This window comes from Escherichia sp. E4736, assembly GCF_005781225.1.
Taxonomy (GTDB): domain Bacteria; phylum Pseudomonadota; class Gammaproteobacteria; order Enterobacterales; family Enterobacteriaceae; genus Escherichia.
Genome location: NZ_VATT01000030.1, coordinates 1 through 111,719 on the forward strand (window position 1 = coordinate 1; position 111,719 = coordinate 111,719).

Sequence of the window (111,719 nt, forward strand, 5' to 3'; positions counted from 1 at the left end):
GGCCGCTCGGGAACCCCACCACGGGGTAATGCTTTTTACTGGCCTGCTCCCTCACTGGGAAGCGGGGCGCATCATATCAAATGACACGCCGCTGTAAAGGGTTACGTTGAGAAAAATGAACTGGTTGCGTAATTTTCATCCGTAACGGATTAAAGCCAACCAGTTCTATTTTGCCAGCGATTAAAGAATAATCGTCCGGTTACCGTAAACAAATACACGCTGTGCCAAAACCTGGTAAAGCGCGCGGCTTAATACGTTTTTCTCAACATCACGACCTGCACGCATCATGTCTTCGGCTGTGTAAGTGTGATCCACATGAATGACATCCTGCATGATGATTGGACCTTCATCCAGGTTGTCATTTACATAGTGTGCTGTTGCGCCAATAATCTTCACGCCGCGTTCATAAGCCTGGTGATAGGGGCGTGCGCCAATAAACGCAGGCAAGAACGAATGGTGAATATTGATGATCTTATTCGGGAAGCGCGCGACAAACTCCGGCGTCAGCACGCGCATATATTTCGCCAGCACCACATAATCAGGTTGATGCGCTTCAATGGCATCCGCCATCTTCTGATCGTGCTCGTTGCGGCTTAACCCTTCATGGCTCACCAATTCAAACGGAATATCAAAACGTTCCACCAGAGAACGTAAAGTCTCGTGGTTACCAATAACCGCAGCGATTTCAACATCCAGTCCGCCGTAGTTGGCTTTCATCAGCAGATCGCCCAGGCAATGCGCTTCTTTAGTCACCAGAATGACTATGCGGCGGCGACCTGCGGGATTCAGTTCACGCACTGAACCTTCTGGCAATGCGCTATCGAGATCCGCCAGCAGGGTGGAATCATTAAAAATACCTTCCAGCTCCGTGCGCATAAAAAAGCGCCCGGTACGGTGGTCAACAAATTCATTGTTCTGCACGATATTTAACTCGTGCTTGTAGCAAATATTAGTAATACGCGCGATCAGACCTTTTTGATCCGGGCAAATAGTACGCAGAACTTTACGTTGGAGTGAATGCATTGCTGGAAAAACCTTGTTGAGAGTGTTTGCTAAACCGTACCGTCAACCTTTATTGGCCGCAGCACTTTTTAAATTTTTTACCTGAACCACAAGGGCAGGGATCGTTGCGACCAAACTGCGGACGTGTACCATCAATATAGTACCATTGACCGTTTTCTTTCAAAAATCGCGAACGCTCAATAATCGCCCCGGATTTACCCTTCTCAGTAAAACGAGCGACAAAACTGACATAACCTACGTCGTCACCTTCGTGATATGAACGTTCAAATACGGTCAAACCTAACCATTCGGTATGTGCAAATCCGGCAATTAATTCAGCGCGTAACACCGAGGCGCCACAGGATGGATGCCAGGTTTTAATTAAATAATCTGCGTCGTGCATCACAAAAGCGCAGTAACGCGAACGCATGAGACGTTCGGGATCTGGTGCAACCTTTTCACCAGACACATAAGGGTGGCAACATAGGCTATACTCGACAGCACTACCACAGGGACAAAGCTTAGACACAAATAATCTCCCTGGAAACAATAACGGCGTTTTAACCGCCGGAGTAGCACTATGTTAACCGAGCGGTAGCGATGTGGCTACGGCTGCATTCCAGGGGACGCTTTCAGGAACAATGAGAAAAGTAAAAATAGGGCTGGCGCTGGGATCCGGTGCTGCACGAGGATGGTCGCATATTGGCGTCATTAACGCGCTTAAAAAAATGGGCATTGAAATTGATATCGTCGCAGGATGTTCAATTGGTTCGCTGGTAGGCGCAGCCTATGCCTGTGGTCGATTATCTGCGCTGGAAGAGTGGGTTACCTCTTTTAGCTATTGGGATGTTTTACGACTGATGGACCTCTCCTGGCAGCGCGGTGGACTGCTGCGCGGTGAGCGTGTGTTCAATCGATATCGTGAAATAATGCCAGAAACAGAAATCGAGAATTGTTCACGCCGCTTCGCTGCAGTCGCCACCAATCTAAGCACAGGGCGTGAATTATGGTTTACCGAAGGTGATCTCCATCTCGCTATTCGTGCATCCTGCAGTATTCCGGGCTTGATGGCACCGGTCGCGCATAACGGCTACTGGCTTGTTGATGGCGCAGTCGTTAATCCCATTCCTATCTCTCTTACTCGTGCGTTGGGCGCAGATATCGTAATTGCGGTTGATCTCCAGCACGACGCTCACTTAATGCAGCAAGATCTTCTTTCATTTAATGTCGGTGCTGAAAATGGCGAGAGTGAAGATGATCTCCCCTGGCATGCGCGGCTGAAAGAGCGGCTAAGTAGTATTACTGCGCGTCGAGGCGTCACGGCACCGACAGCAACAGAGATTATGACTACCTCTATTCAGGTATTGGAAAACCGCCTTAAAAGAAACCGTATGGCAGGGGACCCGCCTGATATTCTGATTCAACCCGTTTGCCCACAGATTTCCACGCTCGATTTTCATCGTGCGCAGGCTGCCATTTCGGCAGGACAATTGGCGGTTGAGAAGAAAATGGATGAGCTTTTACCGCTAGTTCGAACTAACGTTTTGACCTGATTTTTTATCTACACTTAAGTTAATTCTGACAGGCACTGATGGCAATAGCATGCCACTATTGAATAAAGCCAGTCAGGGGAGAGAACATGACGCAGCCATTGGTCGGAAAACAGATTCTCATAGTTGAAGATGAGGCGGTATTTCGCTCGCTTCTGGATTCGTGGTTTTCCTCATTGGGAGCGACAACGGTACTGGCGGCTGATGGGGTGGATGCCCTTGAGCTACTGGGAGGTTTCACACCCGATCTAATGATATGTGATATTGCAATGCCGAGAATGAACGGCCTGAAACTATTGGAACATATTCGCAACCGGGGTGACCAAACACCAGTCCTGGTGATTTCCGCTACGGAAAACATGGCAGATATTGCGAAAGCGTTACGTCTGGGCGTGGAAGATGTTTTGCTAAAACCAGTTAAAGATCTCAACCGTCTGCGCGAGATGGTTTTTGCGTGTCTCTATCCCAGCATGTTTAATTCGCGTGTAGAGGAAGAAGAAAGGCTTTTTCGCGACTGGGATGCGATGGTGGATAATCCCACTGCGGCTGCTAAATTATTGCAAGAATTACAACCTCCGGTTCAGCAGGTGATTTCCCATTGCCGGGTTAATTATCGCCAACTGGTGGCCGTTGATAAACCGGGGCTGGTGCTTGATATTGCAGCTCTTTCGGAAAACGATCTGGCTTTTTATTGTCTCGATGTAACTCGCGCCGGACATAATGGTGTCCTTGCCGCCTTGTTATTACGCGCGCTGTTTAATGGGTTATTACAGGAACAGATTGCCCACCAAAATCAGCGTTTGCCAGAGTTGGGAGCGTTATTGAAGCAGGTAAATCATTTACTGCGGCAGGCCAATCTGCCTGGCCAGTTCCCGCTATTAGTCGGCTATTATCATCGTGAATTAAAAAATCTCATTTTGGTTTCCGCTGGCCTGAATGCAACGTTAAATGCTGGTGAACACCAGATTCAAATCAGTAATGGCGTTCCGTTAGGAACATTAGGCAACGCCTATTTGAATCAATTGAGCCAGCGATGTGATGCCTGGCAATGTCAAATTTGGGGAACAGGTGGAAGACTGCGCTTGATGTTGTCTGCGGAATGAGCAAACGATTATATGGGATAAAATTGCATTACGCGCTGGTGTCGGCTGGTGGTACTATCGTCGCCATTCGTTTAAGTAATTGTCTTAATTATGTTAACTCGCCTCCTTTTCAGAACCAGGCCTCGTCAGGGTACTGATATACTGGGATGCGACACAGAAATATGAACACGTTCAATACACGAACAGTCCAGGAGAATTTAAATGGCTGCCATTAATACGAAAGTCAAAAAAGCCGTTATCCCCGTTGCGGGATTAGGAACCAGGATGTTGCCGGCGACGAAAGCTATCCCGAAAGAGATGCTGCCGCTTGTCGATAAGCCATTAATTCAATACGTCGTGAATGAATGTATTGCGGCTGGCATTACTGAAATTGTGCTGGTCACTCACTCATCTAAAAACTCTATTGAAAACCATTTCGATACCAGTTTTGAACTGGAAGCAATGCTGGAAAAACGTGTAAAACGCCAGTTGCTTGATGAAGTGCAGTCCATTTGTCCACCACACGTGACTATTATGCAAGTTCGTCAGGGGCTGGCGAAAGGTTTGGGACACGCAGTATTGTGTGCCCATCCGGTAGTTGGTGATGAACCTGTGGCTGTTATTTTGCCTGACGTTATTCTGGATGAATATGAATCCGATTTATCGCAGGATAACCTTGCAGAGATGATTCGTCGCTTTGATGAAACTGGTCACAGCCAGATAATGGTGGAGCCTGTTGCTGATGTGACGGCATATGGTGTTGTGGATTGCAAAGGTGTGGATTTAGCGCCTGGCGAAAGTGTACCGATGGTCGGCGTGGTAGAAAAACCGAAAGCAGATGTAGCGCCGTCTAATCTTGCTATTGTCGGCCGTTATGTTCTCAGTGCTGATATTTGGCCGCTGCTGGCAAAAACCCCTCCGGGAGCAGGTGATGAAATTCAGCTCACCGACGCGATTGATATGCTGATCGAAAAAGAAACGGTTGAAGCCTATCATATGAAAGGGAAGAGCCATGACTGCGGTAATAAATTAGGTTACATGCAGGCCTTCGTTGAATACGGTATTCGCCACAACACACTGGGTACTGAATTTAAAGCCTGGCTTGAAGAAGAGATAGGCATTAAGAAGTAACATCTATCACGATGTTTTCTACGAAACGGCATTGAGTGATCAATGCCGTTTTTTTATAGCGTATTCTTATCAGAGAGTCTTAAAACGGACAATAAAAAATCCCGCCAATGGCGGGATTTTAAGCAAACAGAATCAAGAAAAGATTATTGCTTGATCAGGAAATCGTCGAGGGATTTACCTTGCTCATCCATTGCTTTTTTGATTACAGCTGGAGTACGGCCCTGGCCAGTCCAGGTTTTGGTTTCGCCGTTTTCGTCAACATAGCTATATTTAGCCGGACGCTGTGCGCGTTTAGCTTTGGTGCCAGATTTAACAGCAGCAATGCTATTCAGCAGTTCGTTCGGGTCAATACCGTCAGCGATCAGCATTTCACGATATTGCTGCAGTTTACGAGTACGCTCTTCAACTTCAGCAGCAGCTGCGCTTTCTTCTTCGCGACGTTCGTTAACAACAACTTCTAATTTTTCCAGCATTTCTTCCAGCGTTTCAAGTGTACATTCTCTTGCCTGCGCACGAAGAGTACGGATGTTGTTCAGAATTTTAAGTGCTTCGCTCATTGTAGTAATCTCAAACTTATATTGGGGTGGTTTGTTGAGGTAATAATAGAGCCTTAAATTCAGTTGTGCAATAGCCAGGAATGTAAGGAATTCAAAAATGTTCTTTATTTCGTACCGACAATAAATATCTTTTCATAAAATTAGCCAGAAATGACGTGGCATATAGCCCTATTTACATCGATGCTTTCACATCACTTAAGGTTAAAACTTCCTGATTCATGTCACATTTTATGTGGAGATTAACATGCGCTGGAACCTTTTCACTCTTGGGTATTAGCCCTGTTTATGAAAATCCCCTATTAAGCGAATGATGAAAAGTAGAACAGTCGCAATAAGTGCAAGGACTTCGTATTGCTCTTTCCTGGAGGCCAACTGGGGTTATTACGTGCGCAACAGGTTAAAGATTGTGAATAGTTACCAAGAGTCATTTACGCGTTTATAACAAGCAAGGCCGTGGTAAAGATAGCTCTGAAGGATTATGCCAGTCATTCGTAATGGATGACGAATATACTACTTCTGTGCTCACTGTTACGCTGTAAAACTGACGAATTATGATAAACTCCTGCCAACTTTATTTCATATCATTGAGGGCCTGTGGCTGATGGCGCAGCTATATTTCTACTATTCCGCAATGAATGCGGGTAAGTCTACGGCATTGTTGCAATCTTCATACAATTACCAGGAACGCGGTATGCGCACTGTCGTATATACGGCGGAAATTGATGATCGTTTCGGGGCAGGGAAAGTCAGCTCGCGTATAGGTTTGTCATCACCTGCAAAATTATTTAACCAAAATTCATCATTATTTGATGAGATTCGTGCGGAACACGAACAGCAGACAATTCATTGCGTACTTGTTGATGAATGCCAGTTTTTAACCAGACAACAAGTATATGAATTATCGGAGGTTGTCGATCAACTCGATATACCCGTACTTTGTTATGGTTTGCGTACCGATTTTCGCGGTGAATTGTTTGTTGGTAGCCAATACTTACTGGCATGGTCAGACAAACTGGTCGAATTAAAAACTATTTGTTTTTGTGGCCGCAAAGCAAGCATGGTGCTACGTCTTGATCTGGCGGGTAGACCTTATAACGAAGGTGAGCAGGTGGTTATTGGTGGTAATGAGCGTTACGTCTCGGTTTGCCGTAAACACTATAAAGAAGCGTTAGAGATCGGCTCTTTGACGGCGATTCAGGACAATCATCGGCACGACTAATAAATTTTTCTTTACTGACAGGGTGAATAGGGCGCTTTTATCCTGTCAGTCCGTTTTACTAACTTCTTCCGAGTCATCATCCTTTCTCTATTCTTAATCATCACTCAACGTACCACAGAACGATTTTAGTGCGTCGATGCCTCATTACCTACGAGGTAGAGTTATTTGTCGACAATCTCGCGTTGTGCTCGTTTTCCGACAATGCAAACATGATGAATTAATACAGCTGGATTATTGAGTTTACATAGCCGTTCTTTGCCTGAAACAAAAAAACGGCCCCAAATGGGACCGTTTATGATGTTATACAGAGCTACCGATTAAGCGGATTTTTTCGCTTTTTTCTCTGCTTTAACCGGAGCTGCTTCTTTAGCAACGGTTGCGCCTTCTACGTAATCACGACCGTAGTAGGTGTCCAGCAGAATCTGTTTCAGCTCGGAGATCAGCGGATAACGCGGGTTAGCGCCGGTGCACTGGTCATCGAATGCATCTTCAGACAGTTTATCAACGTTTGCCAGGAAGTCTGCTTCCTGAACGCCAGCTTCACGGATAGATTTCGGAATACCCAGTTCAGCTTTCAGCGTTTCCAGCCATGCCAGCAGTTTCTCGATCTTAGCAGCAGTACGGTCGCCCGGAGCGCTCAGACCCAGATGGTCTGCAATTTCAGCATAACGACGACGTGCTTGCGGACGGTCGTACTGGCTGAATGCAGTCTGCTTGGTCGGGTTGTCATTCGCGTTGTAGCGGATAACGTTACAAATCAGCAGGGCGTTTGCCAGACCATGCGGAATGTGGAACTGAGAGCCCAGTTTATGTGCCATTGAGTGACATACACCCAAGAAGGCGTTAGCAAACGCGATACCTGCGATAGTTGCCGCACTGTGAACACGTTCACGCGCTACCGGGTTTTTAGACCCTTCGTGGTAGGACGCTGGCAGATATTCTTTCAGCAGTTTCAGCGCCTGCAGAGCCTGACCATCAGAGAACTCAGAAGCCAGTACAGAAACATATGCTTCCATGGCGTGAGTTACTGCGTCCAGACCACCGAAAGCACACAGGGACTTCGGCATATCCATAACCAGGTTGGCGTCAACAATCGCCATATCCGGGGTCAGAGCATAGTCTGCCAGCGGATATTTTTGGCCAGTTGCGTCATCGGTTACAACCGCGAACGGTGTAACTTCAGAACCGGTACCGGAAGTTGTGGTGACTGCGATCATTTTCGCTTTCACGCCCATTTTCGGGAACTTGTAGATACGTTTACGGATGTCCATAAAGCGCAGCGCCAGTTCTTCGAAATGAGTTTCTGGGTGTTCGTACATAACCCACATGATCTTCGCGGCATCCATCGGGGAACCACCACCCAGCGCGATAATCACGTCTGGTTTGAAGGAGTTCGCCAGTTCTGCACCTTTACGAACAATGCTCAGAGTCGGGTCAGCTTCAACTTCGAAGAACACTTCAGTTTCTACGCCAGCAGCTTTCAGTACAGAAGTGATCTGGTCAGCATAGCCGTTGTTGAACAGGAAGCGGTCAGTCACGATGAGCGCACGTTTGTGGCCATCAGTAATCACTTCATCCAGCGCGATTGGCAGAGAGCCACGGCGGAAGTAGATAGATTTCGGAAGTTTGTGCCACAACATGTTTTCAGCTCGCTTAGCAACGGTTTTCTTGTTGATCAGGTGTTTCGGACCAACGTTTTCAGAGATGGAGTTACCACCCCAGGAACCACAACCCAGAGTCAGGGAAGGCGCGAGTTTGAAGTTGTACAGGTCACCGATACCGCCCTGAGAAGCCGGGGTATTGATCAGGATACGGGCAGTTTTCATTTTCTGACCGAAGTAAGAAACGCGTGCCGGCTGGTTATCCTGGTCGGTGTACAGGCAAGATGTGTGACCGATACCGCCCATAGCAACCAGTTTCTCTGCTTTCTCTACCGCGTCTTCAAAATCTTTCGCACGGTACATTGCCAGAGTCGGGGACAGTTTTTCATGAGCGAATGGTTCGCTTTCATCAACAACAGTCACTTCACCGATCAGAATCTTAGTGTTTTCTGGTACAGAAAAGCCTGCCAGTTCAGCAATTTTATAAGCTGGCTGACCAACGATAGCTGCGTTCAGCGCGCCATTTTTCAGGATAACGTCCTGAACAGCTTTCAGCTCTTTGCCCTGCAGCATGTAGCCGCCGTGGGTGGCAAAACGCTCACGTACAGCATCATAAACAGAATCAACAACAACAACAGACTGTTCAGAAGCACAAATTACGCCGTTGTCGAAGGTTTTGGACATCAGTACGGATGCAACTGCACGTTTGATATCAGCAGTTTCATCAATAACAACTGGGGTGTTGCCTGCGCCTACGCCGATCGCCGGTTTACCGGAACTGTATGCTGCTTTAACCATGCCTGGACCACCGGTCGCAAGGATCAGGTTAATGTCAGGGTGGTGCATCAGTGCGTTGGAGAGTTCAACAGACGGTTGATCGATCCAGCCAATCAGATCTTTTGGTGCACCAGCAGCAATAGCAGCCTGCAGAACGATATCAGCAGCTTTGTTGGTTGCATCTTTAGCACGCGGGTGTGGTGAGAAAATGATGGCGTTACGGGTCTTCAGGCTAATCAGAGATTTGAAGATAGCGGTTGAAGTCGGGTTAGTTGTTGGAACGATACCGCAGATAATACCGATTGGTTCAGCGATAGTGATGGTACCGAAAGTGTCGTCTTCAGACAGAACACCGCAGGTCTTTTCATCTTTGTAGGCGTTATAGATATATTCAGAAGCAAAGTGGTTTTTGATCACTTTATCTTCAACGATACCCATGCCGGATTCGGCAACGGCCATTTTGGCGAGTGGGATTCGAGCATCTGCGGCAGCCAGAGCGGCGGCGCGGAAGATTTTGTCAACTTGCTCTTGAGTGAAACTGGCATATTCACGCTGGGCTTTTTTTACACGCTCTACGAGTGCGTTAAGTTCAGCGACATTAGTAACAGCCATAATGCTCTCCTGATAATGTTAAACTTTTTTAGTAAATCATCTGCTCGAATACGAGAGTATAGTCAGTGCGATGATGATTTGCTTAACCTTTGAAAATCAAAATCTTACTCGTGCTCACACTCACTGTGATTTACTAAAAGAGTTTAAACATTAGAGTCATTTATCTCTAATGCGTCACTTCCAGGTGGCGTAAGCAAGATTACTCACTTCTGGGTACCGATTAAGTGATCCAGATCAAAATTTCGCGAAGCTGACACCTTTCAGCTCCGCTTTTAGCCATAATAGCTAATAGTTAATAAATTGTAGTATTAATTGTTGGCTACCTTAGCATGTTTTGTACGACTAGATAACAATAATGAATGATAGTAATTTTAGATAGTTAGGAGGTGAAAAATGCTGACAAAAGGCGTATTGTCAGCACGTATTTTTACCCTTGTTTAAAGATAACATTATCCGGCTTTTGCTTCGGAGCTAACCGTGATTCAGACACTTTTTGATTTTCCCGTTTATTTTAAGTTTTTCATCGGGTTATTTGCGCTGGTTAACCCGGTAGGGATCATCCCCGTGTTCATCAGTATGACCAGCTATCAGACTGCGGCAGCGAGAAACAAAACAAATCTGACCGCCAACTTGTCTGTAGCCATTATTTTGTGGATCGCACTGTTTCTCGGCGACACGATTCTGCAACTTTTTGGAATATCTATTGATTCGTTCCGCATCGCGGGCGGCATACTGGTCGTGACAATTGCAATGTCGATGATCAGCGGTAAGCTTGGCGAGGATAAACAGAACAAACAAGAAAAATCAGAAACCGCAATTCGTGAAAGCATTGGCGTTGTACCGCTCGCATTACCTCTGATGGCAGGACCAGGGGCAATCAGTTCAACTATCGTATGGGGAACGCGTTATCACAGCATTGGTTATCTGTTCGGTTTTTTTGTAGCAATCGCGTTGTTCGCTTTATGTTGCTGGGGTTTATTCCGCATGGCACCCTGGCTGGTGAGGGTGCTGCGTCAGACTGGCATCAACGTCATTACCCGTATTATGGGGCTCTTGCTAATGGCATTAGGGATTGAATTTATCGTCAACGGTATCAAAGGGATTTTCCCGGGTCTGCTCAATTAATTCCTTTCATATGAAACGGAGTCATGATGCTCCGTTTCTTTCATCACTATTTTTACTGCAAGCCAACGTAGTTAACAAAAGAAATAGATAATTTTATCCCCATTTTACAGATAGTTATAAGACTATCCTTATCTGGCGATCCACAACATCATGTTATTTTCATCACATCATAATCCTGGGCCTTGCTGAAGAATAATTGAAATGATATTAGTAATTCTACTGGCTTTGGCAGAGAAAAGTGCTAAATAGCATTCATTTGTTAAATTATTGTGCGTATTTTCTATCTGGACTATAACCGGAAAAGGCAGTATTACTTTCTTTAGTTATATCCCTTTGTTTTTAAATTATTTTATTGATTGGATAACGAGGGGTATACGTACTGGTATGGTTAGTAAAAGAGAATTGCGTAACAATTTTGCAAAATGTATTGGCGGGCAAGAAGGGCATTTGATACTTTTCGGCCAACCGTTTGGCGATTTTTATTGGCAATGAGAATGATTTGCGATTAAAAGACGCTGCAAAAAATAAATGTGTCTCGACAGGGGAGACACAGTAAGAATCGACATAAGGTGGTCATCTGAATCACCAGAATAAATAAAGTCGGTGATAGCAATTAGTAACGATAAAGCAACCTGGCAGCAAAAAGTCTCCGAGCTGTACAGGTATCCTAATCCGGGATTACACATGCTGGTAAAAACCAGTAATTATAATGAGGGAGTCCAAAACACAATGACCAACATCACCAAGAGAAGTTTAGTGGCAGCAGGCGTTCTGGCTGCGCTTATGGCAGGGAATATCGCACTGGCAGCTGATGTACCCGCAGGAGTCACACTAGCGGAAAAACAAACGCTGGTTCGCAACAATGGTTCTGAAGTTCAGTCATTAGATCCGCACAAAATTGAAGGGGTTCCTGAGTCTAATATCAGCCGTGACCTGTTTGAAGGTTTGCTGGTTAGCGATCTTGATGGTCATCCGGCCCCTGGCGTGGCTGAATCCTGGGATAACAAGGACGCTAAAGTCTGGACGTTCCACCTGCGTAAAGATGCGAAATGGTCTGACGGCACGCCAGTCACGGCACAAGACTTTGTGTATAGCTGGCAACGTTCTGTTGATCCGAACACAGCTTCTCCCTACGCAAGCTACTTACAATACGGGCATATTGCGGGTATTGATGAAATACTGGAAGGGAAGAAACCAATTACCGATCTCGGTGTTAAAGCCCTCGATGACCACACATTAGAAGTCACCTTAAGTGAACCTGTTCCGTACTTCTATAAGTTACTGGTTCACCCATCTACTTCCCCGGTGCCAAAAGCCGCTATTGAGAAATTTGGCGAAAAATGGACCCAGCCAGGCAATATCGTTACTAACGGCGCCTATACATTAAAAGATTGGGTTGTTAACGAACGTATCGTTCTTGAGCGCAGCCCGACCTACTGGAATAACGCTAAAACGGTAATTAACCAGGTGACCTATTTACCGATCGCTTCTGAAGTTACCGATGTTAACCGTTATCGTAGCGGCGAAATCGATATGACTTATAACAACATGCCGATCGAACTGTTCCAGAAACTGAAAAAAGAAATCCCGAACGAAGTTCACGTTGATCCATACCTGTGCACTTACTATTACGAGATTAACAACCAGAAACCGCCATTCAATGATGTGCGTGTGCGTACCGCACTGAAACTGGGTATGGATCGCGATATCATTGTTAATAAAGTCAAAGCGCAGGGCGATATGCCGGCCTATGGTTACACGCCACCATATACCGATGGCGCAAAACTGACGCAACCAGAATGGTTTGGCTGGAGCCAGGAAAAACGTAACGAAGAAGCGAAAAAACTGCTGGCAGAAGCGGGCTATACCGCAGACAAACCGCTAACGATTAATCTGTTATATAACACGTCCGATCTGCATAAAAAGCTGGCGATTGCCGCCTCTTCACTGTGGAAGAAAAATATCGGCGTGGACGTTAAACTGGTTAACCAGGAATGGAAAACATTCCTCGATACCCGCCACCAGGGTACTTTCGATGTGGCCCGTGCTGGCTGGTGTGCAGACTATAATGAACCAACTTCCTTCCTGAACACCATGCTGTCGAACAGTTCGATGAACACCGCGCATTATAAGAGCCCGGCCTTTGACAGCATTATGGCGGAAACCCTGAAAGCTACAGACGAGGCGCAGCGCACGGCGCTGTACACGAAAGCAGAGCAACAGTTGGATAAAGATTCGGCCATTGTTCCGGTTTATTACTACGTGAACGCGCGTCTGGTAAAACCGTGGGTTGGGGGTTATACCGGTAAAGATCCGTTGGATAATACCTACACCCGAAATATGTACATTGTGAAGCACTAATGGCAATGCGTGGGGCAGGTGTATCCTGCTCCACGGTGTCTGCTTTTTATCGCATTACAGAAGGCACAGGCCAGAAGGTACGGCAATGTTAAAATTTATTCTACGTCGCTGTCTGGAAGCGATTCCGACGCTATTTATTCTTATTACTATTTCGTTCTTTATGATGCGCCTCGCGCCGGGAAGTCCCTTTACCGGCGAACGTACATTACCGCCAGAAGTAATGGCCAATATTGAAGCGAAATATCATCTTAACGATCCCATCATGACGCAGTATTTCAGCTATCTGAAACAACTGGCTCATGGCGATTTCGGCCCTTCATTTAAATATAAAGATTATTCGGTCAATGACCTGGTCGCATCCAGTTTTCCCGTTTCAGCAAAACTGGGAGCTGCTGCATTTTTCCTCGCAGTGGTACTGGGCGTTAGTGCTGGCGTTATTGCCGCATTAAAACAAAACACCAAATGGGACTATACCGTCATGGGATTGGCTATGACGGGAGTGGTTATACCAAGCTTTGTCGTTGCGCCATTATTAGTCATGATATTCGCGATCATTTTGCATTGGCTACCGGGCGGTGGCTGGAATGGTGGGGCGCTGAAATTTATGATCCTGCCGATGGTTGCCTTATCACTGGCTTATATCGCCAGTATTGCGCGTATTACCCGTGGATCAATGATTGAAGTTTTACACTCCAACTTCATTCGTACCGCACGCGCGAAAGGTCTGCCCATGCGGCGCATTATTTTCCGCCACGCATTAAAACCTGCGTTGCTACCGGTACTTTCTTATATGGGACCCGCATTTGTTGGCATTATCACCGGTTCTATGGTTATCGAAACCATTTACGGTTTGCCGGGCATCGGACAATTGTTTGTTAATGGTGCCTTGAACCGTGACTATTCATTGGTGTTAAGCCTGACCATTCTGGTTGGTGCTTTAACCATTTTGTTCAATGCCATTGTCGATGTGCTATATGCGGTTATCGACCCGAAAATCCGTTACTGATACTGGAGCTCGCGATGATGTTAAGTAAGAAAAACAGCGAGACGCTGGAGAATTTCAGTGAAAAGCTGGAGGTCGAAGGCCGCAGTTTATGGCAGGACGCACGTCGACGTTTTATGCATAACCGTGCAGCAGTGGCCAGTCTGATTGTACTGGTGCTTATTGCACTGTTTGTTATCCTGGCGCCGATGCTCTCGCAATTTGCCTATGACGACACCGACTGGGCGATGATGTCCAGCGCCCCGGATATGGAATCTGGTCACTACTTTGGTACCGACTCTTCCGGTCGCGATCTGCTGGTGCGCGTTGCAATTGGTGGGCGCATCTCATTAATGGTTGGTGTTGCTGCAGCGTTGGTGGCAGTAGTCGTAGGAACGCTTTATGGTTCACTTTCCGGTTATCTTGGCGGCAAGGTGGATTCCGTAATGATGCGCCTGCTGGAAATCCTCAACTCCTTTCCGTTCATGTTCTTCGTCATTTTGCTGGTGACCTTTTTCGGTCAAAACATCCTGCTGATTTTCGTAGCGATTGGGATGGTTTCCTGGCTGGACATGGCACGTATCGTGCGTGGTCAAACCCTTAGTCTGAAGCGCAAAGAGTTTATTGAGGCGGCACAAGTTGGCGGTGTATCTACGCCCGGCATTGTGATTCGCCACATTGTGCCGAATGTGCTTGGTGTGGTGGTGGTCTATGCCTCTCTGCTGGTACCCAGCATGATCCTCTTTGAGTCTTTTCTTAGCTTCCTGGGACTAGGTACGCAAGAGCCATTAAGTAGTTGGGGCGCATTGCTCAGTGATGGCGCGAACTCGATGGAAGTCTCTCCGTGGTTGCTGCTATTTCCGGCAGGTTTCCTTGTGGTGACACTGTTTTGTTTCAACTTTATCGGCGATGGCTTGCGTGATGCCCTCGACCCGAAAGATCGTTAAGGAGTGCAGCCATGAGCGTAATTGAAACTGCAACCGTGCCGCTCGCACAGCAACAGGCTGACGCACTGCTGAACGTGAAAGATTTGCGAGTGACATTTAGCACCCCGGACGGTGACGTCACGGCGGTCAATGATTTAAATTTTTCCCTGCGTGCCGGGGAAACGCTGGGTATCGTTGGCGAATCTGGCTCCGGTAAGTCGCAAACCGCATTTGCTTTAATGGGGCTGCTGGCGGCTAACGGACGCATTGGTGGATCGGCAACCTTTAATGGGCGCGAAATCCTCAATCTGCCAGAACGTGAACTTAATAAACTGCGTGCCGAACAAATCTCGATGATTTTTCAGGATCCGATGACCTCGTTAAATCCATACATGCGCGTCGGCGAGCAGTTGATGGAAGTGCTGATGCTGCATAAAGGTATGGGCAAGGCCGAAGCGTTTGAAGAATCGGTACGAATGCTCGATGCGGTGAAAATGCCAGAAGCGCGTAAGCGTATGAAGATGTTTCCTCATGAGTTTTCTGGCGGCATGCGTCAGCGTGTGATGATTGCGATGGCGTTGTTGTGCCGACCTAAATTGCTGATTGCCGATGAACCGACTACTGCGCTGGACGTGACCGTACAGGCGCAGATCATGACGCTATTGAATGAACTGAAACGGGAATTTAATACTGCCATTATCATGATCACCCACGATCTCGGCGTAGTCGCGGGGATCTGTGACAAAGTGCTGGTGATGTACGCTGGGCGCACGATGGAATATGGCAACGCGCGCGATGTCTTTTATGAACCCGTTCATCCTTATTCTATCGGTTTACTCAATGCGGTGCCGCGTCTTGATGCGGAAGGTGAAACGATGTTGACCATCCCGGGTAACCCGCCAAACCTGCTGCGTTTGCCGAAAGGTTGCCCGTTCCAGCCGCGTTGTCCGTATGCGATGGAGATTTGCAGTAGCGCGCCGCCACTGGAAGAGTTCACGCCAGGCCGACTGCGTGCCTGCTTTAAACCGGTGGAGGAACTGTTATGAATGCTGTAACCGAAGGAAGAAAAGTCCTCCTCGAAATTGCCGATTTGAAAGTGCACTTTGAGATCAAAGATGGCAAACAGTGGTTCTGGCAACCGCCGAAAACCCTTAAGGCCGTTGATGGTGTGACGCTCAGGTTATATGAAGGGGAAACGTTGGGCGTCGTAGGGGAATCAGGTTGCGGTAAGTCTACCTTTGCTCGCGCTATCATTGGTTTGGTCAAGGCCACCGATGGTCATGTTGCCTGGTTAGGTAAAGAGTTGCTGGGCATGAAACCTGATGAATGGCGTGCCGTCCGCAGTGATATTCAGATGATTTTCCAGGACCCGTTGGCATCGCTAAACCCGCGTATGACCATCGGCGAGATCATCGCTGAACCGCTGCGTACCTATCATCCGAAAATGTCACGCCAGGAAGTTCGCGAGCGCGTGAAGGTGATGATGATGAAAGTCGGCTTGCTACCTAACCTGATTAACCGCTATCCGCATGAATTCTCCGGCGGTCAGTGTCAGCGTATCGGGATTGCGCGTGCACTTATTCTTGAACCGAAGCTGATTATCTGCGACGAACCGGTGTCGGCGCTGGACGTGTCAATCCAGGCGCAGGTGGTGAATTTACTCCAGCAGTTGCAACGTGAGATGGGATTGTCATTAATCTTTATCGCTCACGATCTGGCCGTGGTAAAACACATTTCCGATCGCGTGCTGGTGATGTATCTCGGCCATGCGGTAGAGTTGGGGACGTATGATGAGGTTTACCACAATCCGTTGCATCCCTATACCAAAGCATTGATGTCGGCAGTCCCCATTCCAGATCCTGATCTGGAGAAGAATAAATCAATCCAGTTACTGGAAGGGGAATTACCGTCGCCCATCAACCCGCCTTCTGGATGTGTGTTCCGTACCCGTTGCCCGATAGCCGGTCCGGAGTGTGCCAAAACACGCCCGGTGCTGGAAGGCAGTTTCAGACATGCCGTCTCTTGCCTGAAAGTAGACCCATTATAACGTGTTAAGGGCTGGCAGATTGCCGGCCCTTTTTCATGGGAGGTACAGGTGACAGGACATCTTTCAGAGTATCGCCAACGGGTTTATCATTTCCTTTTTGATCAGCATACGAAAACCGGGCGACGCTGCGAGGCGCTGTTTGGTTTCCTCGCATTGTTAAGCGTTGGCGCTGTCTTCATAGAATCCGGTATTGGATCGCAATTCCAGCTAACTTACGACGAATGGCATATCTTTGTTTGGGTAGAATTCTTCTTTACTTTTGTCTTCACGATCGAGTATTTCCTGCGAATATTAAGCTGGCCGAATCCGGTACGTTATGTTTTTAGCTTTTGGGGATTTATCGATCTGGCCACCATTTTGCCGCTGTATGTCATCTGGCTATGGCCTGAAATTGGTTTTACTTATTTATTTGCCTGGCGAGCGATGAGAGCGATTCGTGCGTTGCGAATTTTGCGCCTGCTCCGCTTTATGCCTGCCTTAAACAGTCTATGGCGGGCGATAAATAATGCCCGCCATCAGTTGATTCTTTTTTATGCTTTTATTGCCATTGTGATGATCGTCGCTGGGGCGTTAATGTACGCCATAGAAGGTGCATCAAACGAATTTAACTCGCTTGGCACAGCCGTATACTGGGCGATAGTGACGGTAACCACCGTTGGTTATGGTGATATTACACCACATACTGCGGCAGGAAGGATGGTGGCCTCGGTATTAATCTTGATTGGCTACTCAGTCATTGCAATTCCGACGGGGATTATTACTGCGCAACTCACCAGTGAACTTGAACAGACTAAAAAACTTCTCTGTTGTCCTAAATGCAATACCCAACATCATGCACACGATGCGAAGTATTGTCGTATTTGTGGCAATGAACTGGGAGGAGGGGAAAGATAGATGTGTAAAAGGAAGAACGGATGTGACGCAGCTACGTCACATCCGATGGCAAGCGTTATTCCCGCCAGATAATATGGCAAAGTTTGTGATCTTTTTCGCGGCATAACAAAATACGGGCGAAAATATCGTTGATTTCGCCATCTTCACTGTCTGCCAGACCAATCACCACTTCGGCAAAAAAGTCCGGGTTCAAGTCGAAATCAACATGTTCCTGCCAGTCTTCTGCCGGGTCAAATAACTCTGCACCACCGCGCTCTTCAAACTGCAGATTGAACAACAGAACATCAGCCGGATCGAGATTATCAGCGGCCAGTTCAAGAAAAATATCGTAGGCCTGCTCAAGCGTTTCATCTTCAGTCAGGCGATTGTTTAAATCCATATCCATAGTCACTACCTGTTTAGTCTCTGTTGGCGACGTTTTACAGCAACGGGCTGAAGAAGTAAAACAGTCGCTCGGCGACACGTTGCCAGAGTGGACGTTTTAACCACAGCCGTGCATCGAGCAGACGCGAACGAGAAATATAGTCGTCCTGAACTGCAGCCAGATCGGCACCAAAACCTTTATCGTCAATAGCCAGCGTGATTTCAAAATTCAGCCACAGACTACGCATGTCGAGGTTAACGGTGCCAACCAGACTTAATTCGCCATCGACCAGCACGCTCTTGGTATGCAGTAACCCACCTTCAAACTGATAAATCTTAACCCCAGCAGCAAGTAGTTCTGTAAAGAATGCGCGACTGGCCCAGCCTACCAGCATTGAGTCATTTTTCCTCGGCAAAATAATACTGACATCAACCCCGCGTTGCGCCGCCGTGCAGATTGCGTGAAGTAAGTCATCGCTGGGGACGAAGTAGGGCGTCGTCATGATTAAATATTCACGAGCTGAATAAGCTGCAGTCAGCAAAGCCTGATGAATCAGGTCTTCCGGGAATCCCGGGCCGGAAGCGATAGTATGAATCGTATGACCGCTGGCCTGCTCGAACGGCATAATATTGACATCAGGCGGTGGTGGTAAAATACGTTTTCCCGTCTCAATCTCCCAGTCGCAAGAGTAGATAATTCCCATCGCGGTGGCGATAGGGCCTTCCATGCGAGCCATCAGATCAATCCATTGTCCTACGCCCGCATCCTGTTTGAAGAAGCGCGGATCGACCATATTCATGCTGCCGGTGTAGGCAATGTAGTTATCGATCATGATCATCTTGCGGTGCTGGCGCAGGTCCATGCGGCGTAAGAATACGCGCATCAGGTTAACCTTTAAGGACTCGACCACTTCGATACCGGCATTTCGCATTAACTCTGGCCACGGGCTACGGAAAAAAGCAACACTCCCCGCAGAGTCGAGCATTAATCGGCAATGAATACCGCGTCGTGCGGCGGCCATCAAAGATTCTGCCACCTGGTCTGCCATACCGCCTGGTTGCCAGATATAAAACACCATCTCAATGTTATGGCGAGCGAGTTGAATGTCGCGGATTAACGCCTGCATCACATCATCAGACTCGGTCATCAGTTGCAGCTGATTACCCTTGACCCCGGCGATCCCCTGACGACGCTCGCAGAGCTTGAATAACGGTCCAGCGACGCTGCTATTTTCTTCCGCAAAAATATGCTTACAGGCTTTAAGATCGTTAAGCCATTTCGCCGTGGAAGGCCACATCGCTCTGGCGCGTTCGGCGCGGCGTTTGCCTAAGTGGAGTTCGCCAACAGCCAGATAAGCAATAATTCCGACCAACGGCAGAATGTAAATGATCAACAGCCAGGCCATGGCGGAGGGAACTGCGCGTCGTTTCATTAGAATGCGTAAAGTTACGCCTGCAATGAGCAACCAGTATCCCAGAATGGCCAACCAACTCACCAACGTATAAACGGTTGTCATAGATTAGAAATCCTTTTGAAAGCGCATTGTTATGAGTTTACGCATATGGATTCATCTGGCAAATAAAAACGCGGTAAAAGCACTGGTCAGCGTCGGGACCGGGGGTATAATGACCGCTCTGTTATTGCATAGAGTAGTTAACATGAAGCGGAGTAGAACGGAAGTGGGGCGCTGGCGCATGCAGCGTCAGGCTAGCCGACGGAAATCGCGTTGGCTTGAGGGGCAGTCACGCCGAAATATGCGTATCCACAGCATCAGGAAGTGCCTTCTAAACAAACAGCGAAACTCGTTATTGTTTGCGATCTACAATATCTAAATGTTCTGGGCACCAACGCGGTGCCCATTAAGATTATCTTTCCGCCGTTAAAATCTATTTTTGCGCAGATTCATTGTTGTCAATTTTGGTTTCGTCGTCATTGTTATCGCTGAAAATGCCATGCCCGGAGTTCAGCAACATCGAGACGAGCATATCATTATTAATTTCTTCCCCATTGAGAATACGCGCCAGTATCTCGCTACCAAATAGCTGCGGTGAAAGAATAATATCCGGATGCACCATCTTAATCTTATTCAGGTTTTTGCTATCACTGACGGCAAGCACGGTTTTAACATCTTTGCTCATATCTTTCGCCGACAGAACGACAAAAGCATTATCGGCGTCATTATCACTTAACGCCAGAATAGCTCGACAGTGATCAATTCCCGCTTTTTTTAGTACTGAACTGTCATTGCTGTCACCGGGGATAACATCGGCATTGTCACCGAGTCTTTGTTCAAGCTGTTTTATGTCATCCTCTGGCAGGTTGCTGATAACCGTGACGTTTTGTCCGCGTTGATTCAGTTGCAGAATCGTGTTGATTGCCAGAATGGAATGCCCGCAAACAATAAAGTGATCTTTACGATGCATTGTATGATTGTTTCCTTTCACAAGTTTATTGAATCCCCCGCGGATAAGCGGGCCGAAAATCGAGGTCATGGAGGTGGCAAAAACGGTAATACCGGAAATAATGACCGAAATAGTAAACAGGCGCGCTGATTCAGAAACCGGGACGATATCGCCGTAGCCCACGGTTGACATAGTTTCTATCGAAAAATAGAACGCGGTCATTAGACTCTCTATTCGCGGATTAAAACCTTCGCTTAAATAAAGTGCGCCGTAGGTAGAGTAAAACAGTAACGTCGTAAAACTAATAAAAGCAAAAATTGTCCCGGCCGCAGCACTACTGTGAGAGAAGTCTTTACGCAGCACCAACAAAATTATCAAGGTAAAGATGCAAAAACCAATGCTGAATTTCAGCCAGGGATAAAAGTGCAGGGTGTAAATCAGCGTTATCAGCAATAAAATGATACTGATAGCCCATGCCAGCTTTGCCCGAAATAGCAAGCCGATCGAGTTCAAAACAAGAAAGACGCCGAGCATAAACAGTGGCGCATTGGCCAGCAAGGAGAGGTCAAGTTCTGAAAACGCCTGGATATGGAAAATATCGAGCAGATTGACCGACATGCCATAAATTGTTTTAAAAATAAGCAATCCATTTGAAAGGACCGCCAGCGCGATAACATCGTGCCGCAGGGTCACCCATAAATTTACCGCTGTTTGCTTGAATGTAGCCCAGTGACTCACTGATACCTCTGTAACCACAATTTTGTTTAATTATCTTCACGCGTACAGAATGTGAAAAACATGCGGCACGTGAATGTGTTAAACCATAGTAGATGACTTTATCCGCAGCAATCAAAGGTTTTGATTGATCAAAACCGAATCAGGCAGAGAAATTTTGTCATTTTCAGACGGAGATGCCGAGGGTATATAGGGAGATACAGATAAAGTTATTATCTGTTTGTGGTGGTGGATTGGGGGTATCGGTAAATATAAAGAAAAAACAAGAGCACGGTTTCTGTCACCGCGCCCCTGGATGTTGATATTCAGAACACTTTCTTAAAGGGTTTCACGGAAACTTGCTCATAGACTCCCGCAGCCACGTATGGATCGGCATCTGCCCAGGCCTGGGCTGCTTCCAGCGATTCAAATTCAGCAATAACGGTTGAGCCAGTAAATCCTGCGGCGCCTGGATCGTTACTGTCTACCGCTGGCATTGGACCGGCGGTCAGCAGACGCCCTTCATCATGCAGTAACTGCAAACGTGCTAAATGTGCCGGACGAACGGAAAGGCGCTTTTCGAGGCTATCGGCTTTGTCTTGAGCGTAAATAACATACAACACGGGCACAACTCCTTGTTCGGAAAAGTTATAAAGTACGTTATTTGAAAGGGCGAAGATCTGCAACGGAAAGATGATGTCTTTGTTAAGGCGTCACTAAAAGTAAGGTTAATAGCGCCAAAAATTGCGTTTTCACTGATCCTGATCGCCTTGCCTTATTGAATATGATTGCTATTTGCATTTAAAATCGAGGCCTGGTTTTTTTACTGAAACGATTATGACTTCAATGACCCTTGATTTACCTCGCCGCTTCCCCTGGCCGACGTTACTTTCGGTCTGCATTCATGGTGCTGTTGTGGCGGGTCTACTCTATACCTCGGTACATCAGGTTATTGAACTACCTGCGCCCGCGCAGCCGATTTCTGTCACCATGGTTGCCCCGGCCGAACTTGAGCCGCCACAAGCCGTTCAACCGCCGCCGGAACCAGTGGTGGAGCCAGAACCGGAGCCTGAGCCGATACCAGAACCGCCAAAAGAAGCACCGGTAGTCATTGAAAAGCCGAAGCCGAAACCTAAGCCAAAACCGAAGCCGGTGAAAAAGGTACAGGAGCAGCCGAAACGCGATGTCAAACCGGTAGAGTCACGTCCGGCGTCACCGTTTGAAAATACGGCACCTACTCGCCCAACATCAAGTACGGCAACGGCTGCAACCAGCAAACCGGTCACAAGTGTCGCGTCTGGTCCACGGGCATTAAGCCGTAATCAGCCGCAGTATCCGGCGCGCGCGCAGGCACTACGCATTGAAGGGCAGGTTAAAGTTAAATTTGACGTCACACCGGATGGTCGCGTGGATAACGTACAAATTCTTTCAGCCAAACCGGCGAACATGTTTGAGCGCGAAGTGAAAAACGCGATGCGCAGATGGCGTTATGAGCCGGGCAAACCCGGAAGTGGGATTGTGGTGAATATCCTGTTTAAAATTAACGGCACCACCGAAATTCAATAAACTGAAAATCAAAAGCCTCCAAGTTGGAGGCTTTTGACTATTACTCTACAGGTAAGGCACGAGGCTTTCCTTCAGGGTCGACGGCAACATACTTAAATAACGCTTCCGTCGCTTTATAGCGCTGCCCAATCGGTTCAGACGCCACTTTTTTCACCCATACTTCAATATTAATGCTGACTGATGTCGTCCCTTTTTGGAGACAGCGCGCATAGCAGCACACCACATCACCAACCGCAACTGGCCGTAAGAAAGTCATTCCTTCAACCCGCACGGTCACGACGCGACCGTGGGCAATTTCTTTTGCCAGAATGGCACCGCCAATATCCATCTGCGACATCAACCAACCACCAAAGATATCGCCATTGGCATTGGTATCGGCAGGCATGGCTAAAGTACGTAAAACAAGATCGCCCTGAGGGACGTTAGGTGTTGTAGACATGGTAAAACCGACATAAAAGGAAAATCACAGGCGCGATGCTACTATGATTTTCCAAATGAGAACAGAGGATATGCAGCGCCGGCCCCGAAGGGCCGGCAGACAGATTATGATTTATCTTCCTGCGGCATATGGCGGTAGATATAAATACCGCTTAACAGTGTGAAGATTAAGGTGAGGGCGGTCAGACCGAACACTTTGAAGTTGACCCAAATATTTTGCGGTAGCCAGAATGCGATGTAGATATTCGCCAGACCACAAAGAATAAAGAAGACTGCCCAAGCCAGGTTCAGCTTCGACCATACTGGCTGCGGTAGAGTGAGTTCTTTACCCAGCATCCGCTGAATCAGCGGTTTTTTCATTACCCATTGGCTAACCAACAAAGCACCGGCAAACAGAGCGTAGATGACGGTGACCTTCCATTTAATAAACTCATCATTGTGGAAGAACAGCGTCAGACCACCGAAAACGACCACCAGAACAAAGGTGATCAGGGCCATCTTCTCAACTTTCCGGAAGCGAACCCAGCTATAAATAAGCACAATTGCCGTGGCGACGATGAGCGCCGCAGTTGCCGCATAGATGTCATAAATTTTGTAGAACGCGAAGAAGACAACCAGCGGTAAAAAATCAAGAAACTGCTTCATTTTACGATTCCGTAATCAAATACTTCAGGTTATTGGCGAATCAACATGTACAGGCGGAACAGATAGATAAGCAATACGGCTGAAATCAGGTTGCTTAAAGTATTCGCCAGTACGGCACCAATTTCCGGGGTTAATGCGGCAAACGAAGAGGCAAACAGCAGCAACAGTGTTTTTGCCAGTAACCAGCTTAGTACTGCAGGTGCCACCAGACGCATATTCGCCCATGTCAGCCGCATACTGCTGCGCATAGAGGCGAAAACGCCCATTTTATCCTGCACCAACATCACCGGCGCCAGTGCCAGTAAAATGGCCATTAAAATCCCCGGAACGACCACCAGCATGATGCCAATCTGTACTAAAAGGGTAGTCAGAAAAATCAGAATAAATAACTTTGGCAATATCGGCGCACTGGCACCAATAGCGCGTAGCGCACTGACTCTCTGACCCGCAGACACCAGTTGGATGATTAATATTACGCCTCCGGCGAGTATGGCGTTACCGATTAATCCTGAAAAAGTGGACGCAGCGGAAGCACGCAGCAAAATTTGTTGCTGTTCCGGGGACATATTTTGCACCAGATCGAACAACCCACCGCCGCCACTAACGGGCGCGCCATCATTGAGCTGCGCAAGCTGTGCGTCACTGGGTGAGAAAACATGTCCTAACACCACTGTGATAAATGCACAAAGCAACGATACCAACAGAATGGTCATAAATTGATTACGGAAGAAATTTCCGGTGTCACGGTATACGGACTGCGCCGTGATAGACATGCACTCTCCTTGAGTTTTATGCAGGTGTTAATTAGCGGGCAATTGTACCCTGGTTATCCCTTCAGTGGCAGCATCACGACTTGTATGGAAAAGCATATCTTTGTAAAGCGCAGGTAATCCACAGCGTGCGTGGGTGCGATCACAGGATCCATTGCTTTCTCCAGACACGACAAATTCCTGACAAGCAGAAGGGCTGTTTGCATAAATACCGCAACTTACCGCCTGCTTAAAAGGCCAATAAGGTAGCAAAAGAATACTTTCGGAGATGGAAAGCATTCAAATTGATTTGAATCATGTTAACCAGGATTTGCGATACAACTTCTAAATTAATCCAGATCAATAAATGGTCATTTAGCGAATGCAATGTGATCTATGTAGGATCATTTGTTACTCCAATGTAGGTATATTCGTCACGTTTTTATAACCATAACGACGGAGCGAACATGAAAAAATTAACAGTGGCGGCATTGGCAGTCAGTACACTTCTCTCTGGTAGCGTCTATGCTCACGAAGCAGGCGAGTTCTTTATTCGTGCAGGTTCGGCAACGGTACGTCCAACGGAAGGCGCGGATGGAACTCTGGGAAGCCTGGGTGGCTTTAGCGTGACCAATAACACCCAACTGGGCCTGACCTTCACCTATATGGCGACTGATAACATTGGTGTGGAATTGCTGGCGGCATCTCCGTTTCGTCATAAGGTTGGCACAGCCACTACCGGGGATATTGCGACAGTCCACCATTTACCGCCAACACTGATGGCACAATGGTATTTTGGCGATTCCGGCAGTAAATTCCGTCCTTACATTGGTGCGGGTATTAACTACACTACCTTTTTTAATAATGACTTCAATGACACCGGTGAAGGTCTTGGTTTATCCGACCTTAGTCTGAAGGATTCATGGGGCGTGGCGGGACAAGTAGGTCTGGATTATCTCATCAACCGTGACTGGTTGCTTAATATGTCGGTCTGGTACATGGATATCGACACTGAGGTGAAATATAAATCCAATGGCGCAGTGCTGCCTGCAGGACGCTATTCTGACAACGTACGCCTCGACCCATGGGTATTTATGTTCTCTGCGGGTTACCGCTTCTAATTTTTTACCATCAATAAACCGCCAGATATTTTCTGGCGGTTTGTCTCAAATTAACTTCGTGTAGCTGCTTTCATCGGTTGTACAAAAGCTTTCAGTGCTTCCAGCATTTTTTCTGGCTCATTAATATGTTGCTCGATGATTTTTACAATTGCAGAACCAGAAATCGCGCCCGCAGCTCCTGCATCAATCGCTGCTTTTACCTGATCCGGGGCGGAAATACCAAAGCCCTGCAATGGAGGCGCGGCATTGTATTCTTTCAGCTTCGTGACCAGATGATTGAGCGGTAATGCCGCGCGGTTTTCCGCTCCGGTCACGCCCGCACGCGACAGTAAATAGGTGTAACCACGACCGTAAGAGGCAATCTGGCGCAGCAAATCATCATCAGCATTCGGCGGGCAAATAAAGATAGGGGCGACATTATGGCGCAACGCGGCCTGGCGGAAGGGCGCAGACTCTTCCACTGGCACGTCGGCAACCAGCACCGAATCGACGCCGACTTTTTCACATTGAGCGTAAAACTCATCAATGCCTTTGTTAAACACCAGGTTGGCGTACATCAGCAGGCCAACAGGAATGGTCGGATGTTTTTGACGAATCAGTGCCAGCATCTCAAAACATTGTGCCGGGGTCACACCTGCCGCAAAAGCACGCAGTGTAGCGTTTTGAATGGTCGGGCCATCTGCCAGCGGGTCGGAGAAGGGGATGCCTAGCTCCAAAGCATCAGCACCTGCTTCGATCAACGTATCGATAATTTTCAGCGACTGCTCAATGCCCGGATCACCGAGGGTAACGAAAGGAACAAATGCGCCTTCTTTGCGCTCCTTCAACTGGGCAAACAGAGATTCGTAGCGTTCCATCAGATTTCACCTCGTGCTTTCAAAATATCGTGAACGGTGAAGATGTCTTTATCGCCGCGACCGGAAAGGTTAACCACCAGTAGCTGCTCTTTTTCTGGGTTTTCGCGCATCATTTTCAGCGCATGGGCCAGGGCGTGGGAGGACTCCAGCGCCGGGATAATCCCTTCGTGCAGGCACAGCGTTTTAAAGGCTTCCAGCGCTTCATCATCGGTAATCGACACGTAATCAGCGCGACCGATGCTGTTGAGATACGCATGTTGTGGGCCAACGGACGGGAAATCCAGTCCGGCAGAGATGGAGTAAGATTCTTCAATTTGCCCGTCTTCGGTCTGCATCATCGGTGCTTTCATGCCGAAATAGATGCCTACGCGACCATGTTTCAACGGTGCGCCATGTTCGCCGGTTTCGATGCCGTGACCGCCTGGCTCCACGCCAATCAGGCCGACATTGGTTTCGTTGATGAAATCAGCAAACATGCCGATGGCATTCGAACCGCCGCCAACACAGGCGATAACAGCATCCGGCAGGCGACCTTCTCTTTCCAGAATCTGTGCTTTCGTTTCTTCGCCAATCATCCGCTGAAACTCACGCACAATGGTCGGATAAGGATGCGGGCCAGCTGCGGTACCCAGCATATAGTGCGCGGTTTCGTAACTACCGGACCAGTCGCGCAGCGCCTCGTTACAGGCATCTTTCAGCGTCGCGGAACCGCTATGCACCGGGATCACTTCCGCACCCATTAAGCGCATACGAAAAACGTTAGGCGACTGGCGTTCAACGTCTTTGGCACCCATATAAATACGGCATTTCAGGCCGAGCAGGGCGCTGGCAAGGGCCGACGCCACACCATGCTGACCGGCTCCGGTTTCGGCGATGATTTCGGTTTTACCCATCCGCTTCGCCAGCAAAGCCTGGCCCAGAACCTGGTTGGTTTTATGTGCGCCGCCGTGCAATAAATCTTCGCGCTTCAGATACAGCGTGGTGTTCGTCCCGGCTGTAATGTTCTGGCATTTGGTCAGCACGGTTGGGCGCCCGGCATAGTTTTTCAGCAGGTCGTTGAACTGGGCCTGAAATTCAGGATCTTTTTGCGCGCTGACAAAAGCTTCTTCCAGCTGGCGCAGAGCAGGCATCAGGATTTGTGGCACGTACATGCCGCCAAACTCACCAAAATACGGGTTAAGTAATGTTGTCATTGTTCCTTTCCTTAATATGCGCGCAGCGTCTGGAAAACCGAGGCCAAAAGGCGTGCGTCTTTAATGCCCGGTTGCGACTCTACAGCAGAATTAAAATCAAGCCCGGCGCAGCCGGTTTGTGCCGCTTCCACGCAGTTATCTGCGCCTAAGCCACCCGCCAGCAGGACGTTGCCAAGCGATTGACCATTTAACAGTGACCAGTCGAAACGTTGCCCGCTTCCACCCTGGCCGTTGTCGAAAACATATTTATCGACGTGCTGAAAATCGCGCGCGGGAAGAGTTTCACCGACGCTCAATGCTTTCCAGATGGCAACGTTAGCGGGCAGCACGTCACGCAGTGCGTCGATATATTGCTGATCTTCATTACCATGCAGTTGCACTGCTGCCAGCGATAACGCGTTAGTTTTGTCCACCACATCGGCAATATCGTGATTGCGGAACACACCAACATACTGCAACGGTGCCGCAGCCATCACTTCCTGCGCCTGTTCAACGCTGACGCAACGCGGTGATGTCGCAACAAAAATCAACCCACCGTAAATCGCGCCCGCGTCATAAGCTGCTTTAGCATCTTGCCCACGCGTCAGGCCACATACTTTATTCTCACCCAGCAACACCCGGCGCACGGCGGCGTTCAAATCGTCATGGGCCATCAACGCCGAACCAATCAGAAAACCGTTAGCGAAGTGGCTTAACTCGCGCACCTGAGCGTAAGTATTGATGCCGGATTCGCTGATTACCGTCACGTTGTGCCCCAGTTTCGGCGCAAGCTCGCGGGTACGGTTGAGATCAATCGACAAATCACGCAGATCGCGGTTGTTGATGCCAACGACTTTTGCCCCCAATGCAATGGCGCGCTCCAGTTCCTCTTCATTACTGACTTCGGTCAGCACACCCATCTCCAGACTGTGGGCGACGGCTGCAAGCTGGCGATATTGTTCGTCATCCAGTACTGAAAGCATTAATAAGCAGGCATCGGCCTGGTAATAGCGCGCCAGATAGATCTGGTAAGGATCGATAATAAAGTCTTTACATAAAATCGGCTGCGGGGCGATTTGGCTGACGATGGGGAGGAAATCAAAGCTCCCCTGAAAATATTTCTCATCGGTCAGCACCGAAATTGCCGAAGCGTAATGCTTATAAATCGAGGCAATGCGTGCCGGATCGAAATCATCACGGATCACGCCTTTTGACGGCGACGCTTTCTTGCATTCCAGAATAAACGCCGTGCGTGCACCCTGCAGCGCATCATAAAAATGTCGCGTGCTCGGCTGAACCTCATTCTGAAAACTGGCCAGCGATTGCTGCTGTTTGCGGGCTTCTACCCAAATCGCCTTGTCTGCGACGATTTTCGCTAAAACGGTTTGCATCATTTACCCTCGTGCCGCCAGTGCGGTGACTCTGTCGTAAGCGGAACCACTGCGCAGTACCTCAAGAACGGTTTGCGCATTGGCTTGCAGATCTTCATGGCCATGCAGGCGCATTAACATGGCGACATTCGCCGCGACGGCTGCTTCATGGGCGGCGTCGCCTTTACCTTGTAACAAGCGTGTTAAAATGTCACGGTTTTCTTCCGGTGTTCCGCCAGCCAGTTGCTCCTGGTGGTAGGGCGTCAGGCCAAAATCTTCAGCGGTCAGTTGATAGCTTTTAATTTCACCATCGTGCAGCTCGGCAACAATGGTCGGAGCGTGTAAGGAAACTTCATCCATTCCACCGCTGTGCACCACCGCTGCACGTTGATACCCCAGCACGCGCAAGGTTTCGGCAATTGGCAGCACCAGTTCCGGGCTGTAGACACCAATTAACGCCAGCGGAGGATGCGCCGGGTTAATCAGTGGCCCCAGCACGTTGAACAGGGTGCGAGTTTTCAGTTGCTGGCGAACCGGCATCGCGTGGCGGAATCCGGTGTGATATTTCGGCGCAAAGAGGAAACAGACGCCTAATTCATCCAGCGCCTGGCGCGATTTATCGGCATTCATATCAAGATTAATACCGAACGCCGCCAGCAGATCCGACGAGCCAGATTTACTGGAGACGCTGCGGTTACCGTGTTTCGCCACTTTCAGCCCACAGGCCGCGGCGACAAACGCACTGGCGGTAGAAATATTGATACTGTTGCTGCCGTCACCGCCGGTGCCGACGATATCGGCAAACAGATAATCAGGGCGCGGGAACGGCGCGGCGTTTTCCAGTAGCGCCGTTGCTGCTCCGGCGATTTCGTTTGGGTGCTCGCCGCGAATTTTCATGCTCACCAGCGCCGCCGCGAGCTGTTCTGGCTTCAGCTCGCCACGTACCACCGCTGAAAAAAGCTGGTGGCTTTCTTGTTGGCTAAGCGTCTGTGCCTGATACAGTTTTTCCAGAATCGGTTGCAGCGTGTTGGTTGGCTCTAGTTTCTGCTGCGCCCAGGCCAGCGTTTGTTCCAGCAGGCGAGCGCCCTGAGTGGTAAGAATGGATTCCGGATGGAACTGGAACCCACAAACGCGATCCGCATCGTGACGCACCGCCATCACCATGCCATTAAAATGGGCGTTGATGGTTAAACCTGCCGGAATGTTACTGCCAACCAGCGAGTGATAACGCGCCACCGGCAGCGGGTTTGTTAATCCGGCAAACATCGCCTGACCGTCATGTTCAATGCTCGACGCTTTACCGTGAAGAATTTCGCCCGCCTGACCGACATAGCCCCCGTAAGCTTCGACAATCGCCTGATGTCCGAGGCAAATGCCAATGATTGGCAGCTTACCGCGCAGGCGGGTGAGGAGTTCCGGCATACAACCGGCTTCGCTCGGCACACCGGGGCCAGGAGAAAGCATCAGTACCGGATTGCTCATCGTCGCCAGGCGTTCAATTAAGGTCTGCGCCGGAATATGGTTGCGGTAAATCACCACGTTATGACCATTGCTGCGCAACTGATCTGCCAGGTTGTAAGTAAAAGAGTCGATATTATCGAGCAGCAGAATGTCAGCCATCAGAATGTCTCCTGTGCATGATGCGCGGTGGCAATAGCGCGCAGTACAGCGCGGGCTTTATTACGGGTTTCGTCGGCTTCCGACTGCGGAACAGAATCAAGTACCACGCCAGCACCGGCCTGCACGGTGGCGACTCCGTTCTCTACTAGCGCCGAGCGGATCACAATGCAGGTGTCGAGATCGCCATGCGCGGTGAAATAACCTACTGCGCCGCCGTAGCTGCCGCGTCGACGACCTTCCGCTTCGGCAATTAACTGCATAGCGCGTACTTTCGGCGCACCGCTTAACGTCCCCATATTCATACAGGCGCGATAAGCGTGCAGGGCGTCGAGATCGTGGCGCAGCTCACCGACCACGCGGGAGACCAGGTGCATCACGTAAGAGTAACGGTCAACTTTGGTGAGATCGGCGACGTAGCGGCTGCCGGGGGTGCAAATGCGTGCCAGATCATTACGGGCGAGATCCACCAGCATCAGATGTTCAGACAGCTCTTTATGATCGGTCCGCATTTCCAGTTCGATGCGGCTGTCGAGGTCTCTGTCCAGTGAACCATCGGCACGACGACCGCGTGGACGTGTTCCGGCAATTGGGTAGATCTCAATCTGGCGGCTGGTGGCGTCATACTTGAGCGAACTTTCCGGTGACGCGCCAAACAGGGTGAAATCATTATCCTGCATAAAAAACATGTACGGGCTGGGATTACTCTTTTTCAGCACGTAATAGGCCGCCAGCGGTGACGGGCAGGGCAGAGAGAAACGGCGAGATGGCACCACCTGGAAAATTTCTCCGGCGCGAATCGCTTTTTGCAACAAACGCACTACGCCACCGAACTCTTCATCGCTCTGGTTACATTCACAACGCATATGCGGCACGGAAACCACCGGCAGCGGCGGCGCGTCTTCGGTCAGTCGCTGGCGCAACTCGTGCAGGCGCGTAGTGAGACGCTGTTTTTCTTCTTCATTGGGAGCAAACAGGCTTGCCTGAATGCGGGTGCTTTTTTTCTGATGGTCAATCACCATCAGCGTTTCAGCGAGATAAAAACAGAAATCAGGGCAGTTATTTTCCGCTACCAGTTGCGGTAAATCTTCAAATCCCGCCACAAGGTCATAAGAGAACAGCCCGCCGAAGAACATTGCTTCTCGTTCTTCCTTCGGTACATTCAACAGATTCTGTAATAAGCGGAAAGCGTCAAAAACCGAAAGGGAGCATAAGCGGGCGTCTTCATCCAGCAGTGGACTGACAGGGGGGAAGCGCAGCACACGGCAGTTTGGTGATTGTTCATTTTCCACACCCGCAGGCAGGGCGTTATCCAGTAGTGTCAGCAGGGCTTCGCCATTGCCAGAAAGCGCCTGAATTGTGACAGTGTCACCTAAAGCTGTAATGCGCAGCGCACTGTCTACCAGCAGCAGGCTTTTTAAATCATCTTTGCTGTCGATATCTGCGGATTCCAGCAGCAGCGTTGCTGGACGATCCCCACACAACTGGTGAAAAAGCGCGGTGGGATTATCGCGATAAGCGCCTTCGCAGGTTAACAATTCGAGAGTCGGTTTTTGTGTTTGCATTGTTATTCTCTAATTTTGTTCAAAAAAAAGCCCGCTTATAAGGCGGGCTGGGTATCTGATTGCTTTACGCATGGTGAATACACTGCCCGTTTCAGGAAGTGCGCCACCAACCTTTCAGTACGAAAATCGCTTTCATTGTCGATACCCTTTTTACGTGAACTTGCGTACTAGTTAACTGGTTCGGCGGTTAATTGTCAACAGCTCATTTCAGAATATTTGCCAGAACCGTTATGATGTCGGCGCCAAAAACATTATCCAAAACGGGAGTGCGCCTTGAGCGACACGAATTACGCAGTGATTTACGACCTGCACAGCCATACCACAGCTTCCGATGGCTGCCTGACGCCAGAGGCGTTGGTGCACCGTGCGGTCGAGATGCGCGTCGGCACTCTGGCGATCACCGACCATGACACCACAGCTGCAATCGCGCCAGCAAGAGAGGAAATTTCACGTTCGGGACTGGCGCTGAATCTTATTCCCGGCGTGGAAATTTCCACGGTCTGGGAAAATCATGAAATTCATATTGTCGGGCTGAATATTGATATTACTCATCCGCTAATGTGTGAGTTCCTCGCGCAGCAGACAGAACGGCGCAATCAGCGGGCGCAGCTAATTGCTGAAAGACTTGAAAAAGCGCAAATACCAGGGGCGCTGGAAGGCGCGCAACGACTGGCGCAGGGCGGTGCGGTGACGCGCGGTCATTTTGCTCGTTTCCTGGTGGAGTGCGGCAAAGCCAGTTCAATGGCGGATGTCTTTAAAAAGTATCTGGCGCGCGGGAAAACCGGATACGTTCCGCCACAGTGGTGTACAATAGAACAAGCTATTGATGTCATTCATCATTCTGGCGGTAAGGCGGTGCTTGCTCATCCTGGGCGGTACAATCTTAGTGCTAAATGGCTGAAAAGATTGGTTGCGCATTTTGCCGAACACCACGGCGACGCGATGGAAGTCGCGCAGTGCCAGCAATCGCCCAATGAACGTACCCAGCTGGCGACACTTGCCCGCCAGCATCATTTATGGGCATCACAAGGATCTGATTTTCATCAGCCATGCCCGTGGATCGAACTGGGTCGTAAACTCTGGCTGCCCGCAGGCGTTGAAGGCGTCTGGCAGCTATGGGAACAGCCGCAGAACACCACAGAGAGGGAATTATGAGCCAGTTTTTTTATATTCATCCTGATAACCCGCAGCAACGTCTGATCAACCAGGCGGTGGAGATCGTGCGTAAAGGCGGGGTGATTGTTTATCCAACCGATTCCGGCTACGCACTCGGCTGTAAAATTGAAGATAAAAACGCGATGGAGCGTATTTGTCGTATTCGCCAGCTGCCGGACGGTCACAACTTTACCCTGATGTGTCGCGATCTTTCTGAACTTTCGACCTATTCATTCGTGGATAACGTTGCGTTTCGTTTAATGAAAAACAACACGCCGGGCAACTATACCTTCATCCTGAAGGGGACGAAGGAAGTGCCACGCCGTCTGTTGCAGGAAAAACGCAAAACCATTGGGATGCGTGTGCCTTCTAACCCGATTGCGCAGGCGTTGCTTGAGGTATTGGGCGAACCGATGCTTTCCACATCGCTGATGCTACCGGGCAGCGAATTTACCGAATCCGATCCGGAAGAAATTAAAGACCGTCTGGAAAAACAGGTGGATTTGATTATCCACGGCGGCTATCTCGGGCAGAAACCGACAACGGTCATTGATCTTACCGATGATACGCCGGTCGTGGTGCGTGAAGGCGTGGGTGATGTGAAGCCTTTCTTATAAAAAATTGCGTTCCACGGATGGAAGATTATGGCAGGGATATATCGCTGCATTTTGCTGTTGATAGTTGGGCTTTTTTTCTCTTCGTTGAGTTATGCGAAAAACACGGAGATCCCTTCATATGAAGAAGGGATCTCGCTCTTTGATGTTGAAGCCACTCTGCAACCGGATGGGGTGCTCGACATCAACGAGAACATTCATTTTCAGGAGCGAAATCAGCAGATTAAGCACGGGTTTTATCGTGATTTACCCCGACTATGGATGCAGCCTAATGGTGACGCGGCGCTGCTGAACTATCGCATTATTAGCGTCACCCGTGATGGCGTTCCTGAACTCTGGCATCTTGACTGGCATATCGGGTTAATGAGTATTGTCGTGGGCGATAAACAACGTTTCTTGCCTCAAGGCGACTATCATTATCAAATTCATTATCAGGTTAAAAATGCTTTTCTACGCGATGGTGACTCTGACCTGCTAATCTGGAACGTGACCGGTAACAACTGGCCGTTTGAAATTTATAAGACCCGATTTTCACTCAAGTTCTCTAATATTGCGGGTAATCCATTTAGTGAAAGCGATCTCTTTACCGGAGATGAGGGCGACACATATCGAAATGGCCGCATCCTTGAGGACGGAAGAATTGAATCCCGCGATCCGTTTTATCGTGAAGACTTCACGGTTCTCTACCGCTGGCCTCATGCCTTGCTGGATAATGCCCCGGCACAACACACGACGAATATCTTTAGCCATCTTTTTTGGCCCTCAACATCGTCTCTTATCATTTGGTTACCGTGTTTGCTCCTGGCGTGTGGATGGTTATATCTCTGGAAGCGCAGGCCGCAATTTACGCCGGTAGATGTGAGTGAAACCGATGTCATTCCGCCAGATTATACGCCCGGCATGTTACGTCTCGATGCGAAACTGGTTTACGACGATAAAGGTTTTTGTGCCGATATCGTAAATCTGATTGTGAAAGGAAAAATTCATCTGGAAGATCAGTATGACAAAAATCAGCAAACCCTGATTCGTGTTAATGAAGGCGCGACCAGAAATAATGCGGTATTACTGCCCACCGAACAGTTATTACTGGAAGCGCTACTTCGTAAAGGCGATAAGGTCGTTCTTACGGGGAGGCGCAACAGAGTCTTACGCAGAGCATTTTTACGGATGCAGAAATTTTATCTGCCGCGTAAAAAGTCTTCGTTTTACCGACCTGATGCGTTTTTGCAAGGGGGCGGAATGGCGATATTGGCGGTCATTCTCTACGGTAACCTGAGTCCCGTAGGTTGGGCAGGAATGAGTCTGGTGGGCGATATGTTTATTATGATCTGCTGGCTTCTTCCTTTTTTATTTTGTTCCCTTGAGCTTTTGTTTGCCCGCGATGATGACAAGCCTTGCGTTAATCGTGTAATCATCACTTTGTTTTTACCACTGATTTGTTCAGGCGTGGCCTTCTATTCTCTCTATATCAATGTTGGAGATGTATTCTTTTACTGGTACATGCCGGCGGGTTATTTTAGCGCTGTTGTCCTGACCGGTTATCTCACTGGCATGGGGTATATTTTTCTGCCAAAGTTTACCCAAACTGGGCAGCAACGTTATGCCCACGGTGAAGCTATCGTTAACTATCTTGCACGTAAAGAGGCAGCAACGCACAGTGGGCGGCGGCGGAAAGGGGAAACACGGAAGCTGGATTACGCGTTGTTAGGTTGGGCTATATCGGCAAATTTGGGGAGGGAATGGGCGTTACGCATCGTTCCTTCGCTTTCTTCGGCGATTCGCGCTCCAGAGATTGCCCGTAACGGCGTTTTATTCTCATTACAGACGCACCTGAGTTGCGGGGCCTATACCAGTTTGTTGGGGCGGAGCTATTCCGGTGGTGGTTCTGGCGCTGGTGGTGGTTGGTAATAAAGCCGATGTTAATCGAAACAAGCTTTAACCATAAAGATCGTGTATGATGTTCCGCCTCAAAGGCAGGCCAGCTACGGCCTGAAGAGTTCAAACAGACTTTACTATCAGTGAGTCAGATGTAAGTTCTGACTCATTGTTGCACAAAAGCATACCAGACGCCTGGGAAGGCGACACCAAAAGGAAGCTCAATGAGCGAAAAGTTACAGAAAGTGCTGGCGCGTGCCGGCCACGGTTCTCGCCGTGAAATCGAATCTATTATTGAAGCCGGTCGTGTGAGTGTTGATGGCAAAATTGCTAAACTCGGCGATCGCGTTGAAGTTACCCCTGGGCTGAAAATCCGTATCGATGGTCATCTGATTTCGGTACGTGAGTCCGCTGAACAAATTTGTCGCGTTCTGGCCTATTACAAACCAGAAGGTGAGTTGTGTACCCGTAACGATCCGGAAGGGCGTCCAACGGTGTTTGATCGCCTGCCAAAACTGCGTGGCGCACGCTGGATTGCCGTAGGTCGTCTGGACGTTAACACCTGTGGTCTGTTGCTGTTCACCACCGATGGTGAACTGGCAAACCGTTTAATGCATCCAAGCCGTGAAGTTGAACGTGAATATGCCGTGCGTGTATTTGGTCAGGTTGACGACGCGAAACTGCGTGATTTAAGCCGTGGTGTGCAGCTGGAAGATGGTCCGGCAGCCTTTAAAACCATCAAGTTCAGCGGCGGTGAAGGGATCAACCAGTGGTACAACGTGACTCTGACCGAAGGCCGTAACCGTGAAGTTCGTCGTCTGTGGGAAGCGGTTGGCGTGCAGGTAAGTCGCCTGATCCGTGTGCGTTACGGTGATATTCCACTGCCGAAAGGTCTGCCACGCGGCGGCTGGACGGAGCTGGATCTCGCCCAGACTAACTATCTGCGCGAACTGGTGGAGCTACCGCCAGAAACCAGCTCTAAAGTCGCTGTAGAAAAAGATCGTCGTCGCATGAAGGCAAATCAAATTCGACGTGCGGTGAAACGTCATAGCCAGGTGAGCGGCGGTCGTCGTTCTGGCGGACGTAATAATAACGGTTAATTAAGATAAGTATAAAATAAAGGCCCTGCGGGGCCTTTTCTTCATTTGAAGCATGATAAATAGTCGCAGTATTTTAATTTAATTTCATACTTGCTTATGAATAATGCCCGGAAATAGCCACATTACTATTTAATTATCTGAGATAAACTCAACGTTAAGAGGTGGGTTATGATTAGATATAGTGGAATATTTCTATCGCTGTTAATGCTTTCAGGTTGTGCAACTGAAGCATTGAAAAACGAACAAGCTGAAACTGTTATTACTGTGGGTAACAAAGCGGTGGCAGCGAATGCAAGTTTCTTTAAACAATATTATGCTTCTCGTGAAAACTTCCTTGTTAATTTCTATGCAACTAATCCGGATTGTGCCCTGCGACCTGATTATGCCATAGATATAGGCGGTGATGGTAATGGAGGGAAATTATGCCAGCGTCCAGGGCCAAATACAAAACAAGTACAATTAGTCCCTTTCGAGAAAGAAAAATTACTGGCTTCAATGGAAGTCATTAATAGCATGAGCGCTTATGTAGAACTTCTGACTGAGGATATGGCAACAACGGAAAGTCAGCAAGTGGCATTACTTAAACAGGCTCTGGATCACGCAAACAACGCACAAACACTACTTGGTGTTTCACATAGCAAAGATTTAGCTCAGTCTGCAGCGGCGGTTAAAGATTTAGTAAATTATTTCAATGACTTATATATAATAAAAGTCAATTCTGGAAAAATAGGTAAAACGGTAGATGAAAACTGGGTAAGACTTATAAAGAATATGACAGTTTTGCGTAATGATATTTATACAAAAAGCAACAAGATTAAAAATTATACCTTTGCGAATGTGCATGATAATATGTTTTATTATAATACGGCATCTAAAAACTCTAAAAATACAGAGTTTAACACGCTGAAAAACAGGAAAGAGTTTCTAAGTTCAGTAATCAATGTGAATGAAACCAGGCTACAGGCATCGGCACCTGCCATGCCTGCGATTGAGGCTTTAAATGCCTTTATAGATAAGGGTGATTATCTGAAAAGCTTATACGTTAATAAAACACGCACGGCAGCTGAACAAAAAAGGTTAAATGAGATATTACGCGCACAGGTCATTAGTGGGTTAAAGGCGTCTGAGGGGCTGGCAAAATTACTTATTGCCAGCGGAATAATGTTATAGGAGGCTTTTTATGAACGATGTGCAAAATCGTAGGATACTGGCATTACTTGATATGCTGTATAATACCTTGGGCAATAAAACCACATGCAATGTTTGTCATAAATATTTTATCCATATCCTCACAGTTATGAACAACCTGACGATTAACTATGGTACTGAAACTTCGCCAGAGTTAGCCGAGATAAATTATGACGATGCTAATGCGTTAATTACTGAATTGATATTATTTATTGAAGATGTTGACGCTGAGAATCATGAAACATATCAGAGACATTTTAATGAGATTACACGCATTCTGAATTTTGCTATTGCCGCTTGAATATAATTATGATTAAAGCACCTCAAGAGGTTTCTTTTGAGGTGCTTTCACTTAGTAATCGATCCCTATCTGCGCTTTTACGCCAGCATCAAACGCATGTTTCACGGGGCGTAACTCACTTACCGTATCCGCCAGTTCAAGAATATCCCGATGACAACCACGCCCCGTGATAATCACCGTCTGCTGATCTGGACGTTCATTTAACGCCTGCACCACTTCTTCCAGTGGCAAATAGTCATACGCCACCATATAAGTCAGCTCATCGAGCAAAACCATATCCACTGAGGGATCTGCCAGCATCCGCTTTGCATGTTGCCAGACTTCACGGCAGGCGGCGGTATCAGACTCGCGATTTTGCGTATCCCAGGTAAAGCCCGTTGCCATCACCTGAAACTCAACGCCATGTGGCTCCAGCAAATTGCGCTCGCCGTTAGGCCAGGTACCTTTAATAAACTGCACGACCCCCACTTTTTTGCCATGGCCAACCGCGCGAGTTGCGGTACCAAATGCCGCGGTGGTTTTGCCTTTTCCATTGCCGGTAAAGACGATGACAATGCCACGCTCATCCTGCGCTTGCGCCACGCGAGCATCAACTTTCTCTTTAACACGCTGCTGACGCTGTTGGTAGCGTTCATCACTCATTGGGATATTCCTGGTTTGCGGCCCGGTTGGGCGTCAAAGGTCATGCCGGTTTTACGGCGGCTGTCATCGCCCATCAGCCATAAATAGAGTGGCATGATATCGGCGGGTGTTTTGAGTTTCTGTGGATCTTCGGTGGGGAAAGCACTGGCACGCATTGCAGTACGTGTACCGCCGGGGTTAATGCAGTTGACGCGCAGGCGCTGCTGATATTCATCGGCCAGCACTTGCATCATTCCTTCGGTGGCAAATTTCGACACCGCATATGCGCCCCAGTTGGCACGCCCCTGACGCCCAACGCTTGATGAGGTAAAGACCAGCGAACCGGCGTCCGATTTGAGTAATAAAGGAAGCAGTGCCTGGGTGAGCATAAAGGTGGCATTAACGTTGACCTGCATGACGTCCTGCCAGACCTGCGGATTTTGTTCGTGCATTGGGCAAACATCGCCGAGCAATCCGGCGTTATGCAGCACGCCGTCCAGACGCGGGTAATTAACAGCAATACGCTGTGCCAGTTGTTGGCAGTCTTCGGACGTACAGGTCAGCAAATCGAGAAGAAACCATTGCGGCTGGCGTCCTGTCTCTTCGAACATGCTCTGGGCCACCTGACGTAATTTTTCTTCGTTCCGGCCCAGCAGAATGACCGTCGCGCCATAGCGCGCATAAGTTAAAGCGGCTTCACGACCAATGCCGTCGCTGGCGCCTGTCACCAGGATAATACGATCATTGAGTAAATCTTGTTTTGGTTGGTAATGCATGGCTACTCCCCGACGACATCAACAGTCGCGCTGCCAGTGTACTTTATGACTTTGGGGTTTTATGCCTGAAACAGGAGGGCATTTCAATCAGCCTGGGGCGATAACGCCGTAAAATGAATACTTTGTCATACTTTCGCCGCAATAACATCTCTGCGAGACGGCTTAACATGCCTGTTGTAAACTGTGAGCCAAAGCGTTGTTTAACCAAGGTGGGACTCGTGGAATTGTTGTCTGAATATGGTTTGTTTTTGGCGAAAATCGTCACCGTTGTGGTGGCGATTGCGGCTATTGCCGCCATTATTGTCAATGTTGCTCAACGTAATAAACGCCAGCGTGGCGAGTTACGAGTCAACAATCTCAGCGAACAGTATAAGGAGATGAAAGAAGAACTGGCTGCGGCGCTGATGGATCCACATCAGCAAAAACAGTGGCACAAAGCGCAGAAGAAAAAGCACAAGCAAGAAGCGAAGGCAGCGAAAGCAAAAGCCAAACTGGGCGAGGTGGCAGCCGAAAGCAAGCCACGAGTCTGGGTGCTGGATTTCAAGGGCAGCATGGACGCCCATGAAGTGAACGCGCTACGTGAAGAGGTTACTGCGGTACTCGCGGCATTTAAACCGCAGGATCAGGTCGTTCTGCGTCTGGAAAGCCCCGGAGGCATGGTACATGGTTACGGTCTGGCGGCTTCACAGTTGCAGCGCCTACGCGATAAAAATATTCCTTTAACCGTTACGGTAGACAAAGTGGCTGCCAGCGGCGGTTACATGATGGCCTGTGTGGCGGATAAAATTGTTTCAGCGCCGTTTGCAATTGTTGGCTCTATTGGTGTTGTGGCGCAAATGCCCAACTTTAACCGCTTCCTGAAAAGCAAAGATATTGATATCGAACTGCACACTGCCGGGCAGTATAAGCGCACACTGACAGTGCTGGGTGAAAACACCGAAGAAGGGCGCGAGAAATTCCGCGAAGAACTGAACGAAACGCATCAGTTATTTAAAGATTTTGTGAAGCGTATGCGTCCGTCTCTGGACATTGAAATGGTGGCAACCGGTGAACATTGGTACGGACAACAGGCGGTAGAGAAAGGGCTGGTTGACGAAATCAATACCAGTGATGAAGTGATCCTTAGCCTGATGGAAGGTCGTGAAGTGGTCAATGTACGCTATATGCAGCGTAAACGGTTGATCGATCGATTCACTGGCAGCGCGGCAGAGAGCGCCGACCGATTGTTGCTACGCTGGTGGCAACGCGGGCAAAAGCCGTTGATGTAAAAGATAAACGCGAGGATAAAACCTCGCGTTTTGCTTTAATCGACCAGATGGTATTTTTCCGAGAGCACATGGGCCAGGTGTTTGAACATATTAAACACCGCGGTGCTTTTCGCTGTCGGCAATCCTTGTTCATCTAAAAAATAATCGCCACTAAACACCAGCACGCCATTACGCTGCGTGACGCCGGTGGCTTCAATCCCTGCGAGCGTATCCTCATGCTCACGTATGATTTTGTTAGCCTCTTTCAACAGCGTTTCGCGGTCGATGGGTTGTGTCTCTTTGTTCATTATTTACTCCTTAAACAAGGACATTAGTCTACGCCAGGCATGGCTTGCAGACAAATATACCACGCTGACGGCAAGAGCGCCTTACTGGCAACTTTGGATTTTGCATGCTAATAAAGTTGCGTAACGGATTTTATCAGGTACAGTGTGACGCTTTCGTCAATCTGGCAATAGATTTGCTTGACATTCGACCAAAATTACGTCGTGCTATAGCGCCTGTAGGCCAGACCTGTTAACTCAGTCACCTGAATTATCGTGAACAGAGTCACGACAAGGGGTTGATATCCGCAGAGAGCGAGTCCATATCGGTAACTCGTTGCCAGTGGAAGGTTTATCAATGTGCGACGCATTCCTGGAAGAATCAAATTAGGTAAGGTGAATATGGGTAAAGCTCTTGTCATCGTTGAGTCCCCGGCAAAAGCCAAAACGATCAACAAGTATCTGGGTAGTGACTACGTGGTGAAATCCAGCGTCGGTCACATCCGCGATTTGCCGACCAGTGGCTCAGCTGCCAAAAAGAGTGCCGACTCTACCTCCACCAAGACGGCTAAAAAGCCTAAAAAGGATGAACGTGGCGCTCTCGTCAACCGTATGGGGGTTGACCCGTGGCACAATTGGGAGGCGCACTATGAAGTGTTGCCAGGTAAAGAGAAGGTCGTCTCTGAACTGAAACAACTGGCTGAAAAAGCCGACCACATCTATCTTGCAACCGACCTTGACCGCGAAGGGGAAGCCATTGCGTGGCACCTGCGGGAAGTGATTGGTGGCGATGATGCGCGCTATAGCCGAGTGGTATTTAACGAAATTACGAAAAACGCGATTCGTCAGGCATTTAACAAGCCAGGTGAGCTGAATATCGATCGTGTTAATGCCCAGCAGGCGCGTCGCTTTATGGACCGCGTGGTGGGGTATATGGTTTCTCCGCTGCTGTGGAAAAAAATTGCTCGTGGTCTGTCTGCCGGGCGTGTGCAGTCGGTGGCGGTCCGCCTGGTGGTTGAACGTGAGCGTGAAATTAAAGCGTTCGTACCGGAAGAGTTCTGGGAAGTGGATGCCAGCACGACCACGCCATCCGGCGAGGCATTGGCTTTGCAGGTGACTCATCAGAATGACAAACCGTTCCGTCCGGTCAATAAAGAACAAACTCAGGCTGCGGTAAGTCTGCTGGAAAAAGCGCGCTATAGCGTGCTGGAACGTGAAGACAAACCGACCACCAGTAAACCTGGCGCTCCTTTTATTACCTCTACGCTGCAACAGGCTGCCAGCACCCGTCTTGGTTTTGGCGTGAAAAAAACCATGATGATGGCGCAGCGTCTGTATGAAGCAGGCTATATCACTTACATGCGTACTGACTCCACTAACCTGAGTCAGGACGCGGTAAATATGGTTCGCGGTTATATCAGCGATAATTTTGGTAATAAATATCTGCCGGAAAGTCCGAATCAGTACGCCAGCAAAGAAAACTCACAAGAAGCGCACGAAGCAATTCGTCCTTCTGACGTCAATGTGATGGCGGAATCGCTGAAGGATATGGAAGCGGACGCACAGAAACTTTACCAGTTAATCTGGCGTCAGTTTGTTGCCTGTCAGATGACCCCGGCGAAATATGATTCCACCACGCTGACCGTTGGTGCAGGCGATTTCCGCCTGAAAGCACGCGGACGTATTCTGCGCTTTGATGGCTGGACGAAAGTAATGCCTGCGCTGCGTAAAGGCGATGAAGATCGTATTTTACCGGCAGTCGATAAAGGCGACTCTCTGTCGCTTGTTGAACTGACTCCGGCACAGCACTTTACCAAGCCGCCAGCCCGTTTCAGCGAAGCCTCGCTGGTTAAAGAACTGGAAAAACGTGGTATTGGTCGTCCGTCTACCTATGCGTCGATTATTTCGACCATCCAGGATCGCGGCTATGTGCGTGTGGAAAACCGTCGATTCTATGCGGAAAAAATGGGTGAAATCGTAACCGATCGTCTGGAAGAAAATTTCCGCGAATTAATGAATTACGACTTCACCGCGCAGATGGAAAACAGCCTCGACCAGGTGGCAAATCACGAAGCGGAGTGGAAAGCCGTACTGGATCACTTCTTCTCGGATTTCACCCAGCAGCTTGATAAAGCGGAAAAAGATCCGGAAGAGGGCGGTATGCGTCCAAACCAGATGGTTTTGACCAGCATTGATTGCCCTACCTGTGGCCGCAAAATGGGTATTCGTACAGCGAGCACCGGGGTATTCCTTGGCTGTTCTGGCTATGCGCTGCCGCCGAAAGAGCGTTGCAAAACCACCATTAATCTGGTGCCGGAAAACGAAGTACTGAACGTACTGGAAGGCGAAGACGCTGAAACTAACGCCCTGCGCGCCAAGCGTCGTTGCCCGAAATGCGGCACGGCGATGGACAGCTATCTCATCGATCCAAAACGTAAGTTGCATGTTTGTGGTAATAACCCAACCTGCGATGGTTACGAGATCGAAGAGGGCGAATTCCGCATTAAAGGTTATGACGGCCCGATCGTTGAGTGTGAAAAATGTGGCTCTGAAATGCACCTGAAAATGGGGCGTTTCGGTAAATACATGGCCTGCACCAACGAAGAGTGTAAAAACACGCGTAAGATTTTACGTAACGGCGAAGTGGCGCCACCGAAAGAAGATCCGGTTCCGCTGCCAGAATTAGCGTGCGAAAAATCGGATGCTTATTTCGTGCTCCGTGACGGCGCTGCTGGAGTGTTCCTGGCTGCCAACACCTTCCCGAAATCTCGTGAAACGCGTGCGCCGCTGGTTGAAGAGCTTTATCGCTTCCGCGACCGTCTGCCGGAAAAACTGCGTTATCTGGCGGAGGCTCCGCAGCAAGATCCAGACGGTAATAAGACAATGGTTCGCTTTAGCCGCAAAACTAAACAGCAATATGTCTCTTCGGAAAAAGACGGAAAGGCAACTGGCTGGTCAGCATTTTATGTTGATGGCAAATGGGTTGAAGGGAAAAAATAACCTTTAAGTCTGTCAGGTTTTTATAAACAAAGGGTCGCAAAAGCGGCCCTTTTTCATTGCATATTATTTTTTCTACATACCTATACACTAAAGCTATAAATGATATAGTGGTTATAGTTATCACTTTTTTTATTATTAAATCGTATTAGTCACCCGCCAGGTGTGGCGAAAAAACGATGTTCTGATGGCGTCTAATTGGATGGTTTAACATGAAATTACAACAACTTCGCTATATTGTTGAGGTAGTCAATCATAACCTGAATGTCTCCTCAACGGCTGAAGGACTTTACACATCACAACCCGGGATCAGTAAGCAAGTCAGAATGTTGGAAGATGAACTGGGCATTCAAATTTTTTCCCGTAGCGGTAAGCACCTGACGCAGGTAACCCCCGCAGGGCAGGAAATTATCCGTATTGCTCGTGAAGTGTTGTCAAAGGTCGACGCCATTAAATCGGTAGCCGGTGAACACACCTGGCCTGATAAAGGTTCGCTGTATATTGCCACTACCCATACTCAGGCACGTTATGCGCTGCCAAATGTCATTAAAGGCTTTATCGAGCGTTATCCTCGAGTTTCTTTGCATATGCATCAGGGCTCGCCGACACAAATTGCTGATGCAGTCTCTAAAGGTAATGCTGATTTCGCAATTGCCACGGAAGCCCTGCATTTATATGAAGATTTAGTGATGTTGCCGTGCTACCACTGGAACCGGGCCATTGTGGTAACCCCGGATCATCCTCTGGCGGGAAAAAAGGAAATCACGATTGAAGAACTGGCGCAGTATCCGCTAGTAACCTATACCTTCGGCTTTACCGGCCGTTCCGAACTGGACACAGCGTTTAACCGCGCAGGGCTGACACCTCGTATTGTCTTCACAGCAACTGATGCTGACGTCATTAAAACCTACGTTCGTCTTGGGCTGGGAGTAGGGGTCATTGCCAGCATGGCGGTCGATCCGGTTTCAGACCCCGATCTGGTGCGTGTCGATGCACATGATATCTTCAGCCACAGCACAACTAAAATTGGTTTTCGCCGTAGTACGTTTTTACGCAGCTATATGTATGATTTCATTCAGCGTTTTGCGCCGCATTTAACGCGAGACGTCGTTGATGCCGCCGTAGCACTGCGTTCCAATGAAGAAATTGAAGTCATGTTCAAAGATATCAAATTGCCAGAAAAATAATTACCCACGTTATTTCCGGCATCTTTTTATGTGACAAAGGTGCCGGAATATATTCTCTATTCCTTTTTATTTGTTAGTCGCTCACAATATAAATATCCACAAAATTTTTATGGCAAATCGAGCATAAAGTAGTGTCTATTTATCCGCGTTGCAAACTCCACTCTTCAAATATCTATTTCAGGTCAAAAGATTGAATTATTCACTGGAAACGATTCGTAAATTTGCTGGATTTTTGACTAAAGTTTCATTAGGATTTGTCCTATCATTTGATTAATTATACCAATCGTTTAGCGTCTTTCTGATAAGTGATGGCGATTATATGAGGTTAGCAATGCCTTCTGGAAATCAGGCCCCCCGCCGGGACCCTGAATTAAAACGCAAAGCCTGGCTTGCGGTATTTCTTGGTTCTGCGCTCTTTTGGGTGGTTGTCGCACTGCTGATTTGGAAAGTGTGGGGATAACTATGGTCGTTCAGGAGCAACATCAGGAGCCGTCACCATTATGTCAGCAGAATGACAATGCAACGGAAACGAAACGGGATTGTTCCGTCGTTATACCCCATAGCTGGAAACTAACACCGCAACAGCAAGCCTTTATAGAGATGTTTGCTGAAGATGATCAGCAGAAACAATAATTATCATCATTTTTGTTCCCCAATATATTAATGAATATAACGGCTTTTATTACACCACAGCAATAACAGGTTGAGTTATCTCAACATAAAGTAATAACTGTTAAGGGTGTAGCCTATGATCACTACAAATACGAAATACTGGTCCTGGATGGGCGCATTTTCTCTGTCGATGCTCTTCTGGGCTGAACTCCTCTGGATCGTTACTCACTGATCCCTGACCCCGCTGCGGCGGGGTTTTCTTTTGCTTTGCCACACGTTTTCTCCTCTTTTATCAATTTGGGTTGTTATCAAATCGTTACGCGATGTTTGTGTTATCTTTAATATTCACCCTGAAGAGAATCAGGGCATCGCAACCCTGTTATTAAGGAGGAGCTATGTCGTCAACCCTACGAGAAGCCAGTAAGGACACGTTGCAGGCCAAAGATAAAACTTACCACTACTACAGCCTGCCGCTTGCTGCCAAATCACTGGGCGATATCACCCGTCTGCCTAAGTCGCTCAAAGTTCTGCTCGAAAACCTGCTGCGCTGGCAGGATGGCAATTCGGTCACCGAAGACGATATTCATGCGCTGGCGGGATGGCTGAAAAATGCCCATGCCGACCGCGAAATTGCCTACCGTCCAGCCAGAGTGCTGATGCAGGATTTTACCGGCGTACCTGCTGTTGTTGATCTTGCGGCGATGCGGGAAGCCGTAAAACGTCTCGGTGGCGATACCGCAAAGGTGAATCCGCTCTCACCGGTCGATCTGGTGATTGACCACTCGGTGACCGTCGATCGCTTTGGCGATGATGAGGCATTTGAGGAAAACGTACGCCTGGAAATGGAGCGCAACCACGAGCGTTATGTGTTTCTGAAATGGGGGCAACAGGCGTTCAGTCGTTTTAGCGTTGTGCCACCAGGCACTGGGATTTGCCACCAGGTGAACCTTGAATATCTCGGCAAAGCGGTGTGGAGTGAATTGCAGGAGGGGGAGTGGATTGCTTATCCGGATACGCTCGTTGGCACCGACTCGCACACGACCATGATCAACGGTCTTGGTGTGTTAGGCTGGGGCGTTGGTGGAATTGAAGCGGAAGCGGCGATGTTAGGTCAGCCAGTTTCCATGCTCATTCCTGATGTGGTGGGCTTTAAACTCACCGGTAAACTGCGTGAAGGCATTACCGCCACCGACCTGGTGCTGACCGTTACTCAGATGCTACGTAAACATGGCGTAGTAGGTAAATTCGTCGAATTTTACGGTGATGGTCTGGATTCACTGCCACTGGCGGATCGTGCAACCATTGCCAATATGTCGCCGGAATATGGTGCGACCTGCGGCTTCTTCCCAATCGATGCTGTCACTCTCGATTACATGCGGTTAAGCGGCCGTAGTGAAGACCAGGTTGAACTGGTTGAGAAATATGCTAAAGCGCAGGGGATGTGGCGGAACGCAGGTGATGAACCGGTGTTTACCAGTACGCTTGAATTGAATATGAACGACGTAGTCGCTAGTCTTGCCGGTCCAAAGCGTCCACAAGATCGTGTTGCGCTGCCTGATGTGCCAAAAGCTTTTGCCGCCAGTAACGAACTGGAAGTCAACGCCACGCATAAAGATCGCCAGCCAGTCGATTATGTTATGAACGGGCATCAGTATCAGTTGCCTGATGGTGCGGTGGTTATTGCTGCGATAACGTCGTGTACCAACACCTCTAACCCCAGCGTGCTGATGGCGGCCGGATTACTGGCGAAAAAAGCCGTCACCCTGGGGCTGAAACGACAACCGTGGGTCAAAGCGTCTCTCGCGCCTGGCTCGAAAGTGGTTTCTGACTATCTGGCAAAAGCCAAACTGACGCCGTATCTTGATGAACTGGGCTTTAACCTTGTGGGCTATGGTTGTACCACCTGTATTGGTAACTCTGGTCCGTTGCCCGATCCTATCGAAACTGCGATCAAAAAGGGCGATTTAACCGTTGGCGCGGTACTGTCTGGCAACCGTAACTTTGAAGGACGTATTCATCCGCTGGTTAAAACCAACTGGTTGGCTTCGCCGCCGCTGGTGGTTGCCTATGCACTGGCGGGCAATATGAATATCAACCTGGCTTCCGAACCTCTGGGGCACGATCGTAAAGGCGATCCGGTATATCTGAAAGATATCTGGCCATCGACTCAAGAGATTGCTCGCGCTGTTGCGCAAGTCTCCACTGAAATGTTCCGTAAGGAGTACGCGGAAGTTTTCGAAGGGACTGCGGAGTGGAAGGAGATTAAGGTTGTACGATCAGATACCTACGGATGGCAGGATGATTCGACCTACATTCGCTTATCGCCTTTCTTTGATGAAATGCAGGCAACCCCTGCGCCAGTGGAAGATATTCACGGCGCGCGAATTCTGGCAATGCTGGGGGATTCGGTTACCACTGACCATATCTCTCCGGCAGGCAGCATTAAGCCTGATAGTCCCGCGGGTCGATATCTACAAGGTCGTGGTGTTGAGCGTAAAGATTTTAACTCCTACGGTTCGCGTCGTGGTAACCATGAAGTGATGATGCGTGGCACGTTCGCCAATATTCGCATTCGTAACGAAATGGTGCCTGGTGTTGAAGGGGGGATGACGCGCCATCTACCAGGCAATGATGTTATCTCTATTTATGATGCGGCGATGCGCTATCAGCAAGAGAAAACACCGCTGGCGGTAATTGCCGGGAAAGAATATGGGTCAGGTTCGAGTCGAGACTGGGCGGCAAAAGGCCCGCGTCTGCTCGGTATTCGCGTGGTGATTGCAGAATCGTTTGAACGTATTCATCGTTCGAATTTAATCGGCATGGGTATTTTGCCGCTGGAGTTCCCGCAAGGTGTGACGCGTAAATCGTTAGGGCTGACGGGGGAAGAGAAGATTGATATTGCCGATCTGCAAAATCTGCAACCTGGCGCTACGGTTCCTGTGACACTAACGCGAGCTGATGGTGTGCAGGACGTTGTGCCGTGCCGTTGTCGCATCGACACTGCAACAGAATTAACCTATTACCGGAATGACGGTATTTTGCATTATGTCATCCGTAATATGTTGAAGTAATTCAACTTTAGTTGCCGGATGTGGATCATCCGGCAAATATATTAAGTCTGTAGCGAACAGGGTTATTTGTTGAACAAATGGCCCATTTTCTCGGCTTTAGTATCGAGATAGTGTTCATTATTTGGGTTACGGCCAACAATCAACGGCACGCGCTCAACAATGTTGATACCCGCTTCGGTCAGAATTTCGACTTTTTTCGGGTTGTTGGTTAACAGACGGACTTCATTAACGCCCAGTAACTTGAACATGTCGGCGCAGAGGGTGAAATCACGTTCATCAGCGGCGAAACCTAACTGATGATTGGCCTCTACAGTATCGTAACCTTGATCCTGTAACGCATAAGCACGGATTTTATTCAACAAACCGATGTTACGTCCTTCCTGACGGTGGTACAGCAAAATACCACGGCCTTCTTCGGCAATATGCGTCAGTGCCGCTTCAAGCTGGAAGCCGCAATCGCAGCGCAAGCTGAACAGGGCATCACCGGTCAGACACTCAGAATGGACGCGTGCCAGGACAGGAGTATGTCCTGAAATGTCGCCATAAACTAACGCGACATGATCGTGTCCGGTTGCCAGTTCTTCAAATCCCACCATCAGGAAATCGCCCCATGGGGTTGGCAGTTTGGCTTCTGCCACACGTTTAAGCTGCATGAAATTCTCCAGATAATGCTGGTTCTGTATTGGCTTATTTTGCCATAACGCGAAGGGGTTCTCCTAATCACGACGCGCCAATCGTTCACTGAATGGCACAAATCTGTCAATTTTTACTGGAGCAGGCATTTTCAGTTATGATTGTGGGAATTATAAAAAGGAGAGGCCATGCGTTCGATTGCCAGACGTACCGCAGTGGGAGCTGCACTATTACTTGTAATGCCGGTAGCTGTATGGATTTCTGGCTGGCGTTGGCAACCAGGAGATCAAAGTTGGCTGTTAAAAGCGGCCTTTTGGATCACTGAAACCGTTACTCAGCCCTGGGGCGTCATTACACATCTGATTTTATTCGCTTGGTTTCTCTGGTGTCTGCGTTTTCGCCTCAAAGCCGCAATTATGCTGTTTACCATTCTGGCTGCGGCGATCCTCATTGGACAAGGCGTGAAATCCTGGATAAAAGATAAAGTTCAGGAGCCGCGCCCCTTTGTGATATGGCTGGAAAAAACACATCATATTCCGGTTGAGGAGTTCTACACTTTAAAACGTGCGGAACGCGGAAGTTTAGTGAAAGAACAGTTGGCTGCAGAAAATAATATACCGGGCTATTTACGCTCTCACTGGCAGAAAGAGACGGGTTTTGCCTTTCCTTCCGGTCACACGATGTTTGCTGCCAGTTGGGCGCTGCTGGCCGTTGGGTTACTGTGGCCGCGTCGGCGAACGTTCACCATTGCACTCTTGCTGGTTTGGGCCACGGGAGTCATGGGAAGCCGCCTACTGCTCGGGATGCATTGGCCGCGTGATTTGGTGGTGGCTACATTGATTTCGTGGGCGCTGGTGGCGGTGGCAACCTGGCTTGCACAACGAATTTGTGGGCCATTAACACCACCTCCGGAAGAAAATCGTGAGATAGCGCAACGAGAAGAAGAAAGTTAACGCTGGTTGATTTTCTGATTTTCGCCCTTAAATCACCAACAATGCACGTAGTTGCCATTTCGCAGTCGGCGTGAAAATGGTACTTTAAAGGGCTATTGCGGTAAGTTGACCATAATTTATGCGCTCTAACCACATAACGGGAAGTAATGTGAAATATTTACTCATTTTCTTATTGGTGTTGGCGATTTTCGTGATTTCGGTCACGTTAGGTGCGCAGAACGATCAACAGGTGACGTTTAACTATCTGTTAGCGCAAGGGGAGTATCGTATCTCTACTTTGCTGGCGGTATTGTTTGCTGCGGGTTTTGCTATCGGTTGGTTAATTTGCGGACTGTTCTGGCTGCGAGTTCGTGTTTCTCTGGCGCGTGCTGAACGTAAAATAAAGCGACTGGAAAACCAGCTTTCACCCGCGACTGATGTGGCGGTAGCGCCGCATGCGTCAGTGGCGAAGGAATAACCTTCTATGCTGGAGTTGTTGTTTCTGCTTTTGCCTGTAGCCGCTGCCTATGGCTGGTATATGGGCCGCAGAAGTGCGCAACAAAACAAGCAAGATGAAGCCAATCGCCTGTCACGTGATTACGTGGCGGGGGTTAACTTTCTGCTTAGCAATCAACAAGATAAGGCGGTGGACCTGTTCCTCGATATGCTCAAAGAGGACACCGGCACCGTTGAAGCCCACCTTACGCTCGGAAACTTGTTCCGATCCCGTGGCGAAGTCGATCGCGCAATTCGCATCCACCAAACCTTAATGGAAAGCGCCTCGCTGACCTATGAACAGCGCCTGTTGGCAATTCAGCAACTGGGTCGTGATTACATGGCTGCCGGATTGTACGATCGTGCGGAAGATATGTTTAATCAATTGACTGATGAAACTGACTTCCGTGTTGGCGCTTTGCAACAACTCCTGCAAATCTACCAGGCCACCAGTGAATGGCAAAAGGCGATCGATGTCGCCGAACGTTTGGTTAAACTGGGTAAAGATAAACAGCGGGTCGAAATAGCTCATTTCTATTGTGAATTAGCTCTTCAATACATTGCCAGCGAAGATCTCGATCGTGCCATGACGTTGCTGAAAAAAGGGGCGGCGGCCGACAAAAACAGCGCGCGCGTATCCATCATGATGGGGCGTGTTTTTATGGCCAAAGGCGAGTATGGCAAAGCGGTCGAAAGCCTGCAACGCGTTATTTCTCAGGACAGAGAACTGGTCAGCGAAACGCTGGAAATGCTGCAAACCTGCTATCAGCAGTTGGGTAAAACTGACGAATGGGCAGAGTTTCTCCAGCGAGCGGTGGAAGAAAATACGGGTGCTGATGCTGAACTGATGCTTGCTGACATCATTGAATCGCGTGACGGGAGCGATGCAGCTCAGGTTTACATTACGCGGCAGTTGCAACGTCATCCAACCATGCGCGTGTTCCACAAATTGATGGATTACCACCTCAATGAAGCGGAAGAAGGGCGTGCAAAAGAGAGCCTGATGGTGCTGCGCGATATGGTTGGTGAGAAGGTACGCAGCAAGCCGCGTTATCGCTGCCAGAAGTGTGGTTTTACCGCTTATACCCTCTACTGGCATTGTCCGTCCTGTCGGGCCTGGTCGACCATTAAACCAATTCGTGGTCTGGACGGTCTGTAGTTTTTAAAAAAAATCAACTTTAGTTACAACATACTAATGGCTGTTATCAACATATGTGCTTCGGTAACGCCTGCATGGAAAAGCCTGACAGGGGAGAAATCGCAACTGTTAATTTTTTATTTCCACGGGTAGAATGCACGCCGTTTACCTTTTTCGCGCCACTTCCGGTGCCCATCATCAAGAAGGTCTGGTCATGACGTTAACTGCTTCATCTTCTTCCCGCGCTGTTACGCGTTCTCCCGTCGTTGTTGCCCTTGATTATAATAATCGTGATGCTGCGCTGGCATTTGTCGACAAAATCGACCCACGCGATTGTCGTCTGAAAGTTGGCAAAGAGATGTTTACTCTGTTTGGGCCACAGTTTGTCCGTGAACTGCAAGAGCGTGGTTTTGATATCTTCCTTGACCTGAAATTTCACGACATTCCCAACACAGCAGCGCACGCCGTGGCCGCAGCGGCTGACTTAGGTGTGTGGATGGTGAATGTTCATGCATCTGGCGGGGCGCGTATGATGACCGCTGCTCGTGAGGCGCTGGTTCCGTTTGGCAAAGACGCGCCGTTGTTAATAGCGGTAACTGTGCTGACTAGCATGGAATCAAGCGATCTGGCGGATCTCGGCGTGACACTGTCACCAGCGGATTATGCAGAGCGTCTGGCGGCGCTGACACAAAAATGTGGTCTTGATGGCGTGGTGTGTTCTGCCCAGGAAGCCGTTCGTTTTAAACAAGCGTTTGGTCAGGACTTCAAACTGGTTACGCCGGGTATTCGTCCTCAGGGGAGTGATGCTGGAGACCAGCGCCGCATTATGACGCCAGAACAGGCGCTGGCAGCTGGGGTTGATTATATGGTGATTGGTCGCCCGGTGACGCAATCTGCGGATCCAGCGCAAACGCTGAAAGCGATCAACGCCTCGTTACAGCGGAGTGCATAATGAGTGATTCCAACAGCCGTCTGGTCTATTCAACGGAGACTGGACGTATCGATGAACCGAAAGTGGCCCCTTTACGCTCTAAAGGTGATGGCGTTGTGCGTATTCAACGTCAAACCAGCGGTCGCAAAGGTAAGGGTGTTTGCCTGATTACTGGTGTTGATCTCGATGAAGCTGAACTGATAAAGCTAGCGGCAGAACTGAAGAAAAAATGCGGCTGCGGAGGGTCAGTAAAAGAAGGAATTATCGAAATTCAGGGAGATAAGCGTGATTTATTAAAATCAATGCTTGAAGCGAAAGGCATGAAGGTAAAACTCGCCGGCGGTTAACAAAAAAAGCCACGAAAATATTCCGTGGCTTTCGTTTATTTTACAGTGTGTATTATTCAGTTATTTCGTACTGAACAGAGTTAAGCGTATTATAATTGCGAGTCGCTAATCGACATTTATTTACGATTATTTACCGACCTGGTGACCGATAATACCACCGACTGCTGCACCGCCTAACGTACCCAGCGTGCTGCCATCAGTCAGTACTGCGCCACCTAAAGCACCTGCACCCGCACCGATTGCGGTATTACGATCTCGTTTAGACCAGTTAGAACAGGCACTCAGAGACATAGCCAGCGTAATCGCCAGAACAGCCGCGGTCATTTTTTTGCTCGTTACAAACATAATACTCTCTCCTGAATTATACTCTCTCCTGAATTTATGATTCACGGAAGTAAGCTCTCTTTAACTATAATAGTTAAGACGCTTTCTGAAAAAGTTATTTTCCGTGAAATCCTCTCGCGCAGGGTTATATCACGCAGGTGACAGTCACTTCCTGTTATATCGCTAATGTTAAGTTTACAACTTTGAAGTTTTAAGGACAGGTAAATAGTCTTAATTAACAGCCAGGAATCATCTTAGAGCGGATGATTTGCGAAAGTGCAAATCATCCGTAGAGGAGGGGAAATTAATTGTCGACGACGTGAACTGTCAGTCTATTATGCTCAAGATGCAACAGGTGGCTGGCAGGTATCTTCGAGTCGGTAATGACCCGTTTGATTTTCTCAACAGGGCCGATGGAGTAAGAATGTACGGCACCAAATTTTGAGCTGTCCGTCAGAACTATTGCTTCGCACTCTTTTTCCAGCACTGCATTGACTACGTCGGTACGCATCATGTCGCGTCCAGTAAATCCAGTTTCAGGTTGCCAGCCATCAATACCAATAAATGCCTTACTGAAATGAACCTGCTGGATACACTGACGTGTCAGAGGGCCAACCATGCTTTCGCTTTTCTTCTGGTACACGCCACCAAGTAAAATGACTTCACAGGGGGCGTCTTTCAACAAATGCGCAATGTAGCTGCTAACCGTAATGATGGTAACATCTTTCTTCTGTTCGCCTAACGTGCGAGCCAAAAGGGCATTGCTGCTGCCATTTTCAATAAAGATAGTTTCACCTGACTGAACCAGAGAAGCCGCAAACTCGGCAAGTTTACGCTTCAGCGTATAATTACTCATCATCCGGGTTTCAACATCATCGCTATCAAGCGAAACTGCAAAACCATGCGCGCGGCGCAGATAACTCAGTTTTTCGAGGGTGTTGAGATCCTGGCGAATAGTAACTTCAGAAACACCAGTGGCTTTTGCCAGTTCGGTTACGCTAACCTGACCCTGGTCAATGACCATCTGTAGAATTGTTTGTTGTCGGGAATTCATCGCTGTAATTCTTATAACGTTATAATATTCAATAAAAAAGCTGACGCGCCTGGCATCCTTTTCTGCTAAATGGAAAGCCTGAAAGCACGACTGTTAAATCTCCCACGGTGCCTTCGGGATGTCTGGCGTAGATGCAGCAACCTGGCGCAAGAGTTCTGCTTTTAGTATCTCGAGATTATGGATCGCAGAGTGGTGATCGCCCGCCACAAGGATATCTAACACAATATCAATACGTTCGGCAACGCGCTGGGCATCAAATTCAGACATGAGGGTATCCTTATGGCAAATAAAGGCAAAAATGAATAATGCAAAAATTGCCACTAAAAGAGAAGCGTATAGTGGCAAAGGCCAATTTTCATTCAAGAAAATGATGTGTGATAAGATTATATATCGCTAATTATATACATTCGTCTCTTTATAAGCGTTTCAGGTAACGTTTAAACCAACGTTCAAAGGCCACGGCAGGCATTGGTTTGGCAAACAAAAATCCTTGCCTCTCATTGATGCCGTTTTTGGTTAAAAAGGCATCTTCTTTTGTGCTTTCCACGCCTTCGGCGATGACTTGCAGATTCAATGCCTGGGCGACGGCGACAATCGCGCGCACTAATGACTGCGAGACAGGTTGTTTGTGAATATTACGGACAAAAGCTTGGTCAAGTTTAATCGCATCGATGGGAAAACGGGCCAGTTGCGAAAGCGAAGAGTAACCGGTGCCAAAATCATCCAAATGCACTTGCGCGCCTAACTGACTAAATTGCTGAATGACGGAGAGGGCGAGTTCATCATTTTCTATCAGACAGCTTTCAGTTAACTCGATATCAATAGGGCAGTATTCAAAATTCAGTTCTTGAAGAACCTGCTTCAGATCGGTAAAAAGAGTTTGATCGGCAAACTGGCGAGCAGAGATGTTCACCGCTACCCGCAGATTAATGCCTTTATCACGCCATTTCGCCACCTGACGCACCACATCGAGAATCACCCAACGTCCTAATGGAACAATTAGCCCAGACTCTTCTGCATAGGAAATAAAGTCTAACGGGGGAATGAGTCCGCGTTCAGGCGACTGCCAGCGCACCAACGCTTCCAGGCTTCGAACTTCACCGCGCCAGGTGATTTTTGGTTGATAATGAATAACTAACTGATCGTTTTCCAGCGCTTTACGCAGGTTGGTATCAAGCCAAAGATATTCGAAAACACGTTGGTTCATTTCTGGCGAAAAAACACAGAACTGTCCGCGCCCACCTTCTTTTGCGGTGTACATTGCGGTGTCGGCATGGCGAATAATGGCTGCGCTGTCCATACCATGTTGTGGCGAAAGTGAAATACCGACGGAACAGCCAGTATAAACTTCAATTAAACCAATACGGAAGGGTTGGCGAAGCCGGGTTAAAATACGTGATGCCATCGCTTCCAGTGCGCTTTGTGATGTATTGGGTGCCAGCACCAGAAACTCATCCCCGCCAGGACGCGCCAGCACCTGATCCTGTTCAAGGCAGCTTAAAATGGCCAGTGACACCTCACGTAACAACTGGTCGCCAAATAAATGCCCGTAAGCGTCGTTTACCTTTTTAAAATTGTCTAAATCAAGATATACAACACCAACCTTACAGTCGTTAGCTTGATCAATGGCATGATCGATTAACGCCTGCATGGCGTTACGATTCGGTAGTCCAGTGATGCTGTCGGTATTTGCCAGTATGCGAAGTCGTTCCTGGGCGCGACGCTCTTCGGTAATATCGGTGCCGGAACAGATTAAATAGATCTCATTTTTGCCGCTACCGCTGTGCACAAATTTGTTGCGAAACAGAAATAGCCGTTGACCGTTGCGCGTTGGTATCCAGAGCTCAATTTCATAAGCATTACCACTGCGAAAAAAGCCTCGGTTATTGCGGCTGGATGCCGCAGCTTCACGACGGCTCATAAACAGCTTAAATACGCTTTGACCAATGACATCGTGCTCTTTGAAACCTGTGTATTCTTCACATAATCGGTTAAACCGTTGGATATTTCCCCGGCTGTCAAGAATGACTATCGCGGAATGAGCTTCAGACACTACCTGTTCAGCAAAAGAAAGCCCATGCGATAAATCGCGGGCTACTGCAAGTGTGTCATGCCATGCAGACGCGTTGCCGCCCCATTCGCGTTTATTGATTTTTCGTCCAACCAGATGCACAGAAACATCGCTCTCATTGACGGTCAGACTCATCATCAGGCTGGAAGTGATGACCGTCATTTCCCTGATGCGAGCAGCCTGTTCAGCAGTTAACTGCAAAGTACGTTCAGGTTCTGTGGTTTCGGTGGTGGAAAAGCGCAAAACATCGCTGCTTTCCGATAAACGCCAGTATGGATTGTGCGATCCGAGAAAGTTGTACAACGTTGTGGACTCCCTAACTGTTTTCATGAAGCGTGTCTTCCGGTTAACAGCAGAGTTCGCGATTAAAAGAAAGGTCCAACATGAATTACATAAAATTAGCGACGGCTAAACGTATTGTTTTATTTATATATTTATTTGTAATCCAGTTTTGGAAAAACGCCAGTTTACAAACGAAAGTCTGTGAAAAAAATCTTGGGGGATAAAAACGAATGCGGAGACGAGTAAGGTAAACGGCCCATCCGTAATGAATGGGCCGCAAAAGAATATTACGCTACCGGACGAGCAATAATGCTGCGAGTTTCCATACGAACTTCGGCAATAGTGACGTCGATAACATCGGTTACCTTGTAAACCGTTTCACCTTTAATTTGCACGGTGCCATTTTCCTGACTGCAAACCAGTTCGTCGCGTACGGCGTGTAAGAATGGCGCAGGAATAAAAGCGATAGCGCCATTATCAACCAGACGCACGCGCATGCCGCCACGGCTGATATCGACAATTTCTGCCGCAAAACGGGTGTCGGTCCCGGCTTTGTCTTTCAGGAAGCGTGCGTATAACCAATCACCGACATCACGTTCCGCCATCCGGTTGAGACGACGACGCTCGGCCATTTGAACGGTGATCTCATCCTGCGGACGCGTCGCCGTTTCGCCTTTGATGACCGCTTTCAGCAGACGATGGTTGATCATGTCGCCATACTTACGGATTGGTGAGGTCCAGGTGGCATACGCTTCCAGACCGAGGCCAAAGTGAGGGCCTGGCTCAGTGCTGATTTCGGCAAAGGACTGGAAACGACGAATACGGCTGTCGAGGAAACCGGTCGGTTGCGCATCCAGTTCGCGACGCAGCTTGCAGAAACCATCCAGCGTGAGCACTTCTTCAGCATCGACATGCAGACCGTGCGTTTTTAGCAATGCTGCCAGCGCTTCAGCATTTGCCGGATCAAAGCCCATATGCACGTTATAGATACCAAAACCGAGCTTATCGCGCAGTACGCGGGCAGCACAAATGTTAGCAGCAATCATCGCTTCTTCGACGATACGGTTGGCAATACGACGAGGCTCGGCGACGATATCCAGCACTTCACCTTTTTCACCGAGAATAAAACGGTAATCCGGGCGATCTTTAAACACCAGTGCATGGTTATGGCGCCACTCGCCGCGACGCTGGCAAATTTGCGCCAGAAGGCGAATTTGTTCGGCAATGGCCTCACTTTCTGGCTGCCAGTCGCCGGTGTTTTCCAGCCAGTCGGAAACCTGGTCATAAACCAGTTTCGCTTTGGACTCGATAGTCGCGGCAAAGAACTCGATATTGTCTTCAATGGTGCCATCTGCGGAGAGCGTCATCCGACACGCCATTACCGGGCGAATTTCATTGGCGCGTAGGGAGCAGAGATCGTCGGAAAGCTCACGCGGCAGCATTGGGATGTTGAAACCTGGCAGATAGTTGGTGAATGCACGAACTTTTGCCGCTTTGTCCAGTTTGCTACCTTCTGCAATCCACGCGGTTGGATCGGCAATCGCCACGATCAGTTGCAGTTTGTCATCCGGGAGCGCCTTCGCGAAGAGGGCGTCATCCATATCTTCCGTGCTGGCGCTATCGATGGTGACAAAATCCAGTGCAGTCAGATCTTCGCGCACCAGACCTTCGTCGAGCATTTCAGTAGCAACGCCGTTCGGCGCTTCTTTTTCCAGGTTATGACGTGCCAGAGTTACCCACCACGGCACGAAGTGATCGTCGCCAAAAGTGATGTACTGCGTGAGTTCTGCATAGAAAGAACGATCGCCTTTCAATGGATGACGGCGCATTTCGGCAACTGCCCAGTCGCCTTCTTTAAATTCATGTGTCAGGCCACGGGCTGCGCGGCAAGGAATGGCATCTTTCAATAATGGATGATCAGGGACAATGGCCAGACGGTCATTCTTGCCCTGAACTTTACCCACGAAGCGGGTTAGAAAAGGTTCAACCAGCTCTTCTGGTTCGGCAGATTCACGATCTTTTTCGCTGTGGATGACTGCGATAATTCTGTCGCCATGCATCACTTTTTTCATTTGCGGCGGCGGAATGAAATAACTTTTCTGTGCATCGACTTCCAGGAAGCCAAAGCCTTTTTCAGTGGCTTTTACCACCCCTTCAGCGCGGGGCGTCTGGGAATGCAGTTGCTGTTTAAGCTGCGCTAGCAGCGGGTTGTCCTGAAACATAATTGTCTATTTTGGTGGCCATTAGAGCGGCTGACAGTTTTACGCGATTCTGTCTGACGCAGCAAGGTTAATATGTTTCACCCAACGCGATTTTTAAGCGATTGATCCAGCCACAAAGCCCGCTCCATACCAACAAATTAATAACCTGTGTTGATGATATTTCGTGTTCGAGTAATGGGCTGAACTGGGCGGCGCTAAAGCGATCGGGTGCTCGGGTCAGCCATTGTATCGCCTGAACGGTAGCGCGCTCAACACAATGGCTATCAGCCCACCGATTAATTTCATTTTCGCCCTGACGTAGAATGAGGATTGCCTCTTTATATTCTGTTGTTGAATATGTTTGGCTAGCGAAGCAAGCGGCGCTGCCATTAATCCGCGCGGTTAACAACGTCGCAAGTTGATGGTTGGTTTTGGCGCTAACCAATGTGCTGGCGAATAGCTCCTCAAGGCGTGAAAGTAGAGCTGGGTGAAGATTGAGTATTTCGGTCAGTTGGCTGAGTTCAACCGACGAACTGTTCACCGCATCTTCACATGATTTTTCTACGGCGTAGCAGGTACGCCAGCGAGTTGATTCATTCGCAAACAGTGATGCATCGGCGTAGTTTTGCATCTCCAGACCGGGTAGCCAACGAACTGGTTGCTCAAGATAAGCCTGCAATGAGGCAATCACTCGCGCCTGAAAACCGACAAAGCCAATAATTTGGGTAATGAACACACAGTCCCAGGCGGTAAGGCCGACATCTTTAAGATGCTCACGGGATCGACCGTCGATAATAGATGGAGAGAAGGCCAGTTGGCGGGCATATTGTGTGATTTGCGCCAGCCGATGATTACTTTCCCTGGAGGAATCCGGTCCGGGAAGTGGTGTCAGGCGCGCGGAATAGTAGTTGCACAACCGCTGGACGCCGCAGACCTGGGCAACAGTCAGAGCTGTAGACAGGCGTTCATAAGCGGTGAATGTCTGCAAGCGGGTCACGGCCAGCTGATCCGGGAACAATGTTCCAGCGAGTGCACGTGCGGGTGCCAGCCATGACTGAAAGGGGGCCAGCGTTTGTTCCTCAAGAATCACGTCGAGCAAAAAAGGGTCGTTGACCTTTGCGGCTTCGGGTACAAGTGGCAGAACGTTATGCTCTGAAGTGCTGGATTGGATTTCATGATACCAATGGCTTTTGCCTGAACTGTGGCGTTGTTCCATGGGCGCTCCTTGGTCATAACGGAAATCGTTATCCTGACGCAAGGCGGGAAGGGGAGAAAGACGGATCGGCGATAACAAATATCAGAAAGGTATAACAGAGAAAACGGGCGGCAGAACGCCGCCCATCTTGACCAACAGAACGATTATTTCAGTTCCAGTTCGTTCATTGCAGCGATGCTGAAACCGCCGTCAACGTGGACCACTTCACCGGAGATACCGGCAGAGAGATCGGAGCACAGGAACGCTGCGGAGTTACCCACATCTTCGATGGTAACGGTACGACGAATCGGCGTAACGGCTTCGCAGTGCGCCAGCATTTTACGGAAGTCTTTGATGCCGGAAGCGGCCAGCGTACGGATCGGACCTGCGGAAATGGCGTTAACACGCACACCTTCCGGCCCCATTGCGTTGGCCATATAGCGCACGTTAGCTTCCAGAGACGCTTTTGCCAGACCCATAACGTTGTAGTTCGGGATAGCGCGCTCAGCGCCCAGATAGGAAAGGGTCAGCAGAGCAGAGCCCGGATTCAGCATGGAGCGGCAAGCTTTTGCCATTGCAACGAAGCTGTAGGAGCTAATGTCGTGGGCAATTTTGAAGCCTTCACGAGTTACGGCGTTAACATAGTCGCCATCCAGCTGATCGCCAGGTGCAAAACCAATAGAGTGTACGAAACCGTCAAATTTCGGCCAAACTTTACCCAGTTCAGCGAACATGGTGTCGATGCTGGCATCTTCGGCAACATCGCACTGCAGAACGATGTCAGAACCTAATTGAGCGGCAAATTCTTCTACGCGGCCTTTCAGTTTGTCGTTCTGGTAGGTGAATGCCAGTTCAGCTCCTTCGCGGTGCATCGCCTGAGCGATACCGTAGGCGATGGACAGTTTGCTGGCAACACCGGTTACCAGAATGCGCTTACCGGAAAGAAAACCCATAGCTTTAATCCTTATTGTTGATGCTTGTTGTGCCTGAAAATCAGGCGATTCGTCGTTTTAGTAAACAGTACGAACAGATAAACGGTTATTATAATCAACCTGGCTGTGGGTGGCTATAGTTGCGCTTTCTGTACCGGAGAGAATCAGCAGTCCAGAGCATTTTGCGACGCCTGCAAGGGGCAGGTTGTGGAAATATCTTATAGCGTCTGGCTTTAAAACTATTCGTATTACTTCCGGTAAGTTTGATGATAAAACAGACGCGGATTTATCAGGTCCGGCGTTTGTTGTGTCATCGGCGATTAATACTCTGGCGCCAATCAGTCGCTGTCTTATCTCTGACAAATAGCCCCCAAATTAATATTGTCAACTATCTTCACAGAATCTCCACAATCTCTTCATTATCAGAATATACACCATGAATAAGATAAAAATACTTTCCCTCACTTTGGAGAAATGTATAATTGGTAAAAATGAGAATGATCGTTCTCACTAAGTGGAAGGACAGGAGACAGAAATGACCAGCAAGCTGGAGATACGTCACAAACAGCGTCAGGATGAAATCATCAACGCCGCCCGTCGGTGTTTTCGTCGCTGCGGTTTTCACGCCGCCAGTATGTCGCAAATTGCCAGCGAAGCTCAGCTTAGCGTGGGTCAGATATATCGTTACTTCGCCAATAAAGACGCCATTATTGAAGAGATGGTTCGCCGTATCATCGACTTTCGTATTGCCCAGATGGACATTGACGCGCGTACCGATCACTTCCCGGAAGTTCTTGCTTTGCGGAAATCCTTAAATGAGGACGACGACGCGTTGATGCTGGAAGTGGCTGCAGAAGCCACACGCAACCCACGGGTGATGGCGATGCTCGAGGAAGCTGACGCCAGAATGTTCGCTAACGGTTGTGCACATATGAAAAGAATGCATCCCCATCTTAGCGATGAGCACATTCGTTGCTGCGTTGAAGTGCTTGCCACCATGATGGAAGGTACGGTTTATCGTCGCTTAACACCGCAAAAAAGTGATCCCCAACGTCTGCAAAAAATATATCAGGACATTGTTAGTATGTTGATAAATTAATAAGAAAAGAATTAACCGATAGTGGGGGATATTAATCCCCCTTATTTCATTGCGAAATTCATTTCGCGATGCGGGTTCGTTATATCTGAATATCCCTGACATATCCTCATTAATTTTAATGGGGAGGGTATTGTTCACCCTGGAGAAAATAATGAAGTATATAGCAACGTCTGTAGTGGCAATGCTACTCTTATCTGGTTGTGATAATACGCAAAATAACAATTCATCCCCGTCGGAAACAGAAGTGGGCGTTGTTACGCTCAAATCTCAACCGGTTTCGGTAGTCAGTGAATTAACCGGGCGCACCAGTGCGGCACTCAGTGCTGAAGTACGTCCGCAGGTTGGGGGAATTATCCAGAAACGCCTATTTACTGAAGGCGATTTGGTTAAGGCCGGACAACCATTGTACCAAATTGATGCGGCCAGTTATCGGGCGGCATGGAATGAAGCCCGGGCAGCATTACAACAGGCACAGGCACTGGTAAAAGCCGATTGCCAGAAAGCGCAGCGTTATGCCCGACTGGTGAAAGATAACGGTGTCTCACAACAGGATGCTGATGATGCTCAGTCTACCTGCGCACAAGATAAAGCCAGTGTTGAAGCGAAAAAAGCCGCACTGGAAACCGCGCGCATTAATCTTGACTGGACCACGGTAACCGCGCCGATTTCGGGGCGTATTGGCATTTCGTCGGTGACCCCTGGCGCACTGGTGACCGCGTCGCAGGATACGGCGTTAACGACCATTCGTGGTCTGGATACAATGTATGTCGACCTCACTCGCTCCAGTGTCGATTTATTGCGTCTGCGCAAACAGTCACTGGCGACCAACAGTGACACCATGAGCGTCTCACTTATTCTGGAAGATGGCACAATCTACAGCGAAAAAGGGCGTCTGGAACTCACCGAAGTCGCTGTGGATGAGTCTACCGGCTCGGTGACATTACGGGCGATTTTCCCCAATCCACAACAACAGTTATTACCAGGCATGTTTGTTCGCGCTCGTGTCGATGAAGGCGTGATGGAAGACGCTATTCTCGCGCCTCAACAGGGCGTCACGCGCGATGCTAAAGGCAATGCAACTGCGCTGGTGGTGAATAAAGACAATAAAGTAGAGCAGCGAACGCTCGAAACGGGAGAAACGTATGGTGATAAATGGCTGGTGCTGAACGGCCTGCATGACGGCGACCGACTGATTGTTGAAGGTTCCGCCAAAGTAACTTCAGGGCAGACCGTCAAGGCTGTTGAAGTTCAGGCTAATGGAGGCAACGCCTGATGTTTTCGCGCTTTTTTGTTCGCCGTCCGGTCTTTGCCTGGGTTATCGCCATTTTGATTATGTTGGCGGGTATTCTGGCCATTCGCACATTACCCGTCGCGCAATATCCTGACGTTGCGCCGCCGACCATAAAAATTTCAGCCACTTATACCGGTGCTTCAGCCGAAACGCTGGAGAACAGCGTGACCCAGGTTATCGAACAGCAACTCACCGGGCTGGATAATTTGCTCTATTTTAGCTCAACCAGCAGCTCTGATGGTTCGGTCAGTATTAATGTGACCTTTGAACAAGGTACCGATCCCGACACTGCACAGGTTCAGGTGCAGAATAAAATTCAGCAGGCTGAGTCACGCTTACCGAGTGAAGTGCAGCAAACTGGCGTCACAGTGGAAAAATCACAAAGCAACTTTTTGCTGATTGCTGCCGTGTATGACACCACTGACAAAGCCTCCAGTTCGGATATCGCCGACTGGTTGGTCAGTAACGTTCAGGACCCGCTGGCGCGCGTTGAAGGTGTGGGGAGTCTGCAAGTCTTTGGCGCAGAATATGCTATGCGCATCTGGCTTGACCCGGCCAAACTGGCGTCTTACTCGCTGATGCCTTCAGACGTGCAAAGTGCTATCGAAGCGCAAAACGTGCAGGTTACTGCCGGGAAAATTGGGGCATTGCCTTCACCGAATACTCAGCAACTGACGGCGACAGTACGTGCGCAGTCTCGTTTGCAGACGGTGGATCAGTTCAAAAATATTATCGTGAAAAGCCAGTCAGACGGCGCAGTTGTTCGCATAAAAGATGTGGCTCGCGTTGAGATGGGCAGTGAAGATTATACCGCGATCGGCAAACTTAACGGTCACCCGTCTGCCGGGGTTGCTGTAATGCTTTCGCCCGGTGCGAATGCGCTGAATACAGCGACGCTGGTCAAGGATAAGATTGCCGAATTCCAGCGGAACATGCCGCAGGGATACGACATCGCATACCCGAAAGACAGCACTGAATTTATTAAAATCTCCGTAGAGGACGTAATTCAGACACTGTTTGAAGCCATCGTACTGGTGGTTTGCGTGATGTATTTATTCCTGCAAAACCTGCGCGCCACGCTGATTCCGGCGTTAGCTGTCCCCGTCGTTTTGCTGGGCACATTCGGCGTTCTTGCGTTGTTTGGCTATTCGATTAATACCCTGACGTTGTTTGCAATGGTGCTGGCGATCGGCTTGTTGGTGGACGATGCCATTGTGGTGGTGGAGAACGTCGAACGCATTATGCGTGACGAAGGGTTGCCCGCGCGTGAAGCCACGGAAAAATCAATGGGCGAGATTTCTGGCGCACTGGTTGCTATTGCGCTGGTGTTGTCAGCCGTATTCCTGCCGATGGCCTTCTTTGGGGGATCTACGGGAGTAATTTATCGTCAGTTTTCGATAACCATTATCTCCGCAATGCTGCTTTCCGTGGTGGTGGCATTGACCTTGACTCCCGCGCTGTGCGGTTCCGTCCTTCAGCATGTTCCACCGCATAAAAAAGGCTTTTTCGGCGCATTTAACCGCTTTTACCGCCGTACTGAAGATAAATATCAGCGAGGCGTAATTTATGTCCTGCGCCGTGCTGCCCGAACGATGGGTGTTTATGCCGTGCTGGGTGGCGGAATGGCCCTGATGATGTGGAAACTGCCGGGCAGTTTCTTACCCACTGAAGACCAGGGCGAAATCATGGTGCAGTACACGCTGCCAGCTGGGGCGACCGCGGCTCGTACAGCAGAAGTGAATCGCAAGATTGTTGACTGGTTCCTGGTAAACGAAAAAGCAAATACCGATGTCATCTTTACCGTTGATGGTTTCAGTTTTAGCGGCAGCGGACAGAATACCGGGATGGCGTTTGTCTCGTTGAAAAACTGGTCACAACGTAAAGGGGCAGAAAATACCGCCCAGGCTATCGCCTTACGGGCAACCAAAGAGTTGGGCACAATTCGTGATGCCACGGTATTTGCCATGACGCCGCCAGCCGTTGACGGACTGGGGCAAAGCAATGGCTTTACGTTTGAATTAATGGCAAGTGGTGCGACTGACCGTGAAACCTTACTTAAAATGCGTAATCAGTTGATTGAACAGGCTAATCAAAGCCCTGAATTGATTTCTGTGCGCGCCAATGACCTGCCGCAAATGCCGCAATTGCAGGTAGATATCGATAACAATAAAGCCGTATCGCTGGGGTTGAGCTTAAGCGATGTCACCAACACGCTGGCCAGCGCGTGGGGCGGTACTTATGTGAATGACTTTATTGACCGTGGTCGTGTGAAGAAAGTCTACATTCAGGGCGACAGTGAATTTCGTTCCGCGCCGTCAGATTTAGGGAAATGGTTTGTGCGCGGTAGCGATAACGCCATGACGCCGTTCTCTGCTTTTGCCACTACACGTTGGATCTATGGCCCGGAAAAACTAGTTCGCTACAACGGTTCTGCGGCTTATGAAATTCAGGGCGAAAACGCGACTGGCTTTAGTTCCGGCGATGCAATGACAAAAATGGAGGAACTGGCAAACAGTCTTCCTGCGGGAACGACCTGGGCCTGGAGTGGTTTGTCATTGCAGGAGAAACTGGCCAGTGGTCAGGCATTAAGTCTGTACGCAGTCTCTATTCTGGTGGTTTTCCTCTGTCTTGCAGCCCTGTACGAAAGCTGGTCAGTTCCGTTCTCGGTCATTCTAGTGATCCCACTGGGGCTTCTTGGCGCGGCGCTGGCGGCCTGGATGCGTGATTTAAACAACGATGTTTACTTCCAGGTGGCGCTATTAACCACTATCGGCTTGTCGTCGAAAAACGCCATTCTGATTGTTGAATTTGCTGAAGCGGCAGTTGCTGAGGGCCATTCCCTGAGTCGGGCGGCATTACGCGCGGCGCAGACTCGTTTACGCCCAATCATCATGACCTCGCTGGCGTTTATTGCGGGGGTAATGCCGCTGGCGATGGCGACCGGCGCAGGTGCGAACAGCCGTATCGCCATTGGTACGGGCATTATTGGCGGTACGCTGACCGCTACGTTGCTGGCTATTTTCTTTGTTCCTCTGTTTTTTGTACTGGTGAAACGTTTGTTTGCCGGTAAACCGCGCCGTCAGGAGTAAGTTATGTTGCGTCGTTCTCTTATTTTTCTGGTGCTGTTGAGTGCGGGATGTGTCTCGCTCGATCCTCACTACAGCACGCCTGAATCCCCAATCCCGGCGACCTTGCCGGGAGCACAGGGCCAGGGAAAGGCAATCAGCCATGACTGGCAGCAGGTGATCCACGATCCCCGATTGCAGCAGGTGGTGACCATTGCTCTGAACAGTAACCGCGATGTGCAAAAAGCGATAGCTGATATTGACTCCGCACGGGCGCTCTATGGGCAAACTAATGCGTCGTTATTCCCGACGGTGAATGCGGCCTTAAGTTCGACCCGCAGTCGTTCGCTGGCGAATGGTACGGGAACCACTGCCGAGGCTGACGGCACGGTGTCCAGTTTTACGTTAGATCTGTTTGGTCGTAATCAGAGTTTATCTCGGGCGGCGCGAGAAACCTGGCTGGCCAGTGAATTTACAGCCCAGAACACCCGTTTAACGCTGATTGCTGAAATCAGCACCGCCTGGCTGACCCTGGCGGCTGATAACAGCAATCTGGCCCTGGCAAAAGAAACGATGGCCAGTGCAGAAAACTCATTGAAAATTATCCAGCGCCAGCAACAGGTTGGCACGGCGGCAGCGACAGATGTCAGTGAGGCGATGAGTGTTTATCAGCAAGCGCGCGCCAGCGTTGCCAGCTACCAGACACAAGTGATGCAGGATAAAAATGCGCTGAACTTACTGGCCGGTACAACGCTTGCGGAAAATCTGCTACCGGGAACACTGGAAAGCCTGCCGGAACAGATGATAAGCCTGGTTCCTGCGGGAGTGTCATCTGACGTTCTGCTGCGTCGCCCGGATATCCAGGAAGCGGAACATAATCTGAAGAGCGCCAATGCCGATATTGGCGCCGCGCGGGCTAACTTTTTCCCGACGATTTCGCTGACTGCCAGCGCCGGTGTTGGCAGTGACGCATTGTCATCGCTGTTCAGCCACGGAATGCAGGTCTGGTCATTTGCGCCATCGGTAACATTACCGCTGTTCACCGGCGGTAGTAATCTGGCGCAGCTTCGTTACGCAGAAGCACAAAAGCGCGGGCTCATTGCCACCTATGAGAAAACCGTTCAGAGCGCGTTTAAAGATGTCGCTAACGCACTGGCGCGGCGGACCACGCTTGAGGAGCAACTGGATGCACAGCGTCAGTATGTTAAAGCTGAACAACAAACGGTCGATGTTGGCCTGCGTCGTTATCAGGCGGGTGTTGGTGATTACCTGACCGTGTTGACGGCACAGCGCAGTTTGTGGAGCGCACAGCAGGAGCTGCTGGCATTGCAACTGACTGATTTTACGAACCGCATCACGATCTGGCAGTCGCTGGGCGGTGGCATGTCATCACTCAAGTAAGGAATAGTATGGCTAGAGTCTCTCTTTCATGGGCGTTGATTCTTGGTCTTTTAGCCGGTATCGGCCCGATGTGTACCGATCTTTATTTGCCGGCTTTGCCGGAGATGTCAGAGCAACTGGCGGCAACCTCGACCATAACGCAATTAACGCTGACCGCATCACTGATCGGTCTTGGCGTCGGACAACTGTTATTTGGCCCTCTGAGCGACAAAATAGGGCGTAAACGTCCGTTAGTCTTGTCGTTGCTATTGTTTATTATTTCTTCCATTTTGTGCGCGACAACGAACAATATTTACTGGCTGGTGGTCTGGCGTTTTATTCAAGGGATCGCGGGGGCAGGTGGTTCGGTGCTCTCTCGTTCTATTGCTCGTGACAAATATCAGGGAGTAACGCTGACCCAGTTCTTTGCGCTGTTAATGACGGTGAATGGCCTGGCACCGGTGTTGTCGCCAGTGCTGGGCGGTTATATTGTCAGCACGTTTGACTGGCGCACTTTATTCTGGGTGATGGCTGAAATTAGCACCGTACTGTTGCTGGGCTGTCTGTTATTTATCAATGAGACATTGCCAGAAAATAAAAGGGGCTCATCATTGCTATTAACCGGACGAAGCGTGGTGCAGAACCGCCGTTTTATGCGCCTTTGCCTGATTCAAAGTTTTATGCTGGCAGGCTTGTTTGCGTACATCGGCTCTTCGTCGTTCGTGTTGCAGAAAGAATTTGGCTTTAGTCCAATGCAATTTAGCCTGGTGTTTGGCCTTAACGGCATCGGACTTATCATCGCTTCATGGATCTTCTCGCGCCTGGCGCGACGAGTTAACGCGATTATATTGCTGAGAGGTGGCCTGATAGCGGCAATTTTGTGTGCATTGCTCACGGTCTTATGCGCATGGTTGCAGTTACCCATTCCGGCACTGGTGGCATTATTTTTCACCATCGCATTTTGTAGCGGCATCGGCACTGTTGGCGGGGCAGAGGCTATGAGTGCAGTAGGGACGCAGGAATCTGGAACGGCGTCTGCGTTGATGGGGATGAGCATGTTTGTCTTCGGCGGTATAGCCGCGCCATTGTCGGGGCTTGGTGGGGAAACGCTGTTAAAAATGAGCCTGGCAATTATGGTGTGTTATACGCTGGCATTGCTGGTTGCTCTCACCAGAATCGACAATCAAAAGTAATGAATACCTCATTCTGACGGGGATTTCCCCTGTCAGAATGAGGTACCGAATACTAACGATCTTTACGCCACGCATCCGCCGTCAATGCTTCGCCAAAGTGGCCGGAAATTAGCCGTTTGGTGAGTTCGTGCAGCGGCGATGCCAACACATCCGCAGTGCTACCGCGTTCGACAACTTCTCCCTGATGCATGACCAGCACCTGGTCGCTGATGTGCTTCATCATTCCGATATGCTGGGTAACATAAATATACGAAATGCCCTGTTTTTCCTGTAACTCCAGCATCAGATTAATCAACTGCGAACGCATCGACATATCCAGCGAGGCGAGGGCTTCATCGGCAATAATCACTTTGGGGCGTAATATCAGCGCGCGCGCCAGACCAAGACGCTGTTTTTGCCCGGGGGCCAACATATGCGGATAGTAACTGACGTGATCCGGCAGCAGCCCGACCATACGCATCGTTTCAATTATCTGTTTGCGGCGCTGTTCCGGTTCCAGGTCTGTGTTCAAACGCAGTGGAAAATCAAGGATCTGCGAAATACGTTGACGTGGATTCAATGAAGTCGACGGATCCTGAAATATCATGCGAATACGCTGGCTTCGGAAGGAATAATCGCCAAAATGCAGAGGATGATCGTCAATCAATAACTCGCCGCTGGTTGGCTCAATCATTCCTGCCAGCATCTTTGCCAGCGTCGATTTACCGGAACCGTTCTCACCAATAATCGCCAGTGTCTGGCGTTCACGCAGCGTAAAGCTCAATGGTTTTACCGCTTCGACTGTCTGACGGCGAAACCAGCCGGTCCTGTAGCGGAACGTTTTGCTTAAATTACGCACTTCGAGCAGAGTTTCTATCATCTCACTCTTTCTCCATGTTCAGCGGGAAATGACAGGCATAGAGATGATTTTTCGCTCCCGTCAGACGCGGCGTTACAATGCATTCTCGTTGTGCATAAGGGCAACGCGGTCCCAGACGACAACCAATCGGTAATTGTTCCAGCAGCGGGATTGCGCCCGGCAGGGTATTGAGGCGGCTTTTATGCGGCATCGCACTGCCAAAGTCCGGTATCGCGCGTATCAGCGCCTGGGTGTAAGGATGATGCGGCATTGTCACCAGCTCCTTACTTGGCGCGGATTCCACTGTCTGGCCACAATAAAGCACGTTGATTTTATCCGCCCATTGGCTAAGCATTTGTAAGTCATGGCTGATAAGCAAAATAGTGGTGTTGCTGTTTTGGTTGAGACGCGTCAACAGGCGGAAAATTTGCGCCTGCGTTGTTGGCTCCATCGAGTTGGTCGGTTCGTCGGCAATCAGTAGACGCGGTTGATTCGCCAGTGCGATGGCAATCATCACTTTCTGGCATTCACCTTCAGTCAACTCGTAAGGGAAACTGCGCATCGCATCTTTATGATCTTTAATCCCCACGCGGTGTAGCAACTCAATGGCGCGGCGTTTGCGCCAGCCAAAACGCTGCCACCAACGGCCTTTATAGGTCCAGGCCGGGATGTTTTGCATCAACTGGCGACCCACACGTTCCGATGGATCAAGACACGATTGCGGTTCCTGGAAAATCATCGACACGTTGTGTCCAACCAGTTTGCGCCGTTCGCGTGCGGAGAGACGCAGCAAATCGATATCATCAAAACGCATTCGGTCAGCGGTAACACGCCAGTTATCTTTATTCACCCCACAAATCGCTTTCGCAATCAAACTTTTGCCGGAGCCGGATTCGCCAACAAGACCGCGAATTTCACCTTCGGTTAAGGTCATACTCACGCGGTCGACGGCTTTAACCCATTCATCACCGGTTTTAAATTCAATAGTCAGGTTACGAATATCCAATAATGGCATTATTCCACCCCCGCAATAATCGCACGACGAACGCCATCGCCAAGGAGGTTAACCAACAACACGCTAATCATAATTGCCGCACCTGGCAGCATTACGGTCCACGGGGCGACATAAATCAGTTCCAGCGCGTCACCAAGCATCGCGCCCCATTCAGGCGAGGGCAGTTGTGCGCCGAGGTCAAGAAAGCCCAGCGCGGCGATATCGAGAATTGCCATCGACAATGCGCGAGTGATCTCGGTGACCAGTCCGGCGGTGATGTTAGGCATCACCGCAAACCAGAGAATATTCAGCGTCGTTGCGCCATCCAGACGGGCGGCGATAACGTACTCTTTTTCCAGTTCGTCATGAACCATGCTGTAAATCGAACGTACCATACGCGGCAGCAGTGCCAACCAGACGGCAAACATGGCGTGCGATAAACTCGGTCCGGCAAATGCTACTACGATAATCGCCAACAGCAGGGACGGAATCGCCAGCAAAGTATCCAGAATATGGTTTAGCACCGCTGACCGCAGACCGTGCGTTGCACCGGCGAAGGTGCCAAGTACCAGACCACAAATCGTCGCGGCGAGCGTCACCACAAATGCGCCCCCCACGGTAGGTGCTGCGCCACTCAATAAACGGCTTAAAACGTCGCGCCCCAGGTCGTCGGTCCCAAGGAAGAACGAGACTTCGCCATAGCGTGACCATGACGGCGGCAACAATTGATAACCAAGAAATTGCTGGTCGATGCCGTAAGGCGCAAACCAGCTACCAAAAATACACAGCACCGCCAGCCCCGCGCAGCCGTACAGGCCGACCATCGCAGCGGCGTCTCCATAGAATTTGCGCCAGGCAGTACGCAGCGTGCCCGGCGGGCGCTTCTCGCTGTATACGCTATCGTAAGGCATACCATTCCTTATGTTTCAGAGGGTTAGCCATGGCACCCAAAATATCAGATATCACGTTAATAATAATGACCAATGAACCACACACCATCACTCCGGCGGAAATGGCTGCGTAATCCTGCTGGCGGATGGCGTTAATTAACCAGCGCCCTAAACCCGGCCAGCTAAAAACCATTTCGGTGATCATCGCCAGCGTCAGCATGGTGGAAAACTGCAAGCCCAGGCGAGGAATAACCGGAGGTAACGCGTTATGCAGCACGTGGCGACGCAAAATAGTAAAGCGCGACAAACCGCGAGTCGCCGCCGCTTTCACATAGTTCTGGTCATAGACTTCGATGGTGCTGATACGCATCAATCGGATCACTTCAGTTGTTGGCGCAACCGACAGGGTAATCACCGGTAGCACCATATGGCGAAGTGCGCTCATGATCATTTCGTCCCGCCACGGTGAGTCCGAAAGCCAGGCATCAATTAACGCAAAGCCGGTAATCGGTTTCACTTCATAGAGCAGATCGAAACGCCCTGAAACGGGCAGCCAACCTAGCGTGAGTGAACAAAACAGCGTCAACAGAAGCGCCAGCCAGAACACTGGGATGGAAAAGCCCAGCAAGGCGATGGCGTTGATCAAGTTATCCTGCCACTTATGGCGTGTAATCCCGGCAATCATGCCCACCGGGATCCCGACAATCAGCGCAAAACCGAAGGCGAGGATGCACAACTCCATCGTTGCCGGAAAGACTTCTTTTAACTGTTCGGCAATAGGCTGGCCGTTAATGCTGGAAACACCAAAATCCCAGTGGATCAGTCCATTAAACCAGAACACCCAGGCATTCCACAGTGAAGCGCCTTGTAACGGCGCGTGTGGCGTGAAATAGCTCAAACTGAAGCCAACAAAGGTCAGCAGGAATAAGGTGACGATTAATAACAAAATACGACGTAAGGTGAAGATAATCATGGTTTTTTCACCTCTTCTTGCTTCTCGCGATACACCCCCGCGAAGGAGGCGTTACCGAACGGGCTCAGTACCAGACCTTTAATATCGTAACGGTAGGCCTGCAAGCGCAGTGATGAGGCCAGCGGCAGAATGGGCAGTTCCTGCGCCAGAATGCTTTGCGCTTCATCATAAGCTTCAATACGCGCCGCCAGTTGCTGCGAGGAGAGGGCATTACGCAACACGCTGTCGAATTTCGGATCGCACCAGTGGGCAAGGTTGGTTTGCGAGTGAATAGCCGCGCAGCTCAGTAACGGACGGAAGAAACTGTCCGGGTCGTTACTGTCCGTCGCCCAACCAGATAACGTCAGATCATGGCTCATATCCATCAACCGCGCCTCCTGAAAACGACCTTCTACCGGCACAATCACCACTTTCACGCCAACCTGCGCCATATCCGCCTGAATCAGTTCGGCAGTTTTCAGCGGACTGGGGTTCCATGCCTGCGATCGTGTCGGTACCCACAGTTTCAGCGTTAAGTTTTCCAGCCCCAACGCTTTCAGTTGTTCGCGCGATTTCGCTGGGTTGTATTCAGTAATTTTAGCCTCGTTGTCATAAGCCCACGAGGCGCGCGGTAAAATAGAGGCCGCAGTTTCAGCCGTACCATAATAGATGGATTGCATCAGGCGCTGGTTATTGATAGCCAACGCCAGCGCATGGCGGACAGCCGGATTATTTAGCGGCGGTTTGGCGGTGTTAAACGCCAGATAGGCGACGTTCATCCCCGGGCGCAGCGTTAAACGCAAACGCGGGTCGTCGCGCAAAATGGATAACTGGCTGGCGGCAGGCCAGGCCAGAACGTCGCATTCACCGGTCAGGAGTTTCGACAAACGTCCGGTGCCGCCGGAGCCTAAATCCACCACCACCTGCGGCATCAACGGTTTGCCACGCCAGAACTCATCATGACGTTGTAAGCGAATATATTGCCCGGCGCGGTATTCCGACAATTGATACGGCCCGGTACCGACCGGCTGACGGTCGAGTTGTTCCTGGCGATCTTCTTTCTCTAATTTCTGGGCGTATTCGGCAGACATTACCGACGCATAGTGGGTCGCCAGGTGCCATAAGAAGGATGCATCCGGCTGGGCGAGACGGAACTCAACGGTGTGATTATCCAGCTTGCGGACACTTTTAACGTTATCGGCAAATTGCAGACTGTCGAAATAGGGGAAGTTACTGCCGTTGACGTTATGCCACGGATTATTGCGGTCAAAAATCCGTTGGAAGGTAAACACCACATCATCGGCATTCATTTTGCGAGTGGGAGTAAACCAGGCGGTTTTTTGAAACGGGACATCGCGACGCAGGTGGAAGCGATAGGTTGCGCCGTTGTCGAGCACTTCCCAGCTTTCGGCAAGTTCTGGCATCAGGCGATAGGTATACGGATCGACATCCAGCAGTCGATCATAAAACTGGGCGGCAAGGGTATCGACAATTAACCCACTGCTCGCTTTGGATGGGTTAAAGGTGTTGACTTGCCCGCTGACGCAATAGACAAAACCGCTGTCGCGGATATCAGCATGCGGGGGGGATTCAGGCGCGGCTATTGCCTGACCACTCACAAGTCCAGCAATCACCAAAAGAGACGATAATACCTGGCGCATAATATTAAGGGATTTTATGTAAAGAGGCTATCTTACTAATATTTAATGACATTTGCCATTACCGTTTGTGTTCAGGGGTCGTAATGAGGGCCGTGTGGTTGGTCGTTGAACAGGTAGCGTCGCCATCTGTTCAACATTCGTACCCGTGATTTCTCTATAACTATAACTCACAGAACAACTTAGCGAAGAGCAGAGCGGGACGATCGTGAGAAACCCATTAAAGCAGGCTGCGGTGCGTGTCATTTATAGCCGGATGCGCCGTGAACGATTTATCCGGGCAACGATACTTACCGAGCGTCTGCAATTAAATAATTATTCATTACCCCATTGATTCAAAAACTCTGCGATTTCATCAATGCGCGCGGGATTAATCCCCGCTTCAGCGGCCATGTCATGCTGGGCTTCTTCGCTGATCTCTTCATTGTTCATCAAACGGGTGAGTAGTAACTGGAAGTAATGGGCCAGCGGTGTGCGTTCTGCGTCTGCGACAGGTTCTGCGCATTCAGTTGCGTATTCATCGGCAATATCGAAATATTTTAATGGGATATCGTGGTTCATTGTTTGCCCCTGGAGTTAATGCGCTAAGCATAAGGGCGGATGATAGCACTCGTGATCCGGATCATACATCTTTTTATAGTTAATGGCGCGGCGCATTACCCTCAGGCAGGATAATGCGCCGTGCATCCTGGATATTACGTTTCGCTCACCGGCGTTCTGTCACCATCATACAACGGCACTTTGCGATAGCGGCGGATCAGATACCACAAATATGCGCCGCCTAACGAAGCCCATACCAGACCCAGCGTCAGCGAGGTGGCTTCGAGGTTAATCCACAGCACGCCCACCGTCAGCGCGCCAACCAGCGGCATTAATAAATAGTGGAAGTGTTCCTTCCAGCTTTTATTCATTCCTTTGCGCCGCCAGAAGTGGTTGAACACCGACAGGTTAACGAAGGTAAACGCTACCAACGCGCCGAAGTTAATTAACGCTGTGGCGGTAACTAAATCGAAGAACAGCGCCGACATCGCGACAATCCCGACCATAATGACGTTCAGCGCCGGAGTCCGCCATTTCGGATGCACATAGCCAAACACGCGCTCCGGAAACACATTGTCACGCCCCATCACATACAGCAGACGCGACACGCTGGCATGTGAAGCCAGGCCAGACGCTAACGTGTTCACAAACGTGGTGCAGAGGAAAATCGACTGGAACAGCTTGCCGCCGACGTACAGCGCAATTTCCGGCAGCGCGGCGTCCGGGTCTTTAAAGCGGCTGATATCTGGGAAGAACAGCTGCATAAAGAACGACGCCGCAATAAAGATAACGCCGCCGTAGACCGCCGTCAGGAAGATGGCTTTCGGGATCACGCGTGCGGCGTCCGGCGTCTCTTCCGAAAGCGTGGTCACCGCATCGAAACCGAGGAACGAGAAACAGACAATCGTCGCCCCGGTAATAATCGGGATCAAGTGCGCGTTCTCGCTGATAAACGGCTGAAGTGACCAGACGGTGCCAACGCCTTCTCCTTTATGCAGCCCCTGAACCACCAGGAAGATAAACACCACCATGATGGAGATTTGCACCAGCACAAACAGGGTATTGAAGTTGGCGACCAGGTTGACGCTCTTCAGGTTCGCGGCAGTTAAGATGGCGACGAACGTCACCACCCACACCCACGGTGGCACTTCCGGGAAGAGGGCGGAGAGATAGATCTTCGCCAACAAGACGTTGATCATCGGCAAAAAGAGGTAATCCAGCAGCGATGACCAGCCGACCATAAAACCGACGTGCGGGTTAATCGACTTTTGCGCGTAGGTATAGGCCGAACCTGCCTCCGGGAACTGGCGAACCAGTTTGCCGTAGCTGATAGCGGTAAACAGCACGCCTGCCAGCGCCAGCAAATAAGATGCCGGAACGTGACCGTTGCTAATACCGGAAACGATGCCAAACGTATCGAACACGGTCATTGGCGTGAGATAGGCCAGACCCATCATCACCACCTGCCACAACTTCAGCGACTTGCGCAGTTTAGTTTTGCCGGGTTGCGCAGCAATATTCAGTGGTGAATTAATAGCCATAATTGTTGCCTCCCCTGCGTAATAAGGTTTGCGGTCGTGTCGACCTGAAATCAAACCTGTTTAGCAAGGGAAGCAAAGGGGGCGGAGTCCAGTCAGTCGCAGGGAGGGCGCACACGCAGCCTCCCTCGCCATGCGGGGATTTAATCATCGGCATCATCTCATTTCCTCGTCACAGTCTTAATCGTTAACGGAAGCCCGTTGCCGCCTGCGCTCCATAACGCGACATCCGGGAAATGTCTGGATTACCAGCAAATGTCAGGCCTGGCTCCGCTCAGGCCGATGAAACAACCCCGCAAGGGGTACTATGCGTTTTTCAACATCCACTCAATTTCTGTTTCTGTGATGAGGCGCTCAAACTGCAACAACTCATCATTTTTACAGGCGTGATACACATGGCAAAAACGCTCACCTAAATAGCGGCGCAAATGATCGTTCTCGATAAACTCCCACAGGGCATCGCTCTGGCGAATCGGGAAGGGTAAGCCTTCCTGCTCCAGCCCGTTGCCTTCTACTTCTTCCTGCAACGGCAGTTCGTTATCGAGGCCATGCAAAATACCGGCAAAAATCGCTGCCATCACCAGATATGGGTTGGCATCGGCACCTGCTACGCGATATTCCACGCGGTGGTTATGACGATCGCCGCACGGAATACGCAGGGCGACGGTGCGGTTGTTATGGCCCCACGACGCCTGCGTTGGCACATACATGCCTGGCTGGAAGCGGCGATAGGAATTCACGTTCGGCGCCAGCAGTGCCATTGATGACGGCATCAGGTCGATCATCCCGGCGAGCATCTTTTTCAGCAGCGGCGAATCTTCGCCTTCTGCGTCAGAAAGCACGTTCTCGCCACGATTATTTTGCATACTGATATGGATATGCATCCCGCTGCCCGCGTGCTCTTCATACGGCTTCGCCATAAAAGTGGCGTGCATCTTATGCTTTTCTGCCATCAGGCGCACCAGGCGTTTTAGCGCCAGCGCATCATCGCAGGCTTCCAGCACGTTATCGGTATGGTAAAGGTTGATTTCAAACTGACCCGGCGAGGCTTCGGCGATCGCACCGTCGGTGGGAATTAACTGTAACTGCGCCAGTTCATCAATATCATTGAGCACATCGGCGAAGTGGTTGAGGTTATCAACCGAGTAAACCTGACTTTGTGTATTGCGGTCATCGGTGCCGGGCGCGCAGGGCGGTTGCAGATACCCTTCAGCGTCGCGCTGGCGATCCAGTAAATAGAACTCCAGCTCTACCGCTACAACCGGGAACAATCCGCGCTGGCGTAGCTGCTGCCACAGGCGGTTAAGTACGTTCCGCGGCTCAACGTCAAAGGGAGCGCCATCTTCATCGACCATGGTCAGGAGTATCTGACCGATAAACTCTGGATCGGCGGCAGAAGGGGTTAAGGTACCGAGTATTGGCACACAAGTACGATCTGGTTCACCCATTTCCTGACCCAGGCCCGCTTCTTCTACTACATTGCCCAGAATATCCATTGCAAACACCGAGGCCGGGAAATAACACCCTTTCTCCAGCTTCTTCAGACTTGAAACAGGAATGCGTTTCCCACGGAAACAACCATTCAAATCAGTAAGTAAAACATCAACATATTGTGTATTCGGGTAGCGCTCCAGGTAGCGTTTCACTTCCTGCGTAAAGGCGCTACCCCGCCTCTCTTCTGACTGCTGAACAAAGTTCTCTACTTCAACGATATTGGTTTCCATGATTCTTCGCCTTTGGTTTGTTTTCCGCTCGTTAGCAAAGCGTAAAATATAATGACCACCATTCGAATCTGTATGCAAACTAAATGTTTGTCAAATGTTAAATTGAGTTTGCAAAAATGAAAACCGACTGCTAGATTGAAAAAATATTGAACATAAAGGTCATTTAAACCGCAGTAATGGCGATAATTTAGTCCACTTTGTGAGATTGAGCATGGAAAATATAATGAACAATCCGGTTATCGGTGTCGTAATGTGCAGGAACAGGCTTAAGGGTCATACGACCCAGACTCTGCAAGAAAAGTACCTGAATGCCATCGTCCACGCGGGCGGTTTACCGATTGCGCTGCCACATGCGCTGGCGGAACCGTCATTACTTGAAGAACTGCTGCCGAAACTCGATGGCATTTATCTTCCAGGTAGTCCCAGCAATGTGCAGCCGCACCTATATGGTGAAAACGGCGATGAGCCTGACGCCGATCCCGGGCGTGATCTTCTGAGCATGGCGTTAATTAATGCCGCACTCGAAAGGCGCATCCCCATTTTCGCCATCTGCCGGGGGTTACAGGAACTGGTGGTAGCAACCGGTGGGTCGTTGCATCGCAAACTGTGCGAACAGTCTGAATTGTTGGAACATCGTGAAGATCCCGAACTGCCGGTGGAGCAGCAATATGCGCCGTCGCACGAAGTTCAGGTTGAAGAGGGGGGATTACTGTCTGCATTGTTACCTGAATGTAGCAACTTTTGGGTAAACTCTCTGCATGGACAAGGGGCGAAGGTCGTTAGCCCGCAGTTGCGTGTTGAAGCTCGCTCGCCGGATGGCCTGGTTGAGGCGGTGAGCGTCATCAATCATCCTTTCGCGCTGGGCGTACAGTGGCACCCGGAATGGAACAGTAGCGAGTACGCGCTTTCGCGTATATTGTTCGAGGGCTTTATCACCGCTTGTCAGAACCATATCGCTGAAAAACAGCGACTCTGACCACTACAGTTAAGGAAATGCAAATATGAGTGATGAGGGACTGGCGCCAGGAAAACGCTTGTCAGAAATCCGCCAGCAGCAGGGGCTTTCACAACGTCGTGCCGCCGAACTCTCCGGGCTGACTCACAGTGCTATCAGTACGATAGAACAAGATAAAGTCAGCCCTGCCATCAGTACGCTGCAAAAGCTGCTGAAGGTGTATGGTCTGTCACTCTCGGAATTCTTTTCCGAGCCGGAAAAACCTGATGAACCGCAGGTCGTCATTAATCAGGACGACTTAATTGAAATGGGCAGTCAGGGTGTGTCGATGAAGCTGGTGCATAACGGTAACCCGAATCGCACGCTGGCGATGATCTTTGAAACGTACCAGCCGGGCACAACCACTGGGGAAAGAATTAAGCATCAGGGTGAGGAAATAGGCACTGTACTGGAAGGTGAAATTGTTCTGACCATTAATGGTCAGGATTATCATCTCGTCGCGGGGCAAAGTTATGCCATTAATACCGGCATCCCGCACAGTTTCAGTAATACGTCGGCAGGCATTTGCCGAATTATCAGCGCCCATACGCCCACCACGTTTTAATCTTTTTGCTTTTGTAGGCCGGGTAAGCGAAACGCCACCCGGCTAGCTATAAAGGCAATCTATAAAGAATGTCGCCAGAAATAAACGGGCTCATCGCCTGGGGATCTCTGCGCCCTGACGTTCACAAACTGCATATATCTGATAGACGTGAAACAGGAGTCATAATGAATTTTCATCATCTGGCTTACTGGCAGGATAAAGCGTTAAGTCTCGCCATTGAAACCCGCTTATTTATTAACGGTGAATATACCGCTGCGGCGGAAAATGAAACCTTTGAAACCGTTGATCCGGTCACCCAGGCACCGCTGGCGAATATCGCGCGCGGCAAGAGCGCCGATATCGACCGTGCGGTGAGCGCAGCACGCGGCGTATTTGAACGCGGCGACTGGTCGCAGGCCGCCCCGGCAAAACGTAAAGCGGTGCTGAATAAACTCGCCGACTTAATGGAAGCCAACGCCGAAGAGCTGGCACTGCTGGAAACTCTCGACACCGGCAAACCGATTCGTCACAGCCTGCGTGATGATATTCCCGGCGCGGCGCGCGCCATTCGCTGGTACGCCGAAGCGATCGACAAAGTGTATGGCGAAGTGGCGACCACCAGTAGCCATGAGCTGGCGATGATCGTGCGTGAACCGGTCGGCGTGATTGCCGCCATTGTGCCGTGGAACTTTCCGCTGCTGCTGACTTGCTGGAAGCTTGGCCCAGCGCTGGCGGCAGGGAACAGCGTGATTCTAAAACCATCTGAAAAATCACCGCTCAGTGCGATTCGTCTCGCGGGGCTGGCGAAAGAAGCAGGTCTGCCGGATGGCGTGCTGAACTTGGTGACGGGGTTTGGTCATGAAGCGGGCCAGGCGCTGTCTCGTCATAACGATATCGACGCCATTGCCTTTACTGGTTCAACCCGCACCGGGAAACAGCTGCTGAAAGATGCTGGCGACAGCAACATGAAACGCGTCTGGCTGGAAGCGGGTGGCAAAAGCGCCAACATCGTTTTCGCCGACTGCCCGGATTTGCAAAAAGCGGCGAGCGCAACGGCCGCAGGTATCTTCTACAACCAGGGCCAGGTGTGCATCGCCGGAACGCGTTTGTTGCTGGAAGAGAGCATCGCCGATGAATTCTTAGCCCTGTTAAAACAGCAGGCGCAAAACTGGCAGCCGGGCCACCCGCTTGATCCCGCGACCACCATGGGCACCTTAATCGACAGCGCTCACGCCGACTCGGTGCATAGCTTTATTCGTGAAGGCGAAGGCAAAGGGCAACTGCTGCTGGATGGACGCAACGCCGAACTGGCAGCGGCCATCGGCCCGACCATCTTTGTGGATGTGGACCCGAATGCGTCCTTAAGTCGCGAAGAGATTTTCGGCCCGGTGCTGGTGGTCACGCGTTTCACATCAGAAGATCAGGCGCTACAGCTTGCCAACGACAGCCAGTACGGGCTCGGCGCGGCGGTATGGACGCGCGATCTCTCCCGTGCGCACCGCATGAGCCGCCGCCTGAAAGCTGGTTCCGTCTTCGTCAATAACTACAACGACGGCGATATGACCGTGCCGTTTGGCGGCTATAAGCAGAGCGGCAATGGTCGCGACAAATCCCTGCACGCGCTGGAAAAATTCACCGAACTTAAAACCATCTGGATAAGCCTGGAGGCCTGAAATGACCGAACATACCAGCAGTTACTACGCCGCCAGTGCGAATAAATACGCGCCATTCGACATACTGAATGAGTCAATCACCTGTGATGTTTGCGTGGTCGGCGGCGGCTATACCGGGCTTTCCTCCGCGCTGCATCTGGCAGAAGCGGGCTTTGACGTGGTGGTTCTCGAAGCCTCACGTATCGGCTTTGGCGCCAGCGGGCGCAACGGCGGGCAGCTTGTGAACTCCTACAGCCGCGACATCGACGTTATCGAAAAAAGCTACGGCATGGACACCGCCCGTATGCTTGGCAGCATGATGTTTGAGGGTGGTGAGATCATCCGCGAACGTATCAAACGTTATCAGATTGACTGCGACTACCGCCCCGGCGGCCTGTTTGTGGCGATGAATGATAAACAGCTCGCGACTCTGGAAGAGCAGAAAGAGAACTGGGAACGTTACGGCAATAAACAGCTGGAGCTGCTGGATGCCAACGCCATTCGTCGTGAAGTCGCCAGCGATCGCTATACCGGCGCGCTGCTGGATCACAGCGGCGGGCATATTCACCCCCTGAACCTCGCCATTGGTGAAGCCGATGCCATTCGTCTCAACGGCGGGCGTGTGTATGAGCTTTCTGCGGTGACGCAGATCCAGCACACTACGCCCGCCGTGGTGCGCACTGCCAAAGGCCAGGTGACGGCGAAGTATGTGATTGTCGCCGGGAATGCGTACCTGGGCGATAAAGTGGAGCCGGAACTGGCGAAACGCAGTATGCCGTGCGGCACGCAGGTGATCACTACCGAACGGCTTTCCGATGAGTTAGCCCGTTCGCTGATCCCGAAAAACTACTGCGTGGAAGACTGTAATTATCTGCTTGATTACTACCGTCTTACCGCCGACAACCGCCTGCTGTACGGCGGCGGTGTGGTGTACGGCGCGCGCGACCCGGATGACGTTGAGCGTCTTGTGGTGCCGAAACTGCTGAAAACCTTCCCGCAGCTGAAGGGCGTGAAAATTGATTACCGCTGGACGGGCAACTTCCTGCTGACCCTTTCACGGATGCCGCAGTTCGGTCGCCTTGATACCAACATTTATTACATGCAGGGCTACAGCGGCCACGGCGTGACCTGTACCCATCTCGCTGGGCGTTTGATTGCCGAATTGCTGCGCGGTGACGCCGAGCGTTTCGACGCCTTCGCCAATCTCCCGCATTACCCGTTCCCCGGCGGGCGCACGCTGCGCGTGCCGTTTACCGCGATGGGCGCGGCTTATTACAGCCTGCGCGATCGTCTGGGCGTTTAATTTCCGATTAACCGTGAAGAGTCAAAAGGTGTGAAACATGAGCAACAATGAATTCCATCAGCGTCGTCTTTCTGCCACTCCGCGCGGGGTTGGCGTGATGTGTAACTTCTTCGCCCAGTCGGCTGAAAATGCCACGCTGAAGGATGTTGAAGGCAACGAATATATCGATTTCGCCGCAGGCATCGCGGTGCTGAACACCGGGCATCGCCATCCTGAACTGGTGGCGGCAGTGGAACAGCAACTGCAACAGTTTACCCACACGGCGTATCAGATCGTGCCATACGAAAGCTACGTCACCCTGGCGGAGAAAATCAACGCCCTGGCCCCGGTGAGCGGGCAGGCTAAAACCGCGTTCTTCACCACCGGCGCAGAAGCGGTTGAGAACGCGGTGAAAATCGCCCGCGCCCATACCGGACGCCCTGGCGTGATTGCGTTTAGCGGCGGCTACCACGGTCGTACGTTTATGACCATGGCGTTAACTGGAAAGGTCGCGCCGTACAAAATTGGCTTCGGCCCGTTCCCCGGTTCGGTGTATCACGTGCCGTATCCGTCAGAACTGCATGGCATTTCGACGCAAGATTCCCTTGACGCCATCGAACGCTTGTTTAAATCGGACATTGAAGCGAAGCAGGTGGCGGCGATTATTTTCGAACCGGTGCAGGGCGAGGGCGGCTTCAACGTGGCGCCAAAAGAGCTGGTTTCTGCCATTCGCCGCTTGTGCGACGAACACGGCATCGTGATGATTGCCGATGAAGTGCAAAGCGGTTTTGCGCGTACAGGTAAATTGTTTGCCATGGATCATTACGCCGATAAGCCGGATTTAATGACGATGGCGAAAAGCCTGGCGGGCGGGATGCCGCTTTCAGGCGTGGTCGGTAACGCGAATATTATGGACGCCCCCGCGCCGGGCGGGCTTGGCGGTACCTACGCCGGGAACCCGCTGGCGGTGGCTGCCGCGCACGCGGTGCTCAACATTATCGACAAAGAATCCCTTTGCGAACGCGCGAATCAACTGGGCCAGCGCCTGACACAAACGCTGATTGAGGCCAAAGAAAACGTTCCGGCGATCGCGGCGGTACGTGGTCTGGGCTCGATGATTGCGGCAGAATTTAACGATCCGCAAACGGGCGAACCGTCAGCCGCCATTGCGCAGAAAATTCAGCAACGTGCGCTGGCGCAGGGGCTGCTTCTGCTGACCTGTGGCGCATATGGCAACGTGATTCGTTTCCTGTATCCGCTGACCATCCCGGATGCGCAATTCGATGCGGCAATGAAAATTTTGCAGGATGCGCTGAGAGATTAATACGCAGAAACGAAGGCCAACGCAATAATGCCTGATGCGCCGCGCTTATCAGGCCTACAAATGACGTATTGATTATGTAGGCCGAATAAGGCGTTCACGCCGTATCCGGAAAGTTGTATTGCCCAACTTCGCTAAATCTGGTGCTTTTTCAACAACGCGCGGAACTGATGATAGGTTAATCCCAGCAATTCAGCTGCGCGTTTCTGGTTATATTTCCCCTGTTGCAAACTGAGTTGCAGCAACTCTTTTTCCTGCTGCATCTGAAACTCACGTAAATCCAGCGGCAGCGTCGGAAGCGAGGTGGTTTCTGAAACGGCGATGGCTTCTTCAGGTGGACTCCGTTTAAAGGGATCAATAATGATGTCATCAAGCGGATAATCGCTGGTGCCGTGGCGATACACCGAACGTTCCACCACGTTTTTCAATTCACGAATATTTCCCGGCCAGCGATAATTCAGCAACGTTTCTCTGGCGCGCTCGGTAAAACCCGGGAACAGAGGCAGTTTGATTTCCCGACACATCTGGATGGCAAAGTGTTCTGCCATCAACATAATGTCGCTTTCGCGTTCGCGCAGTGGTGGCAGTTGCACAACATCAAAAGCCAGCCGGTCGAGCAGGTCAGCGCGAAAAGTACCTTCATTGACCATCGCCGGAAGATCGGCATTCGTCGCGCATACCAACCGCACATTCACCTGCAATGGCTGGCTGCCGCCAACGCGCTCCAGTTCACCATACTCAATCACGCGCAATAATTTTTCCTGCACCATCATCGGTGCTGTAGCGAGTTCATCAAGAAATAGCGTACCGCCGTCGGCACGTTCAAATCTCCCTGGATGACGTTTTTGCGCACCGGTAAACGCCCCCGCTTCGTGACCAAATAGTTCGGAATCCAGCAGATTTTCATTTAACGCCGCGCAGTTAAGGGAAATAAACGGCCCTTGCCAACGAGAGGAGAGATAATGCAGACGGCTGGCGATCAGCTCTTTACCTGTTCCGCGCTCGCCGATGATGAGCACCGGTTTGTCCAGCGGTGCGAGATGCGAAACCTGCTCTAAAACTTCGAGAAAGCTGTTCGCCTCACCGAGTAAGTTATCTTTGTATTCTGCCATGATGAAATTCGCCACTTGTTAGTGTAATTCGCTAATTCATCCTGGCATGTTGCTGTTGATTCTTCAATCAGATCTTTATAAATCAAAAAGATAAAAAATTGGCACGCAAATTGTATTAACAGTTCAGCAGGACAATCCTGAACGAAGAAATCAAGAGGACAACATTATGGGTATTTTTTCTCGCTTTGCCGACATCGTGAATGCCAACATCAACGCTCTGTTAGAGAAAGCGGAAGATCCGCAGAAACTGGTGCGTCTGATGATCCAGGAAATGGAAGACACGCTGGTTGAAGTGCGTTCTACTTCGGCACGTGCGCTGGCGGAAAAGAAACAGCTGACTCGCCGTATTGAACAAGCGTCGGCGCGTGAAGTTGAGTGGCAGGAAAAAGCCGAACTGGCACTGCTGAAAGATAGAGAAGACCTGGCGCGTGCGGCGTTAATTGAAAAACAGAAACTGACCGATCTGATTAAGTCCCTGGAACATGAAGTGACGCTGGTGGACGATACGCTGGTGCGTATGAAGAAAGAGATTGGCGAACTGGAAAACAAATTGAGCGAAACACGCGCTCGCCAGCAGGCATTGATGTTACGCCATCAGGCGGCAAACTCGTCGCGCGATGTGCGTCGTCAGTTGGACAGTGGCAAACTGGATGAAGCGATGGCCCGTTTCGAATCTTTCGAGCGCCGTATCGACCAGATGGAAGCAGAAGCGGAAAGCCACAGTTTCGGCAAACAAAAATCGCTGGATGATCAGTTTGCCGAGCTGAAAGCTGATGATGCAATCAGCGAGCAACTGGCACAATTAAAAGCCAAAATGAAGCAAGACAATCAATAATAACATCCAGGCGGCGTCCGAACACGCCGCCGCTCATCCCTTAAGGAGTCCTTATGAGCGCGCTATTTCTGGCTATTCCGTTAACCATCTTTGTGCTGTTTGTTTTACCGATTTGGTTATGGCTGCATTACAGCAACCGCTCCAGTCGTGGAGAGCTTTCGCAAAGCGAACAACAGCGATTAGCGCAACTGGCTGATGAAGCAAAACGGATGCGCGAGCGTATTCAGGCGCTGGAATCCATTCTTGATGCTGAACATCCGAACTGGAGGGATCGCTAATGGCGGGTATTAATCTCAATAAAAAATTATGGCGCATTCCACAACAGGGCATGGTTCGCGGGGTCTGTGCCGGGATTGCTAACTATTTTGATGTACCGGTAAAACTGGTACGTATTCTGGTGGTGCTGTCGATTTTCTTCGGCCTGGCGCTGTTTACCTTGGTTGCTTACATCATTTTGTCATTTGCGCTTGATCCAATGCCTGACAACATGGCGTTTGGTAAACAACAACCTTCCAGCAGCGAATTGCTGGATGAAGTCGACCGTGAACTGGCGGCCAGTGAAACGCGTTTACGCGAGATGGAACGTTATGTCACTTCCGACACCTTCACGCTACGTAGCCGTTTCCGTCAACTGTGAGGAAAGTTATGAATACTCGCTGGCAACAGGCCGGGCAAAAGATGAAGCCTGGTTTCAAATTAGCAGGCAAGCTGGTACTTCTTACCGCACTGCGCTATGGCCCGGCGGGTGTGGCTGGTTGGGCGATAAAATCAGTTGCTCGCCGACCGCTGAAAATGTTGCTGGCTGTGGCGCTGGAACCGCTATTAAGTCGGGCGGCCAATAAACTGGCGCAGCGTTATAAAAGGTGAGGGGAGTTCCGCAAAAATTGTTAGATCTCAGGCGTATAATGGATGGCAATTTTCATCCATAGAAGGATACTTATATGTTTAAAAAAGGCTTACTTGCCCTGACTCTGGTGTTTTCACTGCCTGTTTTCGCCGCTGAACACTGGATAGATGTTCGTGTTCCAGAGCAGTATCAGCAAGAGCACGTTCAGGGGGCCATCAATATTCCCCTAAAGGAAGTGAAAGAGCGCATAGCCACCGCCGTTCCGGATAAAAACGACACCGTGAAAGTGTATTGCAACGCCGGACGCCAGTCCGGGCAGGCAAAAGAGATCCTCAACGAGATGGGATATACCCACGTTGAGAACGTCGGTGGACTGAAAGACATCGAAATGCCGAAGGTCAAAGGTTAACAAATTATTGCCTGAGCGGTGTAAATAACGCCGCTTATTCATTTGATAAATCAAAATTAACCCACATTATTATCTCCAGTATCTAATCCTTTCTACGGCTTTCTGGCACAGGACAGCAATGAAGCGACTTAAAAATGAACTTAATGCGCTGGTGAATCGGGGTGTCGACAGACATCTGCGCCTCGCTGTAACCGGACTTAGCCGCAGCGGCAAAACAGCGTTTATCACCGCGATGGTTAATCAGTTGCTCAATATTCATGCCGGAGCACGCTTGCCGCTATTAAGCGCGGTGCGTGAAGAGCGCCTGCTGGGCGTAAAACGCATTCCCCAGCGTGACTTTGGTATTCCGCGCTTCACCTATGATGAAGGGCTGGCGCAGTTATATGGCGATCCTCCCGCCTGGCCGACGCCAACGCGCGGCGTCAGTGAAATCCGCCTGGCGCTACGTTTTAAATCGAATGATTCACTGCTGCGTCACTTCAAAGACACCTCCACGCTGTATCTGGAGATTGTGGATTATCCCGGCGAATGGCTGCTCGACCTGCCGATGCTGGCGCAGGATTACTTAAGTTGGTCGCGGCAGATGACGGGCTTACTCAATGGTCAGCGCGGCGAATGGTCGGCGAAATGGCGAATGATGTGCGAAGGGCTGGATCCGTTAGCGCCTGCCGACGAAAACCGACTGGCAGACATTGCCGCCGCGTGGACCGATTATCTCCACCAGTGTAAACAGCAGGGGCTGCACTTTATTCAGCCAGGGCGCTTTGTTTTGCCTGGCGATATGGCAGGAGCGCCCGCGCTGCAATTCTTCCCGTGGCCTGATGTCGATGCCTGGGGCGAGTCCAAACTGGCGCAGGCCGATAAACACACCAACGCCGGAATGCTGCGCGAGCGGTTTAATTATTACTGTGAGAAGGTGGTGAAAGGGTTCTATAAGAATCATTTTCTGCGCTTTGACCGCCAGATTGTGCTGGTGGATTGCCTGCAACCTCTCAACAGTGGGCCACAGGCATTTAATGATATGCGTCTGGCGCTGACGCAGCTGATGCAAAGTTTCCACTACGGGCAGCGTACCCTGTTCCGGCGCTTGTTCTCGCCGGTAATCGACAAACTGTTGTTTGCTGCTACTAAAGCGGACCATGTGACCATCGATCAGCACGCCAATATGGTTTCATTACTGCAACAACTGATTCAGGATGCCTGGCAAAATGCGGCGTTCGAAGGGATCTGCATGGACTGCCTGGGGCTGGCGTCAGTTCAGGCGACCACCAGCGGCATTATTGATGTTAACGGTGAGAAAATCCCGGCGCTGCGCGGTAATCGACTCAGCGATGGCGCACCGCTCACTGTTTATCCTGGCGAAGTTCCCGCACGTTTGCCTAGTCAGGCGTTCTGGGATAAGCAAGGCTTCCAGTTTGAGGCGTTTCGTCCGCAGGTGATGGATGTCGACAAACCGCTGCCGCATATTCGTCTTGATGCTGCGCTGGAATTTTTAATAGGAGATAAATTGCGATGACCGAACCGTTAAAACCACGTATTGATTTCGACGGTCCGCTGGAGGTCGATCAGAATCCAAAATTCAGGGCGCAGCAGACCTTTGACGAAAATCAGGCGCAAAATTTTGCCCCGGCAACGCTCGAAGAAGCACAGGAAGAAGAGGGGCAAGTTGAAGCGGTGATGGACGCTGCTTTACGTCCGAAACGCAGTCTGTGGCGCAAAATGGTGATGGGCGGGCTGGCGCTGTTTGGCGCAAGCGTTGTTGGTCAGGGTGTGCAGTGGACGATGAACGCCTGGCAAACTCAGGACTGGGTGGCGCTGGGCGGTTGTGCCGCTGGGGCATTGATAATCGGCGCTGGCGTGGGTTCTGTGGTAACAGAATGGCGGCGCTTATGGCGCTTGCGCCAGCGTGCACACGAACGCGACGAAGCACGCGATTTGTTGCACAGCCACGGCACGGGTAAAGGCCGCGCATTTTGCGAAAAACTGGCGCAGCAGGCGGGTATTGATCAGTCTCATCCGGCGCTGCAGCGCTGGTATGCCTCAATCCATGAAACGCAGAACGATCGTGAAGTGGTTAGTTTGTATGCTCACCTGGTCCAGCCGGTTTTAGATGCCCAGGCGCGGCGCGAAATCAGCCGATCAGCGGCGGAGTCGACGTTGATGATTGCGGTCAGCCCGCTGGCGCTGGTGGATATGGCCTTCATCGCCTGGCGTAATTTGCGCCTGATTAATCGCATCGCCACGCTGTATGGCATTGAACTGGGGTATTACAGCCGCCTGCGCCTGTTTAAACTGGTCTTGCTGAATATCGCTTTCGCGGGTGCCAGCGAACTGGTACGTGAAGTGGGGATGGACTGGATGTCGCAGGATCTCGCCGCGCGCTTGTCTACTCGCGCCGCTCAGGGAATAGGTGCCGGGTTACTGACCGCACGACTGGGGATCAAAGCTATGGAACTTTGCCGCCCGCTGCCGTGGATTGACAATGACAAACCACGTTTGGGTGATTTCCGTCGTCAGCTCATCGGTCAGGTAAAAGAGACGTTACAAAAGAGCAAAACGTCCGGCGAAAAATAGTGCACTTTCGGGCACTGATCGGATACCTTTACGCCGAAGTGCCCGTTTATCCATCGTTGTGTCAATGTTTGTTGACAGAAACCTTCCTGCCACTCGAATAGTGTCATATCATCATATTTATTGTTCTTTTTCATGTGAAGGTTCCCATGCGTCTGGAAGTCTTTTGTGAAGACCGACTCGGTCTGACCCGCGAATTGCTCGACCTACTGGTGTTAAGAGGCATCGATTTACGCGGTATTGAGATTGACCCAATCGGGCGGATTTACCTGAATTTTGCCGAACTGGACTTTGACAGTTTCAGCAGTTTGATGGCGGAAATACGCCGTATTGCGGGCGTTACCGATGTGCGCACTGTGCCGTGGATGCCTTCCGAGCGAGAACATCAGGCGTTGAGCGCATTGCTTGAAGCATTGCCTGAACCCGTGCTTTCTGTCGATATGAAAAGCAAGGTGGACATGGCAAACCCGGCGAGCTGTCAGCTATTCGGGCAAAAACTGGATCGCTTACGCAATCATACCGCTGCGCAATTGATTAACGGATTTAATTTTTTACGTTGGCTTGAGAGCGACCCGCAGGATTCACATAACGAACATGTAGTGATTAATGGACAAAATTTTCTGATGGAGATAACGCCAGTCTATCTTCAGGATGAAAACGACCAGCATGTCCTGACCGGTGCGGTAGTGATGCTGCGCTCAACAATCCGTATGGGCCGTCAGTTGCAAAATGTGGCTGCCCAGGATGTCAGCGCTTTCAGTCAGATTGTCGCTATCAGTCCTAAAATGAAGCATGCGGTAGAGCAGGCGCAAAAGTTAGCAATGTTAAGCGCGCCGCTGCTGATCACGGGTGATACCGGCACGGGTAAAGATCTCTTTGCTTACGCTTGCCATCAGGCAAGCCCGCGTGCGAGCAAACCTTATCTGGCGCTGAACTGTGCTTCTATTCCAGAAGATGCTGTAGAGAGTGAACTGTTCGGGCATGCGCCAGAGGGGAAAAAAGGATTCTTCGAACAGGCGAACGGCGGCTCGGTTTTGCTGGATGAGATTGGCGAGATGTCGCCGCGAATGCAGGCAAAATTATTGCGTTTTCTCAACGATGGCACTTTCCGTCGCGTTGGGGAAGACCACGAAGTGCATGTGGATGTGCGGGTAATTTGCGCGACGCAGAAGAATCTGGTCGAGCTGGTGCAAAAAGGCATGTTCCGCGAAGATCTCTATTATCGTTTGAACGTGCTGACGCTAAATCTGCCGCCGCTGCGGGACTGTCCGCAGGACATCATGCCGTTAACCGAGCTATTTGTTGCCCGATTTGCTGACGAGCAGGGCGTGCCGCGTCCGAAATTAGCTGCAGATCTAAATACCGTGCTTACACGTTATGCATGGCCGGGTAACGTGCGGCAGTTGAAAAACGCCATTTACCGCGCACTGACGCAACTGGAAGGTTATGAACTGCGTCCGCAGGATATTTTGCTGCCGGATTATGACGCTGCAACTGTGGCCGTTGGTGAAGATGCAATGGAAGGTTCGTTGGACGAAATCACCAGCCGTTTTGAACGTTCGGTATTAACCCAGCTTTATCGCAATTACCCCAGTACGCGCAAACTGGCAAAACGTTTGGGCGTTTCACACACCGCGATTGCCAATAAACTGCGGGAATATGGATTGAGTCAGAAGAAGAGCGAAGAATAAGTGGGATAAATGCCTGATGGCGCAATACCATCAGGCATAATAATTTACGCTTTCAGTACCGCGAGAGCTGCTTCGTAATCCGGCTCGGTGGTGATTTCATTGACCAACTGACTGAAGATCACATTATCATTTTCATCAATTACCACAACCGCACGTGCTGCCAGACCTTTCAGTGGGCCTTCAGCGATCTCAACGCCGTAAGCTTGCAGGAATTCAGCGTTACGGAAAGTGGAGAGAGTGATAACGTTGTTCAGACCTTCCGCGCCGCAGAAACGAGACTGAGCAAACGGCAGATCGGCGGAGATGCACAGCACAACCGTGTTGTCGATTTCGGTTGCCAGTTGGTTAAACTTACGTACTGATGCGGCGCAAACACCGGTATCAATGCTCGGGAAAATGTTCAGCACTTTGCGTTTGCCCGCAAACTGACCGAGGGTGACGTCAGACAGATCTTTTGCCACGAGAGTAAAAGTCTGCGCTTTGCTACCCGCTTGCGGGATGGAATTGGCGACTGTAACCGGGTTGCCCTGGAAATGAACGATTTGTGACATGATTATCTTTCCTGTTTACATATAGTTAACGTCACGCCTAGTTTATGCTAACTGTCAATAACACAGCAATCGCTATTTGCGCTTAATCCGCAGACCACCGCGGCAACAAGGAGTAAAGATGAGAACCGTTAAGGTATTTGAGGAAGCCTGGCCGTTACATACCCCGTTTGTTATTGCGCGAGGAAGCCGCAGTGAAGCGCGCGTGGTGGTGGTTGAACTGGAAGAAGATGGCGTCAAAGGTACGGGCGAATGTACGCCTTATCCGCGCTATGGCGAAAGTGATGCCTCAGTCATGGCGCAAATAATGAGCGTGGTCCCACAACTGGAAAAAGGGCTGACGCGCGCAGAGTTGCAAAAAGTTCTGCCTGCCGGTGCAGCGCGTAATGCGCTGGATTGTGCGCTGTGGGATCTGGCCGCAAGACAACAGCAGCAGACGCTGGCTGTACTTACCGGTATCTCTCTTCCTGAAACGATCACCACTGCGCAGACGGTAGTGATCGGTACGCCGGATCAGATGGCAGGCAGTGCCGCAGCACTATGGCAGGCTGGGGCTAAGCTGCTAAAAGTGAAGCTGGATAATCATCTTATCAGCGAGCGGATGGTGGCGATTCGCGCGGCAGTGCCGGATGCGACGTTAATTGTTGATGCTAATGAATCCTGGCGTGCGGAAGGACTGGCGGCTCGATGCCAGTTGCTGGCCGATTTAGGCGTCGCAATGCTGGAGCAACCTCTCCCGGCTCAGGACGATGCGGCGCTGGAGAACTTTATCCATCCATTGCCTATTTGCGCGGACGAAAGTTGTCATACCCGCAGCAACCTGAAGGCGCTGAAAGGGCGCTATGAGATGGTTAATATCAAGCTTGATAAAACCGGCGGCCTGACGGAAGCGTTGGCGCTGGCAACAGAAGCGCGTGCACAAGGTTTCAGCCTGATGTTGGGCTGCATGTTATGCACCTCACGCGCCATTAGCGCAGCATTACCGCTGGCGCCGCAGGTCAGCTTCGCCGATCTCGACGGGCCGACCTGGCTGGCGGTGGATGTGGAACCGGCTCTTCAGTTTACGACCGGCGAATTGCATCTTTAGGATGCCAGCGCAGTAAATTCGCCATCGCAAAAAGATATTTTTCGCTGGCTTCATCGGCGGAGATGGGGGGAAACTCAGCAGTGATACAGTGCAAGTTCAGGTCTGCACACCAACTGCCAAAGGATCCGGGGGTGTCGTAGCCGACGCTGGTTACCAGCGGCAATTCAAATGCCTGGGCCAGCCATTCACCTAATTCGCTGTGTCTGGGATCTTCAATACACGCCAGCGGATCGTGGAACGAGACGACCCAGGCGGGCTGAATGCGGTGAATGAGCTGGCATAACGCTTGGGTTTCAGGTTCGGAGCCGGGTTTATCTCCGGTCAGCAAGACAACGTCGCGCTCTTCGGCGGCACTGTTCCAGCGATAAACCGTTTCACCTTCCTTCCAGTTCGCCGCGGGAAAGTTTCGGTTTAAATCCACACCATTAGCATTGGCACGTAGACCCAACTGGCAACCGTCGGGATTCACACAGAGCACCACATGATGGCGGCGCAAAGACGGTGTTAATGTGCGTAATGCGCAGGAGAGGGCGACGACGGAAGAATTCTCATCGCCGTGGGTACCAGCAAGAATCAAACCACTTTCGCTGCTGGCGGCATGGGCGGGAAACCAGAGCAGCGGCGCACCCAATAATGAACGTCCGTAATGTTCAGTTCCTGGGGGGAAAGCGCCCCGTTCGGCGCGTGGGCGAGTCACGGTCATAATCGTCTCTGACAATAGAAGTATTACAGGCAGTGTTGTGCAAATTTTGTGGATTATCAAATCCTTTTCGACAACGATATGTTATCGATCTTTTATCACTTTTTTGCCGGAAGTTATTTGCATTTCTTTAAGGAGAAACAAATAATTACGCATCAATATTAACGTCGGTTTGAGGGTAATTTATGAAGCACTCTGTTTCAGTAACTTGTTGTGCGCTGTTAGTCAGCAGCATTTCTCTTTCGTATGCTGCTGATGTTCCGAGCGGCACAGTACTGGCAGACAAGCAGGAGCTGGTGCGTCATATTAAGGATGAGCCTGCATCATTGGATCCCGCGAAAGCGGTTGGTTTGCCGGAGATTCAGGTGATTCGCGATTTGTTTGAAGGACTCGTGAATCAGAATGAAAAAGGGGAGATTGTCCCCGGCGTCGCCACCCAGTGGAAAAGCAATGACAACCGTATCTGGACCTTTACCCTGCGCGATGATGCTAAATGGGCAGATGGCACACCGGTTACCGCGCAGGATTTTGTCTATAGCTGGCAACGTCTGGTAGACCCGAAAACGTTGTCTCCCTTTGCCTGGTTTGCCGCGCTGGCGGGGATTAACAACGCTCAGGCGATTATTGATGGTAAAGCCACGCCTGACCAACTTGGCGTCACTGCCGTTGATGCCCATACCCTGAAAATCCAGCTTGATAAGCCATTGCCGTGGTTTGTTAATTTGACGGCCAACTTTGCCTTCTTCCCGGTGCAAAAAGCCAACGTTGAAAGCGGTAAAGATTGGACAAAACCAGGGAAACTTATCGGCAACGGCGCATATGTGCTTAAAGAACGCGTAGTGAATGAAAAGCTGGTGGTTGTACCGAATACCCATTATTGGGATAACGCAAAAACGGTACTGCAAAAAGTGACTTTCCTGCCGATTAACCAGGAGTCCGCTGCCACGAAACGTTATCTTGCAGGTGATATTGATATCACTGAGTCCTTCCCGAAAAATATGTATCAAAAGCTGTTGAAGGATATTCCAGGGCAGGTTTATACACCGCCGCAGCTGGGGACTTATTATTATGCCTTCAATACGCAAAAAGGGCCGACGGCAGATCAACGCGTTCGTTTGGCATTAAGTATGACGATTGACCGCCGCCTGATGACGGAAAAAGTATTAGGTACCGGTGAAAAACCAGCATGGCATTTTACGCCAGATGTTACTGCCGGATTTACGCCGGAGCCTTCGCCGTTTGAACAAATGAGTCAGGAAGAACTGAATGCGCAGGCAAAAACTTTGTTGAGCGCAGCCGGTTATGGTCCGCAAAAACCGCTGAAGCTGACGCTGTTGTATAACACTTCAGAAAACCATCAGAAAATTGCGATTGCCGTAGCGTCGATGTGGAAAAAGAATCTTGGTGTGGACGTCAAATTGCAAAATCAGGAATGGAAAACCTATATCGATAGCCGCAACACCGGTAATTTTGACGTTATCCGCGCATCATGGGTAGGGGACTATAATGAACCGTCTACCTTCCTGACGCTGTTAACGTCAACGCACTCGGGAAATATTTCACGGTTTAATAATCCGGCATACGATAAAGTGCTGGCCCAGGCATCGACTGAAAATACCGTTAAAGCGCGCAATGCCGATTACAACGCGGCAGAGAAAATTCTCATAGAACAAGCGCCTATTGCACCGATTTACCAGTATACCAATGGGCGATTAATCAAACCGTGGTTGAAAGGTTATCCAATTAATAACCCGGAAGATGTGGCGTATAGTCGCACAATGTATATTGTGAAGCATTAATATGATGTCATCTGGCGCGTTTATGCGCGCCAGATTTAACAACCCCGATAAAATACCTTCTTTTTTAAAATCCCCCCTATAAAAATCACACCCAAGATAATTATTTGAATTTTTCTGCCAATGTCCAGCATAAATAATAATCAAATATTTTATTTAAAAGGTGTATTACATACTCCCAATATAAGCTGTGCTTTACTTTTCTTTACAACGCAAGACGTATTGCGTTCCTTGTGAAAATTTTCATTCGCAAACAGACACACAGCTAAAATGGGGTGGTAAAATGAAAAAATCCTTAGCTATGCCTTTAGTTATCTCGTTATTACTCCTTCATTATCCTTCTTTAAGTCTGGCCGCAGAATCACTGCCCGATGCCACGTCGTTGGGGCTGGAAAACTTAACGAATGATCTCTCACGACAAGAATTGTTTGTAAAAATACTGGAATCGGATCCATCTCGTGATAAAGAGTTTGATTCCTTTGCGGTAAAAAAATATTTTAAATTTCCGGCTGATGTCGCTTACGATTCGGTATTGAATCAACCACGACCCAGTTCTTTATTTGGTGTGGATATCAGCCATCATAACGGTAAAAACTTCCCGATCGAACTGTTGGCAAAAAATAAGTCTGTGTTCTTGTATATGAAGTCCAGTCAAGGAACGCGTTATGTTGATCCTGAATTCGCCGGTTTTTGGCAGCGGGCTGGGGATACTGAGCGAGGGATAAAACTTCACCGTGGGGCCTACCACTTTCTTTCCAGTGGCACACCGGCAGACGACGCGGAATTGTGGGGACGCAAGCAGGCAATGACGTTTGTTAAAGTTATTAAAGCCAATGGCGGGTTAAGGGCGACAGATATGCCACCGGCGGTGGATGTTGAGTGGGATGTAGATTCATCAACAGGTAAGGACCGCTGGCAGAAGCGTAAACCCACTGAAATAATCACGATGATCAAGGCATTCACCGCGCAGGTAGAAGCCGATTTAGGGCGTAAACCGGTTATCTACACTGCGCGGGCGTGGTGGAAAGATGCCGTCGGCGGAGAAAAAAGTTTTGCCCAGGTTGCAGAACATAATCTGTGGCTGGCTGATTATTCTAATCAGGCACAGGCCAGCGAAACGCCGCGTTCAATTAACCAGACAAAATGGGCAATCTGGCAGTTTACCGATGCTGCGCAGCTTAATTTGGGATCAAGTCAGAAATTCGATGCCAGTATATACAAGGGCCCGACCGCTGAGTTTTATTCCACTCTGGGTGTGCAGGAGTTTTAAATCATGAACAGGCGATGGCCAAATTTATGTAAAACGGTCCTGGGGCTGTTAATTGCAGGAATATCACTGGGAATGACTGATGCCCGCGCAGATGACATTTGCAAAAATGGCGCAATGGTCCCTGATGAATATTGTCATTTTTTTGTCCACTATGGGCCAGAGAACCCAGGGAAACTGGATATCCGGATCAGTGATGCGTTAAAAATACCCGATCAGGATGCAGCGAAAACGCGCTCCATCGGGTTGATTATTGCAATTTCAAAATATCCACTATTACATGCAGATATTCCGGCAGCCGCGGTGGATGGCCAAAGAATGGCTGATTTTCTGATCAACGGACAGAAGTTTGATGAGGTTATTTTATTGAGAGATCAGGAAGCTTCATTAGATAATGTTAATTATTTTTTAAAGGAATATTTACCTGCCAGAGGGATGATGTTTGATAAGAAAGCTCGCTTGTTAATTGCTTATTCAGGCCATGGTCGTTTTGGCACTCAAAATGGTAATTCTGATAAAGCACCTGCATTTGTATTGAGCAACGCTACGGATATTGATGGTTCAAAAGGCATGTATGAAATGCCAGCTTTGAACACACAACTTAATATTCTGGCAAAGCGTTATTTCCATGTTCTGACTTTAGTCAATGCCTGCTTTGGTTCTGGCTTGTATGGCATGACTATCGGCGCGGGTAATTCTAACTCGTACAGTAATCCTGGTGCCTATGCAATAGCTGCCGGTGATGATAAAACAGAGGTTTACTCACTGGAGGCAAAGCGCGGAAGTGTCTTTTTCGATACAATTATCAAAGGAGTAACGAATGGCGTTGCCGACGAACGTTTTGGTAAGTCGTATATGGTAAAAGTAGATGGAAAAAAGGAATACTACGCAGGAATAACCAGAACGTTGAGTTTATTTATCTATGTTAATGATCAATATTCAGATATTAATGAAAAACTGGATGAACAAGGTAAGGGATTACATTTAAGCGATGCCTGGATAGGTGCAACAGAAATGCCAGCGGGTCCAGGGGGATTCTTCTTCATCAATGAACCTGCGGCAAGTCGTCTGGATAATAAGACTCAGCTGGCTGCGGGTAAAGCAGGGGAGTTTACGAATATTGATGTAGCCTCATTCTCGATTGATAAGTCAGCCCCTGTCCCCGCAGATAATCAGGAAAAAGATAATAAATCGATTGAGATTCCTTATGGCCCCGTAAGTGCAATTCCCAACCGTCCTGACATTCGTATTTTTAAAACGCCGGAAATTTACCCAATTCACGGACATGATATTTCTTCTAACGATGGTGAAATAGACTGGAAATTATTCCAGGAAAAATCATCTGCGCGTTTTGTGTATGCGAGAGTGGTTGGCTGGAGAGGTCCCGATTCATCATTTAAGTCTCACTGGAAACAATTAGCTGATTCCAAATTTGATCGTGGAGGTTATTTCAAATTTGATTTTTGCCGCACACCTGAGGCGCAATTGGAAACGGCAAAAAGTCTCCTGCCCGCAGAGCCGAAAATGTTACCGCCCGGCATTTTATTGGTAAATCCTGAAGGTGAAGATACAACTCAACTAAACTGCTTTAAAAAATCGGGAATGGCTAATGCACGTAATGATATTTTGCGTTTTGCCGATTTAATCTACCAAAATTATCACAAAACCCCCATATTTTATGGAAATCATAATAACCTGTCACATTTCATGGATAGTCGATTCGAGCAGTATATGGTGTGGATGGGGTATTGGGGACAAGCTGGTGTGAAGCTTGAAGGACGCAATCCCTGGACGCTTTGGCAATATTCAGAGAATGAAACGGTACCGGGGATCGGTCACAGCACGGAGTCTGAAGTTTTCTTTGGTACTGAGGAACAATATGTTCAGTTTAAAGCTGGCGAGAATAATGTCGCGCTGGCTGCTGTTAATTGAATAATAAATAAGACTGGATGGCGAATAAGCATATCGCCATCCAGTTTCTGCAGGTTATTACTTCACCTGTTCTGGTAGTGTGTTATTCTCCATATACAACGTCTGGCTGGGGAAGGCAAAATCCGCGCCATGCGACTGTACAATATCGATAATTTTCAAATATACGTCCTGCTGGGCGGCAAGCCATTCGGCCCAAACGGTGGTTTTAGTAAAACAATAAACCATAATATTTAGCGACGAATCGGCAAACTGGTTGAAATAAACCAATAGGGTTTGCTGCTGGTCGATGGCGGGATGATTTGTAAGCATTTCGCGTACCGCTTCGACAATAGCGCCCACTTTAGCCGCATCTTCATAACGTAAACCAATGGTCGTAGTAATACGACGGTTGGTCATTCGACCGGGGTTTTCAACGCTGATAGATGAAAACAGTGAGTTCGGCACGTACAGCGGACGATGATCAAATGTGGTGATTTTAGTCATTCGCCAGCCAATTTCTGCCACCGTTCCTTCGATATTTCTGTCAGGAGAACGGATCCAGTCGCCAATACTAAAGGGGCGATCAAAATAGAGCATAATGCCGGAAAAGAAGTTGCTCAGAATATCCTTACCGGCCATACCTACTGCAAGGCCACCAATACCACCAAAAGTCAGCAAGCCTGAAAGGCTCATGCCGAAATGTTCGCCATAGAGCAGAACAATGACGACGATGATGCTGATTTTGATGATCCGCGACATAATCCGTGCACTGGTAATATCGCGGCCTTTTTTAATCTGCTTCCGTTCAAACTGATTGATTAGAAGGAATAACTTAACCGTCAGGATAAGGGCTATCAGTGACGTACAGATAAAATCAACGGCGTCCGGTGTGATAAATTTGAGTTTGTAGTTTTCGATGACATAATTAATGATGCTACCAACAGCACTGATAATTATGGTGTAGATTAAAAATTGCACTGCGTGGAATAAGAATCCTTTTCTTTTATGATTTCCACGGCGAAACCAAAAGCTCATAAGAATCAATGCTGCGCAGCTACCGAAAATAATGACCAGATTAAGCGCATTATTTGTAAACAGTTCAGCGATCATTGTTTTATTAGGCTCCTCCAGATTGTTGACGTCATGCCGGAAACCCCTGGCGGGGTTATTTTATCGCGATAATTCATGCATATCATCAATAGACAGGGAAGGAAGTAGCAACATTAGCTAATTTATCAACGAGTTGATGATATGTTACGCGACAATCTATTGCTTTCAGGGCAGACAACACCAAAATGTCATGGTATTGTTACACACAAGTAACAAAGGGTTTATCTGCAAAAGGATTACATTATGATCATGGCGAAACTGAAGTCAGCGAAAGGGAGAAAGTTTCTCATAGGTTTGTTGGCGGTTTTCATTATTGCGGCGTCGGTAGTGACTCGCGCGACTATCGGTGGTGTTATTGAACAATACAATATCCCGCTGTCCGAATGGACGACATCAATGTATGTGATTCAGTCATCGATGATTTTTGTCTATAGTCTGGTCTTTACCGTGTTACTGGCAATCCCGCTGGGTATTTATTTCCTCGGTGGAGAGGAAAAGTAAGTAAAAGAAAAGGCCCGTAACTTCGGGCCTTGAAAGTAAGTGACGAACGATTAATCGTCGTCTTCGTCATCCAGTTCGACAGGTGTCTGGTATTGGTCGGGTTTAATCACCAGCAGGTCGCAGCGAAGATGATCAATCACTTGTTCCGCCGTATTGCCAAGGAATGCCGCAGAAATACCAGTGCGTCCTACGGTTCCCAGAACCACAATCCCTGCCTGTAAATGCTCCGCTAAATCGGGAATCACTTCTTCCGGTAGACCTTTTTCGACATGCGTCATTTTCTCGTCAATGCTGAATTTCTGCCGCAGGGCTTTCATCGCCAGTAAATGTTGCCCGCGAATAGCATCGTTATAAACGCTTGGATCAAATTCCGGCAGTTCAATCGCAATATTGATGGGGGTTACTGGATAAGCACCAACCAGATGTACCTCGGTGTGGTTGACCTGGTCCGCCAGTTCGATCGTCTCTTTCACCAGTTTTTCATTGAGCGCATTATGATACGGCTCTTCGCTGGCGAGATTCACCGCCACCAGTGCCTTACCCCCTTCCGGCCACGGTTGGTCTTTCACCATCCACACCGGGCTTGGGCATTTGCGTAACAGGTGCCAATCTGTTGGCGTAAAAATCACCGCTTCCAGGCGGTCATGTTGGTGCGCCATTTTTAGCACCAGATCGTGCCCACCGCTATGTACTTCCTGAATGATGGCTTCGAAAGGACGGTTATGCCAGACCACTTTAATTTCAATGGGAACGCCAGCGTTAAGATAATATTTCGCCTGCTCGTGGATCCACGCAGTACGCTGACTAATGACGCCCTGACGCATGGCGGTCCGCTCATCCGGGGAGAGTAGGGTAGTCATCTCGTATGAGAAGTCATAAATAGGCAAAAAGGCTTTAATTTTGCCACCAATCCGTTGATGCAAATAAACAGCTCGCCGTAATGCGGGTTGATCGTCCTGATTAGGATCGATAACAACAAGCATGTTCTGATACATAGCCATACAGAGTCTCCTTACAACAACTGTCAATGCAGTTTGTATTAAAAGAGTAACCTAGATCTGGTGAATGAAACAGTGATGAACCTTCTGCCAGATCAATAAATGAGAAAAATTTAATGATATGACAGAAGGATAGTGAGTTATGCGGAAAAATCAGGCGACGTTGCGTGTATGACCGGCTAGTTGGGCCAGCGCATCGTTATTTTCGATGGTGATATATTTACCTTTGACTGCCAGCATGCCGCTTTTCTGGAAGCGCCCCAGCAGACGGCTGATGGTTTCTACCGTCAGGCCCAGATAGTTACCGATATCGCCACGAGTCATCGTCAGGCGGAATTCACGAGGGGAGAAGCCGCGTTGGGCAAAACGACGGGACAGATTATAGATAAATGCAGCCAGACGTTCTTCGGCATTTTTCTTCGACAACAGCAGGATCATGTCCTGATCGCCTTTAATTTCGCCGCTCATCAGACGCATCATTTGTTGGCGCAAATTTGGCATTTTACCGGACAGATCGTCCAGCGTTTCGAACGGAATTTCACACACCATCGAGGTTTCCAGCGCCTGGGCGAAGCTTGGATGATGACCGCTGCCTATGGCATCGAAACCCACCAGATCGCCTGCTAAATGAAAGCCAGTGATTTGCTCGTCGCCTTGCTCTGTAATGGTATAACTTTTAATCGTACCGGAGCGGATGGCATAAAGCGATTTAAGTTCATCACCAGCCTTAAACAGCGTCTGGCCTTTCTGAATAGGCTTCTTTCGCTCAATGATATTATCAAGCTGATCAAGCTCATGTTCGTTGAGTGTGAACGGGATGCAAAGCTGACTGATGCTGCAATCCTGGCAATGGATAGCACAACCGCCAGACTGAATGCGCCGTATAATTCGCTTTTCCGGGATCATAGGTCTGCTCAAGCCGTAATTGATATTTGTCAATTTTAACATCTTTTTAGGGAGCAAGTAAGTCTAAGCAAACCTTAACAGCGGAGAATTCCGATAATAGATGTAAATTTATGTCTATCTAATTGAAAAACCTTAGATTGTTAAGGGTAACTTTACGTAAAACTGTGAACACGCAGGCACAAATTGCTTAATGTTTACAGTAAAAGATAACCTTCATGGCGCAATAGCCACTCTTTTCGCTGCACTCCGCCTGCATATCCTGTCATCGTGCCGTTTCGGCCAATGACCCGGTGACAAGGCACCACAATACTGATCGGGTTTGCACCGTTGGCTGCGCCGACGGCACGCGCGGCCCCTGGGCGGCCTAGTTGTTCTGCCAGTTGACCGTAATGCATTACCTGTCCACACGGGATAGTGCGTAGCGTTTTCCATACTTCCCGTTGAAATGGCGTACCGCCGGTGGCAGTGGGTAGGGAATCAATAATGCTTAGATTACCGGCAAAATAATCACGAAGTTTATCACTTAACCCGCCGGGATTGGTGGCGGAAATACGCTCATAACCTTCTTTGCGATAATGGATGTCCAGCAATTGCACCATGCGATCGCTATACTCTTCCCACTCAACCGCCCGCAGACGAAATTGTTCATCGCAAATAACCCACAGAGGACCCAGTGGCGTGGCAATTTTTTCTTCAAGTAATCTCAGCATCCGTTCTCTCTTAAGATAAATGTGGGTAAACCCCCGGACTAATCAGCAGACCGACAAGATACCATGCAAGCAACATTAGCAGCCATACCACAAGAAGATAAGAGGGTACGGTACGACTAATGAATAGTAGGTACCTGGATTAGTTTCCGGTTTGATCGATAGCGCTGAGGTGGATTTCCGGGCTAAATGCGTCTGCCGCTTCGTTACTTCTCCCGACACCAGCGAGAATGTGGTTTTCTGCAATGCAGACAAATGAATAAAAAAATAGAGCCTGTCGACATCCGCCAGACTCTACAGTACACACAGCAGTGCATCCGCGTCTTGAATCCGGCCTGCTTCCTGTCAGCCGGTGACAGTGTTATAACGGTTTTGCCCATCAGTTGCCAATTTTCTTCAGTGACAGATTTCACGAAAATATAAGTTAAAACGTTCATCTCATGATTGAATAATCATGCATCGTTAATCGACCGGTGAATTTAGAGGATGATTAACCTGTGCGGGGTTTAAACATATTGCAGAGTGATTTGCTGAAGTATATTTCAGGCGAAGTGCAACAAATTACCGTCATCATATATTGGTTGCTGTGATGGACAAATCGCCTTAATTAGGGCCTGTGCAGGCTCACTCCCGGCTTAAACTGTTCGATACTGCAACCAGGCTGGTATAAAATGCCCCGCCTGCGGGGACACTAGCCTGTATGGAGCAAGATGTTGCTTCAACTTGCGAAGTGAACGATACAGCAAGCATCAGATGTATGAAAAATTAACTCGTCTGGATCACGACGTGCGAAGGTACATAGGAGGTTACATGAACCTTGACGACAAATCGCTGTTTCTTGACGCCATGGAAGATGTCCAACCACTGAAACGTGCTACTGATGTCCACTGGCATCCTGTGCGTAACCAACGCGCGCCACAGCGTATAGACACGCTGCAACTTGATAATTTCCTCACCACAGGATTTCTCGACATCATCCCGCTAAATCAGCCCTTGGAATTTCGTCGGGAAGGTTTGCAACATGGGGTGATCGATAAGCTACGCAGCGGCAAATATCCGCAACAGGCTAGCCTGAATTTACTTCGCCAGTCGGTGGAAGAGTGCCGCAAAATGGTGTTTAGTTTTATTCATCAGGCGCGGACGGATGGTTTGCGTAATGTACTTATTATTCACGGCAAAGGCAGAGAAGATAAGTCTCACGCCAACATTGTCCGTAGTTATGTCGCACGTTGGCTGACAGAGTTTGATGATGTACAGGCTTATTGCACCGCGCTACCGCATCATGGCGGCAGCGGGGCGTGTTACGTAGCACTGCGTAAAACAGCGCAGGCGAAACAAGAAAACTGGGAGCGTCACGCTAAACGCAGTCGATAATTCATTGACGCTTCCGCGCTATTGAAAATATCAAGCCGCCAGTACGCGGTTGCGTCCGTCATTTTTCGCCCGATACAACGCATCATCTACGCGTTTAAACAATTCATCGATGCCTTCATTGCCTTCGTGATGTGCCACGCCAATGCTGACCGTAAAACGCGGTAAGCCAGAAATACTCACTTTTGCCACGCTCAATCGGATAGTTTCAGCGAGAGAAATTGCGGTATCCAGCGGAGTTCTGGGTAATAACAAGACGAACTCTTCACCTCCCCATCGAAACACCATATCGCCTTTGCGAGCGCAGCTTTCGAGTGTACGTGCCAGAGTGCATAAAACTTCATCACCTTTCTGGTGACCGTACAGGTCATTAATATGCTTAAAACGATCGGTGTCGATAAGCAGCAAACTGTAATCCTGAGCGATTGCGAGATGCTGCATCTGGCCTTGCTCGGTGATGTGATAAAATTGTCGGCGGTTAAGTAACCCCGTCAACGCGTCATGGTGAGCCGCGTGTTCCAGTTGTTGTTCCAGCCTTTTTTGCTCGGTAATGTCATGCACGATGCATAACATTAACTTGTCGCCATAAATCTCAATTGGCCCGGCATAAGTTTGCACATGGCGAGTGGAACCATCTGCCAGCTTATGGACAAAGTTAAGAGGTTTATGTCCGCCGGGTAAACGCGAAATTTCATGCATGACAGGCATCACGCGACGCCCAAGAATATTAATTTCCCAGGTGTGTTTCTGACAGATTGTTTCATGGTTATAGCCATAGAAATTGAGTGCGGCCACATTGGCGTCGACAATTTGGCCATCACGCGAGGGATCTATCAACAGCATTGGCGCGGAATTAGTCAGAAAAAAACGCGCATAAAACCCTTGTTTTTTACGCTGATAATTTGCAGATCGGCTGGCTTTTAAGCCCAGACTTGCGGGTGTCTCCATCCCTTCAAATATAATCACTTCCCCAGAATCACCAATCTCTTTGAGGGTTAACCGACAGCTTAGTGCTGTCTCTTCACCATTACGCTTGACCGTGAGAATTTCTACAATATCGAGTTGGTTATGCAGGTCTACGAGATATTTTGGCAGTTCGTTTTGGGAGGAGACGGAATAGAGGCCGGTTCGTAGCTGACTAAAAGTGAGTTCTTGCATCAACAGTTGCGCAGCGCTATTGGCATAAATTAACCGTTCCTCGAAGGGGGAAACGATCCAGACAGGACTGGTTAATAAGTCCAGGGTATTGAAGTTGTGCGTAGTCATTGAAATCCCGTTATTTTTATCAATTTTCTATTGTTATCTGATCGCAAAAATGCCACCACGAATGATCAGATAATTCTGATAATGATAGACGCTATTTAACACTTTACCCCTTTTCTAATCATGAAAAGTATTTTGCTTTCTGTATTTAGTTTTGACAGGATTTTATTAATCATTTCAGGGTAATGGGGTGAGGAGATGTTGCGTAAGATGACCAGAAGACTAGACTACAAAATAAAGCATTGATAATGGAGGCACTGTGGAAACGATTAAGGGAGCGGACATAAATGTACCGGATGCAGTATTTGCCTGGATGTTGGATGGTAAAGGCGGCGTTAAACCGCTGGAAAATACAGATGAGATAGATGAAGAGCATCCCTGCTGGCTCCACCTTAATTATGTGCACCATGACAGCGCGCAGTGGCTGGCAACGACACCATTGCTACCAAATAACGTGCGTGACGCGCTGGCAGGGGAAAGCACGCGACCCAGAGTCAGCCGTCTTGGTGAAGGGACGTTGATTACGTTGCGCTGCATTAATGGCAGTACTGATGAACGTCCCGACCAGCTGGTCGCCATGCGTGTTTATATGGACGGTCGGTTCATTGTCTCGACCCGACAACGTAAAGTACTGGCGTTAGACGATGTAGTTAGCGATCTGGAAGAGGGGACCGGCCCGACTGATTGCGGAGGCTGGCTGGTGGATGTGTGTGATGCATTAACCGATCACTCCAATGAGTTTATAGAGCAACTGCACGATAAAATTATCGACCTGGAAGATAATTTACTTGATCAACAAATTCCGCCGCGCGGTTTCCTGGCACTACTACGAAAACAACTCATTGTTATGCGTCGCTATATGGCGCCGCAGCGAGATGTTTATGCTCGTCTTGCCAGTGAGCGCCTGCCCTGGATGAATGACGATCAACGGCGCCGAATGCAGGATATTGCTGACCGTCTTGGGCGCGGTCTGGATGAGATTGACGCGTGCATTGCGAGAACTGGCGTGATGGCGGACGAAATCGCCCAAGTGATGCAGGAAAATTTAGCCCGCCGTACTTACACAATGTCATTGATGGCAATGGTCTTTTTACCCAGTACATTTTTAACCGGGTTATTTGGCGTTAACCTCGGCGGTATTCCAGGTGGAGGATGGCAATTTGGTTTTTCGCTTTTTTGTATTCTGTTAGTTGTTCTTATTGGTGGTGTTGCTTTATGGTTGCATCGTAGTAAATGGTTGTAACAAAAGCAATTTCCCCGGGTTTCTGTATACAAAAACGCCGTAAAGTTTGAGCGAGGTCAATAAACTCTCTACCCAATCAGGGCAATATCTTCCACGCAGGTGAATGCAACGTCAAGCGATGGGCGTTGCGCTCCATATTGTCTTACTTCCTTTTTTGAATTACTGCATAGCACAATTGATTCGTACGACGCCGACTTAGATAAGTCGGCTTTTTTTTGTCTGTTATCTGTCAACGTCTACCCTTTAAGAGTCTACCCAATGACCAAAGGGAAATATGATGACACTCATTTATTTGCAAATTCCTGTCCCTGAACCGATTCCTGGCGATCCCGTCCCAGTCCCCGATCCAATCCCTCGTCCACAACCTATGCCCGACCCGCCGCCCGATGAAGAACCGATTAAATTGTCGCAACGTGAGCGTAGATCTGCGAGGATACGCGCCTGCTAACTTTGCGCTGATGACCACGAGAATAGATTGTGACCGCTTTTTCTACCCTGAACGTTTTGCCTCCCGCCCAGCTCACTAACCTTAATGAGTTGGGTTACTTAACCATGACACCAGTGCAGGCCGCCGCACTTCCGGCGATCCTTGCTGGAAAAGATGTTCGCGTGCAGGCGAAAACCGGCAGCGGAAAAACCGCGGCATTTGGCCTCGGGTTGTTACAGCAAATTGATGCGTCGCTGTTTCAGACTCAGGCTTTAGTGCTGTGTCCGACTCGTGAACTGGCGGATCAAGTCGCAGGGGAGTTACGTCGGCTGGCGCGTTTCCTACCAAATACCAAGATCTTGACCTTATGCGGCGGTCAGCCGTTTGGCATTCAGCGCGATTCACTGCAACACGCGCCGCATATCATCGTGGCAACGCCGGGGCGTTTGCTGGATCACCTGCAAAAAGGAACTGTTTCGTTAGATGCGTTGAATACGTTGGTCATGGATGAAGCCGACCGTATGCTAGATATGGGGTTTAGCGACGCAATTGATGAAGTCATCGGTTTTGCGCCAGCTTCTCGCCAGACGCTTCTCTTCTCTGCCACCTGGCCGGAAGCGATCGCCGCGATAAGCGGTCGTGTACAACGAGATCCCCTGGCGATTGAAATAGACACAACAGATGCTCTTCCGCCTATTGAACAACAATTTTATGAGACATCCAGCAAGGGCAAAATTCCGTTGTTGCAACGGTTATTAAGTTTGCATCAGCCAGCGTCTTGTGTGGTGTTTTGTAACACCAAAAAAGATTGCCAGGCTGTGTGTGACGCGCTGAATGAAGTAGGGCAAAGTGCATTGTCGTTACATGGCGATCTGGAACAGCGCGATCGCGACCAGACGTTGGTTCGTTTTGCCAACGGTAGCGCTCGTGTGCTGGTAGCGACCGATGTCGCTGCGCGTGGTCTGGATATTAAATCGCTTGAGCTGGTGGTGAACTTTGAGCTGGCGTGGGATCCTGAAGTTCATGTGCATCGTATCGGGCGTACGGCGCGTGCCGGGAATAGCGGTCTGGCAATCAGTTTCTGTGCGCCAGAAGAAGCACAGCGCGCTAATATCATTGCCGACATGTTGCAGATGAAACTTAACTGGCAAACGTTACCAGCCAGCAGGGACATTGTGTCGCTGGAGGCTGAAATGGCAACGTTGTGTATCGATGGCGGGAAAAAAGCCAAAATGCGTCCCGGTGATGTATTAGGCGCGCTGACAGGAGATATCGGGCTGGATGGCGCAGATATTGGCAAAATCACCGTGCACCCAGCGCATGTCTATGTCGCTGTGCGACAGGCTGTTGCTCATAAGACATGGAAGCAGTTACAGGGCGGCAAGATTAAAGGAAAAACTTGCCGGGTACGGTTATTAAAATAACGAAATGTTGAATTGCCTGATGCAAGGCTAAACATCTCGCCGGATGCGACGCTGGCCGCGTCTTATCCGGCATGCATAAGAGTAGCCCGATAATCTTACGCATCGGGCGTTATCCTGATTATTTCACTTCAACCACATTCAGCCGCAGTTCATCCAGCTGATTTTCGTCTTCTTCAGGCTGCCAGCCCGTCGGTTGTAGTGGCAGCTCTTCGCGATCAAACGCCAGATCACCGCCGTTAACCACTTCTGAACCGTGGGTAATGCCTTTGAAATCGAACAGACTGGTATCGCACAGATGAGACGGCACTACATTTTGCATCGCGCTGAACATTGTCTCGATACGTCCCGGATAACGCTTATCCCAGTCACGGAGCATATCGGCAATCACCTGACGTTGCAGGTTAGGCTGCGAGCCGCACAGGTTGCACGGAATAATCGGGAACGCTTTCGCATCGGCAAAACGCTGAATATCTTTTTCGCGGCAGTAGGCCAGCGGACGAATCACGATATGTTTGCCATCATCGCTCATCAGTTTCGGTGGCATCCCCTTCATCTTGCCACCGTAGAACATATTTAAGAACAGTGTTTGCAGGATATCGTCGCGGTGGTGACCCAGTGCGATTTTCGTGGCACCCAGTTCTGTTGCGGTGCGATAAAGGATACCGCGACGCAGACGAGAGCAGAGCGAGCAGGTAGTTTTTCCTTCAGGGATTTTCTCTTTTACGATCCCGTAAGTATTCTCTTCAACAATCTTATACTCAACGCCCAGCTTATCGAGATACTCCGGCAGGACGTGTTCCGGGAAACCAGGCTGTTTCTGGTCGAGGTTAACGGCAACCAGCGAGAAATTGATTGGCGCGCTTTGCTGCAAATTACGCAGGATCTCCAGCATGGTATAGCTGTCTTTGCCCCCGGAGAGGCAAACCATAATGCGGTCGCCATCTTCAATCATATTGAAGTCAGCAATGGCTTCGCCCACGTTACGACGCAGACGTTTTTGCAATTTGTTGAGATTGTATTGTTCTTTCTTACTAATTTCTTGATTTTGCGACATTTAATAGCGACTCAATTCGTTATATGGCATCAGAAAAGTATGCGTCATGCCGGAACGCCCAGCATAAGAAGTCTGATATAAAAACTGTGGCGTGTATGGTACGGATTAGAGGGGAAAATGTCAGCACATTTGCGAAATGAATCAAAAAGCCCGCAGCGGTCTGCGGGCGTTAGTGTTAGCGCACGACCAGCACTGAGCACTCGGCGTGACGTACTACGGCAGCGGCGTTAGAGCCGAGCAGGTAGGTGGTGATATCCGGTCGATGAGAAGCAATGATTATCATGTGAGCAGGGATTTTTTTCGCCATTTCCAGAATACGGTCTTTTGGCGAACCTTCTTCAACATGGACATGCACTCTGTCAGTCGGCAGTTTGAATTTTTTAATGACTTTTTCCAGTTGCGATTTGGCTTCCGCTTTCAGGTCATCCATTGCCGGTAACTCTGCGGAATACGCTAATCCCAGAGAGGCATAGTAGGGTAGCGAAGGTATTACCGTCAGGAAATGAACCTCTGCATCATCAATCTTTGCCTCTGCCTCAACGTGGCTAATCACACGTTGAGTTAATTCTGAATCTGAAATATCGATAGGGACAAGAATCGTTCTGTTCATAAAACCTCCTGTTTTAGTATCCGCATAAAGTGTAACGCCAGATGACTCATTTTGTGTAATGACGGAGTTCACATTTTTAATTTAGATCAAGGGAGGAGAAATATGAAGAAAATGCCCGCCAAACGGCGGGCAGGCAAGATTAAAACTGGTATACCAGACCTAAAGCAACGATATCATCGGTAGAGATACCGTTCGCAGCGTAGAAGCTGTCATCATCATCAAGTAGGTTGATTTTATAATCATGATGTAGCCCCCAGAAACACCGGACAGTAGCTGTATCTCCAGATAAGAGATAGGCTTGAATATATGTCTAACACTAACGCCAATTTTGAGATGACCGGGATCCTGTTAGGGCAAGAAGTCCGTA

107 protein-coding genes, 3 pseudogenes and 1 other annotated feature are annotated in these 111,719 nt (G+C 49.5%); of the genes and pseudogenes, 60 read left to right on the forward strand and 50 right to left on the reverse strand.

Annotation, left to right across the window (positions count from 1 at the left end):
• Positions 1–180: 180 nt before the first annotated feature.
• Both purU and FEK46_RS17485 read right to left on the reverse strand, forming a co-directional pair.
• Positions 181–1,023, reverse strand: coding sequence for a formyltetrahydrofolate deformylase (gene purU / locus FEK46_RS17480; RefSeq protein WP_130208904.1), 843 nt, complete (start codon positions 1,021–1,023; stop codon positions 181–183).
• A 49-nt stretch (positions 1,024–1,072) separates the two neighbouring features.
• On the reverse strand, positions 1,073–1,531 hold the full coding sequence (locus tag FEK46_RS17485; RefSeq protein ID WP_130208902.1) for a YchJ family protein: 459 nt from the start codon (positions 1,529–1,531) through the stop codon (positions 1,073–1,075).
• Between the two features lie 112 nt (positions 1,532–1,643).
• Here FEK46_RS17485 and rssA point away from each other — a divergent pair, with 112 nt between their 5' ends.
• From rssA to galU, 3 genes are all read left to right on the forward strand, one after another.
• Positions 1,644–2,555 carry a patatin-like phospholipase RssA gene (rssA, locus tag FEK46_RS17490; protein WP_130208900.1) on the forward strand — a complete coding sequence of 304 codons (912 nt, stop codon included), beginning with the start codon at positions 1,644–1,646 and terminating at the stop codon, positions 2,553–2,555.
• A gap of 86 nt (positions 2,556–2,641) precedes the next feature.
• Positions 2,642–3,655: a two-component system response regulator RssB gene (rssB, locus tag FEK46_RS17495; RefSeq protein WP_130216020.1), complete on the forward strand. Its 1,014-nt coding sequence runs from the start codon at positions 2,642–2,644 to the stop codon at positions 3,653–3,655.
• A gap of 201 nt (positions 3,656–3,856) precedes the next feature.
• Entirely contained in the window at positions 3,857–4,765 is a 909-nt protein-coding gene (galU, locus tag FEK46_RS17500; RefSeq protein ID WP_130208896.1) for a UTP--glucose-1-phosphate uridylyltransferase GalU, read from the forward strand.
• Positions 4,766–4,908: 143 nt separating this feature from the next.
• Here galU and hns read toward each other — a convergent pair whose 3' ends face one another.
• Positions 4,909–5,322, reverse strand: a complete 414-nt coding sequence (gene hns, locus FEK46_RS17505; protein ID WP_105289150.1) for a histone-like nucleoid-structuring protein H-NS — start codon at positions 5,320–5,322, stop codon at positions 4,909–4,911.
• A 601-nt stretch (positions 5,323–5,923) separates the two neighbouring features.
• Here hns and tdk point away from each other — a divergent pair.
• Positions 5,924–6,541 (forward strand): thymidine kinase, encoded by a 618-nt coding sequence (gene tdk / locus FEK46_RS17510; RefSeq protein WP_130208894.1) that lies wholly within the window; start codon positions 5,924–5,926, stop codon positions 6,539–6,541.
• Between the two features lie 317 nt (positions 6,542–6,858).
• Here tdk and adhE read toward each other — a convergent pair whose 3' ends face one another.
• Positions 6,859–9,531 (reverse strand): bifunctional acetaldehyde-CoA/alcohol dehydrogenase, encoded by a 2,673-nt coding sequence (adhE, locus tag FEK46_RS17515; protein ID WP_130208892.1) that lies wholly within the window; start codon positions 9,529–9,531, stop codon positions 6,859–6,861.
• A 477-nt stretch (positions 9,532–10,008) separates the two neighbouring features.
• Here adhE and ychE point away from each other — a divergent pair, with 477 nt between their 5' ends.
• From ychE to FEK46_RS17550, 7 genes are all read left to right on the forward strand, one after another.
• Positions 10,009–10,656, forward strand: a complete 648-nt coding sequence (gene ychE, locus FEK46_RS17520) for an NAAT family transporter YchE (protein ID WP_000616766.1) — start codon at positions 10,009–10,011, stop codon at positions 10,654–10,656.
• Between the two features lie 729 nt (positions 10,657–11,385).
• Positions 11,386–13,017 (forward strand): oligopeptide ABC transporter substrate-binding protein OppA, encoded by a 1,632-nt coding sequence (oppA, locus tag FEK46_RS17525; RefSeq protein ID WP_130208890.1) that lies wholly within the window; start codon positions 11,386–11,388, stop codon positions 13,015–13,017.
• Between the two features lie 85 nt (positions 13,018–13,102).
• Positions 13,103–14,023 (forward strand): oligopeptide ABC transporter permease OppB, encoded by a 921-nt coding sequence (gene oppB / locus FEK46_RS17530; RefSeq protein WP_001516507.1) that lies wholly within the window; start codon positions 13,103–13,105, stop codon positions 14,021–14,023.
• A 14-nt stretch (positions 14,024–14,037) separates the two neighbouring features.
• Positions 14,038–14,946 (forward strand): oligopeptide ABC transporter permease OppC, encoded by a 909-nt coding sequence (gene oppC / locus FEK46_RS17535; protein ID WP_000979659.1) that lies wholly within the window; start codon positions 14,038–14,040, stop codon positions 14,944–14,946.
• Between the two features lie 11 nt (positions 14,947–14,957).
• A complete protein-coding gene (gene oppD / locus FEK46_RS17540; RefSeq protein ID WP_130208888.1) occupies positions 14,958–15,971 on the forward strand; it encodes a murein tripeptide/oligopeptide ABC transporter ATP-binding protein OppD in 1,014 nt (337 codons plus the stop codon).
• A complete protein-coding gene (oppF, locus tag FEK46_RS17545; RefSeq protein WP_130222797.1) occupies positions 15,968–16,972 on the forward strand; it encodes a murein tripeptide/oligopeptide ABC transporter ATP-binding protein OppF in 1,005 nt (334 codons plus the stop codon). Before oppD ends, oppF begins: the two co-directional genes overlap by 4 nt.
• Before the next feature lie 48 nt (positions 16,973–17,020).
• Entirely contained in the window at positions 17,021–17,866 is an 846-nt protein-coding gene (locus FEK46_RS17550; protein ID WP_135559629.1) for a potassium channel family protein, read from the forward strand.
• A 55-nt stretch (positions 17,867–17,921) separates the two neighbouring features.
• Here FEK46_RS17550 and FEK46_RS17555 read toward each other — a convergent pair whose 3' ends face one another.
• Together FEK46_RS17555 and cls are read right to left on the reverse strand one after the other, a co-directional pair.
• Positions 17,922–18,251: an HI1450 family dsDNA-mimic protein gene (locus tag FEK46_RS17555; protein WP_000366958.1), complete on the reverse strand. Its 330-nt coding sequence runs from the start codon at positions 18,249–18,251 to the stop codon at positions 17,922–17,924.
• A 34-nt stretch (positions 18,252–18,285) separates the two neighbouring features.
• A complete protein-coding gene (gene cls / locus FEK46_RS17560; protein ID WP_130208884.1) occupies positions 18,286–19,746 on the reverse strand; it encodes a cardiolipin synthase in 1,461 nt (486 codons plus the stop codon).
• A gap of 142 nt (positions 19,747–19,888) precedes the next feature.
• Between cls and FEK46_RS17565 the strand changes: the two genes are divergently transcribed.
• Positions 19,889–20,062 carry a YciY family protein gene (locus FEK46_RS17565; RefSeq protein WP_122983112.1) on the forward strand — a complete coding sequence of 58 codons (174 nt, stop codon included), beginning with the start codon at positions 19,889–19,891 and terminating at the stop codon, positions 20,060–20,062.
• A 54-nt stretch (positions 20,063–20,116) separates the two neighbouring features.
• Here the strand turns inward: FEK46_RS17565 and kch are convergent, their stop codons facing one another.
• Positions 20,117–21,370, reverse strand: coding sequence for a voltage-gated potassium channel protein (kch, locus tag FEK46_RS17570; RefSeq protein WP_131161793.1), 1,254 nt, complete (start codon positions 21,368–21,370; stop codon positions 20,117–20,119).
• A gap of 302 nt (positions 21,371–21,672) precedes the next feature.
• The gene (locus tag FEK46_RS17575; protein ID WP_000967596.1) at positions 21,673–21,969 is read right to left on the reverse strand and encodes a YciI family protein; all 297 of its coding nucleotides are present in this window, start codon (positions 21,967–21,969) and stop codon (positions 21,673–21,675) included.
• A 223-nt stretch (positions 21,970–22,192) separates the two neighbouring features.
• On the opposite strand from FEK46_RS17575, the gene tonB reads away from it, so the two are divergent.
• Positions 22,193–22,912: a TonB system transport protein TonB gene (gene tonB, locus FEK46_RS17580; RefSeq protein WP_135559692.1), complete on the forward strand. Its 720-nt coding sequence runs from the start codon at positions 22,193–22,195 to the stop codon at positions 22,910–22,912.
• Positions 22,913–22,952: 40 nt separating this feature from the next.
• Here the strand turns inward: tonB and yciA are convergent, their stop codons facing one another.
• The 4 genes and pseudogenes from yciA to FEK46_RS23775 all read right to left on the reverse strand — a co-directional run.
• Positions 22,953–23,351: an acyl-CoA thioester hydrolase YciA gene (gene yciA / locus FEK46_RS17585; RefSeq protein ID WP_130208879.1), complete on the reverse strand. Its 399-nt coding sequence runs from the start codon at positions 23,349–23,351 to the stop codon at positions 22,953–22,955.
• Positions 23,352–23,455: 104 nt separating this feature from the next.
• On the reverse strand, positions 23,456–23,995 hold the full coding sequence (locus FEK46_RS17590) for a septation protein A (RefSeq protein WP_000808667.1): 540 nt from the start codon (positions 23,993–23,995) through the stop codon (positions 23,456–23,458).
• Between the two features lie 29 nt (positions 23,996–24,024).
• Positions 24,025–24,768: a YciC family protein gene (locus tag FEK46_RS17595; RefSeq protein ID WP_130208877.1), complete on the reverse strand. Its 744-nt coding sequence runs from the start codon at positions 24,766–24,768 to the stop codon at positions 24,025–24,027.
• A gap of 27 nt (positions 24,769–24,795) precedes the next feature.
• Positions 24,796–25,010 (reverse strand): annotated as a pseudogene (locus tag FEK46_RS23775) (YkgJ family cysteine cluster protein); the annotation flags it as partial.
• A 201-nt stretch (positions 25,011–25,211) separates the two neighbouring features.
• Between FEK46_RS23775 and ompW the strand changes: the two are divergent.
• Positions 25,212–25,865 (forward strand): outer membrane protein OmpW, encoded by a 654-nt coding sequence (gene ompW / locus FEK46_RS17600; RefSeq protein ID WP_064527188.1) that lies wholly within the window; start codon positions 25,212–25,214, stop codon positions 25,863–25,865.
• Positions 25,866–25,915: 50 nt separating this feature from the next.
• Here ompW and trpA read toward each other — a convergent pair whose 3' ends face one another.
• From trpA to trpL, 6 genes are all read right to left on the reverse strand, one after another.
• Positions 25,916–26,722 carry a tryptophan synthase subunit alpha gene (trpA, locus tag FEK46_RS17605; RefSeq protein ID WP_135559628.1) on the reverse strand — a complete coding sequence of 269 codons (807 nt, stop codon included), beginning with the start codon at positions 26,720–26,722 and terminating at the stop codon, positions 25,916–25,918.
• The gene (trpB, locus tag FEK46_RS17610; RefSeq protein WP_135559627.1) at positions 26,722–27,915 is read right to left on the reverse strand and encodes a tryptophan synthase subunit beta; all 1,194 of its coding nucleotides are present in this window, start codon (positions 27,913–27,915) and stop codon (positions 26,722–26,724) included. Before trpB ends, trpA begins: the two co-directional genes overlap by 1 nt.
• Before the next feature lie 11 nt (positions 27,916–27,926).
• Positions 27,927–29,288: a bifunctional indole-3-glycerol-phosphate synthase TrpC/phosphoribosylanthranilate isomerase TrpF gene (trpCF, locus tag FEK46_RS17615; protein ID WP_171021373.1), complete on the reverse strand. Its 1,362-nt coding sequence runs from the start codon at positions 29,286–29,288 to the stop codon at positions 27,927–27,929.
• Entirely contained in the window at positions 29,289–30,884 is a 1,596-nt protein-coding gene (gene trpD, locus FEK46_RS17620; RefSeq protein WP_000763524.1) for a bifunctional anthranilate synthase glutamate amidotransferase component TrpG/anthranilate phosphoribosyltransferase TrpD, read from the reverse strand.
• Complete coding sequence (gene trpE, locus FEK46_RS17625) at positions 30,884–32,446, reverse strand: anthranilate synthase component I (protein WP_135406474.1); 1,563 nt, start codon at positions 32,444–32,446, stop codon at positions 30,884–30,886. Before trpE ends, trpD begins: the two co-directional genes overlap by 1 nt.
• Positions 32,447–32,467: 21 nt before the next feature.
• Positions 32,468–32,561, reverse strand: a sequence feature (Trp leader region).
• The gene (trpL, locus tag FEK46_RS17630) at positions 32,538–32,582 is read right to left on the reverse strand and encodes a trp operon leader peptide (protein ID WP_001700591.1); all 45 of its coding nucleotides are present in this window, start codon (positions 32,580–32,582) and stop codon (positions 32,538–32,540) included. Its footprint overlaps the feature before it by 24 nt.
• A 137-nt stretch (positions 32,583–32,719) precedes the next feature.
• Here trpL and rnm point away from each other — a divergent pair, with 137 nt between their 5' ends.
• The 6 genes from rnm to FEK46_RS17660 all read left to right on the forward strand — a co-directional run bounded on the left by rnm (position 32,720) and on the right by FEK46_RS17660 (position 38,679).
• Positions 32,720–33,601 carry an RNase AM gene (gene rnm / locus FEK46_RS17635; RefSeq protein ID WP_001285663.1) on the forward strand — a complete coding sequence of 294 codons (882 nt, stop codon included), beginning with the start codon at positions 32,720–32,722 and terminating at the stop codon, positions 33,599–33,601.
• Positions 33,598–34,218, forward strand: a complete 621-nt coding sequence (locus FEK46_RS17640; protein ID WP_001516499.1) for an L-threonylcarbamoyladenylate synthase — start codon at positions 33,598–33,600, stop codon at positions 34,216–34,218. Before rnm ends, FEK46_RS17640 begins: the two co-directional genes overlap by 4 nt.
• Before the next feature lie 27 nt (positions 34,219–34,245).
• Positions 34,246–36,123, forward strand: a complete 1,878-nt coding sequence (locus FEK46_RS17645) for a DUF2207 domain-containing protein (RefSeq protein ID WP_135559626.1) — start codon at positions 34,246–34,248, stop codon at positions 36,121–36,123.
• A 191-nt stretch (positions 36,124–36,314) separates the two neighbouring features.
• The gene (gene rluB / locus FEK46_RS17650) at positions 36,315–37,190 is read left to right on the forward strand and encodes a 23S rRNA pseudouridine(2605) synthase RluB (protein WP_001291217.1); all 876 of its coding nucleotides are present in this window, start codon (positions 36,315–36,317) and stop codon (positions 37,188–37,190) included.
• Between the two features lie 168 nt (positions 37,191–37,358).
• On the forward strand, positions 37,359–38,360 hold the full coding sequence (locus FEK46_RS17655; protein ID WP_135559625.1) for a hypothetical protein: 1,002 nt from the start codon (positions 37,359–37,361) through the stop codon (positions 38,358–38,360).
• A gap of 10 nt (positions 38,361–38,370) precedes the next feature.
• On the forward strand, positions 38,371–38,679 hold the full coding sequence (locus FEK46_RS17660; RefSeq protein WP_130208865.1) for a hypothetical protein: 309 nt from the start codon (positions 38,371–38,373) through the stop codon (positions 38,677–38,679).
• Between the two features lie 51 nt (positions 38,680–38,730).
• Here FEK46_RS17660 and cobO read toward each other — a convergent pair whose 3' ends face one another.
• Complete coding sequence (cobO, locus tag FEK46_RS17665) at positions 38,731–39,321, reverse strand: cob(I)yrinic acid a,c-diamide adenosyltransferase (RefSeq protein WP_130259727.1); 591 nt, start codon at positions 39,319–39,321, stop codon at positions 38,731–38,733.
• A complete protein-coding gene (locus FEK46_RS17670) occupies positions 39,318–40,076 on the reverse strand; it encodes a YciK family oxidoreductase (RefSeq protein ID WP_135559624.1) in 759 nt (252 codons plus the stop codon). The genes cobO and FEK46_RS17670 overlap by 4 nt, the downstream gene beginning before the upstream one ends.
• Before the next feature lie 218 nt (positions 40,077–40,294).
• On the opposite strand from FEK46_RS17670, the gene sohB reads away from it, so the two are divergent.
• Positions 40,295–41,344 carry a protease SohB gene (sohB, locus tag FEK46_RS17675; protein ID WP_130259729.1) on the forward strand — a complete coding sequence of 350 codons (1,050 nt, stop codon included), beginning with the start codon at positions 40,295–40,297 and terminating at the stop codon, positions 41,342–41,344.
• A 35-nt stretch (positions 41,345–41,379) separates the two neighbouring features.
• Here the strand turns inward: sohB and FEK46_RS17680 are convergent, their stop codons facing one another.
• Positions 41,380–41,631 carry a YciN family protein gene (locus FEK46_RS17680; protein ID WP_130208857.1) on the reverse strand — a complete coding sequence of 84 codons (252 nt, stop codon included), beginning with the start codon at positions 41,629–41,631 and terminating at the stop codon, positions 41,380–41,382.
• Positions 41,632–42,009: 378 nt separating this feature from the next.
• On the opposite strand from FEK46_RS17680, the gene topA reads away from it, so the two are divergent.
• The 6 genes from topA to acnA all read left to right on the forward strand — a co-directional run bounded on the left by topA (position 42,010) and on the right by acnA (position 49,474).
• On the forward strand, positions 42,010–44,607 hold the full coding sequence (gene topA, locus FEK46_RS17685) for a type I DNA topoisomerase (protein WP_130208855.1): 2,598 nt from the start codon (positions 42,010–42,012) through the stop codon (positions 44,605–44,607).
• Between the two features lie 209 nt (positions 44,608–44,816).
• On the forward strand, positions 44,817–45,791 hold the full coding sequence (gene cysB / locus FEK46_RS17690; RefSeq protein ID WP_064527218.1) for an HTH-type transcriptional regulator CysB: 975 nt from the start codon (positions 44,817–44,819) through the stop codon (positions 45,789–45,791).
• A 319-nt stretch (positions 45,792–46,110) separates the two neighbouring features.
• Positions 46,111–46,251 carry a YmiA family putative membrane protein gene (locus tag FEK46_RS17695; RefSeq protein WP_214251104.1) on the forward strand — a complete coding sequence of 47 codons (141 nt, stop codon included), beginning with the start codon at positions 46,111–46,113 and terminating at the stop codon, positions 46,249–46,251.
• Positions 46,252–46,253: 2 nt separating this feature from the next.
• Positions 46,254–46,424 carry a hypothetical protein gene (locus FEK46_RS17700; RefSeq protein ID WP_130208853.1) on the forward strand — a complete coding sequence of 57 codons (171 nt, stop codon included), beginning with the start codon at positions 46,254–46,256 and terminating at the stop codon, positions 46,422–46,424.
• 115 nt (positions 46,425–46,539) lie between these two features.
• Positions 46,540–46,635 carry a small membrane protein YmiC gene (ymiC, locus tag FEK46_RS17705; protein ID WP_130208851.1) on the forward strand — a complete coding sequence of 32 codons (96 nt, stop codon included), beginning with the start codon at positions 46,540–46,542 and terminating at the stop codon, positions 46,633–46,635.
• A gap of 163 nt (positions 46,636–46,798) precedes the next feature.
• Positions 46,799–49,474 (forward strand): aconitate hydratase AcnA, encoded by a 2,676-nt coding sequence (acnA, locus tag FEK46_RS17710; protein ID WP_130208849.1) that lies wholly within the window; start codon positions 46,799–46,801, stop codon positions 49,472–49,474.
• 62 nt (positions 49,475–49,536) lie between these two features.
• Here the strand turns inward: acnA and ribA are convergent, their stop codons facing one another.
• Positions 49,537–50,127 (reverse strand): GTP cyclohydrolase II, encoded by a 591-nt coding sequence (gene ribA, locus FEK46_RS17715; protein ID WP_130208847.1) that lies wholly within the window; start codon positions 50,125–50,127, stop codon positions 49,537–49,539.
• Between the two features lie 168 nt (positions 50,128–50,295).
• On the opposite strand from ribA, the gene pgpB reads away from it, so the two are divergent.
• From pgpB to yciH, 5 genes are all read left to right on the forward strand, one after another.
• A complete protein-coding gene (gene pgpB / locus FEK46_RS17720) occupies positions 50,296–51,060 on the forward strand; it encodes a phosphatidylglycerophosphatase B (protein WP_130259732.1) in 765 nt (254 codons plus the stop codon).
• Positions 51,061–51,208: 148 nt separating this feature from the next.
• Entirely contained in the window at positions 51,209–51,517 is a 309-nt protein-coding gene (gene lapA, locus FEK46_RS17725) for a lipopolysaccharide assembly protein LapA (protein ID WP_130208843.1), read from the forward strand.
• A gap of 6 nt (positions 51,518–51,523) precedes the next feature.
• Positions 51,524–52,693 (forward strand): lipopolysaccharide assembly protein LapB, encoded by a 1,170-nt coding sequence (gene lapB / locus FEK46_RS17730; protein ID WP_130208841.1) that lies wholly within the window; start codon positions 51,524–51,526, stop codon positions 52,691–52,693.
• A gap of 193 nt (positions 52,694–52,886) precedes the next feature.
• Positions 52,887–53,624, forward strand: a complete 738-nt coding sequence (gene pyrF, locus FEK46_RS17735; RefSeq protein WP_130208839.1) for an orotidine-5'-phosphate decarboxylase — start codon at positions 52,887–52,889, stop codon at positions 53,622–53,624.
• Complete coding sequence (gene yciH, locus FEK46_RS17740; RefSeq protein WP_131161802.1) at positions 53,624–53,950, forward strand: stress response translation initiation inhibitor YciH; 327 nt, start codon at positions 53,624–53,626, stop codon at positions 53,948–53,950. Before pyrF ends, yciH begins: the two co-directional genes overlap by 1 nt.
• Before the next feature lie 126 nt (positions 53,951–54,076).
• Here yciH and osmB read toward each other — a convergent pair whose 3' ends face one another.
• The 4 genes from osmB to pdeR all read right to left on the reverse strand — a co-directional run bounded on the left by osmB (position 54,077) and on the right by pdeR (position 57,729).
• Positions 54,077–54,295, reverse strand: a complete 219-nt coding sequence (osmB, locus tag FEK46_RS17745; protein WP_000498252.1) for an osmotically-inducible lipoprotein OsmB — start codon at positions 54,293–54,295, stop codon at positions 54,077–54,079.
• Positions 54,296–54,578: 283 nt separating this feature from the next.
• The gene (locus FEK46_RS17750; protein WP_130259735.1) at positions 54,579–55,328 is read right to left on the reverse strand and encodes a DNA-binding transcriptional regulator YciT; all 750 of its coding nucleotides are present in this window, start codon (positions 55,326–55,328) and stop codon (positions 54,579–54,581) included.
• A gap of 93 nt (positions 55,329–55,421) precedes the next feature.
• On the reverse strand, positions 55,422–55,595 hold the full coding sequence (gene yciZ, locus FEK46_RS17755) for a protein YciZ (protein ID WP_130208833.1): 174 nt from the start codon (positions 55,593–55,595) through the stop codon (positions 55,422–55,424).
• Positions 55,596–55,743: 148 nt separating this feature from the next.
• Positions 55,744–57,729, reverse strand: coding sequence for a cyclic di-GMP phosphodiesterase (gene pdeR, locus FEK46_RS17760; protein WP_135409882.1), 1,986 nt, complete (start codon positions 57,727–57,729; stop codon positions 55,744–55,746).
• A gap of 53 nt (positions 57,730–57,782) precedes the next feature.
• On the opposite strand from pdeR, the gene FEK46_RS17765 reads away from it, so the two are divergent.
• Entirely contained in the window at positions 57,783–57,905 is a 123-nt protein-coding gene (locus FEK46_RS17765) for a hypothetical protein (RefSeq protein WP_130208829.1), read from the forward strand.
• A gap of 63 nt (positions 57,906–57,968) precedes the next feature.
• Here the strand turns inward: FEK46_RS17765 and FEK46_RS17770 are convergent, their stop codons facing one another.
• The 3 genes from FEK46_RS17770 to fabI form a co-directional block, all read right to left on the reverse strand.
• Positions 57,969–59,903, reverse strand: coding sequence for an exoribonuclease II (locus FEK46_RS17770; RefSeq protein WP_135559623.1), 1,935 nt, complete (start codon positions 59,901–59,903; stop codon positions 57,969–57,971).
• Positions 59,904–59,970: 67 nt separating this feature from the next.
• Positions 59,971–61,098: a CMD domain-containing protein gene (locus FEK46_RS17775; RefSeq protein ID WP_135559622.1), complete on the reverse strand. Its 1,128-nt coding sequence runs from the start codon at positions 61,096–61,098 to the stop codon at positions 59,971–59,973.
• 143 nt (positions 61,099–61,241) lie between these two features.
• A complete protein-coding gene (gene fabI / locus FEK46_RS17780; RefSeq protein ID WP_000506490.1) occupies positions 61,242–62,030 on the reverse strand; it encodes an enoyl-ACP reductase FabI in 789 nt (262 codons plus the stop codon).
• A 514-nt stretch (positions 62,031–62,544) separates the two neighbouring features.
• Between fabI and FEK46_RS17790 the strand changes: the two genes are divergently transcribed.
• From FEK46_RS17790 to FEK46_RS17810, 5 genes are all read left to right on the forward strand, one after another.
• Positions 62,545–63,108 (forward strand): TetR/AcrR family transcriptional regulator, encoded by a 564-nt coding sequence (locus FEK46_RS17790; RefSeq protein WP_130208821.1) that lies wholly within the window; start codon positions 62,545–62,547, stop codon positions 63,106–63,108.
• A 151-nt stretch (positions 63,109–63,259) separates the two neighbouring features.
• Positions 63,260–64,381, forward strand: a complete 1,122-nt coding sequence (locus tag FEK46_RS17795) for an efflux RND transporter periplasmic adaptor subunit (protein WP_135559620.1) — start codon at positions 63,260–63,262, stop codon at positions 64,379–64,381.
• Positions 64,381–67,488 carry an efflux RND transporter permease subunit gene (locus tag FEK46_RS17800; protein WP_167852919.1) on the forward strand — a complete coding sequence of 1,036 codons (3,108 nt, stop codon included), beginning with the start codon at positions 64,381–64,383 and terminating at the stop codon, positions 67,486–67,488. Before FEK46_RS17795 ends, FEK46_RS17800 begins: the two co-directional genes overlap by 1 nt.
• A gap of 3 nt (positions 67,489–67,491) precedes the next feature.
• Positions 67,492–68,865: a TolC family protein gene (locus FEK46_RS17805; RefSeq protein WP_135409887.1), complete on the forward strand. Its 1,374-nt coding sequence runs from the start codon at positions 67,492–67,494 to the stop codon at positions 68,863–68,865.
• An 8-nt stretch (positions 68,866–68,873) separates the two neighbouring features.
• Complete coding sequence (locus FEK46_RS17810) at positions 68,874–70,037, forward strand: multidrug effflux MFS transporter (protein WP_135559619.1); 1,164 nt, start codon at positions 68,874–68,876, stop codon at positions 70,035–70,037.
• Between the two features lie 52 nt (positions 70,038–70,089).
• Here the strand turns inward: FEK46_RS17810 and sapF are convergent, their stop codons facing one another.
• The 9 genes from sapF to puuA all read right to left on the reverse strand — a co-directional run bounded on the left by sapF (position 70,090) and on the right by puuA (position 79,171).
• On the reverse strand, positions 70,090–70,896 hold the full coding sequence (gene sapF / locus FEK46_RS17815) for a peptide ABC transporter ATP-binding protein SapF (protein WP_000573415.1): 807 nt from the start codon (positions 70,894–70,896) through the stop codon (positions 70,090–70,092).
• Between the two features lies 1 nt (position 70,897).
• Positions 70,898–71,890 carry a peptide ABC transporter ATP-binding protein SapD gene (gene sapD / locus FEK46_RS17820; RefSeq protein WP_001128856.1) on the reverse strand — a complete coding sequence of 331 codons (993 nt, stop codon included), beginning with the start codon at positions 71,888–71,890 and terminating at the stop codon, positions 70,898–70,900.
• On the reverse strand, positions 71,890–72,780 hold the full coding sequence (gene sapC / locus FEK46_RS17825; RefSeq protein ID WP_130208813.1) for a peptide ABC transporter permease SapC: 891 nt from the start codon (positions 72,778–72,780) through the stop codon (positions 71,890–71,892). Before sapC ends, sapD begins: the two co-directional genes overlap by 1 nt.
• Positions 72,767–73,732: a putrescine export ABC transporter permease SapB gene (sapB, locus tag FEK46_RS17830; protein ID WP_064527260.1), complete on the reverse strand. Its 966-nt coding sequence runs from the start codon at positions 73,730–73,732 to the stop codon at positions 72,767–72,769. Before sapB ends, sapC begins: the two co-directional genes overlap by 14 nt.
• Positions 73,729–75,372, reverse strand: a complete 1,644-nt coding sequence (gene sapA / locus FEK46_RS17835; RefSeq protein ID WP_130208811.1) for an ABC transporter substrate-binding protein SapA — start codon at positions 75,370–75,372, stop codon at positions 73,729–73,731. The genes sapB and sapA overlap by 4 nt, the downstream gene beginning before the upstream one ends.
• A 312-nt stretch (positions 75,373–75,684) precedes the next feature.
• Positions 75,685–75,930, reverse strand: coding sequence for a YmjA family protein (locus FEK46_RS17840; RefSeq protein ID WP_130208809.1), 246 nt, complete (start codon positions 75,928–75,930; stop codon positions 75,685–75,687).
• Positions 75,931–76,064: 134 nt separating this feature from the next.
• Complete coding sequence (gene puuP / locus FEK46_RS17845; RefSeq protein ID WP_131161809.1) at positions 76,065–77,450, reverse strand: putrescine/proton symporter PuuP; 1,386 nt, start codon at positions 77,448–77,450, stop codon at positions 76,065–76,067.
• On the reverse strand, positions 77,440–77,604 hold the full coding sequence (locus FEK46_RS17850; RefSeq protein WP_130208911.1) for a hypothetical protein: 165 nt from the start codon (positions 77,602–77,604) through the stop codon (positions 77,440–77,442). Before FEK46_RS17850 ends, puuP begins: the two co-directional genes overlap by 11 nt.
• A 148-nt stretch (positions 77,605–77,752) precedes the next feature.
• Positions 77,753–79,171 carry a glutamate-putrescine ligase gene (gene puuA, locus FEK46_RS17855; RefSeq protein ID WP_135559618.1) on the reverse strand — a complete coding sequence of 473 codons (1,419 nt, stop codon included), beginning with the start codon at positions 79,169–79,171 and terminating at the stop codon, positions 77,753–77,755.
• Between the two features lie 211 nt (positions 79,172–79,382).
• On the opposite strand from puuA, the gene puuD reads away from it, so the two are divergent.
• The 5 genes from puuD to puuE all read left to right on the forward strand — a co-directional run bounded on the left by puuD (position 79,383) and on the right by puuE (position 84,967).
• Entirely contained in the window at positions 79,383–80,147 is a 765-nt protein-coding gene (puuD, locus tag FEK46_RS17860) for a gamma-glutamyl-gamma-aminobutyrate hydrolase (protein ID WP_130208803.1), read from the forward strand.
• 25 nt (positions 80,148–80,172) lie between these two features.
• Positions 80,173–80,730 carry an HTH-type transcriptional regulator PuuR gene (gene puuR / locus FEK46_RS17865; protein ID WP_001278727.1) on the forward strand — a complete coding sequence of 186 codons (558 nt, stop codon included), beginning with the start codon at positions 80,173–80,175 and terminating at the stop codon, positions 80,728–80,730.
• Between the two features lie 164 nt (positions 80,731–80,894).
• Positions 80,895–82,382, forward strand: coding sequence for an aldehyde dehydrogenase PuuC (puuC, locus tag FEK46_RS17870; RefSeq protein ID WP_130208801.1), 1,488 nt, complete (start codon positions 80,895–80,897; stop codon positions 82,380–82,382).
• A 1-nt stretch (position 82,383) separates the two neighbouring features.
• Positions 82,384–83,664, forward strand: a complete 1,281-nt coding sequence (puuB, locus tag FEK46_RS17875) for a gamma-glutamylputrescine oxidase (protein WP_130208799.1) — start codon at positions 82,384–82,386, stop codon at positions 83,662–83,664.
• A gap of 37 nt (positions 83,665–83,701) precedes the next feature.
• Positions 83,702–84,967, forward strand: coding sequence for a 4-aminobutyrate transaminase (puuE, locus tag FEK46_RS17880; RefSeq protein ID WP_135559617.1), 1,266 nt, complete (start codon positions 83,702–83,704; stop codon positions 84,965–84,967).
• 131 nt (positions 84,968–85,098) lie between these two features.
• Here puuE and pspF read toward each other — a convergent pair whose 3' ends face one another.
• Complete coding sequence (pspF, locus tag FEK46_RS17885) at positions 85,099–86,076, reverse strand: phage shock protein operon transcriptional activator (protein ID WP_135492401.1); 978 nt, start codon at positions 86,074–86,076, stop codon at positions 85,099–85,101.
• A gap of 166 nt (positions 86,077–86,242) precedes the next feature.
• Here pspF and pspA point away from each other — a divergent pair, with 166 nt between their 5' ends.
• From pspA to tyrR, 8 genes are all read left to right on the forward strand, one after another.
• Positions 86,243–86,911, forward strand: a complete 669-nt coding sequence (gene pspA, locus FEK46_RS17890; protein WP_000511019.1) for a phage shock protein PspA — start codon at positions 86,243–86,245, stop codon at positions 86,909–86,911.
• Between the two features lie 53 nt (positions 86,912–86,964).
• Positions 86,965–87,189, forward strand: a complete 225-nt coding sequence (gene pspB / locus FEK46_RS17895; protein ID WP_001274965.1) for an envelope stress response membrane protein PspB — start codon at positions 86,965–86,967, stop codon at positions 87,187–87,189.
• Entirely contained in the window at positions 87,189–87,548 is a 360-nt protein-coding gene (pspC, locus tag FEK46_RS17900) for an envelope stress response membrane protein PspC (RefSeq protein ID WP_130222740.1), read from the forward strand. Before pspB ends, pspC begins: the two co-directional genes overlap by 1 nt.
• An 8-nt stretch (positions 87,549–87,556) precedes the next feature.
• Complete coding sequence (pspD, locus tag FEK46_RS17905) at positions 87,557–87,778, forward strand: phage shock protein PspD (protein WP_096839698.1); 222 nt, start codon at positions 87,557–87,559, stop codon at positions 87,776–87,778.
• 74 nt (positions 87,779–87,852) lie between these two features.
• A complete protein-coding gene (gene pspE, locus FEK46_RS17910; RefSeq protein WP_064527288.1) occupies positions 87,853–88,167 on the forward strand; it encodes a thiosulfate sulfurtransferase PspE in 315 nt (104 codons plus the stop codon).
• Positions 88,168–88,285: 118 nt separating this feature from the next.
• Complete coding sequence (locus FEK46_RS17915) at positions 88,286–89,683, forward strand: YcjX family protein (RefSeq protein WP_131161813.1); 1,398 nt, start codon at positions 88,286–88,288, stop codon at positions 89,681–89,683.
• Complete coding sequence (locus FEK46_RS17920) at positions 89,680–90,741, forward strand: YcjF family protein (protein ID WP_130208789.1); 1,062 nt, start codon at positions 89,680–89,682, stop codon at positions 90,739–90,741. The genes FEK46_RS17915 and FEK46_RS17920 overlap by 4 nt, the downstream gene beginning before the upstream one ends.
• Positions 90,742–90,887: 146 nt before the next feature.
• On the forward strand, positions 90,888–92,429 hold the full coding sequence (gene tyrR, locus FEK46_RS17925) for a transcriptional regulator TyrR (RefSeq protein ID WP_130208787.1): 1,542 nt from the start codon (positions 90,888–90,890) through the stop codon (positions 92,427–92,429).
• Between the two features lie 44 nt (positions 92,430–92,473).
• On the opposite strand, the gene tpx is transcribed toward tyrR, so the two are convergent.
• Entirely contained in the window at positions 92,474–92,980 is a 507-nt protein-coding gene (gene tpx, locus FEK46_RS17930) for a thiol peroxidase (protein WP_064527317.1), read from the reverse strand.
• Positions 92,981–93,098: 118 nt separating this feature from the next.
• Here tpx and ycjG point away from each other — a divergent pair, with 118 nt between their 5' ends.
• Positions 93,099–94,064, forward strand: a complete 966-nt coding sequence (ycjG, locus tag FEK46_RS17935) for an L-Ala-D/L-Glu epimerase (protein ID WP_130208785.1) — start codon at positions 93,099–93,101, stop codon at positions 94,062–94,064.
• On the opposite strand, the gene mpaA is transcribed toward ycjG, so the two are convergent.
• Positions 94,039–94,767 (reverse strand): murein tripeptide amidase MpaA, encoded by a 729-nt coding sequence (gene mpaA, locus FEK46_RS17940; protein ID WP_064527321.1) that lies wholly within the window; start codon positions 94,765–94,767, stop codon positions 94,039–94,041. The genes ycjG and mpaA overlap by 26 nt on opposite strands.
• A 182-nt stretch (positions 94,768–94,949) precedes the next feature.
• On the opposite strand from mpaA, the gene mppA reads away from it, so the two are divergent.
• From mppA to FEK46_RS17955, 3 genes are all read left to right on the forward strand, one after another.
• The gene (mppA, locus tag FEK46_RS17945) at positions 94,950–96,563 is read left to right on the forward strand and encodes a murein tripeptide ABC transporter substrate-binding protein MppA (RefSeq protein WP_135559616.1); all 1,614 of its coding nucleotides are present in this window, start codon (positions 94,950–94,952) and stop codon (positions 96,561–96,563) included.
• A 280-nt stretch (positions 96,564–96,843) separates the two neighbouring features.
• Positions 96,844–97,830 carry a GH25 family lysozyme gene (locus FEK46_RS17950; RefSeq protein WP_130208779.1) on the forward strand — a complete coding sequence of 329 codons (987 nt, stop codon included), beginning with the start codon at positions 96,844–96,846 and terminating at the stop codon, positions 97,828–97,830.
• Between the two features lie 3 nt (positions 97,831–97,833).
• Entirely contained in the window at positions 97,834–99,759 is a 1,926-nt protein-coding gene (locus FEK46_RS17955; RefSeq protein WP_135559615.1) for a GH25 family lysozyme, read from the forward strand.
• 57 nt (positions 99,760–99,816) lie between these two features.
• Here the strand turns inward: FEK46_RS17955 and ynaI are convergent, their stop codons facing one another.
• On the reverse strand, positions 99,817–100,848 hold the full coding sequence (gene ynaI / locus FEK46_RS17960) for a low conductance mechanosensitive channel YnaI (RefSeq protein ID WP_130208775.1): 1,032 nt from the start codon (positions 100,846–100,848) through the stop codon (positions 99,817–99,819).
• A 243-nt stretch (positions 100,849–101,091) separates the two neighbouring features.
• Here ynaI and FEK46_RS17965 point away from each other — a divergent pair, with 243 nt between their 5' ends.
• A complete protein-coding gene (locus FEK46_RS17965) occupies positions 101,092–101,349 on the forward strand; it encodes a DUF2534 family protein (protein ID WP_130208773.1) in 258 nt (85 codons plus the stop codon).
• Between the two features lie 50 nt (positions 101,350–101,399).
• Here FEK46_RS17965 and uspE read toward each other — a convergent pair whose 3' ends face one another.
• From uspE to FEK46_RS23430, 4 genes and pseudogenes are all read right to left on the reverse strand, one after another.
• Positions 101,400–102,350, reverse strand: a complete 951-nt coding sequence (gene uspE, locus FEK46_RS17970; RefSeq protein ID WP_135559614.1) for a universal stress protein UspE — start codon at positions 102,348–102,350, stop codon at positions 101,400–101,402.
• 150 nt (positions 102,351–102,500) lie between these two features.
• Complete coding sequence (fnr, locus tag FEK46_RS17975) at positions 102,501–103,253, reverse strand: fumarate/nitrate reduction transcriptional regulator Fnr (RefSeq protein WP_000611911.1); 753 nt, start codon at positions 103,251–103,253, stop codon at positions 102,501–102,503.
• Between the two features lie 194 nt (positions 103,254–103,447).
• Entirely contained in the window at positions 103,448–103,963 is a 516-nt protein-coding gene (gene ogt, locus FEK46_RS17980) for a methylated-DNA--[protein]-cysteine S-methyltransferase (RefSeq protein WP_130208908.1), read from the reverse strand.
• Between the two features lie 10 nt (positions 103,964–103,973).
• Positions 103,974–104,116, reverse strand: a pseudogene (locus FEK46_RS23430) (AbgT family transporter); the annotation flags it as partial.
• Between the two features lie 654 nt (positions 104,117–104,770).
• Here FEK46_RS23430 and smrA point away from each other — a divergent pair.
• On the forward strand, positions 104,771–105,334 hold the full coding sequence (gene smrA / locus FEK46_RS17985; protein WP_135559613.1) for a DNA endonuclease SmrA: 564 nt from the start codon (positions 104,771–104,773) through the stop codon (positions 105,332–105,334).
• A gap of 30 nt (positions 105,335–105,364) precedes the next feature.
• Here the strand turns inward: smrA and FEK46_RS17990 are convergent, their stop codons facing one another.
• Positions 105,365–106,597: a sensor domain-containing diguanylate cyclase gene (locus tag FEK46_RS17990; RefSeq protein ID WP_130208767.1), complete on the reverse strand. Its 1,233-nt coding sequence runs from the start codon at positions 106,595–106,597 to the stop codon at positions 105,365–105,367.
• A gap of 256 nt (positions 106,598–106,853) precedes the next feature.
• On the opposite strand from FEK46_RS17990, the gene zntB reads away from it, so the two are divergent.
• The 3 genes from zntB to dbpA all read left to right on the forward strand — a co-directional run bounded on the left by zntB (position 106,854) and on the right by dbpA (position 109,688).
• Entirely contained in the window at positions 106,854–107,837 is a 984-nt protein-coding gene (zntB, locus tag FEK46_RS17995) for a zinc transporter ZntB (RefSeq protein ID WP_130208765.1), read from the forward strand.
• Between the two features lie 274 nt (positions 107,838–108,111).
• The gene (gene ynaL / locus FEK46_RS23945) at positions 108,112–108,285 is read left to right on the forward strand and encodes a protein YnaL (protein ID WP_276319618.1); all 174 of its coding nucleotides are present in this window, start codon (positions 108,112–108,114) and stop codon (positions 108,283–108,285) included.
• Positions 108,286–108,314: 29 nt separating this feature from the next.
• Positions 108,315–109,688: an ATP-dependent RNA helicase DbpA gene (gene dbpA, locus FEK46_RS18000; RefSeq protein ID WP_130208763.1), complete on the forward strand. Its 1,374-nt coding sequence runs from the start codon at positions 108,315–108,317 to the stop codon at positions 109,686–109,688.
• 118 nt (positions 109,689–109,806) lie between these two features.
• On the opposite strand, the gene ttcA is transcribed toward dbpA, so the two are convergent.
• The 3 genes and pseudogenes from ttcA to FEK46_RS18015 all read right to left on the reverse strand — a co-directional run.
• Positions 109,807–110,742: a tRNA 2-thiocytidine(32) synthetase TtcA gene (ttcA, locus tag FEK46_RS18005; protein WP_130208761.1), complete on the reverse strand. Its 936-nt coding sequence runs from the start codon at positions 110,740–110,742 to the stop codon at positions 109,807–109,809.
• A 175-nt stretch (positions 110,743–110,917) separates the two neighbouring features.
• Positions 110,918–111,352, reverse strand: a complete 435-nt coding sequence (gene uspF / locus FEK46_RS18010; protein WP_130260872.1) for a universal stress protein UspF — start codon at positions 111,350–111,352, stop codon at positions 110,918–110,920.
• 139 nt (positions 111,353–111,491) lie between these two features.
• Positions 111,492–111,599, reverse strand: a pseudogene (locus tag FEK46_RS18015) (porin); the annotation flags it as partial.
• Between the last annotated feature and the right edge of the window lie 120 nt (positions 111,600–111,719).

Excerpts from the sequence above, each read along its gene's own strand:
- purU (WP_130208904.1), bottom strand. The coding sequence starts at position 1,023 with ATGCATTCACTCCAACGTAAAGTTCTGCGTACTATTTGCCCGGATCAA.
- rssA (WP_130208900.1), top strand. The coding sequence starts at position 1,644 with ATGAGAAAAGTAAAAATAGGGCTGGCGCTGGGATCCGGTGCTGCACGA.
- rssB (WP_130216020.1), top strand. The coding sequence starts at position 2,642 with ATGACGCAGCCATTGGTCGGAAAACAGATTCTCATAGTTGAAGATGAG.
- galU (WP_130208896.1), top strand. The coding sequence starts at position 3,857 with ATGGCTGCCATTAATACGAAAGTCAAAAAAGCCGTTATCCCCGTTGCG.
- hns (WP_105289150.1), bottom strand. The coding sequence starts at position 5,322 with ATGAGCGAAGCACTTAAAATTCTGAACAACATCCGTACTCTTCGTGCG.
- tdk (WP_130208894.1), top strand. The coding sequence starts at position 5,924 with ATGGCGCAGCTATATTTCTACTATTCCGCAATGAATGCGGGTAAGTCT.
- adhE (WP_130208892.1), bottom strand. The coding sequence starts at position 9,531 with ATGGCTGTTACTAATGTCGCTGAACTTAACGCACTCGTAGAGCGTGTA.
- oppA (WP_130208890.1), top strand. The coding sequence starts at position 11,386 with ATGACCAACATCACCAAGAGAAGTTTAGTGGCAGCAGGCGTTCTGGCT.
- oppB (WP_001516507.1), top strand. The coding sequence starts at position 13,103 with ATGTTAAAATTTATTCTACGTCGCTGTCTGGAAGCGATTCCGACGCTA.
- oppC (WP_000979659.1), top strand. The coding sequence starts at position 14,038 with ATGATGTTAAGTAAGAAAAACAGCGAGACGCTGGAGAATTTCAGTGAA.
- oppD (WP_130208888.1), top strand. The coding sequence starts at position 14,958 with ATGAGCGTAATTGAAACTGCAACCGTGCCGCTCGCACAGCAACAGGCT.
- oppF (WP_130222797.1), top strand. The coding sequence starts at position 15,968 with ATGAATGCTGTAACCGAAGGAAGAAAAGTCCTCCTCGAAATTGCCGAT.
- FEK46_RS17555 (WP_000366958.1), bottom strand. The coding sequence starts at position 18,251 with ATGGATATGGATTTAAACAATCGCCTGACTGAAGATGAAACGCTTGAG.
- cls (WP_130208884.1), bottom strand. The coding sequence starts at position 19,746 with ATGACAACCGTTTATACGTTGGTGAGTTGGTTGGCCATTCTGGGATAC.
- FEK46_RS17565 (WP_122983112.1), top strand. The coding sequence starts at position 19,889 with ATGAAGCGGAGTAGAACGGAAGTGGGGCGCTGGCGCATGCAGCGTCAG.
- tonB (WP_135559692.1), top strand. The coding sequence starts at position 22,193 with ATGACCCTTGATTTACCTCGCCGCTTCCCCTGGCCGACGTTACTTTCG.
- yciA (WP_130208879.1), bottom strand. The coding sequence starts at position 23,351 with ATGTCTACAACACCTAACGTCCCTCAGGGCGATCTTGTTTTACGTACT.
- FEK46_RS17590 (WP_000808667.1), bottom strand. The coding sequence starts at position 23,995 with ATGAAGCAGTTTCTTGATTTTTTACCGCTGGTTGTCTTCTTCGCGTTC.
- FEK46_RS17595 (WP_130208877.1), bottom strand. The coding sequence starts at position 24,768 with ATGTCTATCACGGCGCAGTCCGTATACCGTGACACCGGAAATTTCTTC.
- ompW (WP_064527188.1), top strand. The coding sequence starts at position 25,212 with ATGAAAAAATTAACAGTGGCGGCATTGGCAGTCAGTACACTTCTCTCT.
- trpA (WP_135559628.1), bottom strand. The coding sequence starts at position 26,722 with ATGGAACGCTACGAATCTCTGTTTGCCCAGTTGAAGGAGCGCAAAGAA.
- trpB (WP_135559627.1), bottom strand. The coding sequence starts at position 27,915 with ATGACAACATTACTTAACCCGTATTTTGGTGAGTTTGGCGGCATGTAC.
- trpCF (WP_171021373.1), bottom strand. The coding sequence starts at position 29,288 with ATGATGCAAACCGTTTTAGCGAAAATCGTCGCAGACAAGGCGATTTGG.
- trpD (WP_000763524.1), bottom strand. The coding sequence starts at position 30,884 with ATGGCTGACATTCTGCTGCTCGATAATATCGACTCTTTTACTTACAAC.
- trpE (WP_135406474.1), bottom strand. The coding sequence starts at position 32,446 with ATGCAAACACAAAAACCGACTCTCGAATTGTTAACCTGCGAAGGCGCT.
- FEK46_RS17640 (WP_001516499.1), top strand. The coding sequence starts at position 33,598 with ATGAGCCAGTTTTTTTATATTCATCCTGATAACCCGCAGCAACGTCTG.
- FEK46_RS17645 (WP_135559626.1), top strand. The coding sequence starts at position 34,246 with ATGGCAGGGATATATCGCTGCATTTTGCTGTTGATAGTTGGGCTTTTT.
- rluB (WP_001291217.1), top strand. The coding sequence starts at position 36,315 with ATGAGCGAAAAGTTACAGAAAGTGCTGGCGCGTGCCGGCCACGGTTCT.
- FEK46_RS17655 (WP_135559625.1), top strand. The coding sequence starts at position 37,359 with ATGATTAGATATAGTGGAATATTTCTATCGCTGTTAATGCTTTCAGGT.
- FEK46_RS17660 (WP_130208865.1), top strand. The coding sequence starts at position 38,371 with ATGAACGATGTGCAAAATCGTAGGATACTGGCATTACTTGATATGCTG.
- cobO (WP_130259727.1), bottom strand. The coding sequence starts at position 39,321 with ATGAGTGATGAACGCTACCAACAGCGTCAGCAGCGTGTTAAAGAGAAA.
- FEK46_RS17670 (WP_135559624.1), bottom strand. The coding sequence starts at position 40,076 with ATGCATTACCAACCAAAACAAGATTTACTCAATGATCGTATTATCCTG.
- FEK46_RS17680 (WP_130208857.1), bottom strand. The coding sequence starts at position 41,631 with ATGAACAAAGAGACACAACCCATCGACCGCGAAACGCTGTTGAAAGAG.
- topA (WP_130208855.1), top strand. The coding sequence starts at position 42,010 with ATGGGTAAAGCTCTTGTCATCGTTGAGTCCCCGGCAAAAGCCAAAACG.
- cysB (WP_064527218.1), top strand. The coding sequence starts at position 44,817 with ATGAAATTACAACAACTTCGCTATATTGTTGAGGTAGTCAATCATAAC.
- FEK46_RS17695 (WP_214251104.1), top strand. The coding sequence starts at position 46,111 with ATGAGGTTAGCAATGCCTTCTGGAAATCAGGCCCCCCGCCGGGACCCT.
- FEK46_RS17700 (WP_130208853.1), top strand. The coding sequence starts at position 46,254 with ATGGTCGTTCAGGAGCAACATCAGGAGCCGTCACCATTATGTCAGCAG.
- ymiC (WP_130208851.1), top strand. The coding sequence starts at position 46,540 with ATGATCACTACAAATACGAAATACTGGTCCTGGATGGGCGCATTTTCT.
- acnA (WP_130208849.1), top strand. The coding sequence starts at position 46,799 with ATGTCGTCAACCCTACGAGAAGCCAGTAAGGACACGTTGCAGGCCAAA.
- ribA (WP_130208847.1), bottom strand. The coding sequence starts at position 50,127 with ATGCAGCTTAAACGTGTGGCAGAAGCCAAACTGCCAACCCCATGGGGC.
- pgpB (WP_130259732.1), top strand. The coding sequence starts at position 50,296 with ATGCGTTCGATTGCCAGACGTACCGCAGTGGGAGCTGCACTATTACTT.
- lapB (WP_130208841.1), top strand. The coding sequence starts at position 51,524 with ATGCTGGAGTTGTTGTTTCTGCTTTTGCCTGTAGCCGCTGCCTATGGC.
- pyrF (WP_130208839.1), top strand. The coding sequence starts at position 52,887 with ATGACGTTAACTGCTTCATCTTCTTCCCGCGCTGTTACGCGTTCTCCC.
- yciH (WP_131161802.1), top strand. The coding sequence starts at position 53,624 with ATGAGTGATTCCAACAGCCGTCTGGTCTATTCAACGGAGACTGGACGT.
- osmB (WP_000498252.1), bottom strand. The coding sequence starts at position 54,295 with ATGTTTGTAACGAGCAAAAAAATGACCGCGGCTGTTCTGGCGATTACG.
- FEK46_RS17750 (WP_130259735.1), bottom strand. The coding sequence starts at position 55,328 with ATGAATTCCCGACAACAAACAATTCTACAGATGGTCATTGACCAGGGT.
- yciZ (WP_130208833.1), bottom strand. The coding sequence starts at position 55,595 with ATGTCTGAATTTGATGCCCAGCGCGTTGCCGAACGTATTGATATTGTG.
- pdeR (WP_135409882.1), bottom strand. The coding sequence starts at position 57,729 with ATGAAAACAGTTAGGGAGTCCACAACGTTGTACAACTTTCTCGGATCG.
- FEK46_RS17765 (WP_130208829.1), top strand. The coding sequence starts at position 57,783 with ATGAATTACATAAAATTAGCGACGGCTAAACGTATTGTTTTATTTATA.
- FEK46_RS17770 (WP_135559623.1), bottom strand. The coding sequence starts at position 59,903 with ATGTTTCAGGACAACCCGCTGCTAGCGCAGCTTAAACAGCAACTGCAT.
- FEK46_RS17775 (WP_135559622.1), bottom strand. The coding sequence starts at position 61,098 with ATGGAACAACGCCACAGTTCAGGCAAAAGCCATTGGTATCATGAAATC.
- fabI (WP_000506490.1), bottom strand. The coding sequence starts at position 62,030 with ATGGGTTTTCTTTCCGGTAAGCGCATTCTGGTAACCGGTGTTGCCAGC.
- FEK46_RS17790 (WP_130208821.1), top strand. The coding sequence starts at position 62,545 with ATGACCAGCAAGCTGGAGATACGTCACAAACAGCGTCAGGATGAAATC.
- FEK46_RS17795 (WP_135559620.1), top strand. The coding sequence starts at position 63,260 with ATGAAGTATATAGCAACGTCTGTAGTGGCAATGCTACTCTTATCTGGT.
- FEK46_RS17800 (WP_167852919.1), top strand. The coding sequence starts at position 64,381 with ATGTTTTCGCGCTTTTTTGTTCGCCGTCCGGTCTTTGCCTGGGTTATC.
- FEK46_RS17805 (WP_135409887.1), top strand. The coding sequence starts at position 67,492 with ATGTTGCGTCGTTCTCTTATTTTTCTGGTGCTGTTGAGTGCGGGATGT.
- FEK46_RS17810 (WP_135559619.1), top strand. The coding sequence starts at position 68,874 with ATGGCTAGAGTCTCTCTTTCATGGGCGTTGATTCTTGGTCTTTTAGCC.
- sapF (WP_000573415.1), bottom strand. The coding sequence starts at position 70,896 with ATGATAGAAACTCTGCTCGAAGTGCGTAATTTAAGCAAAACGTTCCGC.
- sapD (WP_001128856.1), bottom strand. The coding sequence starts at position 71,890 with ATGCCATTATTGGATATTCGTAACCTGACTATTGAATTTAAAACCGGT.
- sapC (WP_130208813.1), bottom strand. The coding sequence starts at position 72,780 with ATGCCTTACGATAGCGTATACAGCGAGAAGCGCCCGCCGGGCACGCTG.
- sapB (WP_064527260.1), bottom strand. The coding sequence starts at position 73,732 with ATGATTATCTTCACCTTACGTCGTATTTTGTTATTAATCGTCACCTTA.
- sapA (WP_130208811.1), bottom strand. The coding sequence starts at position 75,372 with ATGCGCCAGGTATTATCGTCTCTTTTGGTGATTGCTGGACTTGTGAGT.
- FEK46_RS17840 (WP_130208809.1), bottom strand. The coding sequence starts at position 75,930 with ATGAACCACGATATCCCATTAAAATATTTCGATATTGCCGATGAATAC.
- puuP (WP_131161809.1), bottom strand. The coding sequence starts at position 77,450 with ATGGCTATTAATTCACCACTGAATATTGCTGCGCAACCCGGCAAAACT.
- FEK46_RS17850 (WP_130208911.1), bottom strand. The coding sequence starts at position 77,604 with ATGCCGATGATTAAATCCCCGCATGGCGAGGGAGGCTGCGTGTGCGCC.
- puuA (WP_135559618.1), bottom strand. The coding sequence starts at position 79,171 with ATGGAAACCAATATCGTTGAAGTAGAGAACTTTGTTCAGCAGTCAGAA.
- puuD (WP_130208803.1), top strand. The coding sequence starts at position 79,383 with ATGGAAAATATAATGAACAATCCGGTTATCGGTGTCGTAATGTGCAGG.
- puuR (WP_001278727.1), top strand. The coding sequence starts at position 80,173 with ATGAGTGATGAGGGACTGGCGCCAGGAAAACGCTTGTCAGAAATCCGC.
- puuC (WP_130208801.1), top strand. The coding sequence starts at position 80,895 with ATGAATTTTCATCATCTGGCTTACTGGCAGGATAAAGCGTTAAGTCTC.
- puuB (WP_130208799.1), top strand. The coding sequence starts at position 82,384 with ATGACCGAACATACCAGCAGTTACTACGCCGCCAGTGCGAATAAATAC.
- puuE (WP_135559617.1), top strand. The coding sequence starts at position 83,702 with ATGAGCAACAATGAATTCCATCAGCGTCGTCTTTCTGCCACTCCGCGC.
- pspF (WP_135492401.1), bottom strand. The coding sequence starts at position 86,076 with ATGGCAGAATACAAAGATAACTTACTCGGTGAGGCGAACAGCTTTCTC.
- pspA (WP_000511019.1), top strand. The coding sequence starts at position 86,243 with ATGGGTATTTTTTCTCGCTTTGCCGACATCGTGAATGCCAACATCAAC.
- pspB (WP_001274965.1), top strand. The coding sequence starts at position 86,965 with ATGAGCGCGCTATTTCTGGCTATTCCGTTAACCATCTTTGTGCTGTTT.
- pspC (WP_130222740.1), top strand. The coding sequence starts at position 87,189 with ATGGCGGGTATTAATCTCAATAAAAAATTATGGCGCATTCCACAACAG.
- pspD (WP_096839698.1), top strand. The coding sequence starts at position 87,557 with ATGAATACTCGCTGGCAACAGGCCGGGCAAAAGATGAAGCCTGGTTTC.
- pspE (WP_064527288.1), top strand. The coding sequence starts at position 87,853 with ATGTTTAAAAAAGGCTTACTTGCCCTGACTCTGGTGTTTTCACTGCCT.
- FEK46_RS17915 (WP_131161813.1), top strand. The coding sequence starts at position 88,286 with ATGAAGCGACTTAAAAATGAACTTAATGCGCTGGTGAATCGGGGTGTC.
- FEK46_RS17920 (WP_130208789.1), top strand. The coding sequence starts at position 89,680 with ATGACCGAACCGTTAAAACCACGTATTGATTTCGACGGTCCGCTGGAG.
- tyrR (WP_130208787.1), top strand. The coding sequence starts at position 90,888 with ATGCGTCTGGAAGTCTTTTGTGAAGACCGACTCGGTCTGACCCGCGAA.
- tpx (WP_064527317.1), bottom strand. The coding sequence starts at position 92,980 with ATGTCACAAATCGTTCATTTCCAGGGCAACCCGGTTACAGTCGCCAAT.
- ycjG (WP_130208785.1), top strand. The coding sequence starts at position 93,099 with ATGAGAACCGTTAAGGTATTTGAGGAAGCCTGGCCGTTACATACCCCG.
- mpaA (WP_064527321.1), bottom strand. The coding sequence starts at position 94,767 with ATGACCGTGACTCGCCCACGCGCCGAACGGGGCGCTTTCCCCCCAGGA.
- mppA (WP_135559616.1), top strand. The coding sequence starts at position 94,950 with ATGAAGCACTCTGTTTCAGTAACTTGTTGTGCGCTGTTAGTCAGCAGC.
- FEK46_RS17950 (WP_130208779.1), top strand. The coding sequence starts at position 96,844 with ATGAAAAAATCCTTAGCTATGCCTTTAGTTATCTCGTTATTACTCCTT.
- FEK46_RS17955 (WP_135559615.1), top strand. The coding sequence starts at position 97,834 with ATGAACAGGCGATGGCCAAATTTATGTAAAACGGTCCTGGGGCTGTTA.
- ynaI (WP_130208775.1), bottom strand. The coding sequence starts at position 100,848 with ATGATCGCTGAACTGTTTACAAATAATGCGCTTAATCTGGTCATTATT.
- FEK46_RS17965 (WP_130208773.1), top strand. The coding sequence starts at position 101,092 with ATGATCATGGCGAAACTGAAGTCAGCGAAAGGGAGAAAGTTTCTCATA.
- uspE (WP_135559614.1), bottom strand. The coding sequence starts at position 102,350 with ATGGCTATGTATCAGAACATGCTTGTTGTTATCGATCCTAATCAGGAC.
- fnr (WP_000611911.1), bottom strand. The coding sequence starts at position 103,253 with ATGATCCCGGAAAAGCGAATTATACGGCGCATTCAGTCTGGCGGTTGT.
- ogt (WP_130208908.1), bottom strand. The coding sequence starts at position 103,963 with ATGCTGAGATTACTTGAAGAAAAAATTGCCACGCCACTGGGTCCTCTG.
- smrA (WP_135559613.1), top strand. The coding sequence starts at position 104,771 with ATGAACCTTGACGACAAATCGCTGTTTCTTGACGCCATGGAAGATGTC.
- FEK46_RS17990 (WP_130208767.1), bottom strand. The coding sequence starts at position 106,597 with ATGACTACGCACAACTTCAATACCCTGGACTTATTAACCAGTCCTGTC.
- ynaL (WP_276319618.1), top strand. The coding sequence starts at position 108,112 with ATGATGACACTCATTTATTTGCAAATTCCTGTCCCTGAACCGATTCCT.
- ttcA (WP_130208761.1), bottom strand. The coding sequence starts at position 110,742 with ATGTCGCAAAATCAAGAAATTAGTAAGAAAGAACAATACAATCTCAAC.
- uspF (WP_130260872.1), bottom strand. The coding sequence starts at position 111,352 with ATGAACAGAACGATTCTTGTCCCTATCGATATTTCAGATTCAGAATTA.